This is a genomic window from Collimonas sp. (assembly GCF_039923675.1).
Lineage (GTDB): Bacteria > Pseudomonadota > Gammaproteobacteria > Burkholderiales > Burkholderiaceae_D > Collimonas.
The window spans coordinates 1-115343 of sequence record NZ_JBDTCG010000052.1 but is presented as its reverse complement, the minus strand read 5'-3'; the positions used below and the strand labels follow the sequence as shown (position 1 = coordinate 115343).

The following is a 115343-nucleotide window of genomic DNA, read 5'->3' as shown; positions in this document are numbered from 1 at the left end:
GGACCGGTTGAATTCGTGAAATTGATAGAGCATGCCTTACCTCTTGGGTGATCCGGTACGTGTGGTCCATTACAGCGGGATATATAGTTGTAAAATATGCAACGCAATTCCCATTTTATCTTATGCAAAGAAATGCCGCAGAAAACCTGCAGTTTCACAACAACGGTATAAATCAAAAACCATTTCCAAGCTGGCCGCAAATATACCACCTGCCAGCACGCCATGCAGGTTTTTGAGCGGGGGTTTTGTGGTTTCCGACGCTTCCTATTTGGCGATCAGGTCGGGCGACATCACGGCCTTCAGGAAGTTAGTGGTAATGTCGCCACGTTCGCGTTGTGCAATCCACCAGACATTGCCTTTTCTGATTGACCATTCCTGCATCTGGCCCGCTACCAGCAAGGCTGCAACCTGGCCTAGCGTCGGCTGGTGGCCGATGATCAGCACCGGTTCGCGGTTGTTGGGCCAGTTGGCGACGGCCAGCAATTGCTCTGCGCTGCAATCGGGGGCGAGATCGGGGTGGGTCTTGAATTTACGGCCAAGCGCCTCTGCCGTTTGCACCGTGCGGGTAGCCGGACTGCTGATGATCTTGCAACTGTGCGGCAGGTTGCGATCCAGCCAGTCGGCCATTTTCCATGCTTGTTTGTGGCCTTTGCCGGTCAGGGCGCGGCCCTCGTCCGGTTCGCCGATTTCCGCCTCTGCGTGACGCCATAGGATCAATTCCATGTTTTTTCCTTGCTCACTTGGTGGAAGAGTGTGTGGACGAATGCGAGGGGGAAAGTGCGCCTAGGGCCAGCATCAAGTGGCGTTGCGCACTGTATTGTTTCTGTCGCCGGTGTGGTTTGGGTTTACTCCAGTTGCCGTCGGATCCGAGATCCCAGGCATTGGTGTTGTCTTTCAGGTAAGGCGTCAGGCCTTCGTTGATGACTCGTCTTTTGAGGGTCTTGTCGAGTACCGGGAAGGCCACTTCGACGCGCCGGAACAGATTGCGGTTCATCCAGTCGGCACTGGCCAGGTAGACGTCGTGCTGCAGATTGTTGCGGAAATAATAGATGCGGCTGTGCTCCAGGAAACGGCCGATCACGGAGCGCACACGAATGTTTTCGGACAGGCCGGGCACGCCGGGCCTGAGCGCGCAGGCGCCGCGCACGATCAGCTCGATCTTGACGCCGTCAGCCGAAGCTTCATATAGGGCGCGGATCACGGATTCATCGAGCAGCGCATTCATTTTGGCGACAATCCGCGCCGGCCGGCCTTTGCGGGCTATCTCGGCTTCATTGTGAATCGCCCGGATGATTTCTTTTTGCAGCAAGAATGGCGCCAGCCACAGGTAATCCATTTTCTTGGGTTTGTTCAAGCTGGTCAGATGCATGAACACTTCGTTGACTTCGATGGCCAGCTTCTGGTTCGAGGTCAGCAGGCCGAAGTCGGTATAGAGCTTGGTGGTGGTCGGGTGGTAGTTGCCGGTGCCGAGATGGGCATAGTAGCGCAGCTCGCCGTTGCCGCTCTTGTCGCGCTCGCGGCGAATCACCAGCGACAGCTTGGCATGGGTTTTCAGGCCGACCACGCCATACACCACTTGCGCCCCGGCCCGTTCCAGCTTGTCGGCCCAGTTGATATTGGCTTCTTCGTCAAAGCGCGCCATCAACTCCACCACCACGGTGACTTCCTTGCCGCGTTGCGCCGCCAGGATCAGGGCTTCCATCAGGTCGGAATTCATGCCGGTGCGATAAATGGTCTGCTTGATCGCCACCACATTGCTGTCGAATGCGGCGGAGCGGACAAAATCGACTACCGGCTGGAACGACTGGAAGGGATGGTGTAACAGGACGTCTTTCTGCTTCAGCTGCTCGAAAATGTCGCCAGCCGAATCCAGGTGCGCAGGCAGGCCGGCGGCGAAGGGCGGGAAGCGCAACGCGGGGTCATTGATCTGATCGATCATTTCCGACAGCCGCACCATGTTGACCGGGCCGTCGACCGCATACAGGCGATTGGGGGCTATCGCAAACTGCTCAAGGAGGAACTGCGCCAGATGCTGCGGGCAATTGCGCGCCACCTCCAGCCTGACCGCGACGCCGAACTGGCGGCTCTGCAATTCGCTTTGCAAGGCTTGCCGCAGGTTTTTCACTTCTTCTTCGTCGACCCACAGGTCGCTGTTGCGGGTGACCCGGAATTGGGAGTAGGCGAGTATCTGCCGGCCGCCGAACAGATCGCCGATATGCGCATGGATAATCGACGACAACAGGCAGAACGAGACGCCGCTGGTCGACAGCACGTCCGGCAGCCTGATCACCCGCGGCAACACCCGCGGCGCCTTGATGATGGCGATCGAAGTGCTGCGCCCAAAGGCGTCTTTACCTGCCATTTCGACAATGAAATTAAGGCTCTTGTTCACCACCTGGGGAAAAGGGTGGGCCGGATCCAGCCCTATGGGAGTCAGCAGCGGCCGGATCTCCTGGTCAAAGAAAGCCTTTACCCATGCCCGTTGCTCTTCGTTGCGGTCGCTATGCCGTAGCAGGCGGATGCCGCTGGCCGGCAGCTGCGGCAAAATTGTCTGGTTGAGGATGGCGTATTGGCGATCAACGATCTGGTGGCACTCGATGCTGGTGCGTTCCAGCGCTGCCACCAGCGCCGGTGGTTCGGTATTCACACCTTCGGCCTGGCTGTTGGCGAGCAGGCTGGCGATGCGGACTTCAAAGAATTCATCAAGATTGCTGCTGACTATGCATAAGTAGCGCAATCGTTCCAGCAGGGGGATATGGCGGTCTTCAGCCTGGGCCATCACGCGACGATTGAAGGCAAGTTGCGACAATTCGCGATTCAAAAAGCTGGGGTCGGCGCCCAATCGGGCGCTTAATTGCTTCGTATTATCGTCCGACTTGGTTTTTTTGTTCATGAATCAGGCGGCTGGTCTCATGGTAGGGCGGAGTGTATGCAGTGAATATGACAGCTTGATGAAGAAAATGGAAGTGTTGTACAGGTTCTATATTGTCATATCGATAAGTGGTCCTCCAGCGATTCTTGTCCCGTAACCACGCTTAAATTGCGGTGCAGCAATTGTTATTTTACTGGCAATCCAATGTCCGTAACATTCATTTTTCCCTCGTCATAAAGCTGTCATAAATCTTGGTTAGAGTTCGCCCTGTCTTAGGGGCTGTTGTGAAATCGACTTCCTTGCGAGGAGATGAATTTCACAACAGTCTCGACTCGGGCACACCATATCTATAGTCAACAAGGGAGTAATAAATGCGATTGAATCACCTCGTCAAAGCCGCCATTCTCGCGATGGGTTCGACAGTAGCGGTTTCTTCAGTCATGGCTGCCGAAATTACCGGCGCCGGCGCTTCTTTTCCTTATCCGATTTACTCCAAGTGGGCTGAAGCCTACAAGGGCGCAACCGGCAACAGCCTGAACTACCAATCGATCGGTTCCGGCGGCGGCATCAAGCAGATCAAAGCCAAGACAGTGGATTTCGGTGCGTCCGACATGCCGTTGAAGGTGGAAGACCTGAACGCCGACAACCTGGCGCAGTTCCCTGCGATCATGGGCGGCGTGGTGCCGGTCGTGAACCTGGATGGTGTGACTCCGGGCGAGATCAAGCTGACAGGTCCGTTGCTGGCCGAGATCTATCTGGGCAAGATCACCAAATGGAATGCACCTGAAATCACGGCCCTGAATCCAGGCGTGAAATTGCCGGCAGCCGATATCACCGTGGTCTACCGCGCTGACGGTTCGGGCACATCGTTTGTGTTCACCAGCTACCTGTCGAAGACCAGCCCTGACTTCAAGAGCGTCGTCGGTGCCGGTACCGCGGTCAAATGGCCAGTCGGCGTAGGCGGCAAGGGTAACGAAGGCGTTTCCGCCAACGTGCAAAAGATCAAGGGCTCGATCGGCTATGTTGAATATGCCTATGCCAAGAAAAACAAACTGCTGCACACTCAGCTGAAAAATCGTGACGGCAGCTTTGTGCAACCGGACGACGAAACTTTCAAGGCCGCCGCAGCCGGCGCCGACTGGGCCAAGACGCCAGGTTTCGCAGTGGACTTCACTGACGCAGCCGGCAAGACCAGCTGGCCTATCACCAGCGCTTCGTTCATCCTGATCCACAAAACCCAGGCTGACGCAGCCAAGGGCAAGGAAGTCTTGAAGTTCTTTGAATGGGCTTACAAGAACGGCGGCGCATCGGCTACCGAACTGGACTACGTGGCGATTCCTGCTTCGGTGGTCAAACTGGTCGAAGAGTCCTGGAAAGCGCAAATCAAGGACAACGCCGGTAAGGCAGTCTGGTAATTGTTTTAACGCGATGCGGGCCCTGGTCCGCATCGCAAGTGTTTGTTGATGTTTGTTGATGTAGATATTTCATCTATTTTTAATTGTGCAACGAGCAGCGGTCAGGGAAAATTGATCTGCTGCTCGCGTCGTTGAATACTTTTAGTACACCTAGTCTCCACGCGAAACATCTTCAGGTCGAGCGCGGTCCGGCTGCCGGAAGTTTTGCCGCCGCATCTTATTCTTCATCGGATATCGCTACTCATGAGTGCAAATATTCCTGTCATGGCACAATCGATCTCACCCCAGACAAGCTCCGCTGAACAGGCGGGTTTATCGCATCAGACCTTGCTTGCCACGATGCGCAAGCAACGGATCCAGGATTTTCTGTTCCACAAGGTTACGCTGCTGTTTTCACTGATCGTGCTGCTGGTTTTGCTGGGGATTATCGTCTGCCTGGCGATCGGTGCCTGGCCGGTATTCCACGAATTTGGTCCTTCCTTCATCACCACCGTGGACTGGGATCCGGTCAACGACCATTACGGCGCCATGATTGCAATCGTCGGCACGCTGGTGACCTCGTTCATCGCGCTGGTGATCGCGTTCCCGGTCAGTTTCGGGATTGCGCTGTTCCTGACTGAAATCTGCCCGGCCAAGCTGCGCCGGCCGTTAGGCACGGCGGTAGAACTGCTGGCCGGCGTGCCAAGCATCATCTACGGCATGTGGGGGCTGTTTGTGTTTGCGCCGCTGTTTGCCGAGTACGGCCAGCCGTTCCTGGCTTCCACGCTGGGCAATGTGCCGCTCATCGGGGTCTTGTTCAGCGGCCCTAAAATGGGCATAGGCCTGTTGACCGCGGGCCTGATCCTGGCGGTCATGATCATTCCATTTATTTCCTCCGTGATGCGCGACGTCTTTGAAGTCGTCCCCGCCGTGTTGAAAGAATCGGCCTACGGCCTTGGTTGCACCCGTTGGGAAGTGGTGCGCAAGGTGGTGCTGCCGTATGCAAAAACCGGTGTTGTCGGCGGTGTCATGCTGGGCCTGGGCCGGGCCTTGGGCGAGACCATGGCGGTGACTTTCGTGATCGGCAATGCGCAGCGCTTGTCGTGGTCGCTGTTTGCCTCGGGCAACAGTATCGCGTCGACCTTGGCCAATGAAATTGCCGAAGCTTCCACCACGCTGCACGTGTCGGCCTTGTTTGCGCTGGGCTTGATCCTGTTCGTGATTACCTTCATCGTCTTGTCGATCGCTAAAATCATGCTGATGGGCATGTCCCGTAAAGAAGGCACCAAATGAGTCATTCCCTGCAAGCGGACACTGATGTCCTGGCCAGCCGGCAAGTCAATCCGGTCTATCGCAAACGCCTGTTGATGCATCGTATCGGCATGGTGCTGTCGTTCCTGGCCATGGCCATGGGAATTGCCGTGCTGGCATGGATTCTGGCGACCTTGGTGATCAAGGGCTTCGGCGCGCTGAACATGGGCATCCTGACGCAAAATACACCGGCTCCCGGCTCTGGCGCCGGCGGCTTGCTGAATCCGATTATCGGTAGCCTGATGCTGGTGGGCCTGGCGACCGTGATCAGCACGCCGATCGGCATCCTGGCCGGCATCTACCTGGCCGAGTACGGCGAAGAAAGCAAGCTGGCGCAGGTGACGCGTTTCGTGACCGACATCATGTTGTCGGCGCCATCGATCGTGATCGGCTTGTTCGTTTATGCGATTTACGTTGCCAAGGTCGGGCACTTCTCCGGCTGGGCCGGCTCCTTTGCGCTATCGCTGATTGCGGTCCCGGTGGTAGTGCGCACCACCGACAACATGCTGAAGCTGGTGCCGGGCAATCTGCGCGAAGCAGCATTCGCCCTCGGTGCGCCGCGCTGGAAAGTCGCCTTGCTGGTGCGTCTGCGCGCGGTCAAGGCCGGCGTCGTTACCGGCGTCTTGCTGGCGGTGGCGCGCATCGCCGGCGAAACTGCGCCGCTGTTGTTCACTGCGTTGAATAACCAGTTCTTCAGCACCAACATGAACAAGCCGATCGCCAACCTGCCGGTAGTCATCAGCCAGTTTGCGATGAGCCCGTTTGACAACTGGGTGCCGCTGGCATGGGGCGGGGCGTTGCTGATCACCTTCAGTGTGCTGGCCTTGAACATCGTTTCGCGCTCATTATTCAGCCAGAAAATTCCGGGCTGAGTTTCAGACTGAATTTCAGGCTTATGTATTCAATTAGATTGCCATCCTTATCATGCAAACCTCAATGAAACCGAATCAATTCGAAATGAATTCCATGAAGACGCCAATGAAGCCGCCGACCATAGAAATCTCGCAGCTGAATTTTTTCTACGGCAATTTCCAGGGCTTGAAGAATATCAATCTGCAAGTGAATGAAAAGAAAGTGACCGCATTTATCGGCCCGTCGGGTTGCGGTAAATCGACCTTGCTGCGCACGCTCAATCGCATGTATGACCTGTATCCAGGCCAGCGCGCCGAAGGCAAGATCATGTATGCCGGCCGCAATATCCTGGAGCCGGGGCAAGACCTGAACATGTTGCGCGCCAAGGTCGGCATGGTCTTCCAGAAGCCGACGCCGTTTCCTATGTCGATCTACGACAACATCGCTTTCGGTATCCGCCTGTACGAAAATCTGCCCAAGGGTGAAATGGATGAACGCGTCGAATGGGCGTTGTCCAAGGCGGCATTGTGGGGCGAAGTCAAGGACAAGCTGAACAAGAGCGGCCTGAGCCTGTCCGGTGGCCAGCAACAACGTTTGTGCATCGCCCGCAGTGTTGCGGTACGCCCGGATGTCTTGCTGCTCGATGAGCCGACTTCTGCGCTAGACCCGATTTCGACTGCCAAGGTAGAAGAACTGATCAGCGAATTGAAGCAGGATTACACCATCGCCATCGTCACTCACAACATGCAACAGGCTGCACGCTGTTCAGATTTTACCGCCTATATGTATCTGGGCGAGCTGGTGGAGTTCGGCGAGACCGACCAGATTTTCATGAATCCAGCGCGCAAGGAAACCCAGGATTACATTACCGGCCGTTTTGGTTGATACGCGAACTTCGCGAACCCAGGTTAACCTCAGGTTAACAATACACACCGCAAAGAACAGAGAGAAAACAGATGACTGGCGAACACTCCTCAAAACAATACGACACGGATTTGGAAACCATACGTTCCAAAGTGTTGCTCATGGGCGGTCTGGTTGAGCGGCAGTTCCAGGAAGCGATCAATGTTTTCCGTAACGGCAACCTGGATACGGCGGAACGGGTGATCAAGGATGACGACCAGGTCAATCGCCTGGAAGTCGAACTGGACGACGCCTGCAGCCACCTGATCGTGCGTCGCCAGCCAACCGCCAACGATCTGCGCACCGTGATGGCCACCATCAAGGTGATTACCGACCTGGAGCGCATCGGCGACGAAGCCGCCAAAATCGCCCGCACCGCGATTCACTTGCACAAGCGTGGCATCGGCACCATCGACCATACCGAAACCGTGCGTGTAATCGCCAGCGGCGCTGCCGATCTGCTGCATGACGCGCTGGATGCACTGGCGCGGCTGGATGAGAAGCAGGCGATGCGCCTGATCGCGCAGGACGCCGTGATCGATCGCGATTTCCGCTCGATCATGCGTAACCTGATTACCTTCATGATGGAAGATCCACGGACGATTTCTGCATCGATGGATACATTGTGGGTGGCCAAGGCTGTCGAACGGATTGGCGACCATGCCAAGAACATTGCCGAATACGTGATTTACATTGTCGAGGGCAAGGACATCCGTCATACCGACTATGCGGCCAGCCAGCTCGACGACGAAGTTTAATATTTTAATCAATGTTAACTACGCACCCAAAAATGGCTGCTGATAAAACCTCGATCCTGATTATTGAAGACGAGCCGGCGATTGCCGAATTGATAGGCTTCACTATCAAGGAAGCAGGCTGGACCCCGTCCATCGTCCATACCGCTGCGGACGGCTGGGAATTCGTCCAGCGCCGTATGCCGCACCTGGTCTTGCTGGATTGGATGCTGCCGGACCAGAGCGGTCTGCGCCTGTTGTCGCAGATGCGCGCCGACCGCCAGCTGCAATCCATGCTGGTGATGATGCTGACAGCGAAAAGCATGGAAGAGGACAAAGTCCAGGGGCTGGACAACGGCGCCGACGACTATATGACGAAGCCGTTCTCGCCGCGTGAACTGACCTCACGGGTCAAGGCCCTGCTGCGGCGCAAAGGCGGCGACGAAGCTCCGGGCATGATGTCGGCCGGCGCGGTGTCGCTCGATCCGGCCAGCTGTTCGGTCTGCCTGGAGAACCAGAAGATCGATATCGGTCACGCCGAATATCGTTTGCTGAAATTTTTCATGGCCAACCCTGACCGGGTGTTTTCCCGCAGCCAGTTGCTGGACAAGGTCTGGGGTGACCACGTGGTCATCGAGGAACGTACAGTCGACGTCCACGTGCTGCGCTTGCGCAAGGCGCTGCGGGAATCGGAACACCTGATTCGCACCGTGCGCAGCGTCGGCTATATGCTGTCGGCAAAATAGCGCACAATACAAGCCACTACAGTCCTCGGGCAGGCCACCGGCTTGCGCGTCTGGCTGGCCGGCGCAATCGATGCCTCCATCGCTGAATAGTCATTTATGAATCCACAGATGTTGTTCTGGATCCCGGCTTTGCTGCGGATCCTGTTGATCTTTGTCGCCTCAGGCATCGTCTGGGCCTTGTTTGGCGCAACGCCCGGCCTGCTGTTGGGCCTCGCCCTGATGTCGGTGGCGGTGGTGGTGCAACTGCACTACCTGTTCCGTCTCAGCGGCTGGCTGGATAATCCGCGCAGCGAGAAGCTGCCGGACGGCTGGGGCGCCTGGACTGATATTTTTTCACGCCTGTACCGCCTGCGGCGCGACGATGAAAAACACCAGACGGAACTGAGCGAGTGGCTGGCGCGCTTCCGCCAAGCCATGCATTTGCTGCCGGATGGCGTCGTCATCATGGATGACGTGCTGTTCCTGGAGTGGTGCAATCCGGCCGCAGAGCGGCATCTCGGCCTGCAGCACGGACGTGACAAGGGCATGCGCGTGACCAACCTGATCCGCACTCCGGATTTCATCGATTACATCATCCTTGGCCGTTACGACCAGCCGCTAACCTTGAGTTTGCGCGAACGTAAATTGATCGTGCAGATCATTCCGTTTGAAAACCGGCGCCAGATCCTGGTGACGCATGACGCCACCGAATCGGAACGGATCGACATGATGCGCCGCGATTTTATCGCCAATGCCTCGCATGAACTGCGCACGCCGCTGACAGTGATTAACGGCTTCCTGGAGATCGCCCAGGCGCAGCCCGACCTGGACCAGAAAACCCGCTCGGCCCATCTGCAACTGATGACGGAGCAGGGCCACCGCATGCAAAATCTGATTGGCGACATGCTGACTTTGACCCGGCTGGAATCGGTGGATTATCCCTTGCGGCCGGAACCCGTGAATATCGACGCCATGCTGCATAACCTGCTGCTGGAAGCGGAAGTGCTTTCTGCAGGCAAGCACGTGCTTTCGCTGGCGGTCGACGGCCCGGATATCAACGGCAGCCACGACGAGTTGCGCAGCGCCTTTAGCAACTTGATTTCAAATGCGGTGCGCTACACGCCGGCCGGCGGCAAGATCCAGATTGCCTGGCAAAACAGCAAGGCCGGCCCGCAACTGGTGGTCCGCGATTCGGGCATCGGCATCAGCGGCGAGCATATTTCCCGCCTGACCGAGCGCTTTTATCGGGTAGACAAGAGCCGCTCGCGGGAAACCCAGGGCACCGGCCTGGGGCTGGCGATCGTCAAGCACGTGCTGTTGCGCCATCACGGCACGTTGGGCGTAGAGTCGCGGCCAGGCGAAGGTAGCGTATTTACCGTCAGGTTGCCGGCCACCTCGATCGTTGCCGAAGCGGAAGACTAAGTACTGGTCTAAGTACTGGCGGCCTGAGCCGAAGCGGTCAACATCGGCTACAATTCTGCGGCGACTCCCTGTCGCCGGCCGCATTGATTGTCGATGTTGACATCGTTTGCGCGTACCTTGTGCCTCGCCAACCTTGCAGACTGCCATGCCATTTCCGCGTTTACTGTCTTCCTCCCGTTTCGCCATCAGCGTGGCCTTGTGCGCCGCTTTGTCCGCCTGTATCGGAGGGGGGCAAGTCGCACCGCAGACACCAGTGGCCGTGACGCCGACGATGCCGGTTGTTCAGCCGAAAGCCGCCAGACAGATCAAGATCGGCCTGGCGCTGGGTGGCGGCGCGGCCCGTGGTTTTGCCCATATCGGCGTGATCAAGGCGCTGGAATCGCAGGGCATCGTGCCTGATATCGTGGTGGGTACCAGCGCCGGCAGCGTAGTCGGCGCCATGTATGCCGCTGGTAACAACGGCTTTGCACTGCAAAAGATTGCACTGCAAATGGACGAGGCTGCAATTTCGGACTGGTCGGTGCCGTTTTTCGCCAAGGTCAGCGGCGTGCTGAAGGGCGAGGCGATCCAGAATTACGTCAACAAGACCATCCACAATGTGCCGATTGAAAAATTGAAGATTCCTTTCGGCGCGGTGGCGACGGATTTGAATACCGGCGCACCCATCCTGTTCCGCCGTGGCAATACAGGAGTCGCCGTGCGCGCCTCTTCAGCGGTGCCCGGCGTGTTCCAGTCGGTGGTTGTCGGCGGTCGGCAATATGTCGACGGTGGCTTGGTGTCGCCGGTGCCGGTGCGTTTTGCGCATGAAATGGGGGCGGATTTCGTGATCGCCGTGAATATTTCCGCGTCGCCGGAAGCGCAGGCGGCTTCCAGCTCGGTCGATGTGCTGCTGCAGACTTTTGCGATCATGGGCCAAAGCATCAACAACTACGAATTGAAAGATGCGGATATTGTCATCCGTCCCGAGCTGGGAGCGATGAAAGGTAATGATTTCGCCGCGCGCAATATTGCGATCCTGGCAGGCGAACAGGCGACCATGGCGCAAATGGCAATCATCAAAAAGAAGCTGAAGGACAAGCGCGACGAGTAAGTCAGGATAATGGCTTTCCGGGGAATCAGATTTTGTTCAGTTTTTAGTAGAGGGCTGGCTTGGCGTGGCCGACAGCCTATTCAAAAGACGGGCAATTTCAGGTGGATCGCTGTGGCTGGTAGCTGCAAATTAAAAAGCCCCTGGCAGTCTTGGACTGGCAGGGGCTTTTTGCGTCAAGAACAACATGTGCTGTCTTTGTGGATTACTGGTGGTTGTCGCTATCCGGTTCCGGGTCGTTAATGCGGCGTGCACCATTAAAGCGTGATTTCCAGTAGCTCAGATCCATACTCTCAATGCGGACCTTGCCGCCAGTAGAAGGGGCGTGAATGAATTTGTTGTCGCCGAGGTAGATGCCGACGTGGGAGAAGCTGCGGCGCAACGTGTTATAGAACACCAGGTCGCCCGGCTGCAAATCCTGTTTGTCGATTTTTTCGCCGCTGCGGCTCAGCTCTGCCGCCGTGCGGGGAACGTTGACGCCCCAGGCATCCTTGAATACGTAACGCACCAGGCCGCTGCAATCAAGCCCGTTTTCCGGGTTGTTGCCACCGTATTTGTAATGAATGCCAATCATGCCCATCGCGCTGACTGCCAGGTCCGAGGCGCGGTCGGTGAATTGCTGGAGTTTGCTGCGAGTGCTAAGCGGCTGGGGTTGAGGTCGCAAGTCGAATTCGGTAATGTCAGATGCTCGCGCGGGACTGCACAGCCACAAACTGGCAATCAGTGTGCAAGCCAGGGCCAGGGTCTGGAATAGTGGGAAGGCTTCTTTAATCGTCATCGTGTTAGATGGGCTCTGTGACATTACGACCGCATGAATGTAAGGGAATAAGAGTCGCCTGTCAAACCTGTCAGGCGAAAGAGCGTTACTATATCATGACAATTTTACAATTAAAATCGGATCTATCCTACATTGAGCCAAGCTTGGTCCGAATTCCTGATTCTTTAAAGCAAGTAGCGGGCCAGAAATAATCTGGCGGGAAGGCGGTTGCGGCGAGTGCCTATTGCGATGCACTAAAGTACAATTATCTCTATTTTCACAAGGAGCAAAAATGAAATCGAAACAGGTATTGACACTCGATGATGTCAAGAAAATTGCTGCTGCGGCAGAGGCTGAAGCACTGAAGAATCATTGGGCGGTGACGATTTCGATCGTGGACGAAGGCGGCCACCTGCTTTGGCTGCAGCGCCTGGACGGCGCAGCGCCTATTTCGGCCCACATTTCACCAGCCAAGGCCAAGACCTCGGCGCTGGGCCAGCGCGAATCGAAAATCTATGAAGACATGATCAACAATGGTCGTTTTTCATTCATTACCGCGCCAAACCTGGAAGGTCTGCTCGAAGGCGGTGTGCCTATCGTGATTGGCGGCGAGTATCTTGGTGCGGTCGGCGTTTCCGGCGTGAAATCGACCGAAGATGTGCAAATTGCCAAGGCGGGTATTGCCGCACTGAGCGCGTAAGCTGAAGTTGTGAAAATGCAGTTGCAGAGATGGTCGGGGTTGCGACCCTGGCGATCTGCAACTGTGCTTTTTGATGTGAATCCGATTGCTTGCCGTTCGTTTGCTGTCAAATCGACAGGTTGACATTTATCGACATCTTGGCGAAATTTGAGCGATGTTTTGTCAGTCTTGTTGTCTTCCGGCTAACGCTAATCATCCGGCGTAATTATTTATACAAAAATCCTCAGCTTGGCATCGGTTCAGATTGCCGGGCAGGTCGTTGTCGGCTATAATTGCAGGGTTTAGCCCAATTTACTCCGCCGTAGCGCATACCACCTTCCATATCGTCCAAAAAAGACTAATAAAGCCGCCAAATCAACACTGTTTGGGGTTTCATAGCGGTCGTTTGGCGCAGCGCAGCGGCGGTAACAACATCAGGAGTTACCCCTTGCAGCCATTTTTTTCTGGCCTCACCGTACCGGCCATCCTCGCGCTAGCAGATGGGACGATTTTCCAAGGTACCTCCATTGGCGCCGTTGGTCATACGACAGGTGAAGTCGTTTTCAACACCGCCATGACCGGCTACCAGGAAATCCTCACAGATCCAAGCTACAGCCGCCAGATCGTCACTCTCACTTACCCGCATATCGGCAATACCGGCGTCAATAAAGAGGATGTCGAATCCTCCCGGATTCACGCTGCCGGCCTGATCATTCGCGATCTGCCGCGGCTGGTATCGAATTTCCGATCCACTCAGACGCTCGATGACTATTTGAAAGAATCGAACATCGTCGCCATCGCCGACATCGATACTCGCAAGCTGACCCGTATCCTGCGCGAAAAAGGTGCGCAGGGCGGTGCCATCGTTGCCGGTGAAGCCGACATCGCCGCCGCTACCGCCAAAGCGCTGGAACTGGCGCGCGGCTTTCCCGGCCTGGCCGGCATGGACTTGGCCAAGGTGGTCTCGACCACCAAGGCTTACAGCTGGAGCGAAACCGAATGGCGTCTGGGCCGCGGCTACGACCAGCAGATCACCCCTAAGTATCACGTGGTGGCGTTCGACTATGGCGTCAAGTTCAACATCCTGCGCATGCTGGCGCAACGCGGCTGCAAGATTACCGTGCTGCCGGCCCAGGCTTCCGCGGCCGATGCGCTGGCGCTCAATCCTGACGGCATTTTCCTGTCCAATGGTCCTGGCGATCCTGAACCTTGCGATTACGCGATTGCCGCCACCAAGGAACTGATCGAGCGCGGCGTGCCGACTTTCGGCATCTGCCTCGGCCACCAGATCATGGCGCTGGCTTCCGGCGCCAAGACGCTGAAGATGAAGTTCGGCCACCACGGCGCCAATCATCCGGTGCAAGACCTGGACAGCAAGCAAGTCATGATCACTTCGCAAAACCACGGTTTTGCAGTGGATGGCGCTACCTTGCCGGCCAACTGCCGCGTGACGCATGTTTCCTTGTTCGACGGCTCGCTGCAAGGCTTTGCCCGCACCGACAAGCCGGCGTTCTGCTTCCAGGGCCACCCGGAAGCGTCGCCCGGCCCGCATGACATCGCCCCCTTGTTCGATCGTTTCATTCAATTGATGAATCAAACGATGTTGGAGAAAAATAAAAATGCCTAAGCGTAGTGATTTAAAAAGTATTCTGATCATCGGCGCCGGCCCGATCATCATCGGCCAGGCTTGCGAGTTCGACTACTCCGGTGCGCAAGCCTGCAAGGCGCTGCGCGAAGAGGGTTATAAAGTCATCCTGGTCAACAGCAACCCGGCGACCATCATGACCGATCCGGAAATGGCTGATGTGACTTACATCGAGCCGATTACCTGGCAGGCAGTGGAACGCATCATTGCCAAGGAAAAGCCGGATGCGATCCTGCCGACCATGGGTGGCCAGACAGCGCTCAACTGCGCGCTCGACCTGCATCGCCACGGCGTCCTGGAAAAGTACAAGGTTGAATTGATCGGCGCTTCCCCGGAAGCTATCGACAAGGCTGAAGACCGCTCCAAGTTCAAGGCCGCCATGACCAAGATCGGTCTTGGTTCGGCTCGTTCCGGCGTTGCCCACAACATGGATGAATCCTGGGGTGTGCAGAAGGAACTCGGCTTTCCGGTCATCATCCGGCCATCGTTCACCATGGGCGGCACCGGCGGCGGTATTGCTTACAACGCTGAAGAATTCGAAACGATTTGCAAGCGCGGCCTGGAAGCATCGCCGACCAAAGAGCTGCTGATCGAAGAATCGCTGATCGGCTGGAAAGAGTATGAGATGGAAGTGGTGCGCGACAAGGCGGACAACTGCATCATCGTCTGCTCGATCGAGAACCTGGATCCGATGGGCGTGCATACCGGTGACTCGATCACGGTAGCGCCGGCGCAAACGCTGACCGACAAGGAATACCAGATCATGCGTAACGCCTCGCTGGCGGTATTGCGCGAGATCGGCGTCGATACCGGCGGTTCCAACGTGCAGTTCTCGGTCAATCCGGCCGACGGCCGCATGATCGTGATCGAAATGAATCCACGCGTATCGCGTTCTTCCGCGCTGGCGTCGAAAGCGACCGGTTTCCCGATCGCCAAGATCGCCGCCAAGCTGGCGGTCGGCTTTACGCTGGACGAGCTGCGCAACGAAATTACCGGCGGTGCGACACCGGCATCGTTCGAGCCTTCGATCGATTACGTGGTCACCAAGATCCCGCGTTTTGCGTTTGAAAAATTTCCGACTGCCGACAACCATCTGACTACCCAGATGAAATCGGTGGGCGAGGTGATGGCGATCGGCCGCACCTTCCAGGAATCTTTCCAGAAAGCCTTGCGCGGCCTCGAAGTCGGCGTCGACGGCATGAACGAAAAGACGCAGGACCGCGAAGTCATCGAAGAAGAACTCGGCGAGCCGGGCCCTGACCGTATCTGGTATGTGGGTGATGCGTTCGCCCAGGGCTTCACGCTGGAAGAAGTGCATCAGCTGACCCATATCGATCCGTGGTTCCTGTCGCAGATCAAGGAAATCGTTGACATCGAACTGTGGCTGGAAAACAGCCAGTCGCTGGAAGCGCTGGATCGCGACACCTTGTTCCGCTTGAAGCAAAAGGGCTTTGGCGACCGTCGCCTGGCCAAGCTGCTCAAGACCACGGATACCGCTGTGCGCCTCAAGCGCCTGGCGCTGAATATCCGTCCGGTCTACAAGCGGGTGGATACTTGCGCCGGTGAGTTTTCGACCAACACTGCTTACATGTACTCGACTTACGAGGAAGAGTGCGAATCGAATCCGACCAACAAGAAAAAGATCATGGTGCTAGGCGGCGGTCCTAACCGTATCGGCCAGGGTATCGAGTTCGATTATTGCTGCGTCCATGCAGCGCTGGCGATGCGCGCAGACGGTTACGAGACCATCATGGTCAACTGTAATCCGGAAACCGTCTCGACCGACTACGACACCTCGGATCGCCTGTATTTCGAACCGGTGACGCTGGAAGACGTGCTGGAAATCGTCGACAAGGAAAAACCGTGGGGCGTGATCGTGCAGTACGGCGGTCAGACGCCTTTGAAGCTCGCACTGGACCTGGAAGCCAATGGCGTGCCGATCGTCGGCACCTCGCCGGACATGATCGACGCCGCCGAAGACCGCGAGCGTTTCCAGAAACTGCTGCACGACTTGAACTTGCGCCAGCCGCCAAACCGTACTGCGCGTACCGAAGAGGATGCCTTGCGCCTGGCGCAGGAAATCGGTTATCCGCTGGTGGTGCGTCCATCGTATGTGCTGGGCGGCCGGGCGATGGAAATCGTTCACGAGCAGCGCGATCTGGAGCGCTACATGCGCGAAGCGGTCAAGGTTTCGCACGACTCGCCGGTATTGCTGGACCGCTTCCTGAACGATGCCATCGAGGTCGACGTTGACTGCCTGTCAGATGGCGAGCGCACCTTTATCGGCGGCGTCATGGAGCATATCGAGCAGGCTGGCGTGCACTCGGGCGACTCGGCCTGTTCGCTGCCGCCTTACTCGCTGGCGCCTGCCACCATCGAAGAAATCAAGCGCCAGACGTCATTGATGGCCAAGGGCTTGAACGTGGTTGGCCTGATGAACGTGCAGTTTGCGATCCAGCAGATCGATGGCAAGGATGTCGTGTTCGTGCTGGAAGTCAATCCGCGCGCCTCGCGTACCGTGCCGTTCGTTTCCAAGGCGACCGGTTTGCAGTTGGCCAAGATTGCGGCGCGTTGCATGGTCGGCCAGTCGCTCGACAGCCAAGGCATCAAGGACGAAGTTGTGCCGAAATACTTCAGCGTCAAGGAAGCGGTATTCCCGTTCGTCAAATTCCCTGGCGTCGACACGATTCTCGGACCGGAAATGAAATCCACCGGTGAGGTGATGGGCGTCGGTAAAACCTTCGGTGAGGCCTTCGTCAAGTCGCAACTCGGCGCCGGCATCAAGCTGCCGACTTCAGGCAAGGTGTTCCTGAGCGTCAAGGGCAGCGACAAGCCGCGCGCGGTCAAGGTTGCCAAGGACCTGGTGGCGATCGGCTTCACGGTGGTGGCGACCAAGGGCACGGCAGCTGCCATCAGCGCGGCCGGCATCCCTGTCGAAACCGTCAACAAGGTGGTCGAAGGGCGTCCGCACGTGGTCGACATGATCAAGAACCATGAAATCTCACTGGTGATCAACACTGTCGAAGAAAAGCGCAGCGCGATTGTCGATTCGCGGGCGATCCGTACTTCGGCGCTGGCGGCCCATGCCACCACCTACACCACGATTGCCGGTGCAGAGGCGGCGGTCGAAGGCATGCGCCATCTGAACGAGTTGCATGTCTATGATTTACAAGGGCTGCATAAAACCTTACACTAAGGTCAGATCAGGATGTGCTTAGGCGCATCCTGAATCGCTTCCGGGCTGCAATTGATGCCTGGCAGCCGCCGAAACGTACAATTTAGCGACAGAAGTTCCTGCGGAGGTCACAAGCGCACCAGTTTCCGGTACGTTTTTGGCCTCCGTGACCTTTTATTGTGTACGTGATAAACCCTATTTAATTGAATACCATCCCTATGAGCTCAGTACCTCTTACCAAACATGGCGCGCAATTGCTGAAAGATGAATTGCATCTTTTGAAAACCAAAGAGCGTCAAGCGGTCATCATGGCCATCGCCGAAGCGCGCGCACATGGCGATCTGTCGGAAAATGCGGATTATGATGCGGCGAAAGAGCGGCAAGGTTTCGTCGAAGGCCGCATCGCCGATCTGGAAGGCAAGCTGGGCGCTGCGTTGGTTATTGACCCGGCAACGCTGGATGCGGATGGACGCGTGGTGTTCGCCTCCACGGTCGATCTGGAAGACCTGGAGTCGGGCGACAAGGTGACCTATCAAATCGTCGGCACCGATGAGGCCGACATCAAGATGTCCAAGGTTTCCGTGACTTCGCCGATCGCCCGTGCGCTGATCGGCAAGACCGCCGGCGACGTGGTCGGCGTACAAGCGCCATCCGGCATTCGTGAATACGAAATCCTGGAAGTCCGCTACATCTAAACGCTGGCCGGCGCAGGGTTGCGCTGCCTGCGCCCTGGTGGCGACGCTAGTTGGATGTGTCGGTTGTGCGTGTGATCAAATATCCGGGAGTATCAATGTTCGTAGTGCGATTCAGATTGTTAATCGCTACCTTGTGGGTCGGTAGTTTGTGGACGGTGGGTTATCTGGTCGCGCCGACCTTGTTTGCCACCTTGCCTGACCGCATGCTGGCGGGCACGATTGCCGGCAGCCTGTTTCGTATCGAGGCCTGGCTGGCAGTGGTCTGTGGCATTCTTCTGGTCATGTTGTTCAGTTATCGTACACATGACGATTCCGCGCCGCTGCGCAAAACCTTGCTGCGCCTGACTTTGCTGATGCTGGCCTGTACCGTGGCGGGATATTTCTGCATCCAGCCATTCATGGCCAGCCTGCGTGAGACAGCGGCCTTGACCGGCGGCGTCATGGCTGACGGCGCCAAGACGCAGTTCGGCATCCTGCATGGCGTTGCCAGCGGGATTTACCTGATCCAGAGTTTGCTGGGCGTCGGCTTGATCTTGAAGTTACGCAGCTTGCGCTAGAAGTCAATCATGGCAGGCCGAAGGGGAAGGGCGCTAGCGGATCCGGCTGGATCCTGGCGCCACCGTATAGGATACAGATACGGTCCCCTCGCCGGGTAGTGCGGTGTCATGGCTGCCGAAGCGGCCGGCCATTAACGACCCAATGCCGATTTCTTGCTGCTCTTCTGACGCGGTTTGGCGCGTTTGATGTTGCCGCCCTGGGTCACGCGCTCATTGCCTTTTACCATGACCTTGGTTACCGATGGCCGCTTGGTGCCGCTTGGGCTTGGTTTGACGATGGTGACTTCGCGCATGCCGCGGCCACGGGTTTCGCTGCGTTCTTTGGCAGCATCTTTTTGCGGGCGGTACAGGACCAGCAGCTTGCCGATATGTTGTACAGGCGCAGCGCCGAGTTTTTCACAAATAGTTTCGTAGATGGCAATCCGTGCCTCGCGATCATCACCGAATACACGCACTTTAATCAGGCCGTGGGCGCTCAGGCTGGAATCGATCTCTTTCAGCAGGGTAGGCTTCAAGCCATCTTCGCTGATCAGGACCACAGGATCCAGACCGTGGGCCTGGGAACGGAGCTCGCTACGCTCGGCAGATGTAAGTTTCAACATAAAAATTCCTTAAAAACGGTATTCTACGCGAATGGCAAAGAAGAAATTAAACAAAAACTGGCTGCACGACCACATTAACGATCCTTATGTGAAGCTGGCGCAAAAAGAAGGCTACCGTGCGCGGGCGGCTTACAAGCTGAAAGAAATCGATGAAATGGACAAGCTGATCAAGCCTGGCCAGATCATTGTCGATCTCGGATCCACGCCGGGCAGTTGGTCGCAATACGCCCGCAACAAGCTGGCGGGGCAGGATGGCGGCGGTATTCACGGCATGATCATCGGTCTCGATATCCTGCCGATGGAGCCGATTGCCGATGTGCATTTCATCCAGGGCGACTTCCGCGAGGCCGACAGCCTGCGCAAGCTGGAGCGTCTGCTCGAGGGCAGGAAGGTGGATCTGGTGCTGTCTGACATGGCGCCGAATCTGTCTGGCATTGCCATCTCCGATGCGGCGCGGATGGAGGAAATTATCGATTTGGCAATTGATTTTGCGCAGCAGCACATGAAGCCGAGCGGCGCCTTGCTGGCGAAGTGTTTCAACGGCACCGGCTACAATGAAGTGCTGATGAAATTCCGTCAGGAATTCAAAACCGTGGCGTCGAGGAAGCCCAAGGCCAGTCGCGACAAATCTTCAGAAATCTTCCTTCTTGGAAAGATGTTAAAAAATCCACGCTAAATCTGCATTAGCCGGCAAATTTTCCTTGAATTTTCATAGGTGCGGCCGCATGTATTGCCGAAGGGGCTGTCTGGAGCGAGGCGAAGTCGAGCTGAAAAAATATTTGTTTAGCTATTTTTTCGGCCATGGCTCCCTAACTCGGGCCATCCTCCTAGCAAGCTGTACCTATTCCGAGTAAAATCAAGGGAATATCTCGATGCTGTACCTATGTCAGGCGCGCAGCGCGTCCAAGGAGTTCTAGTGAACAACATGTTTTCCAAAGCCGCCATCTGGGTGGTTATCGCCCTGGTGCTTTTCACCGTATTCAAGCAGTTTGACGGACGCGGAATGGCCGGCGGAGCAGGGCCGATCGCCTATTCCGACCTGATTACGGAAATCCGGGCCGGGCATATCACCGAGGCGACGCTTGAGGGCAGCAGTATTGTTGCCAGCACTTCGGACGGCAAGAAAGTGAAAACCGCCATCACGATACTGGACCGCGGGCTGATCGGGGACTTGGTCAACAACAACGTCAAGTTCGAAGTCAAGCAGCCGGAAGAACCATCGTTCCTGCAACAGATCTTTATCTCCTGGTTCCCGATGATCCTCTTGTTGGGCGTCTGGATTTTCTTCATGCGCCAGATGCAGGGCGGCGGCAAGGGCGGCGCATTCTCGTTCGGCAAGTCGAAAGCACGCATGCTGGATGAAAATAGCAATACCGTTACCTTTGCTGATGTTGCAGGTTGCGATGAAGCGAAGGAAGAAGTCTCCGAACTGGTCGACTTCCTGCGCGATCCGACCAAATTCCAGAAACTCGGCGGCCGTATTCCTCATGGCGTGCTGCTGGTAGGTCCTCCGGGTACAGGTAAGACTTTGCTGGCGCGTGCGATTGCAGGCGAAGCCAAAGTCCCGTTCTTTACCATTTCCGGTTCGGATTTCGTCGAAATGTTTGTCGGTGTCGGTGCATCGCGCGTACGCGACATGTTCGAAAATGCTAAAAAGCACGCTCCCTGCATTATCTTCATCGATGAAATCGATGCGGTTGGCCGTCATCGCGGCGCCGGCATGGGTGGCGGCAACGACGAACGTGAGCAAACCCTGAACCAGATGCTGGTTGAGATGGACGGCTTCGAACCAAATTCCGGCGTAATCGTGGTCGCGGCCACCAACCGCTCCGATGTGCTGGACAAGGCGCTCTTGCGGCCGGGCCGTTTCGACCGCCAAGTGGTGGTGGGCCTGCCGGATATCCGCGGCCGCGAGCAGATTTTGAACGTCCATATGCGCAAGGTGCCGATTTCGACCGACGTCAAGGCCGATATCCTGGCGCGTGGCACTCCTGGTTTCTCTGGCGCCGACCTGGCCAATCTGGTCAACGAAGCTGCCTTGTTTGCCGCCCGTCGCGTCAAGCGACTGGTCGAGATGCAAGACTTTGAGGATGCCAAGGACAAGATCGTCATGGGCCCTGAACGCAAGTCGGCAGTCATGCGTGAGGAAGAGCGTCGTAATACGGCGTATCACGAATCCGGTCATGCCGTGGTGGCCAAGCTGCTGCCGAAAGCGGATCCGGTGCACAAAGTCACCATCATGCCGCGTGGCTTTGCGCTCGGCCTGACTTGGCAGCTGCCTGAACACGACCGCGTTAACATGTACAAGGACAAGATGCTGGAAGAGATCGCCATCCTGTTCGGTGGTCGTATTTCTGAAGAGATTTTCATGCATCAGATGTCGACCGGCGCATCGAATGACTTCGAGCGGGCCACCAAGCTGGCGCGCGCCATGGTCACTCGCTACGGCATGTCGGAAAGCCTTGGCACTATGGTCTATGAAGATAACGAGCAGGATGCCTATTTCGGCCGCTCGTCCTCGAAGACCGTGTCAGAAGCAACACAGCAAAAGGTCGATGCCGAGATTCGCAGCATTCTCGATCAGCAATACGCTTTGTCGCGCCGTCTGTTAGAGGAAAACAAGGAGAAGGTCGAAGCCATGACCAAGGCTTTGCTGGACTGGGAAACCATCGATGCCGACCAGATCAACGACATCATGGAAGGCCTGGAGCCACGTTTGCCGAAAGCCGGCAGCTCGGTGCGCAAGGCGCCTAGCGACAATTCGTCCGGCGGCGTGTCGCCGAACGCTACCGCACCGGCCTGATCCCGTCAGTAGCGCCTAGCCGGCGTAGCCTGCGAATGAAGATGTATAAGCAAGGGTGAGGAGCGATCCTCGCCCTTTTTATTTGTCTCCGCATATTTCAGACTCACTTAATTTCGATATGCAACAATATTTTCAATGCGGCCGTTACAGGTTGGCAGTCAATACGCCGCAAGCGCGGCCGTTGGTGATGGGTATCCTCAACGTCACCCCCGATTCCTTTTCCGACGGCGGTAGATTCCATGCGCTTGAATTTGCGCTGTCGCATGCCGAGCAGATGATTGCAGACGGTGTCGATATCATCGATATCGGCGGTGAGTCGAGCCGTCCCGGCAGTCCCGCGCTGTCATTGGAAGAAGAGCTGGACCGGGTGATGCCGGCGATCTACGCCTTGCGCGATTGCGGCAAGCCGCTCTCCATCGATACCTACAAGCCGGCAGTCATGCGCGAAGCGATCGCCGCCGGCGCCGACCTGATCAACGATATCAACGGTTTCCGTGCCCCCGGAGCGCTGGAAGCGGTCGGCGACAGTGATTGCGGCTTGTGCGTGATGCATATGCAGGCCGATCCGCAAACCATGCAGTTCAAGCCCGACTATCAGGACGTGGTGGCTGAAGTCAGCGCTTTTCTGAGCGAACGCGTTACTCTCCTGGAGCAGGCTGGTGTTGCAAGAAATCGTATCAGCATCGATCCAGGCTTTGGCTTTGGCAAGACCTTGGCGCATAATGTTGCTTTGTTGCAAAGCATCGGCGATATTCAACGCAGGCTGGACCTGCCGTTGCTGGCGGGAATCTCGCGTAAAACGATGCTGGGCGAACTGACCGGCAAGCCGCTGGAGCGGCGTCTGGCCGGCAGCCTGGCGGCGGCTTTGGCGGCAGTCGCCCAGGGCGCCAAAATCGTGCGGGTGCATGATGTCGCCGAGACTGTCGACGCCCTCAAGGTGTGGCAGGCGGCGCAAGGAATATAAGCAGTCACACGACTGTGCTTGAAAAGAAAACTAACTGAAGGTTGAGATGACAAGAAAATATTTTGGCACCGATGGCGTGCGTGGCCGTGTCGGCGTTGCGCCGATCACACCTGATTTTGTGATGAGGCTGGGCTACGCCGCCGGCAAGGTACTGGCGCAGGAAAAAGCAGTCAGCGGCAGACCAACCGTCCTGATTGGTAAAGACACCCGCGTTTCCGGCTATATGCTGGAAGCTGCGCTGGAAGCCGGTTTTGCCGCCGCCGGCGTGGATGTCATGCTGGCCGGGCCAATGCCGACACCGGCAATTGCTTACCTGACCCGGGCCCTGCGCCTGGCTGCCGGCGTGGTGATCTCGGCTTCGCATAATCCGTATGAAGATAACGGCATTAAATTCTTTTCGGCGCAAGGGAATAAATTGCCGGATGCGGTGGAAACCGCGATTGAAGCAGCGCTGGAACTGCCGATGGATTGCGTCGCCTCCGACAAGCTGGGCAAGGCAAGGCGTCTGGACGACGCGGCAGGCCGTTACATCGAATTTTGCAAAAGCACCTTTCCCAATGAACTCGACCTGCGCGGGCTGAGGATCGTGGTCGATAGCGCCCACGGCGCTGCTTACCATATCGCACCACACGTATTCCACGAGCTGGGGGCAGAAGTGATCGCCATCGGCAATCAGCCTAATGGCTTCAACATCAATGACGGCTTCGGCGCCACCGCGCCGGATGCCCTGTCGCTGGCGGTGCGCGCCAACCGCGCAGACATCGGCATCGCGCTGGATGGCGATGCCGATCGTTTGCTGATGGTGGATGCAACCGGCCGCATCTACAATGGCGACGAATTGTTGTACGTGATGGTCAAGGACCGCATGAAGATTGGCGAAGTGAAAGGCGCGGTCGGCACCTTGATGACGAATATGGCGCTGGAAGTGGCGTTCCGTCAGATGGGCGTCGAGTTTGCGCGCTCCAAGGTCGGCGACCGCTACGTGCTGGAAGTGATGAAAGAGCGCGGCTGGATCCTCGGTGGCGAAGGCTCGGGCCATCTGCTGTGCCTGGACAAGCACACTACCGGCGACGGCATCGTTTCGGCCTTGCAAGTGTTATCGGCCTTGAAGCGCACCGGCGAAACGCTGGCCGAGCTGACTGCCGATATCGCGCTTTATCCGCAAACCCTGATCAACGTGAAGGTGAGCGCGGGCTTCGACTGGCAGAAAAATCCTGCGATGGTGGCGGAGAAAGACGCCGTCGAGCGCGAGCTGGGCGATAATGGCCGCGTGCTGATTCGCGCCTCGGGCACCGAGCCGCTGATTCGCGTCATGGTCGAAGCCAAGAGCGCCGACCTGGCGCAAGCGATGGCGCGCCGGATTGCGGATAAAGTGACGGTTTGAGCCGATATTGAATTGTTGGATTGAATAGAGTTAAAGTCTGATGTCGAAATATCAAACCCACATTTTGATTGTCGAAGATGAGCCTGGCATCGCCGAGCTGCTGCGCTTCACGCTCGACGATGCCGGTTTTTCCTGTGAGATTGCGTATAGCGCCGCCGAGGCGCGTCAGGCGATTACCGGCGTCTTGCCCAAGGCCGTATTGCTGGACTGGATGCTGCCGGATACATCGGGCCTGGCGCTATTGCAGGAATGGCGCGGCCAGCCGCGCAGCGCCACGCTGCCGGTCATCATGCTGACAGCCAAGGGCATGGATGAAGACAAGGTCAGGGGCCTCAATGCAGGCGCCGACGATTATGTCACCAAACCGTTTTCGCCGAAGGAGCTGATCGCGCGGATTCAAGCGCTGTTACGGCGCAAGGTGCCGGAACTGGGGCAGAGCCTGCTGACGCATGGCCTGATCCGCATCGATACCGACCGCTACCAGGTCACGGTCGATAATCAGGAGGTCGAGCTGGACCAGGCAGAATTCAAGTTGCTGCGTTTCCTGGTGGCCCATCCGGACCGGATTTTTTCGCGCGCGCAACTGCTCGATAAAGTCTGGGGCGACCATACCTTCATCGAAGAACGCACTGTCGATGTCCATATCATGCGCCTGCGCAAATCGCTCGGCCTGGCCGCCGACTATGTGAAAACCGTGCGCGGCGTCGGCTACAAACTCAACGCCGAGCCGGCCGCGTGACTGTGCCAATAACCAGTACGCGTAGCGCACGCAAATTCTGGGTGCCGGCGCTGCTCTGGTTTGGCCTCTTGACCTTGATCGCGGTGGCGGTGGGTGCCGCCTTCGGCGTCATCGTCGGCTTGCTGTTCTACAGTTTGTCGCTGGCGAGCTTGCTGTTCCTGCAGATGCGTTCGCTCTATCAAATCGAACAATGGCTGGATGCTCCGGTTGGCCGCGCTCGGCCGAAAACCTGGGGCATGTGGGCGCATGCCTTCGCCGCGCTGGAAGATATCCGCCACGAAGACGAACGCTCGCGTGCCGACATGGCTGAATGGCTTGCGCGCTTTCGGCAAGCCATGAGCCTGCTGCCGGATGGCGTGGTGATCGTCGACGGCGTGATGCACCTGGAGTGGTGCAATCCAGCTGCGCAAGCCCATCTGGGGCTGGATCTGAAGCGCGATGAAGGGCGTTTGCTGACCAACCTGATCCGCTCCCCCGATTTCGTCGACTACATGCTCTCAGGCCGTTTTGAGCAGCCTTTGCCGTTCATGCATCACGACAGGAAAATCCTGGTGCAACTGATCTCTTTCGAAAGCCGGCGCCAGATCCTGGTCACCCACGATGTTACGCAAAATGAAAAGATGGATACCATGCGGCGCGATTTCATCGCCAACGCATCGCATGAGCTACGCACGCCGTTGACAGTCATCAACGGCTTTCTTGAGCATGCCCTGAGTAGCGAGATGAATGAGGAAACCCGCCGGCGCCAGTTGCATCTGATGGCGGAGCAAGGACAGCGCATGCAACGGCTGGTGGCCGACATGCTGACCCTGACCCGGCTGGAGTCGCTGGTGCAGCCGCCCTCCGGCGACACGGTGCGCATCAAGCCCTTGCTAACCCGCATCGTGGAAGAGGCCAGGGCGCTCTCCGACGGCAAGCACAGCATCACTTTGCGGCAGGTGCAGGACGTCGATCTCAAAGGTAACCACGATGAACTGGAAAGCGCGTTCGTCAATCTGCTGTCGAACGCGGTGCGCTACACGCCTGATGGAGGCCGCATCGATGTCAGCTGGGAGATGGAAAACGAGAGTGCGACACTGACCGTGGTCGACGATGGCATCGGCATTGCGGCGGAACACCTGAGTCGGCTCACGGAACGTTTCTACCGCGTCGATAAAACCCGTTCACGTGCAACGCAGGGAACCGGTCTAGGGTTGGCGATTGTGAAGCATGTTTTATTGCGTCATCGCGGCCGCCTCGAAATTTCTTCGGAATATGGAAAAGGCAGTCGCTTCAAAGTCGTTTTTCAGCGTGCGCAATTAGCGTTGCGGCAGGACTGAAAGCGAATTAAAACCGGACCAAATAAACTCATTTAAAATTGATGAGCGGCTGCTTTGCTTAAAACATCAGCAGCTTTTTTGCGGATTTGCCGATGTTTTAAGCAGAACCGAAAAAACTTTGAATATTTATCGAAAAATGCATTTTTTTTGTCGCATATTTTTCTGAATTCTGGTCTAATCCGTCTCTCAAGTTTTCCAGCAGATAAGCTTTTGGCGGTATTGGAATTAGGTCGGTTTTAGCAGCAAAATTTAAAAATTTTCCTGTATAAAAATTTGACAAAAATCGGAATACTGTTTATTATCTTGCTTCTCGGAGTGTAGCGCAGCCCGGTAGCGCACCTGGTTTGGGACCAGGGGGTCCAAGGTTCGAATCCTTGTACTCCGACCAATAAGTAGAAAAGGGGCTGTCTTCGGACAGCCCCTTTTTTCATTCCTGCTTGATAAAATCAAGCTCTGCGATGAAGCGATCTTGCGATCGGAATCAAGGCATCACCAGTGTATGAATCCGGCCGTAGCTCAACTGGATAGAGCATTCGGCTTCTACCCGAAATGTTGGGGGTTCGATTCCCTCCGGCCGGACCAGTTTTTAGCCTGACGTAGTCGTCGCAAGTTTTCATGCATTACCTCTCACCGCAGTTTCCTGCAATTAATTTTCATGCTTGCGATGTTTCGTCTGTACGGACGGGCCTTGGTTCGGGCGCTTTATTTTCTTGTGGCCTAAACGCACTTTCGCAAATCTCCCGGCAAGTTAAGTTCAACCTTAATGTTGCGTATATATCATCGATATTATGATTGTGTTATTGGTATTTCTCTGATGCCAAACACCCGGCACCGGCGTATCTGCCGCAGTGCTGTCATGGACGTCTCTTATCGAGGAGAATTATATGCATGCTTTATCCAGCCAATTGAGCGTCACAAATTTCATCAGTTTGCCTGGCTTCAGGAGCGCTCTTGTGAAGGCAGTGCGTGGCAGATCTATCCCTGCGGTCCTGTCGTTGACGGCATTCGTGCTGGGGCTCTGTGCAACACCGGCCATGGCGGTTTCGGAATATGTCGATGCCGTCGATTATCCTGCGCAGGGCTGGGACGCGTTCTACGACCTGGAGCGGCGCATGGTCAAGGATTTCGACGATATTTGCGGCGATACTATTTGCGGAGGTGAATTCAGCAACCTGCAGGCATTGCGCTATCGCTGTTCGGTGCAGCAAGCTGACAGTTTCGTTGGAGAATGCATCTGGACTTTCGCCGGCAGCAATGCCGAGATTGATGGCGTTACCGGCAAAGTTGCCGTCGATGCGCGAACGTGGTCATGCCGGACGCCATTGGCGCCGCAGACGCCGATAGCGACGTTCTACAGTACGCTTTCCGTTGCGAGGCCGATCCATGCGACGTTACCGGCAACTGCGACCACGATCTACGAGGGTTTGACGAATTGCTTGTATTGATTAAGGAGGGGGCGAATCCGCGACGGATTGGATACGTGACGAGTGAGGCGATGTGATGAAGAAGTTTTTTTGACGGCGCCGATTTGAGCGGCGCCGTCGACCGGCATGATTCCGGGGATGCTTATTTAGCGATGTTTAGGCGCCAACGTCCTAGCGACCGCGTCCGCCTGAGCGCCGTGGCGCTGCCGGACGCGCTTGCGTACCGTTGCCACCGCCATGGCCGCGGGAAGGGCCCTGGGCCGGCTTGGCGCCACCTGGTGCGCCACCTGGCGAGCGACCACGTCCGCCACCACCGCCGCCGGCGCGATTGCCGCCACCGCTCCGCAACTGGATAGGTTGGGCACGAGCGTTAGGATCGGGTTCAAAGCCGGCCACCACTTCTTTCGGAAGTTCGCGCTTGATCAGTTTTTCGATGTCTTTCAACATCTGATGTTCATCCACGCACACCAGAGATACCGCTTCACCGGTAGCGCCGGCGCGGCCGGTACGTCCGATCCGGTGCACGTAATCTTCCGGTACGTTAGGCAAATCGTAGTTGACTACGTGCGGCAACTGGTCGATATCGATGCCGCGCGCTGCGATATCGGTCGCTACCAATACTTGCAGGCTGCCGTCCTTGAATTCAGCCAGCGCACGGGTGCGGGCCGACTGGCTCTTGTTGCCGTGGATCGCCATGCCGCTGATGCCGTCTTTTTCCAGCTGCTCGACCAGTTTGTTGGCGCCGTGCTTGGTGCGAGTAAACACCAGTACTTGCGACCATTGATGGGTCTTGATCAGATGGGCCAGCAGCGGATGCTTGCGGTCGCGGTCAACCGGATGGATCTTTTGCTGGATCACTTCCACGGTTGAATTGCGGCGCGCGACTTCAATCATGGCCGGGGAGTTCAGCAAATTGTCGGCGAGAATCTTGATCTCGTCCGAGAACGTGGCGGAGAACAGCAGGTTCTGGCGCTTCTTCGGCAGCACTGCGAGAATCTTCTTGATGTCGCGGATGAAGCCCATGTCCAGCATGCGGTCGGCTTCGTCGAGAATCAGGATTTCGACGTGATTCAGGTTGACGGTGCCTTGCTGCATATGGTCCAGCAGGCGGCCCGGTGTACACACCAGGATATCGACGCCATGCTTGAGCACCTTGATCTGCGGATTGATGCCGACGCCGCCGAAAATGACCGCCGAGGTCAGTTTCAAATATTTGCCGTAAAGGCGTACGCTTTCTTCAACCTGGGCCGCCAGTTCGCGGGTTGGCGTCAACACCAGCGCGCGGATCGGACGTTGGCTGCCGGTCGGGTTGGTCGCGGAGGTCGACAGGCGGTGCAGCACAGGCAGGGTGAAACCGGCAGTCTTGCCGGTGCCGGTCTGGGCGCCAGCCAGCAAATCGCCGCCGGCCAGCACGGCAGGAATCGCCTGGGTCTGGATCGGGGTAGGGGTAGTGTATCCGTGTTCGGTTACGGCACGAACGATGGCTTCGGACAAGCCGAGTTCAGAAAAAGACATGAGAGCTCAATAGAATAATATCGGCCTGTCGCCTTGTGTAAGGCGCCAGTCGCAGGCAAACGGGATTAGAGGAGATTGGAGTCGTCTTGACCGAGGAGTAACGCCTAAGTCCGACAACATCCTTGACAGCAGTATTTGACTGGAGAATTTGCTGTGTCGCCGCAGAGTATAACAATGGCGCGCTACAGGCAAGCGTTTCCGCTGTATTCAAGGGCTGGACGGGACAAAATGCGCGTCAGCGGCCCGATCGAGGAACAAGGCGGGCCGCGTCGCTGATCATCTGGATGCATCCAGCCCTAACCGGAGCGATTATTTCATTGCGGCCGCCGCGCGCTCGCGCAACTCTTCTTCAGTGTAATCGGCGATGTGGGTGCTGATGGTCCAGGTATGGCCGAACGGATCTTTAAGCGTGCCGGAGCGGTCGCCGTAGAACTGATCTTGCACCGGCCTGATTTCTGTGCCGCCGGCGGCGATTGCCTGCGGAAATACCGCATCCACATTGTCGACGTAAAGTATCAGGCTGACGCCTGCTCCGCCCAGCGATTTGGGGCTGCGTATCATCATTTCGGGGAATTCATCGGCCAGCATGACACGCGCGTTACCGAGTTGGATTTCGGCGTGGCCGATTCTCTTGTCGGGACCTTCCATGCGCATGATCTCGACTGCGTTGAATGCTTTTTGATAGAACGCTATTGCTTCGGCTGCGCCGTCAATGGCGAGGTAGGCGGTGACGCTGGTGTAGCCATCGGGGATAGGTTTGACTGCCATATTGCTCTCCTGCGGGTTGAGAGATGGTCGTGAGAGTGTCCAATTGCGCTGCTGCGCATGCATTGTAGTCTCTCAACCGCGGAGTTGAAATGACAAAAAAACGGCGTTGCCGGTTACGGCAGAACTACCGTGGAAGACATTCTCCGCGGTAGTTCTGCCGTAACCGGCGGTCTATCATTTTTTGGCGAACGGCGATAGCAGACCAACCATCTGTGCAAATATCTTAGGGCTGCCAGCCAGCACGTCACCCTTGTACAGGTAATCGGATTCGCCGCTGAAATCGCCGATGATGCCGCCCGATTCGCTGATCAGCAGGGCGCCGGCAGCGATATCCCAAGGCTTCAGGCCTTTTTCAAAGAAACCGTCCAGGCGGCCGGCGGCCAGATAGGCCAGGTCGAGAGCGGCTGAGCCAGGGCGGCGCAGGCCGGCGCAATTCTGGGTCATGATGCGGAACATTTTCATATACTCGTCCATGGCCGGGCCTTCGGTTTCACGGAACGGGAAGCCGGTGCCGATCAGGGCGTCGGCGATCTTGTCGCGCTTGCCGACGCGGATCCGCTTGTCGTTCAGGTAGGCGCCGGAGCCTTTAGTGGCGGTGAACAAGTCGTTGCGGGTCGGGTCGTAGACCACGGCCTGGGTGATCTGTCCCTTGTGTTGCAGCGCGATCGAGACGCAGTATTGCGGGAAGCCGTGGATAAAGTTGGTAGTGCCGTCCAATGGATCGATGATCCAGACGTTTTCATTGTCGTCGTGCAGATTGGCGGAAGCCCCCGATTCCTCGGCCAGGATGGCGTGGTCTGGATAGGCATTCTTCAAGACATCGATGATCGCCGCTTCGGCGGCCTGGTCGACTTCGGTGACATAATCGTTATGCTGCTTTTTTGTGACTTTCACCAGGTCGAGGTCGAAAGAGGCGCGCGAGATCACTTGGGCGCCGCGACGGGCGGCCTTGATGGCCGTGTTGAGCATTGGATGCATAATCGGGGTAGGGTTCCGTTAAAATGGCGGCACTGTGCCAACCGGGAACAGAACCACCTATTGATTGATAAGAATGAACGATGCGGACGTGCAGATGAATATTTTGATAAATAAGCAGCTTTTAGTCGCAGAAATCCGCGTTATGGCGCTATTTTAAATGAAGCTGGCGAAAATCAATACGTCTCTTTTCAAGCGGCTGCGCTTTGTGCTGGTCGAAACCAGTAGTCCCGGCAATGTCGGCGCCGCTGCCCGCGCTATCAAAACCATGGGTTTTTCCGAACTGATCCTGGTCAATCCGCGCTTTCCCGATGTGTTGCAACGCGAGGAAGCCGTGGCGTTTGCCAGCGGTGCGCAAGACGTCCTGGCCTCTGCCCGGATCGTCGGTAGCGTTGAGGAGGCTCTGGAGGGTTGCAACTTTGCGGCGGCGCTGAGTGCCCGTTTGCGCGAATTTTCACCGCCTTTGACCGCACCACGTGCCCTGGCGGCGCAACTGGCCGGCGATTCCAGCCTGAACGCCGCGGTGTTGTTTGGCAGCGAACGCTACGGTTTGCCGAATGAAGTGGTCGAAAAATGCAATGTTTTATTGAATATTCCTGCCAATCCCGAATATTCATCGCTGAATCTGGCGCAGGCGGTACAGGTGCTGGCCTACGAGTGCCGGGTTGCCGCCAGTGAGGATTTGCCGCCGTCGGCCGGCAATGAAATCGGCTTCCAGGGCAATGCCGCCAGCCTGTCTGATATCGATGGCATGTTTGCGCATCTGGAGCAGGCTCTGATCGAGATAGAGTTCCTCGATCCGGCCAGCCCTAAAAAATTGATGCCGCGCCTCAAGCGTTTGTTTTCCCGCGCTCAGCTGGAAACCGAGGAGGTCAATATCCTGCGCGGGATCGCGAGCCAGATTCTGACCAAGCGGCGGCGCCTTGACCGGTCCTGAGCTGGGCGGCCGAGTAATATTAGTCGCCTTTTATTAGTCGCCTTTTATCAGCCGCCTTTTAATTCCAGCTGCGCAACAGGCCGACCGCCAAGCCTTCCAATGCGAAATCTTCCTGGCTGGAGGTTACGACAATCGGCTCGAAATCCGGGTTTTCAGGAAGCAGCTGAATCACCGAGCCGGTTTTCTGATAGCGCTTGACGGTCACATCATCGCCCAGGCGCGCCACGACGATCTGGCCATTCCTGGCGCTGTCGGTTTTCTTTACCGCCAGCAAGTCGCCATCCATGATGCCGGCGTCGCGCATTGACATGCCGCGCACTTTCAGCAAATAGTCCGGCTTGGAGCTGAACAGGGCAGGGTCGACATTGTAGGTGGCCTGGATATGTTCCTGCGCCAGGATCGGCGATCCGGCAGCAACCCGGCCAACCAGTGGCAGGCTGAGCTGCATCAGGGCCGGGTGCGGCAGCGCCAGCTGCGTGCCTTGGCTGCGTAGCGTGGTTTCGGTCAGGCGGATGCCGCGCGAGGTGCCGGGGGCGATGACGATGGCGCCCTTGCGCGCCAGCGCTTGCAAGTGCTCTTCCGCCGCATTGGCCGAGCGAAAGCCGAGCTCGTTCGCTATTTCAGCGCGCGTCGGCGGAAAGCCGGTGTTTTCGATGGCGTCCTTGATCAGGTCGAGGATTTGCTGTTGGCGTGCGGTCAGTTTAATCATAGATATTTATTTGCTGGACAAGGTTTAAAAGCCAGTGCAGCCGGACTGCGCTGCCGCCAACTGTTCAATTCAGGTAAGGCCGCTAAAGTACAAATACGGTACAAATGCGCACAAACACATTCAATACCTGTTGCATGCAGCGAGTCGCATTTAGTGCTGTGTATATTAACAGTCTGTATTTTTGTACAGTATTTGTGCAAATGCAAGACAAATGATGCAATTACGCCACTTCCTTATGTCCAAGTGGCCGCAGGCGCCTGAAAACATTGAGTTTTGTTGCAATTGCGCGTACTATTGCTGGTTTTCCTCTTCCCACACTCGTCTTGACGCCGAGGTGGGCGATTCTTCAATCCGTCCAAAAGGAGCTTACATGCGTCATTATGAAATCGTATTTATCGTCCATCCTGATCAAAGCGAGCAAGTGCCTGCAATGATCGAACGCTACAAAGGTATCGTCACTACACGTGGCGGCACTGTACATCGCGTGGAAGACTGGGGCCGCCGTCAACTGGCATACCTGATCCAGAAACTGGCAAAAGCGCATTACGTCTGTCTCAACATCGAGTGCGACAGCGAAACTCTGGCTGAAATCGAAACCGGCTTCAAGTTCAATGATGCAGTGTTGCGTCATCTGACCGTCAAGCTGAAGAAGGCCGAAACAGGTCCTTCGCCAATGATGAAGGCTGTGCAGAAGGAAGATGCTGCCAAGAGCCATCGCACTGAAGCGCCGGCAGCCTAATTTGCCCGACCTATCTGCGATCCTATAGCCATCGAGTCCATCTGGAGTGAACCAACCCAATAACGTGTTTCAACTGGTTGCCGAAATTGCCGAACGTGAAGTCATGCGTTATACACCGGCAGGCATTCCGATCGTCTCTGCAAATTTGCAGCATCGCTCGGAGCCGATTGAAGCAGGAATCAAGCGTTTGATCGAATTCGAAATTGCCGCGCTAGCCGTCGGCGAGATTTCGGGAAGATTCAGTCAGGCGCAATTGGGCGGTACCTTCTGGTTTACGGGTTTCATGGCACGCAAGAGTCGCAATGGTAGAAGTCTGGTATTTCACATCACGGATTTCGCTGCAATAGAAGCAGATGCTTCCTCGGGAACATAGCTGAAATTGCAGATCAATTATTTTAGATACAGGAGCCAAAAATGGCATTCGGTAAAAAGTTCGATAAAAGCAAACTGAAAAACAAGCGTCAACAACAAAACCCGCTGTTCAAGCGCAAGAAATTCTGCCGTTTCACCGCTGCACACGTTGCCAGCGTTGACTACAAGGATGTCGACACGCTCAAGGATTTTGTTCAGGAAAACGGCAAGATCATGCCAGCGCGTCTGACCGGCACCAAGGCAATCTATCAACGTCAAGTGGACACTGCGATCAAGCGCGCACGTTTCCTGGCGCTGCTGCCGTACACCGATCTGCACAACGCTTAATTGACGACTTGAAATAGGAGAAAAATATGCAAGTTATTCTGTTGGAAAAAGTCGTTAATCTCGGCAACCTGGGTGAAGTTGTTAAAGTCAAGGACGGTTACGCACGTAACTTCCTGATCCCGCAACGCATGGCACGTCGTGCTACAACAACTGCTATCGCTGAATTCGAAGCCAAGCGCGCTGAACTGGAAACAGCAGCAGCAGGCAAGCTGGCTGTGGCGCAAGGCCAGGGCGAAAAATTGAACGGCCTGACTGTTCAAATCTCGCAAAAATCGGGTGTTGACGGCCGTCTGTTCGGTTCCGTGACCAACTTCGATATCGCTGAAGCGTTGACCAAGCAAGGTTTCCCAGTTGAAAAAGCACAAGTTCGCCTGCCGAACGGCCCGCTGAAGACGACTGGCGAGCACGCTGTTGCGGTTGCTCTGCACACCGATGTCGTGGTTGATATCGTTATCGCTGTGATCGGCGAGCACGTTTAATCGGTTATTGCCAAATAACTCTTGCAGCGTGTGCTGCAAGCAAAAAAGCCGGGTTTTCCCGGCTTTTTTTACGCCCTTTTTCTGGCAGTGCAGCAAGACGCCAATCAGAAGCAGGTATAATTCGCGCCATGAAAGCACCTTCTAAAGCACCGTCAGATCCGCAGTTAGACTCCCTCCGCGTACCACCCCATTCGATCGAAGCAGAACAGTCCGTTTTAGGTGGATTGCTGCTGGATAATGCGGCCTGGGACAAGATCGCGGACTTCGTCAACGCCGACGATTTCTATCGCTACGACCACCGGATCATCTTCCAGCATATGGTCAAGCTGATCAATGGCAGCAAGCCGGCTGACGTCATCACCGTGTTTGAATCGCTGAGCGGCACCGGCAAAGCGGAAGAAGTGGGCGGCTTGAGCTATCTCAATGCGCTGGCGCAAAACACGCCATCGGCGGCGAATATCCGTCGTTACGCCGAGATCGTGCGCGATCGTGGCGTCTTGCGCAAACTGATTACCGTCGCCGATGAAATTTCCGGCCAGGCTTTCAGCCCGCAAGGCAAGGAAGTCAAGCAGATGCTGGACGAGGCCGAATCGAAGATTTTCGCGATTGCCGAAGAAGGCGCGCGCGGAGCCCAGGGCTTCCAGGAAATCCAGCCCTTGCTCACGCAGGTGGTGGAACGCATCGACGAACTCTACAACCGCGACAACCAGAGCGATATCACCGGCGTCTCGACCGGCTTCATCGATCTCGACAAGATGACTTCCGGCCTGCAAAAGGGAGACCTGGTGATCGTGGCGGGACGGCCGTCGATGGGTAAGACGGCGTTTTCGGTCAACATCGGCGAGAACGTGGCGATCGAAAGCGGCTTACCGGTTGCGATCTTTTCGATGGAAATGGGCGGCACCCAGCTCGCCATGCGTATGTTGGGTTCGGTCGGCAAGCTCGACCAGCACCGCTTGCGCACCGGTCGCTTGAATGACGAAGACTGGCCGCGCCTGACGCATGCGATCCAGAAGATGAACGATGCCCAGCTGTTCATCGATGAAACTCCTGCGCTCAGCTCGATCGAGTTGCGCGCCCGTGCGCGCCGGCTGTCGCGCCAGTGCGGCACCCTCGGCCTGATCATCATCGATTACCTGCAACTGATGTCGGCCAATAACGCCGGTGAAAACCGCGCCACCGAAATTTCCGAAATCTCGCGTAACTTGAAGGGCCTGGCCAAAGAGCTGCAGTGCCCGGTGATCGCGTTGTCGCAGTTGAACCGCTCGCTGGAACAGCGTCCCAACAAACGCCCGGTCATGTCCGACTTGCGCGAATCCGGCGCTATCGAGCAGGACGCCGACGTCATCCTGTTTATTTACCGTGACGAAGTGTACAACCCCGATTCGCAAGAAAAGGGCACCGCGGAAATCATTATCGGCAAGCAGCGTAACGGTCCGATCGGCAGTGTGCGCCTGAGTTTCATCGGGCAATACACTAAATTCGACAATTACATTGGTAATCTGGACGCGCCGTACGGCGGCGATTGATCGTTACCCTTTTTTGTTGCAGCAACGCACATTTTACAAAACCTGTGAAGCGTTGGATAAGCGAGCCTGATATATTTCAGTTTCGTGACATTGTTTGCTTTAAATTAATATCCTTGATTTAAATGCAATTTTAGTTTTTGTTTCAGTTTTAGATTCAGCTTAACCCTCATAAAAGAGAGAATAAACATGTTTGGACGATTGATGCCCACCGAGGGCAAATTCTTTGAGCTCTTTAATCAGCATGCAGAGCTATGCGTCAAAGGCGCTAAAGAAATGGTGGCGTTGATGACTAATTTCGACGATCTGGAAATTCGCGTGCACGCGATCGAGGGCATCGAGAAGGAGGCCGACAAGGTCACGCATCATGCGATCGACATGCTGCACAAGACTTTCATTACGCCGATCGACCGCGATGATATCCATCAGCTGATCACCCGCATGGATGACATTCTCGATTTGCTGGAAGATGCGGCGCAGACCATCTCGCTGTATGACATCAAGGCGATCACGCCTGAAGCCAAGCGCCTGGCCGAGCTGTGCCTGGGTTGCGCCGAGAAGGTCAAGGCAGCGGTAGGCCTGCTGCACAATATGGATAACTCGCGCGAGATCCTGGCGATCTGCGTCGAGATCGACCGCCTGGAATCGGACGCCGATCACGTGATGCGCGCCGCCATGTCGAAACTGTTCCGCGACGAACCCGATGTGCGTACCCTGATCAAGCTCAAAGCCATCTACGAACTCCTTGAAACCGTCACCGACCGTTGTGAAGATGTCGCCAACATCATCGAAGGCATCATCGTCGAAAATGCCTGATGCAGAGTAGGGCGGTGGTGGCCATAGTAGGCCACGCCACCGCATTGATGTAATTCCTGAAAAAACCACTCTGGCTACTCATGCACACTCTTCAAATCAGTATTTACGTTCTCGCATTCCTCATTGCATTGGCGCTGGTATTCGACTTCATGAACGGCTTTCATGATGCCGCCAATGCGATCGCCACTGTGGTATCCACCGGCGTCCTCAAGCCGCAGCAGGCAGTCGCCATGGCGGCGGTGTTCAACTTTATCGCGATTGCAGTATTCCAGCTGCACGTCGCCGCCACTGTCGGCAAAGGCACCATCGATCCCAATGTGGTCGATCATTACGTTGTCTTCGGCGCCCTGGTCGGCGCCATCTGCTGGAACATCCTGACCTGGTATTACGGCATTCCTTCGTCGTCTTCGCACGCCCTGATCGGCGGCCTGGTCGGCGCAGCAGTGGCCAAGGCTGGCACCGGATCGCTGATTTCGGCCGGCTTGATCAAGACCATCGCATTCATCGTGCTGTCGCCGCTGCTGGGCTTTGTCTTCGGCTCCATCATGATGGTGCTGGTGTCCTGGATTTTCGTGCGCTCGACGCCGCGCAAGGTCGATAAATGGTTCCGCCGCCTGCAACTGGTTTCGGCTTCCATGTATAGCCTCGGTCACGGCGGCAACGATGCCCAAAAGACCATCGGCATCATCTGGATGCTGTTGATTGCGACGGGGTTTTCTCAGGCCAGCGACAGCTTGCCGCCATGGTGGGTGATCATTTCCTGCTATAGCGCGATCAGTCTCGGCACCTTGTTCGGCGGCTGGCGTATCGTCAAGACCATGGGCCAGAAGATCACCAAGCTGAAACCTGTGGGCGGCTTTTGTGCTGAAACCGGCGGCGCGATCACCTTGTTCCTGGCGACCATGCTTGGCGTCCCGGTATCGACAACGCATACCATCACCGGCGCCATCGTCGGCGTTGGCGCCGCTCGCCGCGTCTCTGCGGTGCGCTGGGGCGTTGCCGGGAATATCGTCTGGGCCTGGGTGCTGACGATTCCGGCTTCGGCGTTCATGGCGGCGATTGCCTGGTGGATCGGCAAGCATATTCTGTAAAAACAGACAGGCACAGTCAAGGGGCGATGCAGCGTAATGCTGTATCGCCTTTTTTTATGCCTGTGCAAGAGCTTCCATAGCTAAAGCGCAACTGATGCACCTTGGCTTTCCGTAGTTGCTCATGAGGCGAGGGAGAGCCATGGTTGCCATTGTGCACCAATGCAAATACAATGATTTTCACTCGGCAACATCAACCTGCAGCGGCACGATGTTTGTGCATCCAATCGAGAGCGCTCATGCATGCACGACTCAAGAGCAAGATGAAGGGCATCGTCATCACTTTTGCGGGAGCCTTGAGTGCCCAGTCCTATGCGGCATGCAGCAGCAATACGCCGGCCAGCAATGTCTCGGTAGTATGTTCGGGCAGCAATATATCGCCGGTTCTGGCCCAGGCAGGCAGCAGCAATGTCACCATCAGCCTTGATGCAAGCGTCGTGACCGGCATTGCGCATAGCGTCAGTCCGATCACATTCAGCGTCGATACGGCCAGCAGCATCGTCAATAACGGCAGCCTGACCTTGACGGGAGGAGGCGGCAGCGGCACAAACCGGGGCGCTGCCCTGCTTGGCGTGCACAACAATAACCAGCTGACCAATGCCAGCCAGGCCACCATCACGACAACCGGCGCCTTTAACGACGGCATGGCGGCCAACGGCAGCGGCAATACCTTGACCAACCAGGGCACGATCACCACGTCCGGTCCCAATGCTTACGGCATGTCGGCGGCCTGGGGCCAGACCAATGTCGGCCAGCTGAACAATACGGTGAACAACTCCGGGACGGTTACCACCTCCGGCAGCAATGCGCGCGCGATATCGATACTCGGCGGCAGCGGCAGCGTGGTCAATAGCGGGAAGCTGTCCACCAGCGGTGCCGACAGCCCAACCGCGTACATGCAAGGGAATAACGACAAGCTGACAAATAGCGGCACGATTACGGCGACAGGCAACGGTTCCGCCGGGGTGTTTTCGAATACCGCAGGTTCCGGTTTTATCGCGACGATCGTCAATCAGGCTGGGGGACAGATCATCAGCCAGCAAGGTCCTGCGGTGCGCACGCTGAACGGCAGCACCACCCTCATCAACGCGGGCTTGTTGCAAAGCGGGTCCGGGACAGCGGTCGCCATGGGCACCGGCAAAAACCAGCTGATATTGCAAACCGGCTCGGTGATCGTTGGCGCGGCCGACGGTGGCGGTAACGCCGGCACCTCGTTGCTGCTGCAAGGATCCGGCACCGCCTCCAATGCGTTTGCCAATTTCGCCATGCTGCAGGCGCAGGGCGACAGCTGGAACTGGAACGGCAGCGGCAATTTCGGCGTCGTCCAGATCCAGACCGGTCAGTTCAATCTGAGCGGTACCCTGGGCGGCGCGACAACGGTATCTGCGGGAGCAACGCTGGCGGGCAACGGTGGCGTCATCAATGGCAGCCTGTTGAACCAGGGCGCCTTGCATCCCGGCGCTGGCGACGGCACTGGCGGCCTGACCGTGACCGGCAATTTTACCCACGCCGCGAACGCAGTGTTCCAGACTGAAGCTTCGCCGCTTTCGGCGGGCTTGCTGACAGTGGGTGGCAGCGCCAGCCTGCAAGGCGGTACGGTGGACGCAACCATGCTGCCCGGTGCCTATCCTGACGAGATCCGTTTGCCGATCGTCACTGCGGCGGCCGGTGTCAGCGGTAATTTCGCGCAGCTGCAAGCAAATGCCACGGCGTTGCTGACGCCTACGCTGGCGTATGACAACGGCCATGCCTATCTGGTCATTACACGGGCGCCGATTGCAACTGTGGTCACGCCGGGCAACAACGCGGCGATCGGCCAGGCCATCGACGCCAGCCGTCCGCAGGCCACGCCGGAGCAACCGGTTCCCACTCCGGTGACTCCTGCAGGAGTACCTGTTGCCACAGGTCCGCTGGCGGAAACGGTGAGCACGCTGAACCTGCTTGACAAGGCCCAACTACAAGCCACGGTAGGCAGCTTGACGGGCGGCGTCCACGCCACTTTCGCGCAGCTCGCGCTTCGTGAAAACGATCTGTTCGGCCGCGCCTTGTCGATGCGCCTGGATACGCAGCGCGATGTCGACCGCAAGTCAGTCGACGACGGCGTCTGGGTGCGGCCCTATGGCTCATTCGGCAAGTTGAGCGCCAGCGCCGATACGTCTGCGGCAAGTTACCACATCGGCGGCATCAGCGCCGGCGCCGACCGTGTCGTCGACAAGGACTGGATTGTCGGCGCCGGGCTGGATTATGCGCACCTGGATGCGGATTTCGATGATTACAACGGCAACGGCAAGCTCGACAGCTACAAGCTGGGCGCGTATGCCAGCTACGCGCCCGGTCCGTTGTATGTCGATACGATTGTCAGCTACGCAGTGCAGCGCACCGAGATGCAACGCGACGTGCTGACCGCAATCGGCCCCAGTCTGCGCGCCAAGAGTTCCTACGATGGGCAACAGGCAAGCGCCTATGGCGAGCTTGGCTATCGCGCCAGGTTGAACAGCCAGTTTGTGTTGCAGCCATTCGCTGCCTTGCATTACACGCGTTTGCGCCAGGACGGCTTCACGGAAAGCGACGCCGAAAATCTTGGCATCGCCGCCAGCGGCAATACCTTGAACAGCCTGCGCAGCAGCCTGGGGGTCAAGGTCGCGCAAGATTTTCCAGTGTCTGCCGGCGTGATTACCTTGGGCGGGCAGTTGCGCTGGATGCATGAGTTCATGGACGCGCAAGCCGAGTACCAGGCCGCCTTGATTGGCGCGCCGGGCAGTTACTTTACGGTGAAAGGGGTAGAGTTCGGGCGCGACGCCTTGCTGGCCGGCGTGAATCTTTCATATTCGGCATCGGCTAAGCTGAACCTGTTTGCCGACTACGATTTTCAAACCGAATCGCATGACAAGGTGAGCCGTATTACGCTTGGCTTGCGTTATCTCTGGTAGAAAAAAAGGCGAGCCGGATATATCCATGCCCGCCTCGAAACAGTTGCTTAGTGCGCACCGCCGGCATCGACCGGTAAGCTGGAGCGCTGCGGTTTGGTCAGCCATACCAGAGCGATCAGCATCAGGAACAATACCGCTGAAATCCAGAAGATGTCGGTCGCCCCTTGGGTCGCTGCCTTGACCGAAATCAAACGGTCGATGGTGGCCCAGGCAGCCGGTTCCGGCATGCCCTGCGCCATCAGGCTATGCACCGCCTCGGTAAATGCCGGGCTGTGCGGACCGGTGAATTCCGTCAGCTGCGAATGATGCAGGGACGTGCGTCGATCCCACAAGGTGCTGGTGATCGACGTACCCATGCCGCCGAACATGATCCGCACGAAATTGGACAAACCGGCCGCCGAAGGGATTTTCTCCGGTGGCTGACCCGACAGGATGATCGAGGTCAGCGGGATAAAGAACATGGCCATCGCCGCGCCCTGGATGATGGTAGGGATCATCAAGGTGAAGGTGTCGACGTTCTCGGTGAATTGCGAACGCATGTAGAACACCACGGCAAAGATGAAGAATGCCGTGCTGGCGACCCAGCGCGCATCGATCTTGGGCAGCAGCTTGCCGATAAACGGCGACAAGATGATGGCGAAGATCCCCACCGGCGCCATGACTTCACCCGCCAGGGTCGCGGTATAGCCCAAGGTCGTCTGCAGCCACAACGGCAGGATAACCAGGCCGCCGAACATCAAGCCGTAGCCGACCGAGATGGCGATCACGCCGCCGCTGAAGTTACGGCTTTTGAACAACGTCAGGTCGACCACCGGGTGATCGTCGCCCAGCTCCCAGATGACGAAGTAGATGAAGGCGACCAGGGCGGTGGCGCCCAATATCACGATGGTCGAGGAGTTGAACCAGTCGAGTTCCTTGCCTTTGTCCAGCATGATCTGCAGCGAACCGACCCAGACCACCAGCAAGGCCAGGCCGACCTTATCGATCGGCAGCTTGTAAGTCGACGATTCGCGCTTGTGATAGATCGACCAGGTAGCCCAGGCCGCAAATACGCCGACCGGAATATTGATATAGAAAATCCATGGCCAGGTGTAATTGTCAGAGATCCAGCCGCCCAGCAGTGGCCCCATCACCGGCGCCACCAGGGTGGTCATGCCCCAGAACGCCAGGGCCATGCCGCTCTTGGAGGGCGTATAACTGGATAACAGCAAGGACTGCGACAAGGGAATCATTGGTCCCGCGACTGCGCCTTGCAGCACGCGGGCGGCGATCAGCACTTCCATGCTGGGCGCCAGGCCGCACAGGATCGACGACAGCACGAACAGGATGATCGACGTCACAAACAGCCGCACCTGGCCGAAGCGCTGGGTCAGCCAGCCGGTCAGCGGCACCGAGATGGCGTTGGCCACCGCGAACGAGGTGATGACCCAGGTGCCTTGTTGCGGCGAGACGCCCAGGTCGCCGGAAATGGCAGGGATGGAAACGTTGGCAATCGACGAGTCGAGTACATTCATGAACACGGCAAGCGATAACGCTACCGTGCCCATGACTAGCTTGCCGCCGGTAAGCGGTGGCAAGGCTTTCTGAAGCGGCCGCGGTGGCGGCGCTGGTTTTGGGGAACTCATGAAGGCATTCCGGTAAGGTTTATTGCATGTTCGACGCCGTCAGCGGCGCCATCCAGGCGATGGCGTCCGCTGCGGCATGCGCCGGCAAGTTGCATGCGATCAGTGTGCCGCCGCTGCATTGTTGTTGGCAGCGATGATGCTGGCGATACGGGCATCGGCTTCCTGGCCGCTCTTGTCAAAGATATCGGTGGTGTAAGCCGGCGCAGTGCGCGCAGTGCCGGCGGTCAGCGAAGTGCCTTCGGTCTGGGCGATGTCAACGCTGACATCCATCGATACGCCGATACGCAGCGGATGGCTTTCCAGGTCTTTGGAATCCAGGGAAATACGCACTGGAATCCGTTGCACGATCTTGATCCAGTTGCCGCTGGCGTTTTGTGCCGGCAGCAGCGCGAACGCGGAGCCGGTGCCGGCCGCCAGGCCGATCACCTTGCCGTGGTACTCGATCTTCGAACCGTACAGGTCGGATTTCAAGGTGACCGGCTGGCCGATGCGCATATTGTTGATCTGTACTTCCTTGTAGTTGGCATCAACCCACAAGGCATTCAGCGGCACGATGGACAGCAGCGGGCTGCCGGCGGCGACGCGCTGGCCGACCTGCACCGAACGTTTGGCGACATAGCCGGTGGTCGGCGCCAGCAAGGTGGTGCGGGCCAGGTTGATATAGGCATTGCGCACTTGCGCTGAGGCGTTGAGCACGTTCGGATGTTGCTCAACCGTGGTGTGGTCGGTCAATACCTTGTTGGACGACAGTTGCTCGCGCGCCGATTGCAAGGCGGCTTCCGCGCCTTGTACTGCGACCTTGGCGTGATCCAGTTCTTCCTTGGAGACAGCGCCGGTGCCGATCAGCTGCTGACGGCGCGCCAGGTCGGAACGGGCGCGTTCCAGTTCCGCAGTACGGGCAGTGACGCCAGAGGTCAAGGTGTTGTTGTTGACGAACAGCGTACGAACCTGGCGTACGGTCTGCGCCAGCTGGGCTTCGGCCTGATCCAGCGCGACCTTGGCGTCGGCCTTGTCCAGTTCCACCAGCGGTTTGCCGGCTTGCACCAGTTCGGTATCGTCGGCATTGATCGCCAGCACCGTGCCGCCAACCTGCGGCGTCACTTGTACCACGTTGCCACCGACGTACGCGTCGTCAGTACTTTCGTAGTGGCGGGCGTAGATGAACCACCAGATGCCATAGGCGATCAGGACAATGATGAGAGCAATGGTGACACCGATCAGCAGGCTGCGGCGCTTGCCATTGGCAGCAGGCGCCGGAGCGGGTGCCTGCGCAGATGCTGGAGCGGCAGCAGCGACGCCGCCGGCCGTTGGTTCTTGAGGAGTTTGATTTGGTGTGGTCATGATGCGGATTTCGCAATAAGTGAACGGTTATTTTAATGAATCAGTTAGTAGCGCTTGCTTGCGGAGTGCCGGCGTTTGCTTCGGCAGCCGGGCCTAATCCCGAAGCTTCAGCATCGAAGCCGCCTCCCAGCGACTTGATCAGGTTGACCCGCAGATCGGCTCTGCGCGCGCGCGTATCGAGCTCCTGCTTGCGGGCCGTCAGCCAGCCGATCTGGCTGCTCACCACCTGCAGCATGTTGGCGGTGCCGACCTGCTGCCGCTGTTCGGCCAGCTTCATGCCGCGCTCAGCCGCTTCAACCGCAGTCTGCTGATTCTTGTCCTGCTCTTCAGCGGCATGCAGCGATTGCACGCTATCCGCAACTTCGTGGAAAGCATCGTTCAACGCTTGGTTATAGGTCGCGACCGCACCGTCATAGGCTGCTACCCGGCCCTTGAGCTGGGCGCGCAGCGCGCCGCCTTCAAAGATCGGCAGATGGAGCGCCGGACCGGCGCCGATCACCTTGCTGCTGTGGTTCAGGAATTGCGAGAAACTCAGGCTGGAAAAGCCGATCATGGCAGACAGGTTGATGTCCGGATAGAACTCGGTCTTCGCGACCTTGATATCGCTTTGCGCCGCTTCTACCTGCCAGCGCGCGGCCAGCACATCCGGCCGCCGTCCCATCAAGCCCAGCGGCAGCTGGTCTGGCAGCGCAATCGCGCTATCCGCCGGCAGCACCGGTTGCGCAATTTTCAAGCCGCGGTCCGGACCCTGGCCCATCAATGCAGCGATTTGATTACGCGTCAGCGCGATCGATTCCTGCCATTGCGAGCGTTCGGCGCGCAGGCCGGCCACTTGCTGGCGGCTGGTCTGGTTATCGCTTTGTGTGTCAAGGCCGGCGGCGAAGCGCTGTTGCGTCAGCTTGTCCAACTTGTCGCGCAGCGCCAGTTGCTGATTGGTCAGGTCCAGTTGGGCAAACTGGCGTCCCAGTTGCAGCCATGCTTTCGAGATTGCCGCGGTCAACACCAGCCGCGCAGCGTAATCTTCCGCCTGCGCGGCTTTGCTCTGCGATATGGCGGAGCTCAACTGCTCGCTGTGCTTGCCCCAGAAATCCAGGTCGTAGCTAAAGTTCAACGCAGTTTCATAGTCCGTCACATACATGCCGCCGAACGGTGGCGGATAAATGCTGTTTTCGGAAAAGCGTTCGCGGGTCGCCGACAAGCTGGCGCCGACTTGCGGCTTGCTGGTGGCGCCGGCCGCTTCTACCATGGCGCGCGAGGCGGCGATACGGGCTGCCGCCGCCTGCAGGTTAGGATTGGTGGCTAGCGCCTCGTCGACCAGTTGCTGCAGCTGGCTGCCGCCGATGGTGCTTACCCACGAGCTGGCCGGCCATACGCCGCCCTGACCTGGCAGGGAAGAGGCGCTTGCGTAGTCGTTGGCGCTGTTCGAACGGGCCGTGCTGTGAATCCCGCTGAAATTGGCGCAGGCCGCCAGCAGCAGGACGGCGGCGCTGATGGCAAGGCGTTGCGTGCCGAGTTTCGGCAAGTTGCGTCGGGATGAAGATGAAAGAGAGTTCATGTCGATGTTGATTTGACGAGTTGATTTAGCGGCCACGGATAAAATGACAACAAGGAATAACGACAGGGAATGATGCTGGTGCTTTGCCAATTACTTAAAAATAATACTGTATGGATAGTTCTTGCTTAGTCAATGTGTTTTCTCCGTTGGCGAACTACTCGAATTATTCGAACCACTCGAATTATTGCTAGCCAGTAGACGTCGCAGCATTGATTTCAAAAAGCCGATCTCTTCTGCGCTGAAGTCCGAAAAGTGTTTGTTAAGCACGCCGCAAAATGCTTTTGGCATTTTTTTCGACAGCGCCACGCCATCGGCGGTCAGGTGCAGCTTCATCAAGCGCCTGTCATGCGCGCAGGGCTCGCGCGTGATCAGCTTGCGCGCCGCCAGTCGGTCGATCATACGCTTAGTTGACGCTGCATCGGTATACGTCTCGCGCGCCAGGTCGGCGGCAGTAGAATATTTTCCAGTTGACAACATCAGGAGAATCGCTCCCTGGGCGTGGGTGATCCCGTATTCCGCCAGGGATTCATCCGAACTCTTGACCAGCATAGCGCGTGAACGCGCCAATAAATAGCCTATGCTTTCTTCAATCTGGTAGTTCTCCAGAGTGAATAGTGGTGATGGGTTGCTCACAAATTTCTCACGGGGGTTTTACTGAAGTCTGACTTATTTATTGCGGGTTTGCAATTTAGTTGCTTCAATATTCATTGCCTAGGCAAGAATATACTGCAAAATAAACTTCTTTGCTGGCGATGTCCTAGAAGTGCTATTCAAGTCGCGGCTGGATCTCCCGGCGCAGGCGCCGCACACACCGGCAAGTGCAGCAAAACGGTCAGGCCGTGCCGCGGTCCGGATGCCGCGAGCATCACCGTACCTTGCGCAGCGATCACGATTTCCCTGACGATCGCAAGACCAAGGCCGGTGCCTTCCTGGCCCGGAGCAGCATTGCGGAAGAAGCGTTCAAATACGCGGTCGCGCACTTCGGCCGGAATGCCTGGGCCATTGTCGCTGACGCTGATTTCCAGTTGTTCCGGACCGGCGCTGATGGCTACCGTTACCTTGCCGTGGGCCGGCGTGTAGCGAATCGCGTTGTCGACCAGGTTCATCATCATGGCGTTGAACAAGGCCTCGTTACCCATCGCCCAGGCGTGCTCGATGCCGGTATCGAGTCCAAGGTCGATATTCTTGCGCTGCGCCAGATCCACAATGTCTTCCAGCACCGTGGCCGCCACCGCAATCAGATCCACTGGATGCCTGAGGAAGGCGGTGGTGTTGGATGCTTCCGCCTGCGACAGCAATAACAGCTTGTTGGTCAGCTCGGTCATGTTGCGGCTGCTTTCCTGCAGCGCCTGCAACACTTCTCCGCGCCGGCTTTCGTCAGTCAGGCGGCGCGCAAACTGGATTTGCGAATCGATCAAGGTCAGTGGCGTGCGCAGCTGGTGGGCGGCATCGGCGATGAAGCGCTTTTGCGCCGCTACCTGGGTGTTCAGGCGCTGGATGGTCTGATTGATGGCTTCCACGATGGGCCGCAACTCCAGTTGCAACTGGCCGGCCCTGATCGGCGACAGCGAGGTCGCGTCGCGCGAAGCGAGCTGGTCCTTCAGGTGCATCAGTGGCCGCAGTTCCATGGTCAGGCCGATCACCACCAGCGCGATCGCCAGCAGCAGCATGGCGATCTGGCGATGCAAGGCAGGGCGCCACAGATCGGTCAGCATCTGGTCGTGGGCGCGCGTGGTCTGCCCCACCAGCACGGCGATCTTGCGCAACTGGCCGGCGTTGTACAAGGTGCGCACCTGGCTAACCACGCGCAGCGCCTGGCCGTGATAATCGATGCTGTTGAAGGCTGGCGCGGTCACCGGGAAACGCAGCGCCGGAGGAAAATCGGGGCGGCCGGCGAGCAAGCCGTCATGGTCGGTGATGACCTGGTAATACACTTGATCCTGCTCCGGCGAGACCAGCAATTCCAGCGCCGCCGGCGGAATGCCGGCATGCGGCTCGCCGTCGAGCCACTGGATCTCACCGGCGATCACCTGGGCCGAGGCCAGCAAGGCGTGATCCTGGATCAGGTCTGCCGTTTCCCGCGCGCTGCGATACGACAGCGTGGCGCTGATGGCGACAAACAGCGTCAGCGGAATCAGCAACCACAGCAGTAAGCGCAGGCGCAGGCTGATGATCAAGTGAGGTCTTTCTGTTTGAGTAGATAACCGAGTCCGCGCAGGGTCATGATGGCAGCCCGGGAATGTTCCATTTTTTTGCGCAGGCGATGGATATAGATCTCGATCGCATCCGCGCTCGGCTCGTCATCCAGGCCGAACACGCCATCCATCAGGGCGGTCTTCGAAACGGTCTTGCCTTGCTTTAGCATCAGGATTTCCAGCACGTCATGCTCGCGGGCGGGGAGCGCCAGCAACTGTCCGGCGATTGAAAACTGCCGCGTATTGCTGTCATAGCGCAGATCGGCGCAATGCATTTCAGCCGATTTGCCCGGGGTCTGGCGGCGCACCAGGGCTTTGATGCGGGCTACCAGTTCGCGTACTTCAAACGGCTTGACCAGATAATCATCGGCGCCGGCGCCGAGGCAATCCACTTTCTCGTCGATCGAGCCGCTGGCAGTCAGGATCAGCACCGGCACGTTGTTATGACGTTGGCGCAGCCGCCGCAAGACGCTCTTGCCACTCATCTTCGGCAACTGCAAGTCGAGCAGGACGACATCGTAGCTTTCGCTTTGCAGCAGGCTGTCGGCAGCTTCGCCATCGCTGGCGACGTCGATGGTGAATTTGTCTTCCTTCAGTATCTTGCTCAGCCACAGCGCTAGCGGCGGGTTGTCTTCAATCAGGAGTAATTTCATGGATGCGGGTGAGTTTAATTATGTTGCAGTGCAATCTAAATAGCACGGATTTGGAAAGCTGGATGAAAGTTACCGCATCCTAGAATACGCTCAACATTGGAACAATGGCTGTTAGTCATGTGTATCCGGTGATTATCCCAAAAAAACAAATGGAGACAAACACATGCACACCCTCATCCGCGGTTCATTGATTTCCGCCGTCCTGCTTTCGGGGACCGTGCTTGGCGTCAGCCAGGCAGTCGCGGCAGATTCGGGCAAAATCACCATCATGGTCGGCGGCATCACCAAGATGATCTATCTGCCGGCTAAACTGACTGAACAGCTTGGCTATTTCAAGGAAGAGGGGCTGGACGTCGAACTGCAATCGCAGCCGGCCGGCGTCGATGCGGAAAATGAATTGCTGGCGGGCGCGGTGCAAGCCGTGGTCGGCTTCTACGACCATTCCATCGATTTGCAAAGCAAGGGCAAGGAAGTCACCGCAATTACCATCTTCGGCCAGGTGCCCGGTGAAGTCGAAATGGTCTCGACCAAGGCTGCCGCCACCATCAAGAGCATGGCTGATGTCAAGGGCAAGACGCTGGGCGTGACGGGGCTCGGTTCCTCGACCAATTTCCTGACGCAGTACCTGGCGGCCAAGAACGGCATCGCTTCCAGCCAGTATTCAGTGCTGCCGGTGGGAGCTGACAATACCTTCATCGTCGCTATCAAGCAGGGCCGCATCGATGCCGGCATGACCACCGAACCAACCGTCTCGCAACTGTTGAAAACCGGCGACGCTTCGGTGCTGGTCGACATGCGCACCGTCGAAGGCACGGTCAAGGCGCTGGGAGGTTTGTATCCGGCCTCCAGCCTGTATGTGCAGCGGCCTTGGCTGAATACGCACAAGGAGGAAGCGGCCAAGCTGGCGCGTGCCTTCGTCAAGACGCTGAAATTCATCAATACCCATAGCGCCGCCGAAATCGCCGACAAGATGCCGAAGGATTACTACGGCAACAACAAGCCGATGTATGTACAGGCCTTGCAAAATTCCCTGCCGATGTTTTCCGCCGACGGAAGAATGCCAGCCGGCGGACCGGAAACCGTGTTGCAAGTCTTGTCCGGATTCAATCCGAACGTCAAGGGCAAGCACATCGACCTGGCTAAAACCTACACCAATGAATTCGTCAGCCCGATCAAGTAAAACCGACGCTGATATTTAGCATGCCGGGACACCCTGAGCTTCAAGCAATGAGCCTTGGGCAAAGGGGACCGGCAACCGGATGGCCCTGGCTGGCGCGACGTTCGCGTACGGCGGGAGTCCTGCCGTCCAGACACAAAGGAAACCTGAAATGACCCAAGCAGCACATGCAGCAGCGGCGCCATCCGCGCCAATCAAGCTGGTAACGCCGGAACTGTCGCGCGATACCCCAGCCATTGAAATGCGTAACGTCTCGTGCCGCTTCATCTCGCCAGACGGCAAGGCGACCGTGGCTTTGCGCGACTTCAGCATGAGTGTGGCGCGCGGTGAATTCGTGGCGATCGTCGGTCCTACCGGCTGCGGCAAGTCGACCACGCTCAGCATGATTACCGGCCTGCTCAAGCCGACCGTAGGCGAGGTGCGCATCATGGGCGAGCCGGTCAACGGCATCGATCCGCGCATCGGTTTTGTGTTCCAGAACGATGCGGTATTCCCGTGGCGCAGCGTGCTGCATAACGTGGCGGCGGGCCCGCTGTTCCGCGGCAAGCCGAAAGATGCCGCCTATGCCTTGGCTGAAGAATGGATACGCCGGGTCGGCCTCGACAAGTTCAGCAATCACTACCCGCACCAGCTCTCCGGCGGCATGCGCAAACGCGTCGCGCTGGCGCAAACTTTCATCAACAGCCCTGAAATCCTGTTGATGGACGAACCGTTCAGCGCACTCGACATGCAGACCCGCACCCTGATGCAGGACGAGTTGCTGCAACTGTGGTCGTCGCAAGCCGGCTCGGTGGTATTCGTTACCCACGATCTGGAAGAGGCGATCGCATTGGCCGATAAAGTCTATGTGCTGACCGCCCGTCCGGCCACCTTGAAGAGCGTGTATGAAATCGATTTGCCGCGGCCGCGTGTGATGTCCGAGGTGCGCTACGAGCAGCGCTTCATCGATATCTCGCGCAAGATCTGGGCCGATCTGCGCGAAGAAGTCCATATCAGCTAAGACGTTTTATCCCATTACACAGGGTCGCTTGTTTGCCGTGGTTTCGCGGCCGGCGGCCACAAAGAGGCAACCATGAATCAAGCAAACACTATCGACAAGCTCAGCGCCGCCAGCCTGGCTACTGTCGAACAAGAAGCACAACGAAAAATCAAGCAGCGCTACTGGCTGGTGATTTCCCTCCGCATCGCCATTCTGATCCTGACGCTGGGCGGTTGGGAACTGGCGGCGAGGCTGCAATGGATAGATCCGTTTTTCTTTTCGCAACCTTCGCTGATCGTAATCCAGATCTATGACTGGATCGTTGAGGGTACCTCGCAAGGGCCGCTGTGGACCCAGGTACTGGTGACACTGGAAGAAACCGTGCTGGGCTTCCTGATCGGCTCGGTGGCAGGCGTCATCTGCGGTATTTTGTTGGGCCGTAACAAGCTGTTGTCGGATATCTTCAGCATCTACATTCAAGTTGCGAATTCGATTCCGCGGGTCGTGCTTGGCTCGATTTTCGTGATTGCGCTGGGCCTGGGCATGGCTTCCAAAGTCGCGTTGGCGGTGGTGATGGTGTTCTTCGTCGTATTCGGCAATGCCTTCCAGGGCGTGCGTGAAGCCGACCGTTACATGATTGCCAATGCCCAGATCCTGGGCGCATCGCCGCGCCAGGTCACCATGGCGGTCGTGATTCCCTCCGCGCTGAGCTGGATCCTGGCGAGCTTGCATGTCAGCTTCGGCTTCGCCCTGGTGGGCGCTGTGGTCGGTGAGTTCCTTGGTTCCAAGCAGGGGATCGGCTTGCTGATCTCGACGGCGCAAGGCGCTTTCAACGCCAGCGGCGTGTTCGCCGCCATGATTGTGCTGGCGGTGGTGGCCCTGGCGGCAGATTATTTGCTGACCACGCTAGAAAAACGTTTGCTGAAATGGCGTCCTGTGGCATTCTGAGTAAGTCGGTAACGTGTCTTAAGGTTGCGGCGCATTTTTATTGATGCGCCGTTTTTTTATTGTCATTTCAGTTTCAGGCTCTTCCAGTGACAAGCCAGCTTGCCCAGTCGGCACGGCCGTTTTTTGCGGCTTCTGCGGCAGCCTTGTGATGGTCGTAAGTTATGCATCGGTGATTAACGCTCCAGCCGTAAGTGTCTTTCTCGCAAATCGCATAACGGGCATGCGGGCTGCCGTTTTCGATGACGTGGAAGTAGGGCAGGTCATCGTCATAGGCTTGCAGGCCGACGCTACCGGGATTGACCACCAGCCGTCCGCCTGAAACGGCGCAGACGCGTGGCTTGTGGCTGTGGCCGCAGATGATCAACTGCTGGCTTACACCCGCGGCATGCGTTTCAATCTGTGAGTCTGCGGCCATGTGGCAGCCATGCTGATCGACGCTCTCAAGAAAATAGATCAGGTCGCTGACGGGGGTGCCGTGGCACATGAAAACGTTTTCAGCGACATTCAGTGTGCCTGGCAATCCCTGGATCCAGTCGCGTTGCGCTTGCGTGGTGTTTTCAAAGGCAAACTGATCGGTCGGATGTCCGGTTTTTGTGGCGCAGGCCAGCAACTGGCGCTCATGGTTGCCGGCAATGGTAGGCAGCGCGAGCGACATCAGCAGATCGGCGGTAGCGGCCGGCGCCAGCGGTCCGGACAGGATATCGCCGGCGTTGACGATGAGATCCGCGCCTTGTCGTTTGATGTCCGCCAGCACGGCCTCCAGTGCCCAGATATTTGCATGGATGTCGGAAAGAATAGCGATTCTCATTGGCGACTCTCTTCAGATGAATTTCAGATGAATATCACATCATCAAATAAAAACGGGTGTAATTCAATCAGTGATTGAATTACACCCGTTTAGCCTTCCTGGCGGCGCAGCAACCATCGCTGCGCCGCTTTCAAGCGAGATTACAGCACATCGCTCGCATGATCAGCCAAACGTGAACGTTCGCCGCGCGCCAGTGTGACGTGGCCGCTGTGCGACCAGCCCTTGAAACGGTCGACCACGTAAGTCAGGCCGCTTGAGCCTTCGGTCAGGTACGGCGTATCGATCTGCGCAATGTTGCCCAGGCAGATGATCTTGGTGCCCGGACCGGCACGCGTCACCAGCGTTTTCATTTGCTTAGGCGTCAGGTTTTGCGCTTCGTCGATGATCAGGAACTTGTTGACGAAGGTGCGGCCGCGCATGAAGTTGAGCGACTTGATCTTGATGCGCGAACGGATCAGATCCTGGGTGGCGGCGCGACCCCATTCGCCGGCATCGGAATCGGATTTGTTGAGCACTTCCAGGTTGTCGTCGAAGGCGCCCATCCACGGCCCCATCTTCTCTTCTTCCGTACCCGGCAGGAAACCGATATCTTCACCGACCGGCACCGTGACGCGGGTCACGATGATTTCGTTGTAGGTCTTGGTTTCCAGTACCTGTGCCAAGCCCGCCGCCAACGCCAGCAAGGTCTTGCCGGTACCGGCCTGACCCAGCAGCGTGACGAAATCGCAATCCGGATTCATCAGCAGGTTGAGCGCAAAATTCTGCTCGCGGTTGCGGGCGGTAATGCCCCACACGCTGTTCTTGGCGTGGCCGTAGTCGCGCAAGGTTTGCAGCACTGCGGTTTTGCCGTTGATCTGCGTGACCTGGCCGTAGAACGCCGGTTCGCCGTTTTTCGGTTCGATGAAGACGAACTGGTTGACCAGCAAAGTCGGCACCAGAGGACCGCTCAGGCGGTAGTAGGTGTAGCCGGTGCCATGCTTGTTTTCCTGCCAGGACTCGATACCCTTGCCGTGCTTGATCCAGAAATCATCCGGCAATTGCTGGATGCCCGAGTACAGCAGGTCGGTATCTTCCAGTACATGGTCATTGAAGTAGTCTTCCGCCGGCAAACCCATGGCGCGCGCCTTGATGCGCATATTGATGTCTTTTGACACCAGCACCACCGGACGGCCCGGGGTTTCGGCTTCGAGGGCGCGCACCACGCCGAGAATCTGGTTGTCGGCTTTTCCGACCGGCAAACCTTCCGGCAGATCGGCATTTTGCAGCTTGGTCTGGAAGAACAGGCGGCCCTTGGCATCCTTGTTGCCAAGTTTGGATAACAGAATGCCTTCTTCGATCTGGTCGTCAACGGTATTGCCTACCAGCGCATCCAGCGAACGCGACACCTGGCGGGCATTGCGAGCAACCTCTGTCATGCCTTTCTTATGGTTGTCGAGTTCTTCCAGCGTCACCATCGGCAGATAGATATCGTGCTCTTCAAAGCGGAACAGCGAGCTTGGATCATGCATCAGCACGTTGGTGTCCAGCACGAACAGTTTGGTCACGCCGGATTTATCGGCGGCGCGGCTGGTGCTCGATTTCGGACGGACATGGCCCTCGGCAGGTTTTGCCGGCTTGTCAGTGGACGAGTTAACTGGCGCACGCGCTTTCTCCGCGGGGGCCTTGTCGGTTTTACGGCTTTCTACCGGTTTGACTGCTGGCTTGCTTGCCTTGTCTCTGGCTTGGGGTGCAATGTCTTTGTTACGGTTAATCGGTTCAACAACGGCGATACGTGGTTTGACGGCTTTGCCGGCTTCCGCTTTTGGATAATCTTGAACGGACAGTAAAGCAGCGGGTTTGGTCGGTAATTTTGGTAGGGGCATCAGAACCTCGCTTTAAAGATGAAAAAAGGGTTCGCTTTGGTGGTAACACGAACTGGACCAAACGGGTGAAGCTACGGCTGGAACTACGAAAATATTGGTAAGGGACATAAACACTCACTAGCAATAAACACGCCCGGAACTGACTGAAACCGAGGGCGTGGCCGACAAAGTACAAATTAAAAAGTAAAAAAGCCGTTTGGGAAGGCCCTCGGGCCTTTTCCTCAAACGGCTTAACAAAATAATTTTTTGTGGATTCAATGACTTACAAACTCCAATACTTCCTCAACATGCGCAGGCACCTTCACTCCACGCCATTCTTTCACCAATGTGCCAGCGGCGTCAATGATAAACGTGCTGCGTTCGATGCCGCGCACTTGCTTGCCGTACATATTTTTCATTTTCATGACATTGAACATGGCGCACAAGGTTTCGTCGGGATCTGAAATCAGCTGGAAGGGCAGGTCCAGCTTGCTCTTGAAACCTTCATGAGAGCGAATGCTGTCGCGGCTGATGCCGAATATTACGGTATTTTTCTGCTGGAACTGCGGGTAGAGATCGCGGAACTGGATTGCTTCCGTGGTGCAGCCAGGCGTGTTGTCCTTGGGGTAAAAATACAACACTATGTTCTTGCCATGATAGTCCGACAACTTGAATGCCAGTTCACCAGTCATGGCGGCAGAAAAGTCGGGGACTGTCATGTTGATGATGGAAGGATGGTCTGCCACTGTATCGTCCTGTTCACTAGATTATGATGAATCGGTTGCCAATCAGGGTCTTGAAGAATCCGCCGATCAGCTTGCCTGCATGATCATTTCACCGGAGCGTCCCGGCAACTCCGCCCATGTGAGAGGCGCGGTTGGTAAAACCCGGTCTTTGACGTGGTGAAAATAATCCTCCATCGAGACCAGATCGTAGCCTTGCGCCTGCCAGCCCTGTAGCAACTGCTCAAATATGGGGGCGAGTTTTTGCCCTTCAAGCTCTGCATGCAGAGTAAATACATGATCGCGCGGCGTCTCGGTGAGCGCCAGGATATGGGCGGCGATGTTCGCCGGCGTCAGCTCAACGCCGTTGAAGCTGCGGCCCAGCAGTTCGTCCAGTGTCGGCAAGGTCGTCGGCAATTGGATGCATGCCAGCGTTTTGCCATCGACCTGCAAACGATGCGGCCCGGCGGCTTGGTCAGCCAGTGCGCCGTCGTCGGTCAGCATGGCGCGGCCATCGGAGGCGTAGGCCACGCCGAATTTTTCCAGTTGTTCGAAGGCGTAAGGATTCATCTGCCAGCCGGCGGCGCCATGGGTTTTCGGCGGCCGGCCAAAAATCTGGCTGAAGCGATCGAACGAGCGCTGCATTTGCTGGCTGGTCCATTCAGCGCCGCGTTGCCGCACGTGGTCTTGCCAGACGCGATGATCCCAGGTGTGGATGCCGCACTCAAAACCGGCATCGCTTACCGCTTGCATATATGTCGCGCAAGTCTTGCCGATATCCGGCGCCGGTAGCAATACGCCGTACATCAGGGTCTTGAGGCCGTAATGCTCGACCACCGAAGTGCGCGATACCTTCTGGAAGAAACCGGGGCGGAATACCTGTTTCAAGGCCCAGCCGGTATGGTCGTAACCGAGTGAGAACAGGAAAGTGGCGCGCGCCTGGTATTTGCTCAGCAGGCGCACCAGGTTAGGTACCCCTTCACGGGTGCCGCGATAAGTGTCGGCGTCGATTTTGAGGGTGAGGAGAGGCAAGTTGTCTGGTCTGGCAATAGTAAGAAGAAACTGGGTCCACGGAAGACGCGGAAAAGACTTCCGGGCTGCCGTGGACAAGGGGTGGTTCTTAGTCCATCAAGGCACGGGCTTCGGCCACTTGGCCGCGGTACGCGTCAAAAATATTGCGCAGAGTGTCGGCCATGTTAGTGGTCGGCTGCCAGCTCAGTTCGTCGCAAGTGTTGGTGATTTTCGGCACGCGGTTTTGCACGTCCTGGTAACCTTTGCCGTAGTAGGCGGCGGAAGTGGTCTCGATCAGCTGGACCTTCTTCGCCGAGTCGGCGTACTCAGGATATTCCGTTGCCAGCTTCAGCATCATGTCGGCCAGGTCGCGGATCGAGTAGTTGTTGACCGGGTTGCCGATGTTATAGATCTTGCCGCTGGCGATGCCGTCCTTGTTGGCGATGATCTTGATCAGCGCATCGATACCGTCGTCAATGTAAGTGAAGGCGCGTTTTTGCTGGCCGCCGTCAACCAGCGAGATGTTTTCGCCGCGCACGATATGGCCGAAGAACTGGGTTACCACGCGTGAGCTGCCTTCTTTCGGCGTGTGGATGGAATCGAGGCCGGCGCCGATCCAGTTGAACGGACGGAACAGGGTGAAGTTCAAACCTTCTTCCATGCCGTAGCCCCAGATCACACGATCCATCAGCTGCTTGGCGCAGGAATAGATCCAGCGCGGCTTGTTTATCGGTCCGCAAATCAATTCCGATTGCTCCGGGTCGAACTCTTCATCATGGCACATTCCATACACTTCCGAAGTCGACGGGAACACCAGATGCTTGCCGTACTTGGCGGCGGAACGGACGATCGGCAGGTTGGCTTCGAAGTCCAGTTCGAATACGCGCAGCGGCTGTTTGACATAGGTCGATGGCGTGGCGATGGCTACCAGCGGCAGGATCACATCGCACTTCTTGACGTGGTATTCGACCCATTCCTTGTTGATGGTGATGTCGCCTTCGAAGAAATGCATGCGCGACTTGTATTCTTCGTTGTCCAGCAGATCGCGGATACGGTCGGTCATCATGTCCATGCCGTAGACGTGCCAGTCGGTGGTTTCCAGGATACGCTTGGACAGATGGTGGCCGATGAAACCGTTGACGCCGAGGATGAGGACTTTTTTCATAATGTTCTATTGTTGTTGGATTGGCATTCCGCGCTGCGGAATTTCAAACGCTGCAATTCCTGCAGGGCAGAGTGGCCATAACGGCCGCCTGGCCCGCGAAATCACGCAGCCGGTTTTATAAAAGGATGTTTTGCAATGCTTCCGGTGCGACAGTTTGGTCGTTCACCAGCAATTGGTTAATCAACAGCGCATGGCCATCGCCACAGACGCCAACAATGCGATTATCCACTACCGCCAAGCCTTGAGGCAAATTTACCGGTATATCGGCAGATAAGTTGACAGGAAAGATTGCTTTTCCGATAACGAATGTATTGCCTTTGACAATTGTCCAGGCTCCGGGATAGGGCGGCGCCACTGCGCGGTACAGGTTGTACACCTGCTGCGCCGGCTGGCTCCAGTCGATTTCGCCGTCCGCCGGCTTACGGCCGCCGAAGTAGCTGCCTTGCGCCAGATTATTTGGCAGCTTCGGTGTATTACCCGCCAACATGGCCGGCAATGCGTTCCATAGGGTTTGTTCGGCCGCCACTACCACTTTGCCGAATACTTCGTAAGCGGTGTCGTCAGGCAGGATCGGTACCGAGGTTTGCGCCACGATGGCGCCGGCGTCAGGCTTGGCAGCCATTTCGTGCAAGGTGGCGCCGGTCTCGGTTTCACCATGCAACACGGCCCAGTTGATCGGCACCCTGCCGCGATATTTCGGCAGCAAGGAGCCGTGCATATTGAAGGCGCCGTGTTTGGCCAGCGCCAACAAGGCAATTGGCAGCATGTGGCGATAATAGAAGCTGAAAATGAAATCAGGATTCAAGGCTGCCACCTGTGCCAGCAATGCCGGCGTCGCGGGATCGTCCGGCGTGATCGTCGGGATGCCGCGCTGCCGGCACAACGACGCTACCGATTCGAACCAGATGGTTTCCTGCGGATTGTCTTCATGGGTGACCACCAGCGCCACCTCGACGCCGCGCGCCAGCAAGACTTTCAGGCAGCGCACCCCGACATTGTGATAGGCGAAAACGACGGCTCTCATGATGCTTGTTTATCCTCGGCTGACGATTGCTCCAGCATGGCTTGCACCACATAACGCGGCCTTGCCCGGACTTGCTGGTAGATGCGGCCGACGTACTCGCCGACCAGGCCGATGCCGAACAGGATCATGCCCATCAGGAAGAAGGCGAACGCGAACAACGTGAACACCCCTTGCACCTCGGCGCCGAACAGGAAGCGGCGCACCACCAGCACCACGAACAGCGCGGCCGAAGCGAAGGACAACACAATTCCTATCAGCGAAAACAGCTGCAGCGGTACGATGGAAAAGCCAGTCACCAGATCGAAATTCAGACGGATCAGGCTGTACAGCGAGTATTTCGATTCGCCGGCAGAACGTTCTTCATGCTCGACCACCACTTCGGCTTGCTTGCGGGCGAAGGTATAAGCCAGCGCCGGCACGAAAGTGTTGACTTCCTTGCACTGGTTGATCAGGTCGACCACGTTGCGGCCGTAGGCGCGCAGCATGTTGCCCTGGTCGGTCATCTTGATCCCGGTGATTTTCTCGCGCAGCAGATTCATGGCCTTGGAGGCAATGGTGCGCCAGGCGGAATCCTGCCGCTTGCGGCGGATCGAACCGACATAATCGTAGCCTTCGCGCATCTTGGCGACCAGGTTGCCGATTTCCTCCGGCGGATTCTGCAGGTCGGCATCGAGGGTCACGACGATTTCGCCGCGGGTCGCTTCAAACCCCGCCAGGATCGCCATGTGCTGGCCGAAGTTGCCGTTGAACAGAACCACGCGGGTGACGTCCGGCCTGAGCTGGAACTGCTCTGCCAGGATGGCTGCCGATCTGTCGCGGCTGCCATCGTTGACGTACAGGATTTCATAGCTGATGCCAAGTGCATCGAGCGCCGGGTAGAGGCGCTCGAACAGTTTGGCGAGGCCCGATTCCTCGTTATATACCGGGATGACGACGGAGAGTTCTGGTTTCATCAAGCTTTTTTAAGTTGTTAATTTTGCTTATTGATTTGCATTGAGCACGGATTTTACCGCGGACACAGAGCGTTCGACATCGTTCTTGGTCATGGTGTTGAACATCGGCAGCGAGACGATCAGGCGGCCGACCTTCTCGGCGACCGGGAACATGCCTTCCTTGAAGCCGCGCGCGCGATACATGCTCAGCAAGTGGATGGCCGGATAGTGGTAGCCGATGCCGACGCCAAGCGCCTGCATCTGTTCCATGAAGGTGGCGCGCGCCGGCTTGCCGTCGTGGCGTTCCGGCAGCACCAGTTGGAACATGTGCCAGTTGCTGTTATCGAAATCCGCCACCGGCAGCTGGGCGCCGTACTTGGCTTCAAAATCGCTGCCGAAGCAGGTGAAATAATACTGCGCCAGCTCGCGCCGATGGGCGGTGATCGCGTCGATATGCGCAAACTGGCCGAGGCCGATGGCGGCGGCGATGTCGGTCATGTTGAATTTGCCGCCGAGGACGTCGACATCCAGGCCGTCAAAGCCGCTGCGGGTCACGCCTTGCAAACGGTATTTTTCCGCCAGGCGCGCTTCTTCGGCATTGTTCAGCACCAGGCAACCGCCTTCGGAGGAAGTGATGTTCTTGTTGGCCTGGAAACTGAACGAGACAAAGTCGCCGAAAGCGCCGATGCGCCGGCCGCCCCAGGTTGAACCCAGCGCTTGGGCGGCATCTTCCACCACGCGCAGATTATGTTTTTTCGCCAACGCGTACAAGCGGTCCATGTCGACCGGCAGGCCGGACAGGTAGACCGGGATGATGGCCTTGGTGCGCGGCGTGATGGCGGCTTCGACCTGGGCCAGGTCGATATTGCGGGTGACCGGATCGATATCGGCGAAGACCGGCGTGGCCCCGGTTTCGATAATCACGTTGGCGGTGGCGACCCAGGAAATTGGCGTGGTGATGACTTCATCGCCGGTGCCGATGCCGGCGATCCGCAGCGCGATTTCCATGGTACAAGTGCCAGAGTTGAAGGTACGCACCGGGCGGCCGCCGAAATACTCTGACAACTGCGCTTCGAATGCCGCCACCTTGGGGCCGCTGGTAATCCAGCCGGAGCGCAAGACATCGCCTACTGCTGCAATGGTGGCTTCGTCGATGACGGGTTTGGCAAACGGCAGGAATGGTTGTTGGCTCATATTGGTATGTGAATATCCGGATAAAAGGTATCTTAGCTGCGAGTCAGCAATACTACGCCGACAATGATCACGCCGATAGCCACCAGGCGCTGGGCGGAAATCGCTTCGCCCAGGAAGTACCAGGCGCCGACGGCGCTGATGATGTAGCCCAGCGACAGCATCGGGTAGGCAATCGTGACGTCAACCCGCGACAGGCCGATGATCCAGACCACCACGGAAATCACGTAGCAGGTCAGGCCGCCCAGGATCGGCAGCTGGCTTGCCAACTTGATGCCGATGGCAAACCAGTTTTGCGGCGTCAGGCTGATGACGCCTACCGCATTGGTGCCGGCCTTCAGCAAGAGTTGCGCTAACGCGTTGAGGCAGACGCCGGTGATGATGAACGCAAATGTAGTGAGATTCATGGCGGTCCGGGTTTACGGTGCGGCTGCGCTTGAAGCGGATGCCGCCGGCGCCGCTTCGGCTTCAGGAGTTGACGATGCAGCCGCTGCATCGGAAGCGGCTGGTGCGGCAACCGCCGCAATACCCTGGTTGGTTACCACTACGCGGCGCGGATCCTGGCCGATGACGCGCATCGGCACGCCGCTAGCCGCCATTTCCTTGTATTTTTCCGGACGAATGATGGCAATGTCTTTCTTGCCGGCGGCCGCATCTGCATTCCATTTGACGACAAAGGCATCGATCGTCGGAATCCATAGTTGCGGCTCTTGCCCCAGGCCGAACTCCAGTTCATCCATGTGCTTGACCATGGTCATGGTGCGGCGCAGGTAGAAAGGCAGCGACTGCTCATATTTGTCGACCACGTACAGCGTGGTTTGCGGCGTCATTTCCGCATTGATCGCTGGCACCAGATCGATGCCGGCTGAGTAGCGTCCTTGCGCATCGTGGCCGTACATCAGCAGCTGGCCGCCGATAAAGCCGGCCGCAGCGAGAGCGATAATGGCCCATTCCTTCTGGCGGCGAGCCAGCAGCAAAGCGGCAATCGCGCCGATAAAGGCGACTGCGGAGGCGGCGTATACCCAAGGTACGTGCGCTTGCAACAGTGGCAGCGAATAGGCATCCTTGGCCAGCGATGGAATTTTCCACGACAAGGCCAGGCCGATCACCGACGGCAGCAACAGCAACAGGGCGGAAGCGGTGATCGCCTTGCTAGAAGCTTTATCCAGATGGCAGGCGATCAGCAACGCCAGCGCCGGGAAGATCGGAAGGATGTAAGACGGCAGCTTGGAGTCGGAAATGCTGAAGAACACGAAAATGAACAGGCTCCAGATCAGCAGCATTTTCTTCGGCTGGAAACCGGAGACGGTATGGCTTTCGCGCGCGGCATTCCACAAACTCTGGAACATGACCCCGAGCCAAGGCACGATCCCCAAGATCAGGATAGGCACGAAGTAGTAGGGCGGGCCATAGCGGTTGTGGATCTTGCTGGTAAAGCGCTGGAACTGTTCATGGATGAAGAAGAATTGCGGGAATTCAGGGTTCTTCAGCGAGATCAGCACGAACCACGGTACCGTGATGGCAAAAAACAGGATCAGGCCGAGCACCAGGTGCAAGCGTTTCCAGATCGACCAGTCGCGTGAAAAAAGAGTGTATAGGACCAGCACCGCGCCTGGAATCAGCAAGCCGATCAAGCCTTTCGACAAGACCGAGAGCGCCATGCCGGCCCAGCACAGCAGCATCCAGTTGCGCTGCTCGCTGTTGCTGATGTCGCTGCGCTGCGCCAGCAACAGCGCGCACAGCGCAATCGTCATCATGCCGGACAAGCCCATGTCGAGCGTGTTGATGTGGCCTAGGCCTGCCCAGAGGAAACTGGAGCCGAGCACCAGCGCTGCAAAAAAACCGATACGCGCCGAGAACACGCGGGCGCCGGTGAATGCGACCAGCACCACGCCCAGCAAACCGCACAAGCCGGTCCACAGGCGGGCCTGCCATTCACCCAGACCGAACAGGGTAAAGGTCAGGGCGTTCATCCAGGTTTGCAGCGGCGGCTTTTCGAAATACTTGATGCCGTTTAGTCGCAGGGTGATCCAGTCGCCGGTGGCGACCATTTCGCGCGCCATTTCGGCGTAGCGGCCTTCATCGGTAGGCACCAGGGTACGGGCGCCCAGCATGTAGCACCAGACGATGCAAAACAGCAGGAACAGCAGCCAGACGAAAGTTTTTGATTTATGCAGTTCACGCATCTTGGGCGGTTTCCTTGTTGGTATCGAAAATCAGGGCCAGGGCGACTTTACGACCCTCGGCCATCAAAATATTGTAAGTCCGGCAAGCCGCCTGATTATCCATGCATTCGACGCCGATGCGGCGCGCGGTCAGCACGGTGATCAGTTTCGGATGCACGAAACGCTGGCGCAGGCCGGTGCCGAGGATCACGACATCCGGCCGAGTGCTGTCTATATGGGTGAAATGTTCTGGGTCAAGCGCCTCGAAACTGCTGACCGGCCAGGTCACCGGCGCCGCTTCCGGCAGCACCAGCAGGCTGCGTTCGTAGCGGATCGCGTTGATTTCCACGCCTTTGTCGTCGTAGGCAGTGACAGTTTGATACTGCTGGGTAGAGGTGGTATGTAGCTTCATTGCTTAATCTTTACCTGTTGGGCTTTACACGTTAAGGGAAGATCCTACCCAGTAATTATTATTGCAGGCTTAGCTGCAAACTCACTGAAGGCATCACTTGTATCCAAGGATAGACCGCATACGATGTGCAAATTCCCGAAAAATGGAAAATAAAGTGCTGCATTGTAGCGTTTTCCGTCCTCAATCTTGCGTTATTGATTGATAAAAGCCCACGCTTTCGGCAGAATGGGTGGTTCGGGCGGTGTTTTGTGTGCCGCCGAAAAGCTGTCTGAAAAGTCGTGAAATACGGGGGCGCCGAGCCCTGGAGAGCTCTTACAAGGGGTAATCGTCCGTATTTATGCGGCGCACCTACTCCAGTGTGACGATAACCCGATTTTCCAGACAGCTTTTTAATGCTGGATAATGTTGCGTAAAATACAAGGAATTGTGCTGTGCGACCGATTCAAAAATCGAAAAAACTGGATGACGTCTGTTACGACATCCGCGGCCCTGTGCTGGAAAAAGCGCGGCAGATGGAAGAAGAAGGCCATAAGATCATCAAGCTGAACATCGGCAACCTGGCCGTGTTCGGTTTCGAGCCGCCCGATGAAATCGTGCAGGACATGATCCGCAACATGGGCAATGCCTCCGGCTATACCGATTCCAAAGGAATGTTTGCGCCGCGCAAGTCGGTCATGCATTATTGCCAGCAAAAACAGATCCAGGGGGTCACGATCGATGACATCTACCTGGGCAATGGCGCTTCGGAACTGATCGTGATGAGCATGAATGCGCTGCTCAACACCGGCGATGAAGTATTGGTGCCGGCGCCGGATTATCCGCTGTGGACCGCCGCCGTCAGCCTTTCCGGCGGTACGCCGCGCCATTACGTCTGCGACGAGCAGGCCGGCTGGTTCCCCGATATTGAAGATATCAAGAAAAAAATCAACGCCAACACGCGGGCGATTGTCGTTATCAACCCCAACAATCCGACCGGCGCCCTGTATCCGGTGGAGTTGCTGCAGCAGATCGTCGATCTGGCGCGCCAGCACCAGCTGATCATCTTTGCCGACGAGATCTACGACAAAGTGCTGTACGACGGCGAAACCCACACCTCGCTGGCCTCGCTGGCGGACGATGTGCTGTTCATCACCTTTAACGGTTTGTCGAAGAACTACCGCTCCTGCGGCTACCGCGCCGGCTGGATGGTGGTGTCGGGTGAAAAGAAACATGCCAAGGGCTATATTGAAGGCTTGAACATGCTGGCCTCGATGCGCCTGTGCGCCAATGCGCCGGGACAGTATGCTATCCAGACCGCGCTGGGTGGCTATCAAAGCATCAACGACCTGGTCGGGCCGGGCGGCCGCTTGACCCGCCAGCGCGATATGGCGTACAAACTGCTGACCGATATTCCGGGCGTCACCTGCGTCAAGCCGAAGGCGGCGCTGTATATGTTTCCGCGTCTCGATCCGAAGATGTACCCGATCGCCGACGATCAGGACTTTGCTTACGAATTGCTGGCCGAGCAGCGCGTGCTGATCGTGCAGGGCACGGGCTTCAATTGCCCGACGCCGGACCACTTCCGCGTGGTGTTCTTGCCGAACACCGACGACCTGGCCGATTCGATGGGACGCATTGCCAATTTCCTGGAAGGCTATCGCAGGCGTCACGGCACCGCCTGAATGAGTCTACAAAATTTGTGCATCATTCCCGCCCGGGTCTTTCCCGCGAACGCGGGAATCCATTTTGCGCTGCAATCTGGTTCCCCGCGTGTGCGGGGATGACAAGGGGTTTTTAGGGCAGCGTTGAGTAAGATAAGTTTTTTAATTTTTTCACAGACAGCAGAGATCATGAAATCCATCAAGGTAGGTTTGCTTGGCATAGGTACGGTCGGTTCCGGCACGTTCAACGTATTGAAGCGCAATCAGCAAGAGATTGCAGCGCGCGCAGGGAGAGCTATCGAGATTACCATGGTGGCCGATCTCGATACCGAGCGCGCCAAAAAGCTGACCGACGGTGCAGTCACCGTGGTGAACGACGCCAGGCTGGTGGTCGATAATCCGGATATCGATATCGTCATCGAACTGATCGGCGGCTATGGTATCGCCAAGGAGCTGGTATTGCGCGCGATTGCCAACGGCAAGCATGTGGTCACCGCCAACAAGGCGCTGATCGCAACCCACGGCAACGAGATTTTCAAGGCGGCGCAGGAAAAGGGCGTGATCGTCGCGTTTGAAGCGGCGGTGGCCGGCGGCATCCCGATCATCAAGGCGCTGCGCGAAGGCTTGACTGCCAACAGCATCCAGTGGATCGCCGGCATCATCAACGGCACCACCAATTTCATCTTGTCCGAAATGCGCGACAAGGGCCTGGACTTTGACGTCGTGCTGAAAGAGGCGCAACGCCTGGGCTATGCCGAAGCCGATCCTACCTTCGACATCGAAGGCGTCGACGCTGCCCACAAGCTGACCATCATGGCCTCGATCGCATTCGGCATTCCGGTGCAGTTCAACAAAGCGCACGTGGAAGGCATCACCAAGTTGCAGGCCACCGATATCCGTTACGCCGAACAACTGGGCTATCGCATCAAACTGCTCGGCATCACCAAGCGCACCGCGGGCGGCATCGAGCTGCGCGTGCATCCGACGCTGATTCCGAGCAAGCGTCTGATCGCCAATGTCGAAGGGGCGATGAATGCGGTGCTGGTGCGCGGCGACGCGGTCGGCGACACGCTGTATTACGGCAAGGGCGCCGGCGCCGAGCCGACTGCCTCGGCCGTCATTGCCGACCTCGTCGACATCACCCGCCTGGCGACTGCGGATCCGGAACATCGCGTACCGCACCTGGCGTTCCAGCCGAACGCCATGGCCGACACGCCGATCCTGCCGATGGCTGAAATCACCACCAGCTACTATCTACGCATGCATGTCGCCGATCAGCCTGGCGTGCTGGCCGACGTGACGCGGATCCTGGCCGATTCGTCGATCTCGATTGACGCCATGCTGCAAAAAGAGCCTGCTGCAGATGAGACGCGTACTGATATCATCATGCTGACGCACCAGACTCAGGAGAAGAATGTCGAAGCAGCGATTGCCAAGATCGAAGCTCTGACGACTGTGGTCGGTAGCGTGACCAAGATCCGATTGGAAGAGTTGGGCTGATTGAGCTCATGTGGCGAATGCCAAAACCTGTTCGCTTGTCTGTGATGCCATTTCGGCAGACAGCGAACGGACTCTAAGGAGAGAGTATGCGTAAGATGTTGATGGCTTTTTGCCTGGTGCTGCCTGCGGCAGCGTTTGCCCAGGTTGATCCATGCCTGTCGCAGAGCACGACTGTCGATATGAATACCTGCGCCAAGGCCGCGTTCGACAAGGATGAAAAGACCTTGAACGACACCTACCAGCAACTGGTCAGGCAAATCACCAAGCCGGACCAGGACGGCGTGCGCTACGGCGAGGTCAAGAAGAAACTGATCGATGCGCAGCGCGCCTGGGTCGGTTTCCGCAAGAAGGATTGCGACGCCGTGTATACCTACAATGAGAGCGGCACCATTCGCGATATTGAATTCCTCGGCTGCATGCGCGCTCATACGGTGCAGCGGACCAAGGAACTCAAGAACTTCATCGTCGAAAAATAATTTGCCGGGCGGGTTGTTCAGCGCCCCTAAAAGCGACATATCGAAAAGCCGTAGCGATTCTATCTGCCACGGTTTTTTTTATTTCCCTTATTGTCAGATCGAAATTTCCAGGCGCGTCAGAAAATATTCATGGGCATGTTCATGACCAGCCGGTAGATATTATTGCTGGGGTCGGAATAGTGCGAAGTGGCATGGTGATGCATCAAGGTCAGGTTGATGCTGCTGCCTTTCAATTTGCCACCCTGAATCACATAAGTCGGAATCATGCCGATTTCCCAATGCTTGCCACGCACCGGTGCGCCGTTCTTCCAATACAAGCCGTGCTGGCTGCTGGCCGGATCGGCGTAGTTTGCCGCCGTGGCCGACCCATCCGCTCCCCATCCCTGCACCAGCCAGCTCATGATTTTAAAGCCTGGCAAGCCATAGCTGCCGAGGTCGATCGTATGCCGCAGTTGCAGCGACTGCTCGCCGGGGGCGTTGTAATCGACGTTCATAGAATTGCTCAAGAAATCGCCTGCGCCTTCTCCCACATAGTCGAAGAACTGTTTGCCCTGGATTTTCTGATAGGCCAGCATCACGGTATGCGCCTTGTGCTGGGCGCTCAGCGCCACGCTATAGGCATTGGCGTTGATGGCGCCTTGCAGGCTGCTGCCCTGGTTGCGGGTAGCGTAGTAATTCAACTGACCGGTCCAGCGGATGGCGCTGGCGTCGCCGATGCTGTGCGAGAAGGCCGAATAATACTGGTCCCAGACATTTTCCGCACGGCTGGCGTACAGCGCAAATTTGGTGTCAGGGCTATAAGTATAGTCGCCCCCCAGGTAACTGAAGCGCTTGAATTGCGTGCCGCCATAGGCCGTATTCAAGGGTTGCAGGTGGGTTTGTCCGCGCGGCTGGGTTTTGGTAAAGCTGCCGGCAACCAGGTTGAGCCCGGCGATATCGCTGCTGCTCAAGGTGGTGCCGAGGAAAGTCGGTGGCAGGGCGCGGTTGTCATGCGGTTCCAGGAAAGGATTGTGGACTATCTGCGCGCCGTATTTCAACACTGTGTTGGAGGCGCGTGCCTTGACGTCATATAGGCCAAAGTAAGTCCATGCCGGCTGATTGCTGCCGCCGCCGTCGGGACCGACATGCACCATATTGCCGGCACCGTTGCCGCCATTCAGTTTGAAGGCGCTGAACAAGCCGGCGTCGGCCCCCAGGCCGATGGCGCCGGTGGTGAAACCGGATTCAAAATTCAGTTGGCTACCCAGCACCGAGGCATTGCGAGTATTGGAGCCGGTGGTTTCCAGATGGTCGGTATAGCTACGCAACAGCAGGTTCAAATGGCTGTCGCCAATCAGGCCCTTGCTGCCTGCTTGTGCCGACTCTGTTGCCGGCAGCGTCTCAGTATGCGGCTGGTCGATCGCTTCGCCATCGATGACGCCGTGCTCGCCGTGTTCTTCGGCGCGGTTAGCCGCGCGCGTTTGCGCCGCTGCGGCATGGCCGGCAGTTGGTTCCGCGGCGGAGGCACGGGGATTAAGCGCAGCCATCGCCGCTAAAGCGACAAGTGGCGTCAGGTAAGGCGTAACGCGATAAATTTTCAATGTGGTCTCCTTCGGTTACTAGACTTGATGCACCGTCAGGATTGAGGCTGCACGCAGGCAGCGGTGATGAAAGCCGGTAACGCTTGTCAAGAATTTAACAGCAGGAAAAATCTGCTGAAAATTGTTGTTAAGAAAGTTAATTATTTGTCATTAATCCTGATTGGCCGATACTACACAGGCTCGTTGATAATTGCAATATTGATAACAGTCACTACTTGCGTGATTGAAATAAGGGGCTGGGCGAGAAAATGGAGGGAGGAGGGGAAATGCCGGCAGGGCGTACTCGCTGCAGAAACCGGGTTTCTGCAGCGTCGATGATAAGGCGCTAGCCTTATTCCAGGTTTTGCACTTGTTCGCGCATCTGATCGATGAGCAGTTTCAGTTCCATGGAAGCATCGGCAAGCTCCTTGATCGCGGCCTTCGAACCAACCGTGTTGGCTTCACGGTTGAGTTCCTGCATCATGAAATCCAGGCGCTTGCCGACCTGGCCGCCTTTTTTCAGGATATGGCGGGTTTCGTTGAGATGGGCGGCCAGGCGCGACAGCTCTTCGGCGATATCGATGCGGATGCCGTACAGCGTCACTTCCTGGCGCACCCGGTCCAGCGCTTCCTCGCGCGACAGGCTGGAATTGGCGGCGTCCTGCTGCGTCAGGCCGAGCGCTTCCTGCATGCGTTCTATGGCTTTTTGCTGGAACTGCGCCACCACCAGCGGCACCAGCGGCGTAATCCGTTGCACGATGATATCCATGGCGTCGAGCCGGGTGATCAGCGTGGCTTGCAGCGCCGCGCCTTCGCGCGCCCGCGATTCGACAAAGGCTTCCAGCGTGGCCGCCATGGTGGCCTGGATATCGGCTTGCAGCGTGTCTTGGCTGATCACCGCTTCTTCGATGACGCCCGGCCAGCGCAGCAGTTCGTTGACAGTCAGTGGCGCCGCTTCGTTGAAATGCTGGCGCACCGCGCTTTGCAGATCGGCCAGCGAAGCCAGCAGCTCGGTATTCAAGACTTGCGCTGCGCCGGATGCGGTTTTACGGCCGAAACTTAGCCGGCATTCCACCTTGCCGCGCGCAATCCGGCCGATAATGGCTTCGCGCAGCGCCGGTTCGAGCGAGCGCAAATCGTCGTTGATGCGGAATTGGAGGTCGAGGAAGCGCGAATTGACGCTCTTGATCTCGATGGTAATCGTGCCCGCCGCCGTCTCGCGATTGGTGACGGCATAACCTGTCATGCTGCAGATAGTCAAAATGCTGTCCTTTGTTTCTGGTTTGCAAGGGTTTTTCTTTACAAATCAGCGATTTATCAAGACAATCCTTAGACTAATTAATAGGGTAGGATCGCATGGCCGCGCAAAACAATGCACCATTGCCTGACGGGCTAAAAATTGCTGGATACCGCATTGTAAAGAAGATTGCTTCTGGCGGGTTCAGTATTGTCTATCTGGCATACGACGAGGATGGCAACGCAGTCGCCATCAAGGAATATCTGCCAAGTTCGCTGGCGTTACGACAGTGGGGCGAACTGGCGCCGGCAATTTCGCCGGAAAACCTGCCGACTTTCAGGATCGGCTTGAAATGCTTCTTCGAGGAAGGCCGCGCCTTGGCGCGCATCGCCCATCCGAATGTGGTGAGCGTGATCAATTTCTTCCGCGCCAATGAAACGGTGTACATGGTGATGGCCTACGAATCGGGCCGCTCCTTGCAGGAACACATTCTGCGCCGCCGCGACAAAGGCGAAAAGCCGCTGGTGTCGGAGAAATTCATCCGCAAGATGTTCCGTCACGTGATGAACGGCTTGCGCGAAGTGCATACGCATAAATTGCTGCATCTGGACTTGAAGCCGGCCAATATCTACCTGCGCGCCGACGGCACGCCGATCTTGCTCGACTTCGGCGCCGCCCGCCAGACGCTGCGTTCCGATTCGCCTAAGTTATATCCGATGTATACGCCCGGTTTTGCGCCGGCCGAATTGTATGAGCGAAATGGCAACCTGGGGCCGTGGACCGATATCTACAGTATCGGCGCCTCGATTTTCGCCTGCATGGTTGGCGCGCCGCCGCAGCCGGTGGACCAGCGCAAGGTCAACGACAAGATGGAAGGCCACTTCCGCAAGCTGGAAGGCCTGTATTCACCTGAACTGATCCAGGTGGTGCGCTGGTGTCTGATGATTGATCCGCTGCAGCGGCCGCAAAGCGTGTTCGCGGTGCAGCGCGCCTTGATGGAGCCGGTGCAGGAAGAAGAAGTGAGCGTGCGCGATATGGTGACGCGCAAGATCCGTAATGTCTTCTTCACCCACATCCAGTTCCGCCGTAAAGCCGAGAGCAATCCGGATACGACGATCCAGGAAAACACCCAGTAACATGCCGGCTGGCAGGAGAGCGACTGTCCTGCCGGCAGTTTTCAGTTGTATTTTCAGTAAGAACACCATATAGAGAAGTCATGCGATTTTCTGTTTATCAAGAAAGCCATATCGGCGGCCGCAAGGTCAATCAGGACCGGATGGGATATAGCTTCACGCGTGACGCCTTGTTGCTGCTGCTGACCGACGGCATGGGCGGCCACTTGCACGGCGAGATCGCCGCCAACATCGCGATGCAAACCATCGGCTCGCTGTTCCAGAAAAATGCCCAGCCGTATATCAAGAAGCCGGAGCGCTTCCTGGAAGATGCTTTCTATGCCGCGCACATGGAAATCCATCGTTACCGCGAAGTCCACAAGTTGTCGGAAACGCCGCGCACCACGGTGGTGGCCTGCCTGATCCAGCACAACAGCGCCTTTTGGGCGCATTGCGGAGATTCGCGCCTGTACTGGATGCGCAACGGCCAGATCCTGGCGCGTACCCGCGACCACTCGCGCATCGAAAGCCTGATCGCCCAAGGCAAGGCCGATCCCTCAGAACGCGCTACGCATCCCGACCGCAACAAGCTGTTCAACTGCCTCGGCGCCACCAACATGCCGATCGTCGAACTGTCGCGCCGCGTCAGCCTGCAGGCGGGCGATGTCATGCTCTTGTGTTCCGACGGCTTATGGTCGATGCTGCCGGATCACGTCCTGGCGCAACGGCTGCAAACCAGCACCATCGTCAGGGCGGTGCCGGAGTTGGTGATTAATGCACTAGGGATTGCGGGCAAAACCAGCGATAATGTTACGGCTTTGGCAATGGCCTGGGGCAGCGACCCGAATCTCGACGACCCGTCCAGTTCGATTGTCACCCATACACTGCCGATCGGCAGCCTGACCACCACCATCCAGGCGCCGCGGCTTGGCGCGACGGATGAGCCGGACGGTTTCAGCGATGCCGATATCGAACAGGCGATCGCCGAAATTCGCGGCGCCATTGAAAAGAATATTTGATTACCTGAAGATGAAGTTATCGCCAGCCGGTCCAGGCGCGATGACTTCGTCTCGCAAATCCGAAGGATAAACATGTTGCCAATTACCCGTCCTAGCGGCCGCGCCGCCGATGTCTTGCGGACCGTCCGCCTGACCCGCAATTACACCAAACACGCCGAAGGTTCGGTACTGGTCGAATTCGGCGACACCAAAGTCATCTGCACCGCCAGCCTGGAAGAGAAGGTGCCCGGTTTCCTGAAGGGCAAAGGCCAGGGCTGGCTGACCGCGGAATACGGCATGCTGCCGCGCTCCACCAACACTCGCATGGATCGCGAAGCGGCGCGCGGCAAGCAATCCGGCCGCACCCAGGAAATCCAGCGCCTGATCGGACGGTCATTACGCGCCGCCTTCGATTTGCAAGCGTTCGGCGAACGCACCTTGCACCTGGATTGCGACGTCATCCAGGCCGATGGCGGCACCCGTACCGCCTCCATCACCGGCGCCATGGTGGCGGCCTATGATGCGTTCGCGCAGCTGTTGGAAGACAAAGCGATCGCGGCGATTCCGCTGAAGCACTTTGTCGCCGCGATTTCGGTCGGCGTCTACCAGGGCACGCCGGTGCTGGATCTGGACTATATCGAAGATTCCGGCTGCGATACCGACATGAATGTGGTGATGACCGATACCGGCCATTTCATCGAAGTGCAAGGCACTGCGGAAGGCGTCGCCTTCGACCGTCCTACCTTGAACAGCTTGCTGGACCTGGCGCAGGGCGGCATCGGCGAATTGATCCAGTTGCAAAAACAAGCCTTGGGTCTGGCGGAGTAAAGTTCCTCCGTTTGTCAGATCGATGGCTCGAAACATGACTTGCAGATAACGTTCAGCGATGAGCGGCCTCTGCAGGCTATATAATTCGCCTTATGTATATCGATTCCCATTGCCATATCAATTTTCCGGAGCTGTCCGCCAGGATGCCGGAAATTCTCGCCAAGATGGCGCAAAACCAGGTGACTCACGCGCTCTGCGTGTCGGTCGACCTGCCGGACTTCCCGCAAGTGCTGGCGCTGGCCGAGACCTATCCGCATATCTACGCTTCGGTTGGCGTCCATCCCGATTACGAGGATACGCCGGAGCCGAGCGTCGACGACCTGATCCGTCTTTCCGATCATCCGAAGATTATCGCCATTGGTGAAACCGGCCTGGACTATTACCGTTTGCAGGGTGACCTGGAATGGCAGCGTGAACGTTTCCGCCGTCATATCCGCGCCTCGCGCGCTACCGGCAAGCCGCTCATCATCCACACGCGCGCGGCGTCCGCAGACACCATCCGTATCATGCAGGAAGAGGGTGCCGGCACCGATGCCGGCGGTGCCGGCGGTGTCATGCATTGCTTTACCGAATCGCTGGCGGTAGCGGAAGCGGCGATTGCGATGGGCTTCTATATTTCCTTTTCGGGCATTGTGACTTTCAAGAGCGCGAAGGAATTGCAGGCGGTGGCGCTGGCCGTGCCTCTGACCAGCACCCTGATCGAAACCGATTCGCCTTACCTGGCGCCGGTGCCGCATCGCGGCAAGATGAACGAGCCTGGCTGGGTCATGCATGTCGGCGAATTCCTGGCTAATTTGAAAGGCGTGCCGGCAACCCAGGTCGCGCAGCAAACCACGGATAATTTTTTCAATCTGTTCAAACTGGCAAAGGAACAGGCACATGCTTAATTTACCGAACCGGATGCATGGTCGTTCATATTTTTCAGCAATTCTGTTGCTGCTGCTGGTGTTTGCGTGCCTGCCGGCGCTGAGCTGGGCCAAGAACGCCGATGATTTTTTCAAGGCAGTCAAACTCGACGACGAGCGCAGCATGAAGGCCTTGCTGGCGGCCGGCGTCAGTCCCAATCTGGTGGAAAAAGAGCGCGGTGAAACCGGCTTGATGCTGGCCTTGCGGGAGGATTCGAAGAAAGTGTTCAACCTCTTGCTGAATGCGCGCGGCGTCGATCTGAACCTGCGCGCCCGCAACGGCGACACCGCGTTGATGGTCGCCTCCTACAAGGGCGATGTGCCGGCGGTGAAAGCCTTGTTGGACAAGGAAGCCGAACCCAATAATACCGGCTGGACGGCCTTGCATTACGCGGCGGCGATCGGCAACGATGAAATCGTGCAGATGCTGCTGGATGCCTCCGCCTATATCGACGCCGGATCGCCCAACAATACAACGCCGGTCATGATGGCTGCGCGCGCCGGCAAGATCGGCACGGTCAAATTGCTGCTGGATAGCGGCGCCGACGTCACCTTGAAGAACGATGTCGGCATGACGGCGATCGACCTGGCCAAGAAATTCGACCACGACGATATCGCCGACGGACTGACTGAGCGTCTGAAAAAGGCCGGCAAGCTATAAGCCGGAGCCGGCCGCCGACTACACAATGATCTGCGGCCCGACATCCTTGATGTCCTTGGTGCCGGTTAGCGCCATGCTGACATCGAGTTCTTGCTGCAGGATCTGCAGCATGCGGGTTACGCCGGCTTCGCCCATCGCCCCCAGGCTGTAGAGAAAAGCGCGGCCGATCATGGTGCCTTTGGCGCCCAGTGCAACGGCTTTCAACACATCCTGGCCGCTGCGGATGCCGCCGTCGAACCACACTTCAATCTGATCGCCCACCGCATCGACAATCGCCGGCAGCGCCGAAATCGACGATACCGCGCCATCCAGCTGGCGGCCACCGTGGTTGCTGACGACGATGGCGTCGGCGCCGGTGGTGGCGGCGATCCTGGCGTCTTCGACATCGAGGATCCCTTTCAGGATCAGCTTGCCGCCCCATTGTTCCTTGATCCATGCGATGTCGTCCCAGCACAGGCTCGGATCGAACTGGCTGGCAGTCCATTTGCTCAACGTCATGATGCCATCGGCGCCGGCGACGTGACCGGCCAGGTTGCCGAAAGATTTACGGCCGCTCAGTGCGCGCAGAGCCCAGCCGGGTTTAGTGGCCAGATCGAACAGATTGGCCAAGGTCATTTTCGGTGGTACCGACATGCCGTTTTTCAGATCCTTGTGACGCTGGCCGAGAATCTGTAAATCCAGGGTCAGCACCAGCGCCGAGCACTTTGCCGCCTTGGCGCGCTCGATCAGCGATTTGATGAAACCGCGGTCGCGCATCACATACAGCTGGAACCAGAACGGCTTGGTGGTGACGCTGGCGACGTCTTCGATGGAGCAGATGCTCATGGTCGACAAGGTAAACGGGATGCCGAATTTTTCCGCCGCGATGGCGCCCAGCATTTCACCGTTGGCCCATTGCATGCCGGTCAGCCCGGTCGGCGCGATCGCCACCGGCATCGTCACATCCTCGCCGATCATGGTGCTGCGGGTGGAGCGCTGGTCGACATTGATGGCGACCCGTTGCCGCAATTTCAACGCTGCCAGATCGGTACTGTTGGCGCGGTAAGTGCTTTCGGTATAGGAGCCGCTATCGGCGTAGTCGTAGAACGCTTTCGGGACGCGTTTCTTGGCCAGCAGGCGCAAATCTTCAACGCAGGTGATTACAGGCATAGGGGGCTCTCCGCAAATCTATTATTTATTGTGTGCCGTTATAGTAGATGAAAAGCATGTCTGCACAGTGCAATTCAATTGATGCCTGGCATGAAGCATTTTCAAGTGGCAGCTTGCGGCAGAGTGCTAAGGTAGCTGTAACAACAGTTCTTGCGCCGCCTGCCTTCCGCTGCGCACCGCCGATTCCAGCGTCGCCGGATAGTCGCTAGCGGTGTAATCGCCGGCCAGCATCAGTTTGGGCAGGCCGCTGTCATTGGTCGGCCGCGCCAGGTCCGGAGTGCAGGCGAAGGTGGCGCGCTTTTCGGAAATCACCTGGCTCCACAGCGGTTGCGCCAGTTGCGGTTGTTTGAATGCGACTGCGATTTGCGTGGCGACCGCGCTGCTCAAGGCTTGATGGCCGCCCAGGATTGCCTCAGACGAGGCGCTGATGACCACCGCCAGCAAGCCGGCCTGCCCCGGATCGAGCTGGCCGCGATCAAATACGAACTGGCCCCAGGCGGCCATGCCGTTGGCATTTTCAGGATCGTCAATGAGCGCGAAGAACGGCCGCGGCAAGCGGATATCGCTGGCATATTGCAGATAGCAGGTAGTAATCGGCTCATAGTCAAAACTGCGCAATACGGTTAGCAGCGCGGCATCGGCGCAGTCTTCCAGCAGTGCGGCTGCAGTTTCCGGCAGTGTGGCGATCACGACTGCATCGAAATTCTGTTTGTTGTCGTTGCTTTGCAATTGCCATTGCTCGCCATCGCGGCGCAATTGCCTGACGCTGCGGCCGGATTCCAGGGTGCCGCCGCGTTCTTCGATGAAGGCCGCCGCTTGCTGCGGAAACAGGCGACTCAAGTCATGCCGCGGCAACAGCATGTCGGAAGCGCTGCGGCGGGCGCCCAGACTGTCGCGCAACACTGCCAGGAATACTTGGGCGGAGGCGTGTTCGGGTAGTGTGTTTAGGGCCGCGATGCATAGCGGCCGCCACATCAGCCGGATCAGGCGTTCGGTCTGGTCGAAACGTTCCAGGAAGGTGCTGACGCTGCAATCGTCATTCAGTTGCCAGCCCATCCAGCGCGCCGCCGAAGAAAAGCGCGCCAGCGCCAGCTTGTCTTCACGCTCCAGGCCGTGCGCACGCCAGAGCGCCGCCAGCAGATGCAAAGGGGCCGGCAAGCGCGACGCAACAAAGGTCATGCCGCCGCTGTCGGCCGGATAGCACATTTGCAATGGCAGGCGCAGCATGGCGCTGTCGGGATCGATGCCGACAGTGCGCATTATTTGCAAAGTTTGCTTGTATGCCCCCAGCAGGATGTGCTGGCCGTTATCAAGAACGGTTTCGCCGATGACGACCCGGCGCGCGCGGCCGCCCAGCTGACGGCTGGCTTCAAACAAGGTCACCTGGTGACCGGCTTGCGTCAGGTCGACGGCGGCGCTGCAGCCGGCCCAGCCGGCGCCGATGACGGCAATCTGCCGTGCTTCGAGGCGCATCTCAGAAGACCGGAAAGAGAGCGGATGCGATCAACTTGTCAACCGCGTACATAAGTCTTCCACGCCAGCCACAGTTTACGGATAGGCGTCAGCGAAATGCGCTGGCTCAGCACATGAAAGCCGTCACGTTCAATCTCGTTTAGCAAGGCGCGGTAGATCGCCGCCATCATCAGGCCGGGACGCTGGGCGCGCCGGTCTTGCTTGGGCAGCAAGGCAAAGGCGTCGTCATAGGCTTGCTGCGCGCGCGCCACCTGGAAGCGCATCAGGTTGACGAAATTCTCGCTGTAGCGGGCGTTGAGGATGTCGGCGGCGGTGACGTTGAATTGCTGCAGTTCATTGACCGGCAAATAAATGCGGCCCTTGCGGCCATCTTCGCCGACGTCGCGGATGATGTTGGTCAGCTGGAAAGCCAGCCCCAGCTTTTCGGCGAACTGCAGGGTTTGCGGCCGGCTCACGCCGAAGATGCTGGCCGACAGGATGCCGACCACGCCGGCCACATGCCAGCAGTATTGTTTCAGGCCGGGATAATCCAGGTAGCGGGTCTGGTTCAGGTCCATTTCCATGCCGTCGATAATCGCCTGCAGATGCTTGCCTTCCAGGTTGTAGGTCAACAAATGCGGCTGCAGCGCCTGGGTCACCGGGTGCGATGGATTGCCGGCCAGCATGGCGGCGACTTCCTTGCGCCACCACATCAGCTTGCTGCGCGCTACGCTTTCATCGGTGCAGTCATCGACCGTATCGTCCACTTCGCGGCAGAACGCATACAACGCCGTAATGGCGCGACGACGCTCGGCCGGCAGGAACAGGAAGCTGTAGTAGAAACTGGAACCGCTCTGGGCGGCTTTTTGCTGGCAGTAATCGTCTGGGGACATGGATATAAGAACGGTAATAAATTCGCGAGAATGCGTGCGCAATAAACGTGCGTTGCAGGCCGCAGGAAAACAGCTAGTCCGAAGTATACGTAAGAAACGCTGCCTGTTTGCTGATTTTTATGACTTTATCTCATGCGCAAGGCGCGCCAAGCCAGCAGCAGCCAATCGGCTTTCTGCAGTTTCGGTCGTCGGCGGAACATATCATAATCGACCGCTTCCAGCATTTCCAGGATACGCAAGCCGCCCTGTATCACCAGCCGCAACTCCCAGCCGATCCTGCCTGGCAGCCGCAGCGCCAGGCCATGGGCGCCACTCATCATGGCGCGCGCGCGTTGTACTTCAAATTCCATCAGACGACGCCAGGCATGATCCACCGTGCCGTTGGCGAGCTGCACCTGCGATACGCCGAAGCGCTGCAGGTCTTCCAGCGGCAGGTAGATCCTGGCTTTGTCCCAGTCGATGGCGACGTCTTGCCAAAAATTAATCAACTGTAGCGCCGAGCAGATTGCGTCCGAATCGCGCAGGTTTTGCTCGCTCGCTGCGCCATATAGGTGCAGCATCAATGCACCGACAGGATTGGCCGAGCGCCTGCAGTAATCGAGCAGGTGGGGAAATTGACTGTAACGGGTGGTGACGACATCTTGTTTGAATGCGGACAGCAAATCGCGAAACGGCGTCAGCGGCAGCCGGTATTCAACGATGACCTGTTCCAGCGTCTGGAACAACGGGTTTTCGGCGGCTTGCCGCTGTTCTATCTTGTCTAATGCGGCTTCATAGGCATTCAGCTCGCGCAAGCGCTGGTCGGCGCTGGCGTCGCCTTCATCTGCAATGTCGTCGGCGCTGCGGGCAAAGGCATAGATGGCTTTGACTGCGGGGCGCAAGCGGGCGGGCAGGAGCAGCGACGCGACCGGAAAATTTTCGTAATGGTTGGTGGGCATTAGGCGCAGGCGAGAGGATTTTATTAAAAAGACATTTTTGTGTCTGTTATTGGCGGATGCAAAAAAGCCTTGGGCAAACTTGATCGCGCGCAATTATAATTACTGACTTTAAAGTTATTAATTTGTGAGGGCCGGCTGAATCCGTAGCAGCGGCGCCCACCGTACATATAATAAATATCCTGATGGCAATGCGCAAAACGACAACAGCCCAGAATAGTAAAGGAAAAAACGTGTCGACCCAGATAAATCCGCGTCCGCTTGCTGCTCCGCATGCATTGGCTAGCGCTCCCCGGCTCACTTTCGGGGTTGCCGCTCGTTTATTGTTTATTTGCGCATTGTCCTCATTGTCCTTGCTCGCAGCTTGTTCCAAGCCACCGGAAAAGGCCGAAGATATCCGCCCGGTGCGCGTCATCGTGCTGAATCCGGCCAATGCCGACGTCACCTCCGAGCTGCCCGGCGCGGTGCAGGCGCGCTATGAATCGCAGCTGGGCTTTCGCGTTGGCGGCAAGATCATTGCGCGCCAGGTGGATGTAGGCACCTTGGTCAAGCGCGGCCAGGTATTGATGCGGCTGGACCCGAAGGATTTGCAATTGGCGCAAGCGCAGGCGGCGGCGTCGTTGTCGTCGGCGGCCAGCAACCGCGACACGGCAAAGGCCGACTTCAAGCGTTACCAGGAATTGCGTGGCAAGAATTTCGTCAGCCAGGCGGTGCTGGACCAGAAAGATACGGCTTTCAAGGCGGCGCAGGCAAGCTACGATCAGGCGCAGGCGGCCCTCAGCGGACAGCTGAACCAGACCGCGTACGCCACCCTGGAATCGGATGTAGACGGCGTAGTTACCGCTATCAATGCCGAAGCCGGGCAAGTGGTGGCGGCTGGTACGCCGGTGGTCAGCGTGGCGCGCCAGGGCGCCAAGGAAGTGGTGGTGGGCGCGCCTGAGAACCAGGTCGACAAGCTGCGCGCCAGCAGCGATGTGCAGGTACGTTTGTGGACCGATCCAAAACAGGTAATCCACGGCAAGGTGCGCGAAGTGTCGCCGATCGCCGATCCGGTGACGCGCACGTACGCCATCAAGATTGCGATTCCGGACGATACGCCTAACGTCAAGCTGGGAATGACGGCGTACGCTGCGTTCACCAGCAAAACCAGCGACGATGCGCTCAAGGTGCCGCTCACCGCGCTGCTGCGAGTGCAGGACCATAGCGTGGTGTGGGTGGTGGATGGCGGCAAGGTGCGCCAGGTGCCGGTGGAAATTACCGGCCAGCACGGTAATGAAGTATGGATCCAGGGTGCGCTGAAAGGTGGTCAACAGGTAGTCACAGCCGGCGTCAATCAATTGAAACCGGAGCAGAAGGTCACAATCCTGAATGCACCTGAAGCCAGCCTGCCGGCCGCCAAGGTTGCAGCCGCCGGCGGAGCTGCCCGATGAGCGACGGCAAAAAGGGTGGTTTCAATCTGTCGCGCTGGGCGCTGGAACATATACCGCTGACGCGTTACCTGATGGTGGTACTGGTGATCGGCGGCATCCTGAGCTACGGCCGCCTCGGGCAGGACGAAGATCCGCCGTTTACCTTCCGCGCCATGGTGGTGTCGGCGCAATGGCCGGGTGCGACCGCCTTGCAGATGGCCGACCAGGTTACCGACAAGCTGGAAAAGAAGCTGCAGGAAACTCCGCATATAGACACTATCCGCAGTTACTCCAAGCCGGGGGAAACGCTGATCATTCTGACGTTGCAGGAGTCGGCGACGCCCAAGGAAACCGTGGATGCCTGGTACCAGGTGCGCAAGAAGATCGGCGATATCCAGCTGACCTTGCCGCAAGGCGTGTTGGGACCGTTCTTTAACGATGAGTTCGGCGAAACCTACGGCTCGATCTTTGCGGTTTCCGGCGATGGCTTCAACTATGCCGACGTCAAGGATTACGCTGATTTCGTGCGCCAGCAGTTGCTGACCCTGCAATCGGTGGCCAAGGTCGATCTGTTCGGGGTGCAGGATGAAAAGATCTTCATCGAATTCTCCCAGAAAAAATTCTCCCAGCTGGGCATCACGGTGCAAGACATCGTCAATCAGCTGAGCGCGCAGAACGCGCTGCAAGCCAATGGCGTCCTGGTCACCGCCAGCGACAATCTGCAGATCCGCGTGAGCGGCGCGCTGACCTCGCCCAAGGACCTGGAAAACCTGCAGCTGCGGGCCAATAACACCACGTTCCGGCTCGGCGATTTCGCCGCCATCAAGCGCGAATACATCGATCCGCCTTCCCAAAAGATGCGCTACAACGGCAAGGAAGTCATCGGCCTGGGCGTCTCGATGGTGAAGGGCGGCGACATCATTGCGCTGGGCAAGGACATGGTGCGCATGACCGCGGAAATCAAGGCCAAGCTGCCGGTCGGGATCAACCTGGAGCGGGTTTCCGATCAGCCGAAAATCGTCGCCGAATCGGTCGATGAATTCCTCAAGACCTTGATGGAGGCGGTATTGATCGTGCTGGCGGTGAGTTTCCTGTCGCTCGGGTTTCACACCAAACCATTCCGTATCGATGTCTGGCCGGGCCTGGTGGTGGCGCTGACGATTCCGCTGGTGCTGGCGGTGACTTTCCTGTTCATGCGCATCTTCAGCATCGATTTGCACAAGATCTCGCTGGGGGCGCTGATCATCGCGCTGGGTTTGCTGGTCGACGACGCCATCATCGCCGTCGAAATGATGGTGCGCAAGATGGAGGAGGGCTTATCGCGGCTGGAGGCGGCGACCTTTGCCTATACCTCCACAGCGATGCCGATGCTGACCGGGACCTTGATCACCGCTGCCGGTTTCCTGCCGATCGGGCTGGCCAAGTCGGCTGCCGGCGAATACACGTTTTCGATGTTCTCGGTGAATGCGATCGCCTTGCTGATTTCCTGGCTGGTCGCGGTGCTGTTCACGCCGTATATCGGCTATCTGCTGCTCAAGGTCAAGCCGGCTGCGGACGCCGATGGCCATCATGAATTGTTCAATACACCGTTTTATTCGCGCGTGCGGCGCGCCGTCAACTGGTGTGTCGAGTGGCGCAAGACCACCATCGCCTTGACCTTGATGGTGTTTGCCTTGGGTGTGTTCGGCTTCAAGTTTATCGAAGAACAATTTTTCCCCGATTCCAGCCGGCCGGAACTGATGATCGAGCTGTGGCTGCCTGAAGGGTCCTCGTTTGCGGCCACCGAAGCGCAGGCCAAGAAGTTCGAGGCCTATATCCATAATGCGCCGGAGCTGGAAAGCATGACCACCTATGTCGGCAGCGGCAGCCCGCGTTTCTATCTGCCGCTGGACCAGATCCTGCCGCAGACCAATGTGGCGCAACTGGTGTTGCTGACCAAAGACCTGGCCTCGCGTGACGCCTTGCGCCTGAAAATTACCGACGCCTTCAAGCATGGATTCCCGGAAGTCCGTGGCCGCGTCAAGCTGTTGCCAAGCGGACCGCCGGTGCCATATGCGGTGCAGTTCCGCGTCAGCGGCACCGATGCCGCCAAGGTCAGGGCGATTGCCGACCAGGTCAAGGGCGTGATGAATACCAATCCGAATATCGTCGGCCTCAACGATAACTGGAACGAGTCGGTCAAGGTGCTGCGGGTCGATCTGGACCAGGATAAATTGCGTACGCTGGGGATCGGCTCGCAAACCGTGATGCAGACCGTGAATACCTTGTTGACAGGCACCACCATCGGCCAGTATCGCGAACACGATCGCCTGATCGACATCGTGGTGCGGCAACCGCTTGACGAACGCGCTACCATCGACGCCTTGAACCAAGCTAACATTCAGACCGCGGGCGGCAAGTCGGTGCCGCTGGCGCAGGTGGCCACGGTCAAGCTGGTCTGGGAGCCCGGCGTGGTGTGGCGCGAGTGGCGCAACTGGGCGATTACGGTGCAATCTGACGTCATCGACGGCGTGCAGGGGCCGACCGTGACCGACCAGATCAATCCGCAGCTCGACAAGATCCGGGCGCAGCTGCCGCCGGGGTATCTGATCGACGTCGCCGGCGCGGCGCATGACGCCGGCAAGGCACAGGATTCGATCGCCGCCAATGTGCCGCTGGTGATTTTTATCATCTTCACCTTGCTGATGCTGCAGTTGCACAGTTTCTCGCGCTCGTTGCTGGTGTTCCTGACCGGCCCGCTGGGCGTTGCCGGCGCCGCTGCGGCGCTGCTGATCCTGCACCGGCCGTTCGGCTTCGTCGCCCAGTTGGGGGTGATTGCGCTGTTCGGCATGATCATCCGCAACTCGGTGATCCTGATCGACCAGATCGAGCACGATATCGCCAGCGGCGTCGCACCCTGGAATGCGATTGTGGAATCGGCGGTGCGCCGTTGCCGGCCGATCATGCTGACCGCGGCGGCGGCGGTGCTGGCTATGATTCCCTTGTCGCACTCGGTGTTCTGGGGGCCGATGGCGGTGGCGATCATGGGCGGCTTGATTGTCGCCACCGGCTTGACCCTGCTATTTTTGCCGGCCTTGTATGCGGCTTGGTTCCGGGTCAAGAAGCCGCAGTAATGTGTACATTGCCATCCGGGCACATTTTTGACGGGAAAGCATCGTTGCCTCTCGCCATATCGGACAGCTTGCAGTAGAATAGCGGGCTGTCCGATATGGCAATGCTGTATTGGACGGGATGAAGCAAATGCGACCGTGGCGAAATTGGTAGACGCAACAGGTTTAGGTCCTGTCGAGAGCAATCTTGTGGAGGTTCGAGTCCTCTCGGTCGCACCAGCTCTGCCGGTATTGGTTTACCGCCTGGCTGAAGATTGAAGAACCCTCTGTCGAGGGTTTTTTTACGCCTGTGCCTTCTGTCATCTATTGGGGCATGGGGCAGCAAAAAGCCGGCACTTCAGCATACAATCGGATTTTTCTTTCTCGGAATCAACATGCGTACAAAATCGCGGCTGTTGTTTGCCTTGCTTGGTTTCGCGGCATTCGCGGCCGGCACAGCGCAGGCGGCGTCGGAACAGGTGGGCGAGGTCAGCACGGCGTTTCGCTGGGTCGGCCGCAATGACCGGGTGGTGGTCGAGGCTTATGACGATCCCAAGGTGACGGGCGTGACCTGTTATGTCTCGCGGGCGCGTACCGGCGGCGTCAAGGGCACTGTCGGTTTGGCGGAAGACCGGGCCGAGGCATCAATCGCCTGCCGTCAGGTGGCGACCACCGTCCAATTCATCGGCAAGCTGCCGTTGCAGGAAGATGTGTTTACCGAGCGCATGTCGATCTTGTTCAAGCGCTTGCACATTGTGCGGCTGGTCGACCCGAAGCGGAATACGCTGGTGTATCTGACGTATTCGGATAAGCTGGTGGATGGCAGCCCGCAAAACAGCGTGACTGCCGTGCCGGTGCCGGCCAGCAACCCGATTCCACTCAAATAAACGGGTTGGGCCGGGTTATTCGCTGCCTTATATAGCTGCGCAGCGACGCGTTTTGGCGCAACCGGCTGTTTTACGTATAGAATATCGGACTTTAGCGCGACAGGGTTGGGGTGAAAATGACAACATTCAAGCCATTTACTCTGGTCGCACCACGGAATTTTTAATTTTTGGACGATCCACATGGCAACTGCAGTCGAAACTCTGGATAAACTTGAACGCCGCCTTACCCTCACTATCGTTATCAGCGAAGTGCAAACCGAAGTCGAGAAGCGCCTGAAGGTTCGCGCTCGCACCGCTAAAGCGCCTGGCTTCCGCCCAGGTAAAGTGCCGATGAAGATGGTCGCAGCACAATACGGCTACCAGGTGGAAACCGAAGTGTTGAACGACAAGGTCGGCAACGCTTTCAACACTGCAGCCAACGAAAACAACCTGCGCGTCGCCGGTTACCCGAAGATCGAGCCAAAGAACAGCGAAGGCGTTGCTGAAGGCACGCTGGCGTTCGATGCGACTTTCGAAATTTATCCTGAAGTCAAGATCGGCGATCTGACTGCGGTTGAGGTCGAAAGGACCAAGGCTGAAGTCAGCGACGCGGAAATCGATAAAACCATCGACATCCTGCGCAAGCAACGCGTGCACTACCACGTCAAGGGCGAGCAAGGCGAGCACGGCGATGGCGGCAGCGACCTGGCAGCCAAGAACGGCGACCGCGTGACTGTCGATTTCGTCGGCAAGATCGACGGCGTTGAATTCCAGGGCGGCAAGGCAGACGACTACGCCTACGTGCTGGGCGAAGGCCGCATGTTGCCTGAGTTCGAAAACGCAACCATCGGCCTGAAAGTCGGCGAAGCCAAGACTTTTGAACTGGCATTCCCGGCGGATTACCACGGCAAGGATGTGGCCGGCAAGACTGCCGAGTTCACCATCACGCTGAAGAAGCTGGAATGGGCGCACCTGCCGGAAGTCGATGCAGAATTTGCCAAGACTTTGGGTATCGATGACGGCGACCTGACCAAGATGCGCGCTGACATCAAGCTGAACCTGGAACGCGAAGTCGGTTCACGCGTCAAGGCCAAGAACAAAGACAGCGTGATGGATGCCCTGATCAAGGTCAGCGATCTGGAAGTGCCTAAGGCGCTGGTGGATCAAGACGTCGAGCGTCTGGTTGAAATGACACGCCAGGACATGGCGCAACGCGGCATGAAGGTCAACGACATGCCTTTCCCGCCAGAGCTGTTCACAGCACAAGCCGAGCGCCGCGTCCGCCTGGGTCTGATCCTGGCCGAAGTGGTCAAAGAGAACAAATTGCAGGCAACACCAGAGCAGGTCAAGGCGCAAGTTGAAGACTTTGCTCAAAGTTACGAAGATCCACAGCAAGTCCTGAAGTACTATTTCAGCGATCGTCGCCGTCTGGCTGAGGTCGAAGCCCTTGTTTTGGAAGAAAACGTCGTTAACTACGTGTTGGGCAAATCGAAAGTGACTGAAAAGTCGGTTGCGTTCGATGAATTGATGAGCAACAACGGGCAACAACAAACTTAAACCTGCCGGTGACTATCCAGACTGTCGTCGTCCCCGCGAACGCGGGGATCCAGTTTACTGATTAAAATGGATTTCCGCGTTTGCGGGAACGACGCCGTAGAGGTTATTTGCGGGTTAAGGTTTTGAGTGCTCTCCATAAGGAAGAATATGACTGGCTTTAATCGTAATTCGGCACTGGATACTGACATGCTCGGCATGGTGCCTATCGTGATTGAGCAAAGCGGCCGCGGTGAACGGTCGTATGATATTTATTCGCGTTTATTGCGCGAGCGCGTGATTTTCCTGGTTGGTCCGGTGAATGACCAGACCGCCAACCTGATCGTGGCGCAATTGCTGTTCCTGGAAAGTGAAAACCCTGAAAAGGACATTTCCCTGTACATCAATTCGCCGGGTGGTTCGGTGTCGGCCGGCATGGCGATTTTCGATACCATGCAGTTCATCAAGCCGGATGTGTCGACGCTGTGCACCGGCATGGCCGCTTCGATGGGCGCTTTCCTGCTGGCCGCCGGCGCCAAGGGCAAGCGTTTCTCGCTGCCGAACTCGCGCATCATGATTCACCAGCCTTTAGGCGGTGCACAAGGGCAAGCTTCGGATATCGAGATCCAGGCCCGCGAAATCCTGTATTTGCGCGAGCGCCTGAACGGTATCCTGGCCGACAAGACTGGCCGGACTATCGAGCAGATCGGCAAGGACACGGATCGGGATAATTTCATGTCGGCGGAAGCCGCAGTGGAATATGGTCTGATTGATAAAGTCCTGGCGACGCGCGCTTGATCAGTTTGATGAGTTTGATCATTGTGTAGTTGCAGGAATGCTCGGCGCCCGGCCCCCAAAGGTACGGGCGTTTTGCTTTTCAAAAATGTCCCGAACGTGACGAACATCGATTTCGCGGGTAGTATAAAATCAATGCCTGTCGTCTGTTGTTTGTTCCCTGGACAACGCGCCCCCTTTAGTTTTACTTAAACACTGCCTTTATGCCTGATAAAAAATCTTCCAGCGGCGAAAAACTGCTTTACTGCTCCTTCTGCGGCAAAAGCCAGCATGAGGTGAAAAAACTCATCGCCGGGCCATCGGTGTTCATCTGCGATGAATGCATCGATCTCTGTAATGACATCATTACCGATGAAGCGTCGAACGTCGAAACGCTGGATGGCCAAAAATCGGAATTGCCGATCCCGCAGGAAATCAGCGAGCTGCTCGATCAATACGTGATCGGCCAGGAGCCTGCCAAGCGGATCTTGTCGGTGGCGGTATACAACCACTACAAGCGTCTCAAGCATCTCGGCAAGAAAGACGACATCGAACTGGCGAAGAGCAATATCCTGCTGGTCGGTCCTACCGGTTCCGGCAAGACCTTGCTGGCGCAAACGCTGGCGCGCATGCTGAATGTGCCTTTCGTGATCGCCGATGCGACCACCTTGACTGAAGCCGGCTATGTCGGCGAAGACGTCGAGAACATTATTCAGAAGTTGCTGCAGAACTGTAATTACGAAGTCGAGAAGGCGCAGCGCGGTATTGTATATATCGATGAAATCGACAAGATTTCGCGTAAATCCGATAATCCGTCGATCACCCGCGACGTCTCGGGCGAAGGTGTGCAGCAAGCCTTGCTGAAGCTGATTGAAGGCACCATGGCCTCGGTGCCGCCACAAGGCGGGCGCAAGCATCCGAATCAGGATTTCGTACAGATCGACACCACCAATATCCTGTTCATTTGCGGCGGCGCTTTCGATGGCCTGGCGAAGATCATTTCCGAGCGTTCGGAAAAGAGCGGCATTGGTTTTTCGGCAAATGTGAAGAGCCAGAGCCAGCGTACTTCCAGCGAAGTCTTGCTGGATGCCGAACCTGAGGATTTGACCCGCTTTGGCCTGATCCCTGAACTGGTCGGCCGTCTGCCGGTGATCGCCACTTTGGCGGAGCTGAACGAAGAAGCGCTGATCGAGATCCTGATTGCGCCGAAGAATGCGCTGGTCAAGCAATATTCCAAGCTGTTGCAGATGGAAGGCGCCGAGCTGGAAATCCGGCCTGCGGCGCTGCAAGCCATCGCCAAGCGCGCGCTGGCGCGCAAAACCGGCGCCCGTGGCTTGCGTTCGATCCTGGAGCATGTCTTGCTTGACGTTATGTACGATTTGCCAAGCCAGCAAAACGTCGCCAAGGTGGTGATCGATGAAAATACCGTCACCAATGGCGCCAAGCCATTGTTGATTTATCATGAGCAACCGAAGGTCTCCGGCGCAAAATAAGCGCGCCGCTCCTGTTGGCGCTGGTTGCGGCCGATTTTGGCTGGCCGGTGCCGGCCGGGTAAATCCGGAAATATTGTAAAGCCTTGTAAAAAACAGGGGTTTAAACAGGTTTTTGACTCAAAAGTAGTACAATTTCTCAAAATATACGATTTGGCTTCAATCGCAAAGCCACCCGAAGTCAGCTTCGCGTGTGGCTTTTTTATTTGCCCTCGCAAAAACAGGGGCTTTTCCGGAAGCTCGCTGGTAATGGTGATTTATTGTTGAAACCGGGGCTTGAGTTTCGGCCACTCGTGCCAACATCATTAGTAAGTTTTTTTGATAAGGCTCGCCATGACGACTTCTACATTTACTGAACAAACTCAGTTGCCTCTCTTGCCATTGCGGGACGTGGTTGTATTTCCGCATATGGTGATCCCATTGTTCGTCGGCCGTCCGAAGTCCATCAAGGCGCTGGAAGCCGCGATGGAACAGGGCAAGAGCATCATGCTCGCAGCTCAGAAAGCTGCCGCCAAGGACGAACCGTCGCCAGACGATATTTATGAAATCGGCTGCGTCGCCAACATTTTGCAAATGTTGAAACTGCCTGACGGCACCGTCAAGGTGCTGGTGGAAGGCGCGCAGCGCGCCCGTATCCACCACATCAGCGAACTCGACACGCATTTCGTGGCCGACCTGACGCCGCTCGAATCCGAATTGGGCGATGAAGCTGAAGTGGAAGCGATGCGTCGCGCCATCGTGCAGCAGTTCGACCAGTACGTCAAACTCAACAAGAAAATCCCGCCGGAGATCCTGACTTCGCTATCCGGCATCGATGACGCCGGCCGCCTGGCTGACACCATCGCCGCGCACTTGCCGCTGAAGCTTGAACAAAAGCAGGTGATCCTGGAAATTTTCAATATCGCCAAGCGCTACGAGCACCTGTTAGGCCAGCTCGAAGGCGAGCTGGACATCCTGCAAGTGGAAAAACGCATCCGCGGCCGCGTCAAGCGCCAGATGGAAAAATCGCAGCGCGAATACTATCTGAACGAGCAGGTCAAGGCGATCCAGAAGGAATTGGGTGAAGGCGAAGAAGGCGCGGATCTGGAAGAGCTGGAAAAGAAGATCCTGGCCGCCAAGATGCCTAAGGAAGCCCTGGAAAAAGCCCAGAGCGAACTGAAGAAACTGAAACTGATGTCGCCGATGTCAGCCGAAGCGACCGTGGTGCGCAACTACATCGATACGCTGGTCGGCCTGCCATGGAAGAAAAAGTCCAAGGTCAACAACGAACTCGGCAATGCGGAAAAAGTGCTGGAAGGCGATCACTATGGCCTGGACAAGGTCAAGGAACGCATCCTGGAATATCTTGCCGTGCAACAACGCGTCGACAAGCTGAAAGCGCCGATCCTGTGTTTCGTCGGTCCTCCGGGCGTGGGTAAAACCTCGCTGGGTCAATCGATCGCCCGCGCCACCAACCGTAAATTCGTGCGGATGGCTTTGGGTGGCGTGCGTGACGAGGCCGAGATCCGCGGCCATCGCCGTACCTACATCGGTTCGATGCCTGGGAAGATACTGCAAAGCCTGACCAAGGTCGGGGTGCGCAATCCGCTGTTCCTGCTGGACGAGATCGACAAGCTCGGCATGGATTTCCGTGGCGATCCGTCTTCGGCTTTGCTGGAAGTGCTGGATCCTGAGCAGAACCATACGTTCTCGGACCATTACATCGAAGTCGATTTCGACTTGTCGGATGTGATGTTCGTGGCGACCTCGAACTCCTTCAACATCCCGCCGGCATTGCTGGACCGGATGGAAGTGATTCGCTTGTCCGGCTACACCGAAGATGAAAAGACCAATATCGCGCTGCGTTACCTGCTGCCTAAGCAAATCAAGAACAACGGTTTGAAGGTAGAGGAAATCAGCGTAGCAGAAGGCGCGATCCGCGACATCATCCGTTACTACACGCGTGAAGCCGGGGTGCGTTCGCTGGAGCGCGAAATCTCCAAGATCTGCCGCAAGGTGGTCAAGCTGCTGCTGTTGAAGAAGCAGGAGAAGAAGGTTGCCGTCACTACCAAGAACATCGATAAATTCCTCGGTGTGCGGCGCTTCGATTACGGCGTCGCCGAGAAGGAAAACCAGATCGGCCAGGTGGTCGGCTTGGCATGGACAGAAGTGGGCGGCGAACTGCTGACTATCGAAGCCGTCAGGATGCCGGGTAAGGGCGCGATCATTCGTACCGGCACCTTGGGCGACGTGATGAAGGAGTCGATCGAGGCGGCGCGTACCGTCATGCGCAGCCGCGCCAGCAAGCTGGGCATCAAGAGCGAGGCTTTCGACAAGAGCGATATCCACATTCACGTGCCGGAAGGCGCAACGCCGAAAGACGGACCGTCGGCCGGCGTCGGCATGACGACTGCATTGGTATCGATCTTTACCGGTATTCCGGTGCGTGCGGACGTAGCCATGACAGGTGAAATCACCTTGCGCGGCGAAGTCTTGCCGATCGGCGGCTTGAAGGAAAAACTGCTGGCGGCGCATCGCGGCGGCATCAAGACGGTCTTGATTCCAGAGCAGAACGTGAAGGACCTGGCCGAGATTCCGGACAACGTCAAGAACAAGCTGGAAATCGTGCCGGTGCGCTGGATCGACAAGGTGCTGGAAATTGCACTGGAACGTCAGCCGGTGCCGTTGACAGAAGAAGAGGCGGTGCTGGATGCGGCTACGGTCGCCAAAGGCAGCGAGAAGGCTGATCCGAGCGTGGTCAAGCACTAAGCTGTTGAATCAGGCTGAATCACGTTAGCCAAGTCGTTCCAAAAAAGCGTCCGCGAGGGCGCTTTTTTTATTCGCGTGTCTTCATTTGTCTTCATTTTGGTGTTGAATATATCAAGTTTGTAAAATCAGGTTAAACATCGCCGGTATTGTCTGCCAACGGCTTGACACAAGGCTTTGCGGCTTGTTTAATAGCCACTTGCAGATTTTTTCTGCACGCCACCTGCGATGTTTTTCACGCGCGATGCGGGCCTTGATGGCGCAACCGTATCCCGAAAATCGCATCTCGATATTCCATTCCTATGAGGGGACCTACGTGAACAAAACTGAATTGATCGATCACATTGCCAAGTCGGCTGATATTTCCAAAGCAGCGTCGGCACGCGCCTTGGATGCTGTGATTGCGGCAGTAAAAACGACGTTGAAGAAGAACGGCAGCGTGACCCTGGTCGGCTTCGGCACCTTCTCCGTCGGCAAACGCGCGGCCCGTACCGGCCGTAATCCGCGTACCGGGGAAGCAATTAAGATCAAGGCAGCGAAAGTTCCTAAATTTAAGCCTGGCAAAGCGTTGAAAGATGCTGTAAACTAGCGTTCTTTGACGTGGTGACAAACGTCAATTGTTTGACCGGCTAGATGCTCGGCACATGGTCAAACAGAAAATCCGAATTTGTTTATAAAATTTGCGAGCAGTTTTAGGAGTGGTAGTTCAGTTGGTTAGAATACCGGCCTGTCACGCCGGGGGTCGCGGGTTCGAGTCCCGTCCACTCCGCCAAAATACAAAAAAGGTGAACGAAAGTTCGCCTTTTTTCTTATGTGCAATTGGTTTGTGTTGTTGCCTCATATGTTGCATTCAGTTATGTTGTAGCTTTTGCTGTAGCCTAATTTCCAGGTTTATTTCTTAGCCGCTTGATCTCGATTGGCCGACCATGTTTGAATTTGTCCGTACCCATCAGCGCTTGATGCAGTTCTTGCTGCTGTTGTTGATCATCCCTTCATTTGCTCTAGTCGGGCTGCAAAGCTATAGCAGCTTTGGCGATGGCGCCAATACGGTGGCCAAGGTCGCCGGCCAGCCTATCACCCAGCAGGAGCTGGACGGCGCGTTGCGCGAGCAGATGGAACGCTTGCGTCAGGCATATGGCGATCGTTTCGATCCGAAAATGATGGAAACGCCGGAAGCCAAGCAGGGCGTGCTGGATAATCTGATTTCGCAACGCGTGCTGGCCTCGGCCGTGACTAGCGAGCATCTGGCCGTGTCCGATCAAAGCCTGCAGCAGACCATCATGGGTGTTCCTGCTCTGCTCGGCGCCGACGGTAAGTTCGACAACGACAGATACCACGCTTTACTTGCTGCACAAGGCATGACGCCGACCATGTATGAAGCGCGCTTGCGCCAGGATATGGCCATGCAACAGCTGAACGGCGCGGTACAGACCACCGCATTCACGCCAAAGACCGTCGCCACCCGCTTGTCCGATATCAACGACCAGGAGCGCGAGGTGCAAGAGCTGCTGTTCAAGTCGGCCGACTATGCGTCGCAGGTCAAGGTCACCGACGCCATGCTGCAAGACTACTACGCCAAAAATCCGAAGGAATTCGAGATTCCTGAGCAGATCAAGGCGGATTACGTGGTGCTCGACAGCGCCGCGGCCGCCTCGCAAATCACTGTCAGCGATGCCGATATCAAAACGTACTACGACCAGAACGTTGCCCGCTTCACCACGCCGGAAGAGCGCCGCGCCAGTCATATCCTGATTTCGGTGAAAAAAGATGCGCCTGCCGCCGAGCAAGCTACAGCCAAGGCCAAGGCAGAAAGCCTGTTGGCGGAAGTCCGCAAGACGCCGGCCGACTTTGCAAAAATCGCCAAGGCGAATTCACAAGATACAGCCTCTGCTGAAATGGGTGGCGATCTCGGTTATTTCGGCGCCGGTTCGATGGTGAAACCATTCGAAGATGCCGCAAACAAGCTGAAGCAAGGCGAGATCAGCGATCTGGTGCAATCCGATTTCGGCTATCACATCATCGAGCTGACCGGCATCAAGCCGGCGCAGGTCAAGCCGCTGGATGAAGTCAAGACGGACATCGCGGCAGAAATCAAGAAGCAGTTGGCTGCGCGTAAATTCACCGAGCTGGCAGAAGCTTTCAGCAATACCGTGTATGAGCAGGCCGACAGCCTTAAGGCTGTCGCCGACAAGCTGCATTTGCAAATCCAGACTGCTGCGAATCTGGGCCGCCAGCCGAACCCTGCCGCTGCGCCTACGGTTCCGTACAACAACCAGAAATTCCTGACCGCCCTGTATGCCGATGAAGCGCTGAAGAACAAGCACAACACCGAAGCGATCGAAATTGCTCCGAATACCTTCATCGCCGGCCATGTCGTCGAGTACAAGCCGGTGACCAAGCGTTCGTTCGATGAGGTCAAGGCGATTATCAGCGACAAAGTCACGCGTACCGAAGAAGCTGCGCTGGCCAAGAAAGCCGGCGAAGAGAAGCTGGTTGCCTTGAAGGCACAAGACAACGCCGGCGGTTTCGCTGCGGTGCAAACTGTGTCGCGCACCAAGAACCAAGGCGTTAATCCACTGGCGTTTGAAGCGGTCATGAAAGCTGACGTCAACAAATTGCCTGCCTATGTCGGCGTGGTGCTGCCGTTGCAAGGCTATGGTTTGTACCGTATCGGCAAGGTCGGACAGCCGGCGACCCAGGACGCGGCGCGCCGCACGGCCGAACAGCAGCAGATCACCGGCATTCTGGCGCAGCAGGAAATGCTGGCCTACGTCGATGTCTTGAAAGAGAAGGCGAAGGTCAAGATCCTGAAGCCGATTGTTGTGGCGCCTGCCAACGGCGACGACAAATAAGCTGTTGAAGAAAATTTCAAGAACAAAAAAGCCACTGAAAAAGTGGCTTTTTTTATGAACGGCTCTTTTTAGTAATTTATTTGGTCAATAGCGGTTTCAGTTGCGGCCAGACGTTATTCAATATGATCGGATGCGCCTGAGCGATTGGATGCATGCGGTCTGCCTGCATCAGCTCCGGTTTATCGGCCACGCCATCCAGCAAGAATGGCACCAGCGGCACTTTGGCTTGCCTGGCTAGCGTGGCGTATTGCGCAAAGAATTTTTCCGTATAGTCGCGGCCGTAGTTCGGCGGGATCCGCATGCCCACCAGCAGCACCTTGGATTTTGCTTGCTGGGCAGCGCTGATCATCGCCCGCAGGTTGCTTTCGGTGGCGTTCAGCTGCAAGCCGCGCAAGGCATCGTTGGCGCCCAGCTCGATGATGACGATATCCGGTTTGTGCTGCAGCAGCGCGGGAAGGCGGGTCTTGCCGCCGCTGGTGGTTTCACCGCTGATGCTGGCATTGGTGATGGTGGCGGCGATCTTTTCCGTGCCCAGCCGTTGCTGCAACAGGGCGACCCAGCCGGTACCCCGCGCCAGTCCGTATTCTGCGGAAAGGCTGTCGCCTAACACCAGGATCGATTTTGATGCAGAATACGCATTGTTCGTCCATACTAGCCCCAGCAAGCCGAGCAGCACGATCGCCCGCCGCGAGCCGCTGGCAATCTTGGCGATATGTGTGGCCATATCTGCGGCCAGACGCGCAATCCGTTTCTGACAACCATTCCCCAACCCGGAGTCGATAATCTGCATGCCTCAGTCCTCTTCTGTTAATCCTGCAATGGTACATCCCAGGGCGCCTGCCATCGACGTCCGGCACCTGACCAAGCGCGTCGCCGACGCCAGCGGCGAGCTGGTGATTCTTGATGATATCAATTTTAACGTCCAGGGCGGTACTACGCTGGCAATCGTCGGCGCCTCGGGTTCCGGCAAGTCGACGTTGCTGGGCTTGCTGGCGGGGCTGGATACGCCGTCTTCCGGCACCGTGCATATCGATGGCAGCGATATTTTTGCGTTGGACGAGGATGGCCGCGCCGGTCTGCGCAAGGGAAAGCTGGGTTTCGTGTTCCAGTCATTCCAGTTGCTGAACCATCTGAGTGCGCTGGAAAACGTCATGTTGCCGCTCGAACTGCGCGGCGACAAAGATGCGCGGGAAAAGGCCCAAGCCAAACTGGAACGGGTCGGCCTGGCCAGCCGCTTGCAACACTATCCGAAGTACCTGTCGGGCGGCGAGCAGCAGCGCGTGGCGCTGGCGCGCGCTTTCGTGACCGAACCGCCGTTATTGTTCGCCGACGAGCCTACCGGCAGCCTCGATGCCGCCACCGGCGATGCGGTAATCCAGCTGATGTTCGATCTGAATCAGGAGCGCGGCTCGACCTTGGTGCTGGTAACGCACGATACCTCGATCGCCATGCAATGTCGCCAGACCATTACCATCGCCGCCGGCCGCTTGCTGCGTCCGGGCGACACAAGCGTGGCAGACACACAAATATTTCAGTAGATCCGGCTTATTCCTGGTACGCGCCCAACTGCTGTGCGGCCTGCGTGTCGGCATCGCCATGCTGGCGCTGGTGGTCAGCTTCATGGCGTTGCTGGACAAAGAAAATTCCAGCTGAGCCAAGCTGTTAAAAGAAGGGAAGCAAAAGATGGATCGCTTGCAGTCGATGCGAGTATTCGCCAAGGTGGTGGAACAGGGCAGCTTTGTTGCCGCCGCCCAGTTGCTGGACATGTCCAATGCGGTAGTTACACGCCTGGTTGCAGATCTTGAAAATCATCTTGGCATCCGCCTGCTGCATCGTTCGACCCGCAGGATGGCATTGACCGAACCGGGGCAGGCCTATCTCGAACGTGTGCGGCAGATCCTGGATGAGATCGACGAAGCCGAGGCTGCCGCTTCCGTGCTGTCGACCAATCCGGCCGGCACCTTGCACATCTATTCGCAGATCGGTTTCGGCCAGACCCAACTGGCGCGCTTGTTGCCGCTGTATTCAAAGCAGTACCCGGATGTCCGGCTGGATGTGACGCTGTCAGACCGCACGGTCGACCTGATCGAAGAGGGATTTGATGTCGGGATATTCTCGGTCAACCAGAAATTCGATGTCAGCATGGTGGCGCGCCAACTGGGCATCGCCGAAGTATTGCTGTGCGCTTCGCCGGCGTATATTGCCGAGCATGGCGCGCCGCAGGTTCCGGAGGACCTGGCGCGCCACTCCTGTCTGAATTTTTCGCTGGAGCATTTGCGGCATCACTGGACCTTCCAGTCTGCCGAAGGCACCTCGGTGATTCCGATCACCAGCAAAGTCATGTCGAACAATACCGAACTGCTGCGCCATTGTCTGCTGGCGGGAATGGGGATCGCCTTGCGCAGCTCCTATACGCTGGGCGACGACATGGCGGCCGGGCGTGTGGTGCGCGTGCTGCAGGATTTTCAGATCAACAAGGTGGCGGTGCGCCTGGTGTATCCGAGCCGGCGCCTGCTGTCGGCCAAAGTACGCAGTTTTGTCGACTTCATGATGGCGCAATTTCCGCATCCGGACTGCGATCCCTGGCTGGAATCCTGAACGGTTGCTCAGCTCAGTTATCCGTCAGCCGCCGCAGTAGATTACCTTCCTGTTGCCACCTGCGGCGCTCGTCGCTGCTGTGGGCTTCTGCTTGCAATTCTTCCGCACTCCTGGTCATTTGCGCTTGCAGGATTCTCTCCGCCAGGCGCAGATCCATTTCAACCGGGCCCAGGAATGTCACTACGTCGCCGCGCTGGATCAGCAAGGTGGGGAAGTTGTCGACATCCAGATCGCCGACCAGCTCGGCCTGGTCTTCGATATCGATCCAGGTAAACTGGACTTGCGGATGGCGTTGCGCCAGCGCCGCGAAATTTGCGAAATATTCCCGGCAACTGCCGCACCAGGCGGCACACAGGCAAGCCACCACCCAGCCATCCTCGCCGAGGATATCGGCAAGTTGCGAACGATTGTGATTGTCGAGAGTCAGGATCAGCATAGACGGTATTTTACCGTGACTGCGCCTGATTCTGGCCGAATAGCGATCAGAGCGCCGTCCGGCGCGGTAAAATACTGCTTATGCCGACTATTCTTGCCATCGAAACATCTACCGAACTGGCTTCCGCCGCCCTGTTGCGCGACGGCCAGATGATTACCCGCGAATCGGCGGGCGTCCAGACACATTCCCTTTCCATTTTGCCGATGGTGCAAAGCCTGTTGGCTGAAGCCGGCATCAGCCTGGCCCAGTGCGATGCGCTGGCGTTCGGCGTCGGCCCCGGTTCGTTCACAGGAGTGCGCACCGCTTGCGGCATCGTCCAGGGCCTGGCGTTCGGCGCCGACCTGCCGGTGTTGCCGGTGGTGACGCTGGCCGCCATGGCGCAGGCCTGCCGCGATCTGAACGGCGCCGACGATGTGCTGGCGATACTGGATGCACGCATGGGCGAGGTCTACTGGGCGCAATATCGCTTTACCGATAATCAGTGGCAAGTACTGGTCGAGCCTACGTTGTCGGCGCCGGCGGCCGTCTTGCCGTTGCCGGTGACATCGCCACTGCCGCTGCAAGCTTGCGGCAATGGCTTGGCGGCCTACGCAGAGGTTTTTGCGGCGGCGCCGTTTGCCGCTGCCGGCTTGCCACACGTGATGCCGAATGCGCGCCAGATTGCATACCTGGGCAGTCTCGCTTTCGCTCAAGGACAAGGTTTAAGTGCGGTAGAAGCGCAACCTTTGTACTTGCGCAACAAGGTCGCGCTGACCACCGCCGAGCGCGCCGCAAAGGTGCTGCCATGAACGCCAACGTCCAGCCATCGCCCAATTTGCAGCGGCCGCTGGCGTTCGCCGCGATGTGTATCGAAGACCTGGATGAAGTGGTGGCGATCGAGAAGAGCGTATATTCCCATCCCTGGACCCATGGCAATTTTGTCGATTCGATCCAGAGCGGTTATCAGTGTTGGGTGTTGCGCGATGCCGGCGGTGTGCTGCTGGGTTATTTCTTCATGATGGGCGCGCTGGACGAAGCGCACCTGCTGAATATTAGCGTGCATGGCGATATGCACCGGCGCGGCATCGGCAAGATGCTGCTGGACAAAGTGTGCATCCTGGCGCGTCAATTGGCGATGCAATCGGTGCTGCTCGAAGTGCGTCCATCCAATACGCGCGCGATCGAGATTTACCAGCGTTATGGTTTCGCCGAAATCGGCCGTCGCCGCGATTATTATCCTGCGGCGGGCGACAAGCGCGAAGAGGCCATCGTCATGAGGTTGCCTTTATGAGCGAGATGACGAGGCGCAGCGTTTTCCTTGACGAGATCGGCCTGGGACCGCTGTGGCTGCGACGTGAAGGTGCGGTGGAGGTTGAGATAGCGTCGGGCGAGATGGAAATCGCATCGCAGTTGACCATCGCCGCCGAGGAAATTCCTGCACCGGTCGTGGACCATACGGATCCGCTGCCGCAGGTCGATGTAGCTGCCACGCAGCCGGTGAATGTCCCGCCGCCGATAAATGCCGCACTCTCAGCCTGGAATGACGATGACGGCGCCACGCCAGCACCATCCCAAGAGCAGGTTCCAGCAATACAGTCGCCGGCCAAGATGGATTGGCCGCAGTTGCAAAAAGCCGTTGCCGGATGCACCGCCTGCGGACTTTGCCGCGGCCGCAAGAATACCGTGTTCGGCGTCGGCGACAGTAAAGCCAAATGGCTGTTTATCGGCGAAGGGCCGGGCCGCAACGAGGATATCCAGGGCGAGCCGTTTGTCGGCCCGGCCGGCAAGTTGCTCGACAATATATTGCTGGCGATGGGGCTGGCGCGCGGCGACAACGCTTACATCGCCAATATCGTCAAATGCCGTCCGACCGATGATACTGGCCGCGACCGGCCGCCGACCGCCGACGAGGTGGCCGCTTGCCTGCCATATCTGCAACGTCAGATTGAACTGATCCAGCCAACCGTGCTGGTGGCCCTGGGCAAGACCGCAGCCTTGTCCTTGCTTGGGCTTGATCCAGGCACGCCTGTGTCCAAGCTGCGCGGCAGCGTCCATCGCTACGCCGGCCGGCCGCTTATCGTGACCTATCATCCAGCCTATCTGTTGCGGCAGTTGGCCGATAAAGGCAAAGTCTGGAGCGACCTGTGCCTGGCGATGAGCACCTATGCCAGCACCACAGAATGAGCCTGCAGGCGCCGCCGCGATGATAGCTCCCGGCAGCTGCCAGGAGCAGTTCCATCTTCGCTGGAATCATCTGCTGGATCCGCATGTCCGCGCGTTGGCCTGGTTGCTGGATGCGCCGGACCTGCTCGATCCGCACGCAGCCCAATGGCAAGGCCAGATCGCCACCTACGCCGATTCCGACCTGGCATCATGGCTGGCCGAACTGGATCAGGCGCCACACAAACTGCAAGAATTGCATGTTTATATCGGCAGCCTGCCATCCACCCGTCTCGGACTGTATGCAGAAAAACTGCTGGCGTTCTATTTTGAACAGCGGCAGTTGCTGGTGGCCCACAGCGTCCAGGTCCGCGCCAGTAAAAACGATACGATAGGCGAGTTCGATTTCTTGCTGCGCTTGCATGGCGGTCTGGTGCACTGGGAATTTGCGACCAAATTCTATCTGCTGGAATCCAGCGCCGGTAGCTTGCAGGCGGACGATTTCCTAGGGCCGAACCTGGCCGATTCGCTGGGCGCGAAAATGCAAAAGATCCTGCAGCGCCAGCTGGTTCTATCACAACATCCTGCAGCCCAGATGCATCTCAGCGAACCGGTGGTTTCTGCGCAGGCGCTGGTCAAGGGCTGGCTGTTTTATCTAGATCATCTGCATCCGTCTTCGGTTCTCGGCGTATCCGCCAACGCCTGCCGTGGCTACTGGCGCGCCTCATCCGCACTGGCGCTGGACGAGTCCGCCTTGTATCAGCTATTGCCGCGCCTGCGCTGGCTGGCGCCGGCCAAGGTGGCGCTGGCAGATGCGCTCAGCGCGGAACAGGCGCGTTCGGCGTTGTCGCAGCATTTTGCCGGCGACGCCGCGCCGGTGCTGCTGGCGACGTTGCGTACTGACGGCGGCGATGCCCTGGAAACCGAACGCGGTTTTGTGGTGTCGGATGATTGGGCGGGGCGCGCAATTGCTCAGCGCCATGTTTCTCGATAGGTAATTTGTATCAAGCGGGATTACCAAACACCAATAACTTCTTTTCAATCAATGTTGTTCCCTGCGCAATGTATTTGTAACATAGTATTTCAAAATAACATTACAGCGATTTATAGGGAACAAATGAGGAAATTAGCGATAATCACCACGGCACTTCTTGGTATTTTTTTTCGTCCGCTGCTCGGGCGGATGACATCATCTCGCGCTTTACGGTTCGCGATCAGGGACAATTTGCATTGGATGGCAACGTCTTGGGCGGCCGCAGCAGTTCATCGAACACCAGTCCTTATTCGCCGGGACTGTCGATGGAGCAGCGTAGCTACTCTAGCCAGTTATTTTTTAACGGCAATGTCGGTCTGGGCTACGGTTTCGAATTGTTTGCCGGACTGCCATATGTGTTAAGTAACCGTAACGATGTGCATTATAGCTATGGGGAAGAGCGCGAATCCAGTAGCTTTGATGGAGAAAAAGGCTTTAGCGACGCCACATTTGGCTTGAGATATCGCGCGTTCAAAAGCGCCGATGGCAATAACGAAGTGCTGCTCCGGTTTTCCTTGCTGCGTCACAGTGGTTTTTTTCCGGATTCATCGATAGCGAAGCAAGCTACCTGCACGCATTTACGCCCGCGATCAAGGCGGCGTTGTCGGCAAATTTCACACGGCGTCAAGGTGGTCCGAACAGTGTCGGCTACGGTGCATACCTGATGTGGCAAGCATCGCCGCAAATTGCCATCGTACCGTTCATACGCGGAAATCGCTATAGCGAATACATGGGCATTCCCGGCTATAACTCCATAGGTGGCGGCATGGAGCTGCGCTATACCCCGGTCAAAGGCTGGAACATTACACCGGGCTTGAGTGGAAATCACCAGAGAGCGCGCCTAATGTGTATTCCGGCACATGGAATAGTATTTCTGGTTCGCTGACCGTACAGAAAGAATTCTAATCAACCGGATTGCTTTGGCCGAAACAGCATTAGAGAACAAAAAAGCGGGCTTGCCCGCTTTTTTTTGTCGCTTGAATTTCCGTTACTTGTCTAGTGCTTGCTCTCACCGATCAAGGCCAGCGAATCATGCTCGCGTTGATTGGCCGCATGCTTGCGCATGATCAGCAGCATGATGCCGGCGACAAACAGGCCGAACAGGAAGATCACGATGTTCACGTTCAGGTCGATTTTGATCATCAACGCATACAGCACCAGCATGGTGAGTATCGACAGGTTTTCATTGAAATTCTGTACTGCGATCGAGTGTCCGGCGCTCATCAGTACGTGGCCGCGATGTTGCAATAAGGCATTCATCGGCACCACGAAATAACCGGAGAGGGCGCCAATCAGGATCAGCAGCGGATAGGCAATCCAGACCGAATGCACCACGGTCATGGCCATCACCACCAGACCCATAGCGATGCCGACCGGCATCACCGTCAGCGATTTTTTCAAGGGGATCATGCGCGCTGCCGCCACGGCGCCTATGGCGACGCCAAACGCTACCACGCCTTGCAGGATCGCAGCCTTGTCGAGCGGCATGCCGAGCGATTTTTCGGCCCATTTCAATACGATGAATTGCAGCGTGGCGCCAGCGCCCCAGAACAAGGTGGTGACCGCCAGCGAAATCTGGCCCAGCTTGTCTTTCCACAGAATTGAACAGCAATTGGCAAAATCGATGATCAGCTTGCTTGGCCGATGCTGCTGTTTGGGATAGCGAGCGCCGGTATCAGGGATTTTCAGGTTGAAAATAGTGGCCACCAGATACAGGAAGCCGATTACGGTCAGGGCGGCATGGGTGGGCGTTTCCAGATGCCAGTCGATTACCGGAATATGCATCTGCAGCAGGATCGAAGCCACATGCGGACTGATCAGGAAGCCGCCGAGGACCGTGCCCAGGATGATGGACGCCATGGTCAGGCCTTCGATCCAGCCATTGGCGGCGACCAGCTTGTCCGGTGGCAATAATTCAGTCAGGATGCCGTACTTGGCAGGGGAGTAGGCTGCTGCGCCGAAGCCGACGATGCCGTAGGCAATCAGCGGATGGACGTCTGCAAACATCAGCAGGCAGCCGAAGATTTTGATCAGGTTAGTGATGAACATGACCCGGCTTTTTGGCATCGAATCGGCGAAGGCGCCAACAAAAGCAGCTAAAAGCACGTAAAACAAGACAAATACCAGTTTTAACAGCGGCGTCATCCAATCCGGCGAGGATATTTCAGCCAGTAAGGCTATTGCCGCTATGAATAGCGCGTTGTCGGCTAGCGAAGAAAAAAACTGCGCCGCCATGATGGTGTAAAAACCGCGATTCATCCGCATCCCAGAATGTAACATTGTGTCCCCGGCCTGCTTTATACCATGAAAATATGACCGGTCCGCTATTTATGAGGGGCGTAGAAGGCAAAACGTTCCGTTGAATTATTGAGAAATTGCCAATCCTTTCCGGCCGTTGCATCCGGTAAAATGGATGGCTCTACGAATCTTCGTAAATTCCGACTAGCTATCTCTATCCATGCCCAGACCCCTCGTTGCTTCTATAGATATTTCTGCCCTGCAGCACAATCTGCGTGTCGCCAAATCACATGCCCCAAACGCGAAAATCTGGGCAGTGGTCAAAGCAAATGCCTATGGCCATGGCTTGGAGCGCGGCATGCGTGGGTTTGCCGAAGCGGATGGATTGGCCTTGATCGAGCCTGAAAACGCATTGCGTCTGCGCGAACTCGGCTGGCAAAAGCCGATTCTGCTATTGGAGGGGGTCTTCGACGCCGCCGACCTAGCGACGGTAGTGCAGGCCGGGCTGGATTTCGCGGTGCATTCGCCGGATCAGATCCTGCTGCTGGAACGCGCCGCATTATCCGGACCGCTGGATGTGCATCTGAAAATGAACAGCGGCATGAACCGGCTCGGCTTCAAGGCAGAAGCTTACCGCGCCGCATATCAGCGGCTGCGGGCGATTCCTGCGGTGCGCAAGATCACCCTGATGACCCATTTTGCCAACGCCGACGATCCGCTCAATCCCGGCTTGCCACTGCAGCAACAAGTGCAGCAGTTCGAGCAGGGCGCCATGGGCTTGGAAGAAGAGCGCAGCATCGCCAATTCCGCCGCCGATTTGATGCACCCGGAATTGAAGTCGGATTGGGTGCGGCCTGGCATCATGCTGTATGGTGCGACCCCCGGCGGCGCCAGCGCCGAACAGTTCGGCCTGAAGCCGGCCATGACGCTCAGCAGCAAGATCATCGGCATCCAGCGCATAGGTGCCGGCGAGACGATCGGCTACGGCAGCCGTTTTGTCGCCGCCGCGCCGATGATCGTCGGTGCGGTTGCCTGCGGCTACGCCGACGGCTATCCACGCCACGCGCCGAACGGCACGCCGGTGCTGGTCGACGGCGTACGCACCGCCACTGTCGGCCGGGTATCGATGGACATGTTTTCGGTCGACCTGAGCAACGTGCCCGGCGCCGCAGTCGGCAGCAACGTCACCTTGTGGGGCAACGGTTTGCCCATCGATGAGGTGGCGCATGCCGCCGGCACCATAGGCTATGAACTGATGTGCGCTTTGGCTGCGCGGGTTAAAGTGGTGGAATCGTAAAAACCACAAGATAAAAGCGTCCACGGAAAATGCGAAAAAGCCCCTTGGCTTTTTCCGTGCTTTCCGTGGATAAAACAGTTATTTGAAGAATTGCGGATCCGAATGGCCAAAGCTAAAACCAATTACACCTGCACCGAATGCGGCGGCGTCGCCAACAAATGGACCGGACAATGCCCATCATGCGGGCAATGGAATACCTTGGTGGAAACCATCGTGGAAGCCGTCGGCAACCGCTTTTCAAACCAGCATCAGGGCCTGGCGCAGGCCGCACCGGTCATGACGCTGGCCGATATCGACGCCATCGACGTACCGCGCTTCGGCACCGGCATCGAAGAATTCGACCGGGTGCTGGGCGGTGGCTTGGTTGCCGGCGGCGTGGTGCTGATCGGCGGCGATCCGGGGATCGGCAAGTCGACCTTGTTGCTGCAGGCGCTGGCGAATCTGTCGAAGATAAAAAAAGTCCTGTATGTCAGCGGCGAAGAATCGGGCGCGCAAATTGCGCTGCGCGCCAAACGGCTGGTAGTGGACGCCAGGGACCTCAAGTTCCAGGCTGAAATCCAGCTCGAAAAAATCATCAATACATTGGTGGAGCACAAGCCGGACGTTGCCGTCATCGATTCGATCCAGACGGTCTATTCCGACGCCCTCAGCTCGGCCCCCGGTTCGGTGGCGCAGGTGCGCGAATGCGCGGCGCAGCTGACGCGTATCGCCAAACAGTCGGGCATCACCATCATCATGGTCGGCCACGTTACCAAGGAAGGCGCGCTGGCCGGGCCGCGCGTGCTGGAACATATCGTCGACACCGTGCTGTATTTCGAGGGCGACACCCATTCCAGTTTCCGCCTGGTGCGGGCGATCAAGAACCGCTTCGGCGCGGTCAATGAGCTCGGCGTTTTCGCGATGACCGAAAAAGGTTTGAAGGGCGTTTCCAATCCTTCCGCACTGTTCCTGTCGCAGCACGATAACCAGGTGCCGGGTTCTTGCGTGATGGTGACGCAGGAAGGGACCAGGCCGTTGCTGGTGGAAATCCAGGCGCTGGTGGATGCGTCGCATGTGCCGAATGCGCGCCGCTTGTCGGTGGGCCTGGAACAGAATCGCCTGGCGATGCTGCTGGCCGTATTGCACCGTCATGCCGGCATCGCTGCGTTTGACCAGGATGTATTCATCAACGCCGTGGGCGGCGTCAAGATCACCGAGCCGGCAGCCGATCTGGCAGTGCTGCTGGCGATCAATTCGTCGATGCGTAACCGGCCTTTGCCGCGCGGGCTGGTGGTGTTTGGCGAAGTCGGCCTGGCCGGTGAAATCCGGCCGGCGCCACGGGGCCAGGAACGCTTGCGGGAGGCGGCCAAGCTGGGTTTTTCGATCGCCATGATTCCCAAGTCGAATGCGCCGAAACAGGATATCGAAGGCTTGAAAGTGATCTCGGTGGAACGCATCGATGACGCTTTGAGCAAGATACGTGACGCTGAGTAGTTAGCGATATTGTTTGATTGCAGACATGATGGGAACAGCTTTGTCCTCGTACGGCGCGGACAAGATTCAGCATCCATCAAGATAACCAAGGACAGAACATGAAAACCAAAGCAGCCATTGCATGGAAAGCCGGTCAGCCGCTGACTATCGAGGAAGTTGAACTGGGCGGCCCGCGCGCCGGTGAAGTGCTGGTGGAGATCAAGGCCACCGGGATCTGCCATACCGATTACTACACCTTGTCCGGCGCCGATCCGGAAGGCATCTTCCCGTCCATCCTGGGCCATGAAGGCGCCGGCGTGGTGGTTGACGTCGGTCCTGACGTCAAGAGCCTGAAAAAGAACGACCACGTGATTCCGCTTTACACGCCGGAATGCCGCCAGTGCAAATTCTGCCTGTCGCAAAAAACCAACCTGTGCCAGTCGATCCGCTCGACCCAAGGGCGGGGCTTGATGCCGGACGCTACCAGCCGTTTCTCCATCGATGGCAAGCCGATTTTCCATTACATGGGGACATCGACGTTTTCCAACTACATCGTGGTGCCGGAAATCGCCCTCGCCAAGATCCGCGAGGATGCGCCGTTCGACAAGGTTTGCTATATCGGTTGCGGGGTCACTACCGGCGTCGGCGCGGTGCTGTTCACCGCCAAGGTGGAAGCGGGCGCGAATGTTGTGGTGTTCGGCCTTGGCGGCATCGGCCTCAATGTGATCCAGGCGGCGCGCATGGTCGGCGCCGACAAGATCATCGGGGTCGATATCAATCCGGCGCGCGAAGCGATGGCGCGTAAATTCGGCATGACCCATTTCATCAACGCCAAGGAAGAAAAAAACGTAGTGGACGCCATTATCGGCCTGACCGATGGCGGCGCCGATTACAGCTTCGAATGCATCGGCAACACCACCACCATGCGCCAGGCGCTGGAGTGCTGTCACAAAGGGTGGGGCCAGTCGATCGTGATCGGGGTGGCCGCCGCCGGCCAGGAAATCAGCACCCGGCCGTTCCAGCTGGTGACCGGCCGCGTCTGGAAAGGCTCGGCTTTCGGTGGCGCCCGCGGCCGCACCGATGTACCGAAAATCGTCGACTGGTACATGGATGGCAAGTTGAATATCGATGACCTGATCACGCACCGCTTGCCGCTGGAGCGCATCAACGAAGGTTTCGACCTGATGAAAAGCGGCGAGTCGATCCGTTCGGTAGTGATCTATTAAGATGGAGCTGATCAGCGAACATGCCTGCTTCGGCGGCACGCAGGGATTCTACCGGCATGCGTCAACCGAGATCGGCCTGCCGATGCGGTTTTCCGTGTTTCAGCCGCCACAGGCCAAACTTGGTCCGGTGCCGGTGCTGTTTTTCCTGGCCGGGCTGACCTGCACCGAAGAGACTTTCATGATCAAGGCCGGCGCGCAGCGCTATGCTGCGCAGCACGGTATCATGCTGGTCACGCCGGATACCAGTCCACGCGATACCGGTATTGATGGCGTCGCCGACAGCTGGGATTTCGGTAACGGCGCCGGCTTCTACCTGGACGCGACGCAAGTGCCATGGGCGGCACATTTCCGGATGTATTCGTATGTATTGCATGAGTTGCGGCAAACGATACTGCGCGAATTTCCGGCGCGGGCCGACCGCATCGGCATTTTCGGCCACTCGATGGGCGGCCATGGCGCGCTGGTGCTGGCGTTGCGCAATCCAGGCATATATGGCTCCGTGTCGGCGTTTGCGCCGATTACCGCGCCCAGTCTTTGTCCGTGGGGACAAAAAGCATTCAGCAATTATCTGGGGGCAGACACGGCTGGCTGGGGCGACTACGATGCGACACGGCTGATGCAGGGCCTGCCGCGGCCGTTTCCGCAAGAGATCCTGATCGACCAGGGTCTTGGGGATAAATTCCTGGATGAACAATTGCTGCCGGAGCAGTTCGAGGCAGCTTGTGCGCAGGCAGGGCAGCGCTTAACCCTGCGACGCCATGCTGCTTATGACCACGGTTATTATTTCATTTCGACCCTGCTCGAGGATCATCTGGCATTTCACCAGCGGATACTTTCGGCAAACTCCTGATGCAAAAAAAGCCCCGCCTGTTAAGGCGAGGCTTTCAGATCAACTTTCTCGATTCTTTAATCTTACTCAGCGACCTTGGCCTCGCCGCGCCGCTTTGAAACCATCCAGCCGCCACCCAGCACGACCACAAAGCCCAGCACGTAAGCGGCATAGTCAAGGCCTGGCAGGCTATTCCAGAACGGTTGCAAGACCGGCTCGCCAATGATCATATGCATCGCGGTGTACACCAGGATCGCGGCACCGATGAAGATCGTCAGCGGGAAGCGTTCGATCAATTTAAGCGCCAGGGTCGAGCCCCAGACCATGATCGGCACCGAAATCAGCAAGCCGATGATCACCAGCGCCATGCTGCCTTTGGCGGCGCCGGCCACGCCCAGTACATTGTCGATGCCCATGACGGTATCGGCGATGATGATGGTTTTCAGTGCGGCGGCCATGGTGGTCGCTTGCACGCCATGGGCTTCACCTTCATCGGACTGGGTCAGCAAGCGATAGGCGATCCAGAGCAGGGCGAGACCGCCGACCAGCAGCAAGCCCGGCACCTTGAGCAGCCAGACTACCCCGATCGTCATCAGCACGCGGGCGATGATCGCCCCTGCTGTGCCCCAGATGATGGCCTTGCGGCGCAGATGGTCGGGCAGGGTGCGGGCTGCCATCGCAATCACGATGGCGTTGTCGCCGGCCAGCACCAGATCGATCACCACGATAGCCAGCAGCGCGGTGAAGAAGGAGCCGAGGGTCCAGTCGGCCATGCCGAGCATTGAAAGTAAACCAGAAAAATCCATAAAGTCTCCAACAGGGTTAGCGGATAACCTCAAACATGGATAACAACAGGAGTGGCGAGGACTGCGACACTTTGCCTGCATGATATCCATGCTGACAAAGGTCTTGCTCAACAGCGTTGCTGCCAGGGTAACCGGGCGCAGGCGTTAAGCCTGTTCCGTGATGACGACTACCTTGCAAAACATTGGGGCGGCCGGTAAATGATACCCGTCAGCCAGTGCAATGTTCAGGAGCTACTCCCCTTTGAGAGGGTGTTGCACGCCAGAAACCGTGCAACGGGTGCTGATTATATACCAATATGGCGAATCAGGAAGTTTTCGCTTCAGCCTTGGCGCCAATAGTCCGGCCGGGCATAAGCGCGCCGTAAAAAGTCGACAAATACCCGTATTCGCAGGGGCAGGTGACGCCGCTGCGCGAACACCGCGTAGATATCGTTGCCCGGCGCGGCAAACTCATCCAGCACCGTCACCAGCTTGCCGGATTCGATCTCGCTGCCGACTTCCCACATCGAGCGCCAGGCCAGGCCTTTGCCGGCCAGCGCCCAGTCGTGCAGCACCTGGCCGTCGTTGCAGACCATGTTACCTTCCACCTTGACCGTGACGATCTTGCCGTTCTGGCGGAAACTCCAGCCGCGCTGGCTGCCTTCGCTGCTGATCGCCAGGCAATTATGCTTTTGCAATTCATCCACGGTTTCCGGTTTGCCATGGCGTTTGATATAGGCAGGCGAGGCCACCACGATGCGCTTGTTGTCCGCCAGCTTGGCGCCGACCAGCGATGAATCCGACAAGGAAGCGATGCGGATGGCGACGTCGATGCCTTCGCCGATCAGGTCGACCACGCGGTCGTTGAGGTTGAGGGTCAGGGTGACGTCGCGATGTTCCGTCAGAAAAGAGGGCATCAGCGGCGCCACATGTTGCCGGCCGAAACCGGCCGGCGCCGAGATCAGCAGATGGCCGCTGGCGTGGGCGCTACGCTCGGAGACGGCGGACTCGGCGTTTTCCAGGTCGGACAAGATGCGCTGGCAATCCTCGAGGAAGGCTTCGCCCTCATTGGTCAGCGCGATTTTGCGGGTGGTGCGTTGCAAAAGCTTCACACCGAGCCTTTCCTCTAATGCATCCAGCCGGCGCCCGATCATGGCCGGGGCGATGCCTTCGGCACGGGCGGCGGCGGACAGGCTGCCTTTGGCGGCCACCTCGACAAACGTTGAGATTTGCTTGAATTGGTCCACTGCTTACGGTCGCCTTGGTTGGGAATGATCACAGCTGTGATAAGCTCGCTGCGGCTCACTTGTGACTAAAACGCATAGATCAAATGATAAATCGTTCAACCTATGATGATTTAGTTTAAATATACTATATAGCGTAAAAATTAGATAATGCCATTCGGGATTTTGCATAGCCGACATGGTAAAAAATGGAATGTAGCGCTGCACAATATTGTTTGTGCGGGCTGTAGAAGATACCAATTCATAGAACCAACAGGAGTAGAGCATGACGCAACTGACACTGCCAGCAGGAATGGAAATCAACGGCGCAATCGAGCCAGGCTACGCGGAAATTCTGACCCCGGACGCACTGGCGCTGGTCGCCAAGCTGAGCCGTGCTTTCGAAGTGCGTCGCCAGGAACTGCTGGCAGTGCGCGTCGAGCGCGCCAAGCGCCTGGACGCCGGCGAGCGTCCTGACTTCCTGCCGGAAACCGCGCATATCCGTAACGGCGACTGGAAGATCGCACCGATCCCGGCCGCGCTGGAATGCCGCCGCGTTGAAATCACCGGCCCGGTCGAGCGCAAGATGGTCATCAACGCCTTCAACTCCGGCGCTGACAGCTACATGACCGACTTCGAAGATTCCAACTCGCCGGTCTGGGACAACCAGATCACCGGCCAGATCAATCTGCGCGACGCCATTCGCAAAACCATTTCGCTGGAACAGAACGGCAAGTCCTACAAGCTGAACGACAAGGTCGCCACCTTGGTGGTGCGCCCGCGCGGCTGGCACCTGGATGAAAAGCATGTGCTGGTCGACGGCAAGCGTATCTCCGGCGGTATTTTCGACTTCGCCTTGTTCATGTTCCACAACGCCAAGGAACAGCTGGCGCGCGGCGCCGGCCCGTATTTCTATCTGCCGAAGATGGAATCGCACCTGGAAGCGCGTCTGTGGAACGACATCTTCGTCATGACGCAAAGCGAACTCGGCCTGCCGCAAGGAACGATCAAAGCCACCGTGCTGATCGAAACCATCCTGGCGGCTTTCGAGATGGATGAAATCCTGTACGAACTGCGCGAGCACAGCTCGGGCCTGAATGCCGGCCGCTGGGATTATATTTTCTCCTGCATCAAGAAGTTCAAGCTGGACAAGGACTTCTGCCTGGCCGATCGCGCCAAGGTTACGATGACCGCGCCGTTCATGCGTTCGTACGCCTTGCTGCTGCTGAAGACCTGCCACAAGCGCAATGCGCCGGCAATCGGCGGCATGGCTGCACTGATCCCGATCAAGAACGATCCGGAAAAGAACGACATCGCCATGGGCGGCGTCCGCACCGACAAGGCGCGCGATGCGACCGACGGCTACGATGGCGGCTGGGTTGCCCATCCGGGCCTGGTTGAACTGGCCATGACCGAATTCAAGAAGGTGCTGGGCGACAAGCCGAACCAGATCAGCAAGCAGCGTGAAGACATCAATGTCAGCGCCGCCGATCTGCTCGACTTCAAGCCGGAAGCGCCGATCACCGAAGCCGGCCTGCGTTACAACATCAACGTCGGTATTCATTACCTCGGCGCCTGGCTGGCCGGTAACGGTTGCGTACCGATCCACAACCTGATGGAAGATGCAGCGACTGCCGAAATCAGCCGCGCCCAAGTCTGGCAATGGATCCGTTCGACCAAGGGCGTGCTGGAAGACGGCAGGAAAGTAACCGCCGAGATGGTCGTGGCGATGATTCCGGAAGAGCTGCTCAAGGTCAAGGCGCTGGTAGGCGAAGGCGCTACCTATGACCGCGCCGCCAAGATCTTTGAAGAGATGTCGACTTCGGCGTCGTTTGCCGAATTCCTGACGCTGCCGCTATACGAAGAAATCTGATGAGGGTATGCGGCTGTTAGCCGCATGGAAAAAAAAGCCGATCTTTCGATCGGCTTTTTTTATGGCTTTTCGGTCGCAGCCCGGCAGAGCACAAGCAGGGAGCTATTCAGGCGTATAAATGCGCATGAAGGCATCGATGGCGCGTTCCGCCGACTCCTTGATCTTGGCCGGTGTGGCGCCGGTGATGACGCCGAGCATCCTGGTTTCCATCCATTCCGTTTCCAGCAAGCCGCGCAGCTGCAAGGCGGCGACCCATGGATCTGCAACGCGTAGCTGCTGCCGTTCCATGGCTTTGCGGAGAAAATCGCTGACCCGGGTCCAGCCCGGTTTCGGTCCGCGTTCATACAGCATCTTGCCGATATTCCAGCGTTCGGCGTGGGCCAGGACCAGACGTTTGACGGCAACCACTTCCGGCATCAGGATAACCTTCAGGTATTGTGCGCCAACCTGCTGCAGAGTTTGACGCAAATCGCCGCCTTCCACCAGTTGCTCGAATACGGCTTCATAGTGCTGGCCGATCTGTTGGCGCATGGTTTCGACAAAAATATCTTCTTTCGAAGAAAAGTAGTTATACAAGGTCGCCTTCGACCCTCCCAGGCGCGCCGAAATTTCCGACATGGACGTTCGTTCAAAGCCGATTTCATTAAATATCGCTGCCGCGACATCGATGATTGCCTGCCGCCGTTCTTCGCTTTTCATGCGCATGTGTCAATTTTTCCTTTTTTACCAGCATAACGAGCTTGGGCCGCGCCAGGTCGCGCGCCAAATCAGTTCGTTGCTTTTTGAGCTTATCGGCGTCTAGTTTTACTTGACGACGCTCAAAAGTCAATACTATACTGAACCGTACAGTTTAGTTGTGAATGGATTTTGCCATGCAAGGCTCTTATTTTTCTCCCAGTTTTTCACCTTATACGGCGCCCGCTTTGCGTGGCATCGCCACCATGTGCGTGCTGGCATTCGCTCTCAGCGGCTGCGCGCAGTTCTCCGAGATCGGCCCGCGCGCCGAACCGAAAGATATTTCCGCCTACCAGGCTTCGCAACAACTCGCCGGCAGTGCCGTCGCCTGGCCCGAGGACAACTGGTGGGCAATCTACGGCGACAAGCAGCTGGATACGCTGATCAGCGAAGGCTTGCGCGGCGCGCCATCGCTGGCCGCAGCGCAGGCCCGCTTGTTGAAAGCGGAGGGTAGCGCGCAGCAGCAGGGCGCCGCTTTGCTGCCGCAGGTCAGCGCCAATGCCTCGGTGAATTATATGAAGCAGAGTTATAACAATGGCGTACCGGCCGATTTTGTTCCGAAGAATTACAACAATGAAGGCAGCGCCACGCTGAACTTCAGTTACGAAATCGATTTCTGGGGCAAGAATCGCGCGGCGTTGGCTGCCGCCACCTCCGAGCTGGAAGCAGCGCGCGCCGATGCAGCACAGGCGCGCATCACCTTGGCGACCTCGATTGCCGCCGCCTACGCCGAATTTGAAAGTTTGCTGAGCCAGCGCGATACCGCCGAAGCTGCGCTGCAGGTGCGCCGCGAGACTTACGATTTGTTCGAACAGCGCCGTCTGAACGGCCTGGAAACACTAGGCAGCGTCAAGCAGGTGCTGGCTCGCCGCGCCACGGCTGAAGCCGATTTGCTGAGCGTGACCGAATCCGTCAATTTGCAACGCAACAAGCTGGCGACGCTGGTGGGGGCCGGCCCCGACCGCGGCTTGCGCCTGTTGCGCCCGGAAATCGACATGTCGCATCCGTTCGGCATGCCGCAACAACTGCCGGTCAACCTGCTGGGGCGGCGGCCGGATGTGGTCGCCTCGCGCTTGCGGGTGGAAGCCGCAGGCAAACAGATCAAGGTCGCCAAGGCGCAGTTTTACCCGAACGTGAACCTGACCGCCTATCTGGGCTTGCAGGCGCTGGGACTGGGCATGCTGAGCAAAGCCGGTTCCGATATCGGCAGCATCAGTCCGGCGATCTCGCTGCCGATTTTTGAAGGCGGCCGCTTGCGCGGACAGTATCGTTCCGCCAGCGGCAGCTATGACGAAGCGGTCGCCAATTACGATAGCGCGGTGACGCAGGCGCTGCAGGATGTGGCCGATGTCGCGGTCAGCGAGAAAGCCCTGTCGGGCCGGCTGGACAAGACGCAAGAGGCGGTCGCTGCGGCCGAGGATGCTTACCGTATCGCCCGCAACCGCTACGAAGGCGGCCTGGCGACTTATCTCGATGTACTGAATGCGCAAGACACCTTGCTGACCAACCAGCGCGCGCTGTCGGCGTTGCGCACGCGTTTGTTCTCGCTCGATGTCGCGCTGGTGCGCGCGCTGGGCGGCGGTTATCAGCACGATCAACACGCCGCAAGCTGATCACGGATTCAATAGAATACTTCAAAGGATAACAACATGTCACACAGTGATTCTCAGGTCATCAAGGACCTCGCAGCAGAAGAAGCCGTCGCCAAGGCCGAAGCCAAGGCGACCACCCAAAAACGCAAGAAGCTGTTCGGCGCGCTGGCCGGCGTGATCCTGGTTGCCGGCGTTGGCTATGGCGTCTACTGGCACTTCATCGGTTCGCGTTACGTCGGCACCGACAATGCTTACACCGCGGTCGAAATCTCGCAGCTGACGCCGGCCATCAACGGCATCGTGGCCGACGTCAAGGTGGTCGACACCCAGGCGGTGAAGCAGGGCCAGGTGCTGGTCGTGATCGACGACAGCGACGCCAAGCTGGCGCTGGCCCAGGCGGAAGCGGATCTCGGCCGCGCCGAGCGCCGGGTGCAAGGTTATTTTGCCAGTGACAGCGGACTGGCGGCGCAGGTGCTGGCGCGCGAGGCGGAACAGAAGCGCGCCGCCGCGCAGACGCTGTCGGCCCAGGCCGATCTGCAACGCGCCGAGCTGGATTTCCACCGACGCGAGGCTTTGTCCAAATCCGGTTCGGTGTCGGGCGAAGAACTGAGCAACGCCAAGAGCGCCTTGCTGACCATGCAAGCCAACCTGAAAGTGGCGGAAGCGGGCGAGGTGCAAGCCAAGGCCAATCGCTTCGCCACGGTCGGTGCGCAAAAAGCCGGCACGGTACTGACCGCGGGAACGACCGTCGACACCAATCCTGAAGTGGCGCTGGCGCGCGCCAAGCGCGACCAGGCCAGGCTGGATCTGGAACGTACCGTATTGCGGGCGCCAGTGGATGGCGTGATCGCCCGCCGCCAGGTACAGATTGGCCAGCGGGTGCAGGCCGGCACAGTGCTGCTGTCGATCGTGCCGACGCAATTGATGCACGTTGACGCCAATTTCAAGGAAGGCCAACTGACCCAGGTCCAGATAGGACAGCCGGTGACGATGACGGCCGATATCTACGGCGGCAAGGTGGAGTATCACGGCACGGTGGAAGGCTTGTCTGGCGGCAGCGGCTCGGCATTCGCCATGATTCCGGCGCAGAACGCCACCGGCAACTGGATCAAGGTGGTGCAGCGCTTGCCGGTACGGATCTCGATCGATCCCAAGCAATTGCAGCAGCAGCCCTTGAGCGTCGGCTTGTCGATGGAAGTCGAGATCGATACGCGCGCTAGCCGCGATGCCAACGATACCCCGGACACCCGCGCCGCCAAGACGCGGCAAACCGCAGCCATGTAAGAAAGCCGCATCATGTCATCCACCTCGTCTTCCTACCTGCAGATAAAACCGCTGCAAGGCGCGCAGCTGATCGGCGTCGGCCTGTTGCTGGCCGCCGCCAACTTCATGGCGGTGCTCGACACCACCATCGCCAACGTCTCGGTCTCCACCATTTCCGGCGCACTGGGGGCATCCTCCAGCCAGGGCACCTATGTGATTACCTCTTACGCGGTAGCCGAGGCGATCACGGTACCGCTCACCGGCTGGCTGGCGAACCGTTTCGGCGCCGTGCGTGTATTCATCACATCGATGATCATGTTCGGCATTTTTTCAGCGCTCTGCGGATTTGCGAATTCGCTGGGATTGCTGATCGCCTTCCGCGTCATGCAAGGGCTGGCCGGCGGCCCGTTGATTCCTTTGTCGCAAACGCTGCTGCTGCGGATCTTTCCCAAAGAGAAAGCGCCGGCGGCGGTCGGGCTATGGGCCATGACCACCTTGATTGCACCGATTGCCGGGCCGATATTGGGCGGTGTGCTGTGTGATCAGTACAGCTGGCCGTATATCTTCTATATCAATGTGCCGGTGGCATTGATCTGTGGTTACATCGGCTGGAGAATGCTGAAGCCTTATGAGTCGTCGCTGGTGAAATTGCCGATTGATAAAGTCGGCCTGGGGCTGATGGTCGTCTGGGTCGCGGCATTGCAACTGATGCTCGACAAAGGCAAGGAGCTAGACTGGTTCGCATCCCCTGTGATCGTGGCGTTGGCGCTGACCGCCGCGGTAGGTTTCATCGCCTTCCTGATCTGGGAGCTGACCGAGCGCAATCCGATCGTCGATCTGCGTGTGTTCCGGCACCGCGGCTACTCGGCCAGCGTCACCACCATCTGCCTGGCCTTCGGCGCTTTCTTCGGCGCGACGGTACTGACGCCGCTGTGGCTGCAAGGCTATATGGGTTACACCGCCACGCATTCGGGGCAAACCACGGCCTTGTCCGGCATCCTGGCAGTGATGACCGCACCTTTCGTCGCCAAGATGTCGGGCAAGTTCGATCCGCGCAAGCTGGTTTGCTGTGGCGTGTTGTGGCTCGGTATGGTGACCTTGCTGCGCAGCTTCAATTCCTCCGACATGACCACCTTCCAGATCGGCTGGCCGCTGTTGATGCAAGGGATCGGCATGCCGTTGTTCTTCGTGCCGCTGACGGCGCTGGCGCTGAGCAGCGTGAATCCGTCTGAAACCGCCTCGGCGGCCGGCCTGATGAGCTTCTGCCGCACCATGTCCGGCGCGATTGCCACTTCGCTGGTCAACACCGGTTGGGAAAACAACGCAACCTACTACCATGCCGAGCTGGCCGGGCTGGTGGACAAGGTGGGTGACGCCGCCAATAGCCTGATGCAGTCCGGCATGTCGGCCGACCAAGCCAGGGCCAGCATCGAACAGACCGTGCAATCGCAGAGCATCATGCTGTCGACCAATCACATGTTCATGATGGCGGCGCTGTCGTTCTTGCTGGCGGCGATTGCGGTGTGGTTTGCGCCCAAGCCGAAACGTATTGC

Annotated in this window: 103 protein-coding genes and 4 tRNA genes (1 of these 107 running past the window's edge); 69 read left to right on the top strand and 38 right to left on the bottom strand. The window is 57.5% G+C overall.

All coding sequences use genetic code 11. From position 1 onward, the window contains the following. The 3 genes from phaZ to ppk1 all read right to left on the bottom strand — a co-directional run. Positions 1-33: the 5' portion of a polyhydroxyalkanoate depolymerase gene (phaZ, locus tag ABI171_RS10140; protein ID WP_348092435.1), read on the bottom strand. It extends 1203 nt beyond the left edge of the window; only the first 33 of its 1236 coding nucleotides appear in the window; it begins with the start codon at positions 31-33; its stop codon lies off the left edge, out of view. 231 nt (positions 34-264) lie between these two features. Then, positions 265-723, bottom strand: a complete 459-nt coding sequence (locus ABI171_RS10135) for a histidine phosphatase family protein (protein WP_348092434.1) — start codon at positions 721-723, stop codon at positions 265-267. Positions 724-736: 13 nt separating this feature from the next. Further along, complete coding sequence (ppk1, locus tag ABI171_RS10130) at positions 737-2893, bottom strand: polyphosphate kinase 1 (protein ID WP_348092433.1); 2157 nt, start codon at positions 2891-2893, stop codon at positions 737-739. 350 nt (positions 2894-3243) lie between these two features. On the opposite strand from ppk1, the gene pstS reads away from it, so the two are divergent. The 8 genes from pstS (at position 3244) to ABI171_RS10090 (ending at position 11303) form a co-directional block, all read left to right on the top strand. After that, the gene (gene pstS, locus ABI171_RS10125; protein WP_348092432.1) at positions 3244-4287 is read left to right on the top strand and encodes a phosphate ABC transporter substrate-binding protein PstS; all 1044 of its coding nucleotides are present in this window, start codon (positions 3244-3246) and stop codon (positions 4285-4287) included. A gap of 243 nt (positions 4288-4530) precedes the next feature. After that, positions 4531-5559 (top strand): phosphate ABC transporter permease subunit PstC, encoded by a 1029-nt coding sequence (pstC, locus tag ABI171_RS10120; RefSeq protein WP_348092431.1) that lies wholly within the window; start codon positions 4531-4533, stop codon positions 5557-5559. Further along, positions 5556-6449 (top strand): phosphate ABC transporter permease PstA, encoded by an 894-nt coding sequence (gene pstA / locus ABI171_RS10115; protein ID WP_348092430.1) that lies wholly within the window; start codon positions 5556-5558, stop codon positions 6447-6449. The genes pstC and pstA overlap by 4 nt, the downstream gene beginning before the upstream one ends. 64 nt (positions 6450-6513) lie before the next feature. Next, positions 6514-7314 carry a phosphate ABC transporter ATP-binding protein PstB gene (pstB, locus tag ABI171_RS10110; RefSeq protein WP_348092429.1) on the top strand — a complete coding sequence of 267 codons (801 nt, stop codon included), beginning with the start codon at positions 6514-6516 and terminating at the stop codon, positions 7312-7314. 71 nt (positions 7315-7385) lie between these two features. Beyond that, positions 7386-8090, top strand: a complete 705-nt coding sequence (gene phoU / locus ABI171_RS10105) for a phosphate signaling complex protein PhoU (protein WP_348092428.1) — start codon at positions 7386-7388, stop codon at positions 8088-8090. A 32-nt stretch (positions 8091-8122) separates the two neighbouring features. Next, entirely contained in the window at positions 8123-8812 is a 690-nt protein-coding gene (locus ABI171_RS10100) for a winged helix-turn-helix domain-containing protein (RefSeq protein ID WP_098496642.1), read from the top strand. A 96-nt stretch (positions 8813-8908) separates the two neighbouring features. Continuing rightward, positions 8909-10213 carry a phosphate regulon sensor histidine kinase PhoR gene (gene phoR, locus ABI171_RS10095; protein WP_348092427.1) on the top strand — a complete coding sequence of 435 codons (1305 nt, stop codon included), beginning with the start codon at positions 8909-8911 and terminating at the stop codon, positions 10211-10213. A gap of 271 nt (positions 10214-10484) precedes the next feature. Continuing rightward, positions 10485-11303: a patatin-like phospholipase family protein gene (locus ABI171_RS10090; protein ID WP_348092517.1), complete on the top strand. Its 819-nt coding sequence runs from the start codon at positions 10485-10487 to the stop codon at positions 11301-11303. A gap of 202 nt (positions 11304-11505) precedes the next feature. Here ABI171_RS10090 and ABI171_RS10085 read toward each other — a convergent pair whose 3' ends face one another. Beyond that, entirely contained in the window at positions 11506-12078 is a 573-nt protein-coding gene (locus tag ABI171_RS10085) for a C40 family peptidase (protein ID WP_348092426.1), read from the bottom strand. A 271-nt stretch (positions 12079-12349) separates the two neighbouring features. Here ABI171_RS10085 and ABI171_RS10080 point away from each other — a divergent pair, with 271 nt between their 5' ends. From ABI171_RS10080 to ABI171_RS10060, 5 genes are all read left to right on the top strand, one after another. Continuing rightward, positions 12350-12757 (top strand): heme-binding protein, encoded by a 408-nt coding sequence (locus ABI171_RS10080; protein WP_348092425.1) that lies wholly within the window; start codon positions 12350-12352, stop codon positions 12755-12757. A gap of 427 nt (positions 12758-13184) precedes the next feature. Further along, positions 13185-14363: a glutamine-hydrolyzing carbamoyl-phosphate synthase small subunit gene (gene carA / locus ABI171_RS10075; protein ID WP_348092424.1), complete on the top strand. Its 1179-nt coding sequence runs from the start codon at positions 13185-13187 to the stop codon at positions 14361-14363. After that, positions 14356-17577, top strand: coding sequence for a carbamoyl-phosphate synthase large subunit (carB, locus tag ABI171_RS10070; protein ID WP_348092423.1), 3222 nt, complete (start codon positions 14356-14358; stop codon positions 17575-17577). Before carA ends, carB begins: the two co-directional genes overlap by 8 nt. A gap of 197 nt (positions 17578-17774) precedes the next feature. Continuing rightward, positions 17775-18251, top strand: a complete 477-nt coding sequence (gene greA / locus ABI171_RS10065) for a transcription elongation factor GreA (protein WP_348092422.1) — start codon at positions 17775-17777, stop codon at positions 18249-18251. Positions 18252-18346: 95 nt separating this feature from the next. Further along, complete coding sequence (locus ABI171_RS10060) at positions 18347-18808, top strand: DUF4149 domain-containing protein (RefSeq protein WP_348092421.1); 462 nt, start codon at positions 18347-18349, stop codon at positions 18806-18808. Between the two features lie 131 nt (positions 18809-18939). On the opposite strand, the gene ABI171_RS10055 is transcribed toward ABI171_RS10060, so the two are convergent. Continuing rightward, on the bottom strand, positions 18940-19410 hold the full coding sequence (locus ABI171_RS10055; RefSeq protein WP_348092420.1) for a YhbY family RNA-binding protein: 471 nt from the start codon (positions 19408-19410) through the stop codon (positions 18940-18942). A gap of 31 nt (positions 19411-19441) precedes the next feature. On the opposite strand from ABI171_RS10055, the gene ABI171_RS10050 reads away from it, so the two are divergent. The 9 genes from ABI171_RS10050 to ABI171_RS10010 all read left to right on the top strand — a co-directional run bounded on the left by ABI171_RS10050 (position 19442) and on the right by ABI171_RS10010 (position 28064). Next, positions 19442-20086 (top strand): RlmE family RNA methyltransferase, encoded by a 645-nt coding sequence (locus ABI171_RS10050; RefSeq protein WP_348092419.1) that lies wholly within the window; start codon positions 19442-19444, stop codon positions 20084-20086. 240 nt (positions 20087-20326) lie between these two features. After that, the gene (ftsH, locus tag ABI171_RS10045; RefSeq protein WP_348092418.1) at positions 20327-22213 is read left to right on the top strand and encodes an ATP-dependent zinc metalloprotease FtsH; all 1887 of its coding nucleotides are present in this window, start codon (positions 20327-20329) and stop codon (positions 22211-22213) included. A 118-nt stretch (positions 22214-22331) separates the two neighbouring features. After that, complete coding sequence (gene folP, locus ABI171_RS10040; protein WP_348092417.1) at positions 22332-23177, top strand: dihydropteroate synthase; 846 nt, start codon at positions 22332-22334, stop codon at positions 23175-23177. Positions 23178-23223: 46 nt separating this feature from the next. Next, complete coding sequence (gene glmM, locus ABI171_RS10035) at positions 23224-24561, top strand: phosphoglucosamine mutase (protein ID WP_348092416.1); 1338 nt, start codon at positions 23224-23226, stop codon at positions 24559-24561. Positions 24562-24601: 40 nt separating this feature from the next. Then, on the top strand, positions 24602-25300 hold the full coding sequence (locus tag ABI171_RS10030; protein ID WP_348092415.1) for a winged helix-turn-helix domain-containing protein: 699 nt from the start codon (positions 24602-24604) through the stop codon (positions 25298-25300). Beyond that, positions 25297-26619, top strand: a complete 1323-nt coding sequence (gene phoR / locus ABI171_RS10025) for a phosphate regulon sensor histidine kinase PhoR (RefSeq protein WP_348092414.1) — start codon at positions 25297-25299, stop codon at positions 26617-26619. The genes ABI171_RS10030 and phoR (ABI171_RS10025) overlap by 4 nt, the downstream gene beginning before the upstream one ends. 311 nt (positions 26620-26930) lie before the next feature. Beyond that, a tRNA-Pro gene (locus tag ABI171_RS10020) sits at positions 26931-27007 on the top strand. 117 nt (positions 27008-27124) lie between these two features. Beyond that, positions 27125-27201 (top strand) — tRNA-Arg (locus ABI171_RS10015). 371 nt (positions 27202-27572) lie between these two features. Continuing rightward, entirely contained in the window at positions 27573-28064 is a 492-nt protein-coding gene (locus ABI171_RS10010; RefSeq protein ID WP_348092413.1) for a hypothetical protein, read from the top strand. Between the two features lie 150 nt (positions 28065-28214). Here the strand turns inward: ABI171_RS10010 and ABI171_RS10005 are convergent, their stop codons facing one another. The 3 genes from ABI171_RS10005 to ABI171_RS09995 all read right to left on the bottom strand — a co-directional run bounded on the left by ABI171_RS10005 (position 28215) and on the right by ABI171_RS09995 (position 31304). Further along, on the bottom strand, positions 28215-29558 hold the full coding sequence (locus ABI171_RS10005; RefSeq protein ID WP_348092412.1) for a DEAD/DEAH box helicase: 1344 nt from the start codon (positions 29556-29558) through the stop codon (positions 28215-28217). A gap of 309 nt (positions 29559-29867) precedes the next feature. Beyond that, a complete protein-coding gene (locus tag ABI171_RS10000) occupies positions 29868-30326 on the bottom strand; it encodes a VOC family protein (RefSeq protein WP_348092411.1) in 459 nt (152 codons plus the stop codon). 174 nt (positions 30327-30500) lie between these two features. Beyond that, positions 30501-31304, bottom strand: a complete 804-nt coding sequence (locus ABI171_RS09995) for an inositol monophosphatase family protein (RefSeq protein WP_348092410.1) — start codon at positions 31302-31304, stop codon at positions 30501-30503. 157 nt (positions 31305-31461) lie between these two features. Here ABI171_RS09995 and ABI171_RS09990 point away from each other — a divergent pair, with 157 nt between their 5' ends. Further along, positions 31462-32238 carry an RNA methyltransferase gene (locus ABI171_RS09990; protein WP_348092409.1) on the top strand — a complete coding sequence of 259 codons (777 nt, stop codon included), beginning with the start codon at positions 31462-31464 and terminating at the stop codon, positions 32236-32238. Positions 32239-32296: 58 nt separating this feature from the next. Here ABI171_RS09990 and lexA read toward each other — a convergent pair whose 3' ends face one another. Next, positions 32297-32947, bottom strand: coding sequence for a transcriptional repressor LexA (gene lexA, locus ABI171_RS09985; protein WP_348092408.1), 651 nt, complete (start codon positions 32945-32947; stop codon positions 32297-32299). Positions 32948-33317: 370 nt separating this feature from the next. Here lexA and rpsF point away from each other — a divergent pair, with 370 nt between their 5' ends. The 8 genes from rpsF to ABI171_RS09945 all read left to right on the top strand — a co-directional run bounded on the left by rpsF (position 33318) and on the right by ABI171_RS09945 (position 41224). Beyond that, positions 33318-33686, top strand: a complete 369-nt coding sequence (gene rpsF / locus ABI171_RS09980) for a 30S ribosomal protein S6 (RefSeq protein WP_038488331.1) — start codon at positions 33318-33320, stop codon at positions 33684-33686. A 46-nt stretch (positions 33687-33732) separates the two neighbouring features. Further along, positions 33733-34059, top strand: coding sequence for a primosomal replication protein N (priB, locus tag ABI171_RS09975; protein ID WP_348092407.1), 327 nt, complete (start codon positions 33733-33735; stop codon positions 34057-34059). A gap of 41 nt (positions 34060-34100) precedes the next feature. Next, positions 34101-34385, top strand: a complete 285-nt coding sequence (rpsR, locus tag ABI171_RS09970; protein ID WP_038488337.1) for a 30S ribosomal protein S18 — start codon at positions 34101-34103, stop codon at positions 34383-34385. A gap of 26 nt (positions 34386-34411) precedes the next feature. Beyond that, positions 34412-34864 carry a 50S ribosomal protein L9 gene (gene rplI, locus ABI171_RS09965; RefSeq protein WP_348092406.1) on the top strand — a complete coding sequence of 151 codons (453 nt, stop codon included), beginning with the start codon at positions 34412-34414 and terminating at the stop codon, positions 34862-34864. Positions 34865-34992: 128 nt separating this feature from the next. After that, entirely contained in the window at positions 34993-36393 is a 1401-nt protein-coding gene (locus ABI171_RS09960) for a replicative DNA helicase (protein WP_348092405.1), read from the top strand. A 186-nt stretch (positions 36394-36579) separates the two neighbouring features. Next, positions 36580-37206, top strand: a complete 627-nt coding sequence (locus ABI171_RS09955) for a DUF47 domain-containing protein (protein ID WP_348092404.1) — start codon at positions 36580-36582, stop codon at positions 37204-37206. Positions 37207-37286: 80 nt separating this feature from the next. Further along, the gene (locus ABI171_RS09950) at positions 37287-38297 is read left to right on the top strand and encodes an inorganic phosphate transporter (protein ID WP_348092403.1); all 1011 of its coding nucleotides are present in this window, start codon (positions 37287-37289) and stop codon (positions 38295-38297) included. 236 nt (positions 38298-38533) lie between these two features. Continuing rightward, entirely contained in the window at positions 38534-41224 is a 2691-nt protein-coding gene (locus ABI171_RS09945; RefSeq protein WP_348092402.1) for an autotransporter domain-containing protein, read from the top strand. Between the two features lie 47 nt (positions 41225-41271). On the opposite strand, the gene ABI171_RS09940 is transcribed toward ABI171_RS09945, so the two are convergent. The 6 genes from ABI171_RS09940 to ABI171_RS09915 form a co-directional block, all read right to left on the bottom strand. Beyond that, positions 41272-42849 carry a DHA2 family efflux MFS transporter permease subunit gene (locus tag ABI171_RS09940; protein ID WP_348092401.1) on the bottom strand — a complete coding sequence of 526 codons (1578 nt, stop codon included), beginning with the start codon at positions 42847-42849 and terminating at the stop codon, positions 41272-41274. A 99-nt stretch (positions 42850-42948) separates the two neighbouring features. Beyond that, a complete protein-coding gene (locus ABI171_RS09935) occupies positions 42949-44190 on the bottom strand; it encodes an HlyD family efflux transporter periplasmic adaptor subunit (RefSeq protein ID WP_348092400.1) in 1242 nt (413 codons plus the stop codon). 40 nt (positions 44191-44230) lie between these two features. After that, entirely contained in the window at positions 44231-45745 is a 1515-nt protein-coding gene (locus tag ABI171_RS09930) for an efflux transporter outer membrane subunit (protein WP_348092399.1), read from the bottom strand. Between the two features lie 129 nt (positions 45746-45874). Next, positions 45875-46378, bottom strand: a complete 504-nt coding sequence (locus ABI171_RS09925) for a MarR family winged helix-turn-helix transcriptional regulator (RefSeq protein ID WP_348092398.1) — start codon at positions 46376-46378, stop codon at positions 45875-45877. Positions 46379-46515: 137 nt separating this feature from the next. After that, positions 46516-47922, bottom strand: a complete 1407-nt coding sequence (locus tag ABI171_RS09920; protein ID WP_348092397.1) for a sensor histidine kinase — start codon at positions 47920-47922, stop codon at positions 46516-46518. Further along, a complete protein-coding gene (locus ABI171_RS09915; RefSeq protein ID WP_348092396.1) occupies positions 47919-48593 on the bottom strand; it encodes a response regulator in 675 nt (224 codons plus the stop codon). The genes ABI171_RS09920 and ABI171_RS09915 overlap by 4 nt, the downstream gene beginning before the upstream one ends. 163 nt (positions 48594-48756) lie before the next feature. Here ABI171_RS09915 and ABI171_RS09910 point away from each other — a divergent pair, with 163 nt between their 5' ends. The 3 genes from ABI171_RS09910 to ABI171_RS09900 all read left to right on the top strand — a co-directional run bounded on the left by ABI171_RS09910 (position 48757) and on the right by ABI171_RS09900 (position 51697). Next, entirely contained in the window at positions 48757-49773 is a 1017-nt protein-coding gene (locus ABI171_RS09910; protein ID WP_348092395.1) for an ABC transporter substrate-binding protein, read from the top strand. 238 nt (positions 49774-50011) lie between these two features. After that, on the top strand, positions 50012-50770 hold the full coding sequence (locus ABI171_RS09905) for an ABC transporter ATP-binding protein (protein WP_348092516.1): 759 nt from the start codon (positions 50012-50014) through the stop codon (positions 50768-50770). A 72-nt stretch (positions 50771-50842) separates the two neighbouring features. After that, positions 50843-51697 (top strand): ABC transporter permease, encoded by an 855-nt coding sequence (locus tag ABI171_RS09900; protein WP_348092394.1) that lies wholly within the window; start codon positions 50843-50845, stop codon positions 51695-51697. A 73-nt stretch (positions 51698-51770) separates the two neighbouring features. Here ABI171_RS09900 and ABI171_RS09895 read toward each other — a convergent pair whose 3' ends face one another. The 11 genes from ABI171_RS09895 to ABI171_RS09845 form a co-directional block, all read right to left on the bottom strand. After that, positions 51771-52505 (bottom strand): metallophosphoesterase family protein, encoded by a 735-nt coding sequence (locus tag ABI171_RS09895; protein ID WP_348092393.1) that lies wholly within the window; start codon positions 52503-52505, stop codon positions 51771-51773. Positions 52506-52645: 140 nt separating this feature from the next. Continuing rightward, positions 52646-54367, bottom strand: a complete 1722-nt coding sequence (locus ABI171_RS09890) for a PhoH family protein (RefSeq protein ID WP_348092392.1) — start codon at positions 54365-54367, stop codon at positions 52646-52648. 254 nt (positions 54368-54621) lie between these two features. Then, a complete protein-coding gene (locus ABI171_RS09885) occupies positions 54622-55092 on the bottom strand; it encodes a peroxiredoxin (RefSeq protein ID WP_348092391.1) in 471 nt (156 codons plus the stop codon). A 66-nt stretch (positions 55093-55158) separates the two neighbouring features. Next, the gene (locus ABI171_RS09880; RefSeq protein WP_348092390.1) at positions 55159-56100 is read right to left on the bottom strand and encodes a polysaccharide deacetylase family protein; all 942 of its coding nucleotides are present in this window, start codon (positions 56098-56100) and stop codon (positions 55159-55161) included. A gap of 88 nt (positions 56101-56188) precedes the next feature. Then, entirely contained in the window at positions 56189-57244 is a 1056-nt protein-coding gene (locus ABI171_RS09875) for a bifunctional UDP-4-keto-pentose/UDP-xylose synthase (RefSeq protein WP_348092389.1), read from the bottom strand. 115 nt (positions 57245-57359) lie between these two features. Then, positions 57360-58268, bottom strand: a complete 909-nt coding sequence (locus tag ABI171_RS09870) for a formyltransferase (protein WP_348092388.1) — start codon at positions 58266-58268, stop codon at positions 57360-57362. Continuing rightward, entirely contained in the window at positions 58265-59221 is a 957-nt protein-coding gene (locus ABI171_RS09865; protein ID WP_348092387.1) for a glycosyltransferase, read from the bottom strand. The genes ABI171_RS09870 and ABI171_RS09865 overlap by 4 nt, the downstream gene beginning before the upstream one ends. A 27-nt stretch (positions 59222-59248) precedes the next feature. Next, the gene (locus ABI171_RS09860) at positions 59249-60394 is read right to left on the bottom strand and encodes a DegT/DnrJ/EryC1/StrS aminotransferase family protein (RefSeq protein WP_348092386.1); all 1146 of its coding nucleotides are present in this window, start codon (positions 60392-60394) and stop codon (positions 59249-59251) included. 32 nt (positions 60395-60426) lie between these two features. Then, positions 60427-60798, bottom strand: a complete 372-nt coding sequence (locus ABI171_RS09855) for an EamA family transporter (protein WP_348092385.1) — start codon at positions 60796-60798, stop codon at positions 60427-60429. A 12-nt stretch (positions 60799-60810) separates the two neighbouring features. Then, entirely contained in the window at positions 60811-62577 is a 1767-nt protein-coding gene (locus ABI171_RS09850) for a glycosyltransferase family 39 protein (protein WP_348092384.1), read from the bottom strand. Next, the gene (locus ABI171_RS09845) at positions 62570-62968 is read right to left on the bottom strand and encodes an Mth938-like domain-containing protein (RefSeq protein WP_348092383.1); all 399 of its coding nucleotides are present in this window, start codon (positions 62966-62968) and stop codon (positions 62570-62572) included. The genes ABI171_RS09850 and ABI171_RS09845 overlap by 8 nt, the downstream gene beginning before the upstream one ends. A gap of 431 nt (positions 62969-63399) precedes the next feature. Between ABI171_RS09845 and ABI171_RS09840 the strand changes: the two genes are divergently transcribed. From ABI171_RS09840 to ABI171_RS09830, 3 genes are all read left to right on the top strand, one after another. Further along, the gene (locus ABI171_RS09840; protein ID WP_348092382.1) at positions 63400-64629 is read left to right on the top strand and encodes a pyridoxal phosphate-dependent aminotransferase; all 1230 of its coding nucleotides are present in this window, start codon (positions 63400-63402) and stop codon (positions 64627-64629) included. A gap of 168 nt (positions 64630-64797) precedes the next feature. Next, entirely contained in the window at positions 64798-66108 is a 1311-nt protein-coding gene (locus ABI171_RS09835; RefSeq protein ID WP_348092381.1) for a homoserine dehydrogenase, read from the top strand. A gap of 86 nt (positions 66109-66194) precedes the next feature. Then, positions 66195-66584: a lysozyme inhibitor LprI family protein gene (locus ABI171_RS09830; RefSeq protein ID WP_348092380.1), complete on the top strand. Its 390-nt coding sequence runs from the start codon at positions 66195-66197 to the stop codon at positions 66582-66584. A 116-nt stretch (positions 66585-66700) separates the two neighbouring features. On the opposite strand, the gene ABI171_RS09825 is transcribed toward ABI171_RS09830, so the two are convergent. Then, on the bottom strand, positions 66701-68164 hold the full coding sequence (locus ABI171_RS09825) for an OprD family outer membrane porin (RefSeq protein ID WP_348092379.1): 1464 nt from the start codon (positions 68162-68164) through the stop codon (positions 66701-66703). 331 nt (positions 68165-68495) lie between these two features. Continuing rightward, positions 68496-69404, bottom strand: a complete 909-nt coding sequence (locus ABI171_RS09820; protein WP_348092378.1) for a YicC/YloC family endoribonuclease — start codon at positions 69402-69404, stop codon at positions 68496-68498. 95 nt (positions 69405-69499) lie between these two features. On the opposite strand from ABI171_RS09820, the gene ABI171_RS09815 reads away from it, so the two are divergent. The 5 genes from ABI171_RS09815 to ABI171_RS09795 all read left to right on the top strand — a co-directional run bounded on the left by ABI171_RS09815 (position 69500) and on the right by ABI171_RS09795 (position 73884). Beyond that, positions 69500-70516, top strand: a complete 1017-nt coding sequence (locus tag ABI171_RS09815; protein WP_014006434.1) for a serine/threonine-protein kinase — start codon at positions 69500-69502, stop codon at positions 70514-70516. An 80-nt stretch (positions 70517-70596) separates the two neighbouring features. Continuing rightward, positions 70597-71511, top strand: coding sequence for a PP2C family serine/threonine-protein phosphatase (locus ABI171_RS09810; RefSeq protein ID WP_348092377.1), 915 nt, complete (start codon positions 70597-70599; stop codon positions 71509-71511). A gap of 72 nt (positions 71512-71583) precedes the next feature. Beyond that, positions 71584-72318 carry a ribonuclease PH gene (rph, locus tag ABI171_RS09805; RefSeq protein ID WP_348092376.1) on the top strand — a complete coding sequence of 245 codons (735 nt, stop codon included), beginning with the start codon at positions 71584-71586 and terminating at the stop codon, positions 72316-72318. 92 nt (positions 72319-72410) lie between these two features. Continuing rightward, positions 72411-73205, top strand: a complete 795-nt coding sequence (locus tag ABI171_RS09800; RefSeq protein ID WP_348092375.1) for a TatD family hydrolase — start codon at positions 72411-72413, stop codon at positions 73203-73205. After that, the gene (locus ABI171_RS09795) at positions 73198-73884 is read left to right on the top strand and encodes an ankyrin repeat domain-containing protein (RefSeq protein ID WP_348092374.1); all 687 of its coding nucleotides are present in this window, start codon (positions 73198-73200) and stop codon (positions 73882-73884) included. The genes ABI171_RS09800 and ABI171_RS09795 overlap by 8 nt, the downstream gene beginning before the upstream one ends. Positions 73885-73902: 18 nt before the next feature. On the opposite strand, the gene ABI171_RS09790 is transcribed toward ABI171_RS09795, so the two are convergent. The 4 genes from ABI171_RS09790 to hpnC all read right to left on the bottom strand — a co-directional run bounded on the left by ABI171_RS09790 (position 73903) and on the right by hpnC (position 78316). Beyond that, complete coding sequence (locus ABI171_RS09790) at positions 73903-75033, bottom strand: alpha-hydroxy acid oxidase (protein ID WP_348092373.1); 1131 nt, start codon at positions 75031-75033, stop codon at positions 73903-73905. A 126-nt stretch (positions 75034-75159) separates the two neighbouring features. Beyond that, on the bottom strand, positions 75160-76506 hold the full coding sequence (hpnE, locus tag ABI171_RS09785; protein ID WP_348092372.1) for a hydroxysqualene dehydroxylase HpnE: 1347 nt from the start codon (positions 76504-76506) through the stop codon (positions 75160-75162). A gap of 38 nt (positions 76507-76544) precedes the next feature. Further along, positions 76545-77378 (bottom strand): presqualene diphosphate synthase HpnD, encoded by an 834-nt coding sequence (hpnD, locus tag ABI171_RS09780; RefSeq protein WP_348092371.1) that lies wholly within the window; start codon positions 77376-77378, stop codon positions 76545-76547. Positions 77379-77503: 125 nt separating this feature from the next. After that, on the bottom strand, positions 77504-78316 hold the full coding sequence (gene hpnC, locus ABI171_RS09775; protein ID WP_348092370.1) for a squalene synthase HpnC: 813 nt from the start codon (positions 78314-78316) through the stop codon (positions 77504-77506). Between the two features lie 230 nt (positions 78317-78546). Between hpnC and ABI171_RS09770 the strand changes: the two genes are divergently transcribed. The 11 genes from ABI171_RS09770 to ABI171_RS09720 all read left to right on the top strand — a co-directional run bounded on the left by ABI171_RS09770 (position 78547) and on the right by ABI171_RS09720 (position 93071). Continuing rightward, positions 78547-79743, top strand: coding sequence for an efflux RND transporter periplasmic adaptor subunit (locus ABI171_RS09770; protein WP_348092369.1), 1197 nt, complete (start codon positions 78547-78549; stop codon positions 79741-79743). Next, positions 79740-82835 carry an efflux RND transporter permease subunit gene (locus ABI171_RS09765; RefSeq protein WP_348092368.1) on the top strand — a complete coding sequence of 1032 codons (3096 nt, stop codon included), beginning with the start codon at positions 79740-79742 and terminating at the stop codon, positions 82833-82835. The genes ABI171_RS09770 and ABI171_RS09765 overlap by 4 nt, the downstream gene beginning before the upstream one ends. Before the next feature lie 129 nt (positions 82836-82964). After that, positions 82965-83051 (top strand) — tRNA-Leu (locus ABI171_RS09760). A 155-nt stretch (positions 83052-83206) separates the two neighbouring features. Further along, positions 83207-83698 carry a CreA family protein gene (locus ABI171_RS09755; RefSeq protein ID WP_348092367.1) on the top strand — a complete coding sequence of 164 codons (492 nt, stop codon included), beginning with the start codon at positions 83207-83209 and terminating at the stop codon, positions 83696-83698. A 180-nt stretch (positions 83699-83878) separates the two neighbouring features. Next, positions 83879-85234: a trigger factor gene (gene tig, locus ABI171_RS09750; protein ID WP_348092366.1), complete on the top strand. Its 1356-nt coding sequence runs from the start codon at positions 83879-83881 to the stop codon at positions 85232-85234. Positions 85235-85381: 147 nt separating this feature from the next. Further along, the gene (clpP, locus tag ABI171_RS09745; protein WP_348092365.1) at positions 85382-86008 is read left to right on the top strand and encodes an ATP-dependent Clp endopeptidase proteolytic subunit ClpP; all 627 of its coding nucleotides are present in this window, start codon (positions 85382-85384) and stop codon (positions 86006-86008) included. Positions 86009-86208: 200 nt separating this feature from the next. Then, positions 86209-87477 carry an ATP-dependent Clp protease ATP-binding subunit ClpX gene (gene clpX / locus ABI171_RS09740; protein WP_038488443.1) on the top strand — a complete coding sequence of 423 codons (1269 nt, stop codon included), beginning with the start codon at positions 86209-86211 and terminating at the stop codon, positions 87475-87477. A 330-nt stretch (positions 87478-87807) separates the two neighbouring features. After that, positions 87808-90222 carry an endopeptidase La gene (gene lon, locus ABI171_RS09735; protein ID WP_348092364.1) on the top strand — a complete coding sequence of 805 codons (2415 nt, stop codon included), beginning with the start codon at positions 87808-87810 and terminating at the stop codon, positions 90220-90222. Positions 90223-90535: 313 nt separating this feature from the next. After that, a complete protein-coding gene (locus ABI171_RS09730; protein ID WP_348092515.1) occupies positions 90536-90808 on the top strand; it encodes an HU family DNA-binding protein in 273 nt (90 codons plus the stop codon). A 106-nt stretch (positions 90809-90914) separates the two neighbouring features. Next, positions 90915-90991: transfer RNA gene (locus tag ABI171_RS09725), tRNA-Asp, on the top strand. Between the two features lie 154 nt (positions 90992-91145). Then, positions 91146-93071 carry a SurA N-terminal domain-containing protein gene (locus ABI171_RS09720; protein ID WP_348092363.1) on the top strand — a complete coding sequence of 642 codons (1926 nt, stop codon included), beginning with the start codon at positions 91146-91148 and terminating at the stop codon, positions 93069-93071. A 76-nt stretch (positions 93072-93147) separates the two neighbouring features. Here ABI171_RS09720 and ABI171_RS09715 read toward each other — a convergent pair whose 3' ends face one another. Then, complete coding sequence (locus tag ABI171_RS09715) at positions 93148-93861, bottom strand: arylesterase (RefSeq protein WP_348092362.1); 714 nt, start codon at positions 93859-93861, stop codon at positions 93148-93150. A 28-nt stretch (positions 93862-93889) separates the two neighbouring features. Between ABI171_RS09715 and ABI171_RS09710 the strand changes: the two genes are divergently transcribed. Both ABI171_RS09710 and ABI171_RS09705 read left to right on the top strand, forming a co-directional pair. Next, positions 93890-94609, top strand: coding sequence for an ATP-binding cassette domain-containing protein (locus ABI171_RS09710; protein ID WP_348092361.1), 720 nt, complete (start codon positions 93890-93892; stop codon positions 94607-94609). Between the two features lie 145 nt (positions 94610-94754). Continuing rightward, positions 94755-95669 carry a LysR family transcriptional regulator gene (locus ABI171_RS09705; RefSeq protein ID WP_348092360.1) on the top strand — a complete coding sequence of 305 codons (915 nt, stop codon included), beginning with the start codon at positions 94755-94757 and terminating at the stop codon, positions 95667-95669. Between the two features lie 13 nt (positions 95670-95682). On the opposite strand, the gene ABI171_RS09700 is transcribed toward ABI171_RS09705, so the two are convergent. Further along, positions 95683-96105 carry a thioredoxin family protein gene (locus ABI171_RS09700; RefSeq protein ID WP_348092359.1) on the bottom strand — a complete coding sequence of 141 codons (423 nt, stop codon included), beginning with the start codon at positions 96103-96105 and terminating at the stop codon, positions 95683-95685. A gap of 80 nt (positions 96106-96185) precedes the next feature. On the opposite strand from ABI171_RS09700, the gene tsaB reads away from it, so the two are divergent. From tsaB to ABI171_RS09670, 6 genes are all read left to right on the top strand, one after another. Beyond that, a complete protein-coding gene (gene tsaB / locus ABI171_RS09695; protein ID WP_348092358.1) occupies positions 96186-96893 on the top strand; it encodes a tRNA (adenosine(37)-N6)-threonylcarbamoyltransferase complex dimerization subunit type 1 TsaB in 708 nt (235 codons plus the stop codon). After that, a complete protein-coding gene (gene rimI, locus ABI171_RS09690; protein ID WP_348092357.1) occupies positions 96890-97375 on the top strand; it encodes a ribosomal protein S18-alanine N-acetyltransferase in 486 nt (161 codons plus the stop codon). The genes tsaB and rimI overlap by 4 nt, the downstream gene beginning before the upstream one ends. Continuing rightward, positions 97372-98268: a uracil-DNA glycosylase gene (locus ABI171_RS09685; RefSeq protein ID WP_348092356.1), complete on the top strand. Its 897-nt coding sequence runs from the start codon at positions 97372-97374 to the stop codon at positions 98266-98268. Before rimI ends, ABI171_RS09685 begins: the two co-directional genes overlap by 4 nt. After that, complete coding sequence (locus ABI171_RS09680; protein WP_348092355.1) at positions 98249-99238, top strand: DUF1853 family protein; 990 nt, start codon at positions 98249-98251, stop codon at positions 99236-99238. Before ABI171_RS09685 ends, ABI171_RS09680 begins: the two co-directional genes overlap by 20 nt. 305 nt (positions 99239-99543) lie before the next feature. After that, positions 99544-99942, top strand: a complete 399-nt coding sequence (locus ABI171_RS09675) for a hypothetical protein (RefSeq protein WP_348099296.1) — start codon at positions 99544-99546, stop codon at positions 99940-99942. Further along, on the top strand, positions 99942-100163 hold the full coding sequence (locus ABI171_RS09670) for a hypothetical protein (RefSeq protein WP_348092353.1): 222 nt from the start codon (positions 99942-99944) through the stop codon (positions 100161-100163). The genes ABI171_RS09675 and ABI171_RS09670 overlap by 1 nt, the downstream gene beginning before the upstream one ends. Positions 100164-100273: 110 nt before the next feature. Here ABI171_RS09670 and lplT read toward each other — a convergent pair whose 3' ends face one another. Then, positions 100274-101536, bottom strand: coding sequence for a lysophospholipid transporter LplT (gene lplT / locus ABI171_RS09665; protein WP_348092352.1), 1263 nt, complete (start codon positions 101534-101536; stop codon positions 100274-100276). A gap of 199 nt (positions 101537-101735) precedes the next feature. On the opposite strand from lplT, the gene alr reads away from it, so the two are divergent. The 4 genes from alr to fghA all read left to right on the top strand — a co-directional run bounded on the left by alr (position 101736) and on the right by fghA (position 106340). Beyond that, positions 101736-102812 (top strand): alanine racemase, encoded by a 1077-nt coding sequence (alr, locus tag ABI171_RS09660; RefSeq protein ID WP_348092351.1) that lies wholly within the window; start codon positions 101736-101738, stop codon positions 102810-102812. A 102-nt stretch (positions 102813-102914) separates the two neighbouring features. Continuing rightward, positions 102915-104285, top strand: a complete 1371-nt coding sequence (radA, locus tag ABI171_RS09655; protein ID WP_348092350.1) for a DNA repair protein RadA — start codon at positions 102915-102917, stop codon at positions 104283-104285. 98 nt (positions 104286-104383) lie between these two features. Beyond that, positions 104384-105490: an S-(hydroxymethyl)glutathione dehydrogenase/class III alcohol dehydrogenase gene (locus ABI171_RS09650; RefSeq protein WP_038488487.1), complete on the top strand. Its 1107-nt coding sequence runs from the start codon at positions 104384-104386 to the stop codon at positions 105488-105490. Between the two features lies 1 nt (position 105491). Next, positions 105492-106340, top strand: a complete 849-nt coding sequence (gene fghA, locus ABI171_RS09645; RefSeq protein ID WP_348092349.1) for an S-formylglutathione hydrolase — start codon at positions 105492-105494, stop codon at positions 106338-106340. A gap of 62 nt (positions 106341-106402) precedes the next feature. Here the strand turns inward: fghA and ABI171_RS09640 are convergent, their stop codons facing one another. Together ABI171_RS09640 and ABI171_RS09635 are read right to left on the bottom strand one after the other, a co-directional pair. Beyond that, on the bottom strand, positions 106403-107125 hold the full coding sequence (locus ABI171_RS09640) for a TerC family protein (protein ID WP_348092348.1): 723 nt from the start codon (positions 107123-107125) through the stop codon (positions 106403-106405). Positions 107126-107445: 320 nt separating this feature from the next. Beyond that, complete coding sequence (locus tag ABI171_RS09635) at positions 107446-108351, bottom strand: LysR family transcriptional regulator (protein ID WP_348092347.1); 906 nt, start codon at positions 108349-108351, stop codon at positions 107446-107448. A 262-nt stretch (positions 108352-108613) separates the two neighbouring features. Between ABI171_RS09635 and aceB the strand changes: the two genes are divergently transcribed. Beyond that, entirely contained in the window at positions 108614-110200 is a 1587-nt protein-coding gene (gene aceB, locus ABI171_RS09630) for a malate synthase A (protein WP_348092346.1), read from the top strand. Between the two features lie 102 nt (positions 110201-110302). On the opposite strand, the gene ABI171_RS09625 is transcribed toward aceB, so the two are convergent. After that, positions 110303-110905, bottom strand: a complete 603-nt coding sequence (locus tag ABI171_RS09625; RefSeq protein WP_348092345.1) for a TetR/AcrR family transcriptional regulator — start codon at positions 110903-110905, stop codon at positions 110303-110305. A 236-nt stretch (positions 110906-111141) separates the two neighbouring features. Between ABI171_RS09625 and ABI171_RS09620 the strand changes: the two genes are divergently transcribed. The 3 genes from ABI171_RS09620 to ABI171_RS09610 all read left to right on the top strand — a co-directional run. Next, the gene (locus tag ABI171_RS09620) at positions 111142-112548 is read left to right on the top strand and encodes an efflux transporter outer membrane subunit (RefSeq protein WP_348092514.1); all 1407 of its coding nucleotides are present in this window, start codon (positions 111142-111144) and stop codon (positions 112546-112548) included. Positions 112549-112584: 36 nt separating this feature from the next. After that, positions 112585-113811: an HlyD family secretion protein gene (locus ABI171_RS09615; RefSeq protein WP_348092344.1), complete on the top strand. Its 1227-nt coding sequence runs from the start codon at positions 112585-112587 to the stop codon at positions 113809-113811. 12 nt (positions 113812-113823) lie between these two features. Further along, a partial coding sequence (locus tag ABI171_RS09610; protein ID WP_348092343.1) for a DHA2 family efflux MFS transporter permease subunit occupies positions 113824-115343 on the top strand: 1520 nt, incomplete at its 3' end.

What these genes read in the sequence shown, in the direction of transcription:
- ABI171_RS10135 (WP_348092434.1), bottom strand. Translation starts at nt 723, where the DNA reads ATGGAATTGATCCTATGGCGTCACGCAGAGGCGGAAATCGGCGAACCG.
- ppk1 (WP_348092433.1), bottom strand. Translation starts at nt 2,893, where the DNA reads ATGAACAAAAAAACCAAGTCGGACGATAATACGAAGCAATTAAGCGCC.
- pstS (WP_348092432.1), top strand. Translation starts at nt 3,244, where the DNA reads ATGCGATTGAATCACCTCGTCAAAGCCGCCATTCTCGCGATGGGTTCG.
- pstC (WP_348092431.1), top strand. Translation starts at nt 4,531, where the DNA reads ATGAGTGCAAATATTCCTGTCATGGCACAATCGATCTCACCCCAGACA.
- pstA (WP_348092430.1), top strand. Translation starts at nt 5,556, where the DNA reads ATGAGTCATTCCCTGCAAGCGGACACTGATGTCCTGGCCAGCCGGCAA.
- pstB (WP_348092429.1), top strand. Translation starts at nt 6,514, where the DNA reads ATGAAACCGAATCAATTCGAAATGAATTCCATGAAGACGCCAATGAAG.
- phoU (WP_348092428.1), top strand. Translation starts at nt 7,386, where the DNA reads ATGACTGGCGAACACTCCTCAAAACAATACGACACGGATTTGGAAACC.
- ABI171_RS10100 (WP_098496642.1), top strand. Translation starts at nt 8,123, where the DNA reads ATGGCTGCTGATAAAACCTCGATCCTGATTATTGAAGACGAGCCGGCG.
- phoR (WP_348092427.1), top strand. Translation starts at nt 8,909, where the DNA reads ATGAATCCACAGATGTTGTTCTGGATCCCGGCTTTGCTGCGGATCCTG.
- ABI171_RS10090 (WP_348092517.1), top strand. Translation starts at nt 10,485, where the DNA reads ATGCCGGTTGTTCAGCCGAAAGCCGCCAGACAGATCAAGATCGGCCTG.
- ABI171_RS10085 (WP_348092426.1), bottom strand. Translation starts at nt 12,078, where the DNA reads ATGACGATTAAAGAAGCCTTCCCACTATTCCAGACCCTGGCCCTGGCT.
- ABI171_RS10080 (WP_348092425.1), top strand. Translation starts at nt 12,350, where the DNA reads ATGAAATCGAAACAGGTATTGACACTCGATGATGTCAAGAAAATTGCT.
- carB (WP_348092423.1), top strand. Translation starts at nt 14,356, where the DNA reads ATGCCTAAGCGTAGTGATTTAAAAAGTATTCTGATCATCGGCGCCGGC.
- greA (WP_348092422.1), top strand. Translation starts at nt 17,775, where the DNA reads ATGAGCTCAGTACCTCTTACCAAACATGGCGCGCAATTGCTGAAAGAT.
- ABI171_RS10060 (WP_348092421.1), top strand. Translation starts at nt 18,347, where the DNA reads ATGTTCGTAGTGCGATTCAGATTGTTAATCGCTACCTTGTGGGTCGGT.
- ABI171_RS10055 (WP_348092420.1), bottom strand. Translation starts at nt 19,410, where the DNA reads ATGTTGAAACTTACATCTGCCGAGCGTAGCGAGCTCCGTTCCCAGGCC.
- ABI171_RS10050 (WP_348092419.1), top strand. Translation starts at nt 19,442, where the DNA reads ATGGCAAAGAAGAAATTAAACAAAAACTGGCTGCACGACCACATTAAC.
- folP (WP_348092417.1), top strand. Translation starts at nt 22,332, where the DNA reads ATGCAACAATATTTTCAATGCGGCCGTTACAGGTTGGCAGTCAATACG.
- glmM (WP_348092416.1), top strand. Translation starts at nt 23,224, where the DNA reads ATGACAAGAAAATATTTTGGCACCGATGGCGTGCGTGGCCGTGTCGGC.
- ABI171_RS10030 (WP_348092415.1), top strand. Translation starts at nt 24,602, where the DNA reads ATGTCGAAATATCAAACCCACATTTTGATTGTCGAAGATGAGCCTGGC.
- ABI171_RS10005 (WP_348092412.1), bottom strand. Translation starts at nt 29,558, where the DNA reads ATGTCTTTTTCTGAACTCGGCTTGTCCGAAGCCATCGTTCGTGCCGTA.
- ABI171_RS10000 (WP_348092411.1), bottom strand. Translation starts at nt 30,326, where the DNA reads ATGGCAGTCAAACCTATCCCCGATGGCTACACCAGCGTCACCGCCTAC.
- ABI171_RS09995 (WP_348092410.1), bottom strand. Translation starts at nt 31,304, where the DNA reads ATGCATCCAATGCTCAACACGGCCATCAAGGCCGCCCGTCGCGGCGCC.
- ABI171_RS09990 (WP_348092409.1), top strand. Translation starts at nt 31,462, where the DNA reads ATGAAGCTGGCGAAAATCAATACGTCTCTTTTCAAGCGGCTGCGCTTT.
- lexA (WP_348092408.1), bottom strand. Translation starts at nt 32,947, where the DNA reads ATGATTAAACTGACCGCACGCCAACAGCAAATCCTCGACCTGATCAAG.
- rpsF (WP_038488331.1), top strand. Translation starts at nt 33,318, where the DNA reads ATGCGTCATTATGAAATCGTATTTATCGTCCATCCTGATCAAAGCGAG.
- rpsR (WP_038488337.1), top strand. Translation starts at nt 34,101, where the DNA reads ATGGCATTCGGTAAAAAGTTCGATAAAAGCAAACTGAAAAACAAGCGT.
- rplI (WP_348092406.1), top strand. Translation starts at nt 34,412, where the DNA reads ATGCAAGTTATTCTGTTGGAAAAAGTCGTTAATCTCGGCAACCTGGGT.
- ABI171_RS09960 (WP_348092405.1), top strand. Translation starts at nt 34,993, where the DNA reads ATGAAAGCACCTTCTAAAGCACCGTCAGATCCGCAGTTAGACTCCCTC.
- ABI171_RS09955 (WP_348092404.1), top strand. Translation starts at nt 36,580, where the DNA reads ATGTTTGGACGATTGATGCCCACCGAGGGCAAATTCTTTGAGCTCTTT.
- ABI171_RS09950 (WP_348092403.1), top strand. Translation starts at nt 37,287, where the DNA reads ATGCACACTCTTCAAATCAGTATTTACGTTCTCGCATTCCTCATTGCA.
- ABI171_RS09945 (WP_348092402.1), top strand. Translation starts at nt 38,534, where the DNA reads ATGCATGCACGACTCAAGAGCAAGATGAAGGGCATCGTCATCACTTTT.
- ABI171_RS09940 (WP_348092401.1), bottom strand. Translation starts at nt 42,849, where the DNA reads ATGAGTTCCCCAAAACCAGCGCCGCCACCGCGGCCGCTTCAGAAAGCC.
- ABI171_RS09935 (WP_348092400.1), bottom strand. Translation starts at nt 44,190, where the DNA reads ATGACCACACCAAATCAAACTCCTCAAGAACCAACGGCCGGCGGCGTC.
- ABI171_RS09930 (WP_348092399.1), bottom strand. Translation starts at nt 45,745, where the DNA reads ATGAACTCTCTTTCATCTTCATCCCGACGCAACTTGCCGAAACTCGGC.
- ABI171_RS09915 (WP_348092396.1), bottom strand. Translation starts at nt 48,593, where the DNA reads ATGAAATTACTCCTGATTGAAGACAACCCGCCGCTAGCGCTGTGGCTG.
- ABI171_RS09910 (WP_348092395.1), top strand. Translation starts at nt 48,757, where the DNA reads ATGCACACCCTCATCCGCGGTTCATTGATTTCCGCCGTCCTGCTTTCG.
- ABI171_RS09905 (WP_348092516.1), top strand. Translation starts at nt 50,012, where the DNA reads ATGCGTAACGTCTCGTGCCGCTTCATCTCGCCAGACGGCAAGGCGACC.
- ABI171_RS09900 (WP_348092394.1), top strand. Translation starts at nt 50,843, where the DNA reads ATGAATCAAGCAAACACTATCGACAAGCTCAGCGCCGCCAGCCTGGCT.
- ABI171_RS09895 (WP_348092393.1), bottom strand. Translation starts at nt 52,505, where the DNA reads ATGAGAATCGCTATTCTTTCCGACATCCATGCAAATATCTGGGCACTG.
- ABI171_RS09890 (WP_348092392.1), bottom strand. Translation starts at nt 54,367, where the DNA reads ATGCCCCTACCAAAATTACCGACCAAACCCGCTGCTTTACTGTCCGTT.
- ABI171_RS09875 (WP_348092389.1), bottom strand. Translation starts at nt 57,244, where the DNA reads ATGAAAAAAGTCCTCATCCTCGGCGTCAACGGTTTCATCGGCCACCAT.
- ABI171_RS09870 (WP_348092388.1), bottom strand. Translation starts at nt 58,268, where the DNA reads ATGAGAGCCGTCGTTTTCGCCTATCACAATGTCGGGGTGCGCTGCCTG.
- ABI171_RS09865 (WP_348092387.1), bottom strand. Translation starts at nt 59,221, where the DNA reads ATGAAACCAGAACTCTCCGTCGTCATCCCGGTATATAACGAGGAATCG.
- ABI171_RS09860 (WP_348092386.1), bottom strand. Translation starts at nt 60,394, where the DNA reads ATGAGCCAACAACCATTCCTGCCGTTTGCCAAACCCGTCATCGACGAA.
- ABI171_RS09855 (WP_348092385.1), bottom strand. Translation starts at nt 60,798, where the DNA reads ATGAATCTCACTACATTTGCGTTCATCATCACCGGCGTCTGCCTCAAC.
- ABI171_RS09850 (WP_348092384.1), bottom strand. Translation starts at nt 62,577, where the DNA reads ATGCGTGAACTGCATAAATCAAAAACTTTCGTCTGGCTGCTGTTCCTG.
- ABI171_RS09845 (WP_348092383.1), bottom strand. Translation starts at nt 62,968, where the DNA reads ATGAAGCTACATACCACCTCTACCCAGCAGTATCAAACTGTCACTGCC.
- ABI171_RS09835 (WP_348092381.1), top strand. Translation starts at nt 64,798, where the DNA reads ATGAAATCCATCAAGGTAGGTTTGCTTGGCATAGGTACGGTCGGTTCC.
- ABI171_RS09830 (WP_348092380.1), top strand. Translation starts at nt 66,195, where the DNA reads ATGCGTAAGATGTTGATGGCTTTTTGCCTGGTGCTGCCTGCGGCAGCG.
- ABI171_RS09815 (WP_014006434.1), top strand. Translation starts at nt 69,500, where the DNA reads ATGGCCGCGCAAAACAATGCACCATTGCCTGACGGGCTAAAAATTGCT.
- ABI171_RS09810 (WP_348092377.1), top strand. Translation starts at nt 70,597, where the DNA reads ATGCGATTTTCTGTTTATCAAGAAAGCCATATCGGCGGCCGCAAGGTC.
- rph (WP_348092376.1), top strand. Translation starts at nt 71,584, where the DNA reads ATGTTGCCAATTACCCGTCCTAGCGGCCGCGCCGCCGATGTCTTGCGG.
- ABI171_RS09800 (WP_348092375.1), top strand. Translation starts at nt 72,411, where the DNA reads ATGTATATCGATTCCCATTGCCATATCAATTTTCCGGAGCTGTCCGCC.
- ABI171_RS09795 (WP_348092374.1), top strand. Translation starts at nt 73,198, where the DNA reads ATGCTTAATTTACCGAACCGGATGCATGGTCGTTCATATTTTTCAGCA.
- ABI171_RS09790 (WP_348092373.1), bottom strand. Translation starts at nt 75,033, where the DNA reads ATGCCTGTAATCACCTGCGTTGAAGATTTGCGCCTGCTGGCCAAGAAA.
- hpnE (WP_348092372.1), bottom strand. Translation starts at nt 76,506, where the DNA reads ATGCGCCTCGAAGCACGGCAGATTGCCGTCATCGGCGCCGGCTGGGCC.
- hpnD (WP_348092371.1), bottom strand. Translation starts at nt 77,378, where the DNA reads ATGTCCCCAGACGATTACTGCCAGCAAAAAGCCGCCCAGAGCGGTTCC.
- hpnC (WP_348092370.1), bottom strand. Translation starts at nt 78,316, where the DNA reads ATGCCCACCAACCATTACGAAAATTTTCCGGTCGCGTCGCTGCTCCTG.
- ABI171_RS09765 (WP_348092368.1), top strand. Translation starts at nt 79,740, where the DNA reads ATGAGCGACGGCAAAAAGGGTGGTTTCAATCTGTCGCGCTGGGCGCTG.
- ABI171_RS09755 (WP_348092367.1), top strand. Translation starts at nt 83,207, where the DNA reads ATGCGTACAAAATCGCGGCTGTTGTTTGCCTTGCTTGGTTTCGCGGCA.
- tig (WP_348092366.1), top strand. Translation starts at nt 83,879, where the DNA reads ATGGCAACTGCAGTCGAAACTCTGGATAAACTTGAACGCCGCCTTACC.
- clpP (WP_348092365.1), top strand. Translation starts at nt 85,382, where the DNA reads ATGACTGGCTTTAATCGTAATTCGGCACTGGATACTGACATGCTCGGC.
- clpX (WP_038488443.1), top strand. Translation starts at nt 86,209, where the DNA reads ATGCCTGATAAAAAATCTTCCAGCGGCGAAAAACTGCTTTACTGCTCC.
- lon (WP_348092364.1), top strand. Translation starts at nt 87,808, where the DNA reads ATGACGACTTCTACATTTACTGAACAAACTCAGTTGCCTCTCTTGCCA.
- ABI171_RS09720 (WP_348092363.1), top strand. Translation starts at nt 91,146, where the DNA reads ATGTTTGAATTTGTCCGTACCCATCAGCGCTTGATGCAGTTCTTGCTG.
- ABI171_RS09715 (WP_348092362.1), bottom strand. Translation starts at nt 93,861, where the DNA reads ATGCAGATTATCGACTCCGGGTTGGGGAATGGTTGTCAGAAACGGATT.
- ABI171_RS09710 (WP_348092361.1), top strand. Translation starts at nt 93,890, where the DNA reads ATGGTACATCCCAGGGCGCCTGCCATCGACGTCCGGCACCTGACCAAG.
- ABI171_RS09705 (WP_348092360.1), top strand. Translation starts at nt 94,755, where the DNA reads ATGGATCGCTTGCAGTCGATGCGAGTATTCGCCAAGGTGGTGGAACAG.
- ABI171_RS09700 (WP_348092359.1), bottom strand. Translation starts at nt 96,105, where the DNA reads ATGCTGATCCTGACTCTCGACAATCACAATCGTTCGCAACTTGCCGAT.
- tsaB (WP_348092358.1), top strand. Translation starts at nt 96,186, where the DNA reads ATGCCGACTATTCTTGCCATCGAAACATCTACCGAACTGGCTTCCGCC.
- rimI (WP_348092357.1), top strand. Translation starts at nt 96,890, where the DNA reads ATGAACGCCAACGTCCAGCCATCGCCCAATTTGCAGCGGCCGCTGGCG.
- ABI171_RS09685 (WP_348092356.1), top strand. Translation starts at nt 97,372, where the DNA reads ATGAGCGAGATGACGAGGCGCAGCGTTTTCCTTGACGAGATCGGCCTG.
- ABI171_RS09680 (WP_348092355.1), top strand. Translation starts at nt 98,249, where the DNA reads ATGCCAGCACCACAGAATGAGCCTGCAGGCGCCGCCGCGATGATAGCT.
- ABI171_RS09675 (WP_348099296.1), top strand. Translation starts at nt 99,544, where the DNA reads ATGGAGCAGCGTAGCTACTCTAGCCAGTTATTTTTTAACGGCAATGTC.
- ABI171_RS09670 (WP_348092353.1), top strand. Translation starts at nt 99,942, where the DNA reads ATGTGGCAAGCATCGCCGCAAATTGCCATCGTACCGTTCATACGCGGA.
- lplT (WP_348092352.1), bottom strand. Translation starts at nt 101,536, where the DNA reads ATGAATCGCGGTTTTTACACCATCATGGCGGCGCAGTTTTTTTCTTCG.
- alr (WP_348092351.1), top strand. Translation starts at nt 101,736, where the DNA reads ATGCCCAGACCCCTCGTTGCTTCTATAGATATTTCTGCCCTGCAGCAC.
- radA (WP_348092350.1), top strand. Translation starts at nt 102,915, where the DNA reads ATGGCCAAAGCTAAAACCAATTACACCTGCACCGAATGCGGCGGCGTC.
- ABI171_RS09650 (WP_038488487.1), top strand. Translation starts at nt 104,384, where the DNA reads ATGAAAACCAAAGCAGCCATTGCATGGAAAGCCGGTCAGCCGCTGACT.
- fghA (WP_348092349.1), top strand. Translation starts at nt 105,492, where the DNA reads ATGGAGCTGATCAGCGAACATGCCTGCTTCGGCGGCACGCAGGGATTC.
- ABI171_RS09640 (WP_348092348.1), bottom strand. Translation starts at nt 107,125, where the DNA reads ATGGATTTTTCTGGTTTACTTTCAATGCTCGGCATGGCCGACTGGACC.
- aceB (WP_348092346.1), top strand. Translation starts at nt 108,614, where the DNA reads ATGACGCAACTGACACTGCCAGCAGGAATGGAAATCAACGGCGCAATC.
- ABI171_RS09625 (WP_348092345.1), bottom strand. Translation starts at nt 110,905, where the DNA reads ATGCGCATGAAAAGCGAAGAACGGCGGCAGGCAATCATCGATGTCGCG.
- ABI171_RS09620 (WP_348092514.1), top strand. Translation starts at nt 111,142, where the DNA reads ATGTGCGTGCTGGCATTCGCTCTCAGCGGCTGCGCGCAGTTCTCCGAG.
- ABI171_RS09615 (WP_348092344.1), top strand. Translation starts at nt 112,585, where the DNA reads ATGTCACACAGTGATTCTCAGGTCATCAAGGACCTCGCAGCAGAAGAA.